General features: G+C 65.4%; 88 protein-coding genes, 1 pseudogene and 3 riboswitches (2 of these 92 cut by a window edge). Of the genes and pseudogenes, 56 read left to right on the top strand and 33 right to left on the bottom strand.

Annotation, left to right across the window (positions count from 1 at the left end; genetic code table 11):
* The 6 genes from AABA84_RS07035 to AABA84_RS07010 form a co-directional block, all read left to right on the top strand.
* Window positions 1-552, top strand: partial view of an ABC transporter permease gene (locus tag AABA84_RS07035; protein WP_028142417.1) — the 3' portion only. 399 nt of this gene lie to the left of the window's left edge; the window shows 552 of its 951 coding nt (coding positions 400-951); its start codon lies beyond the left edge, outside the window; it ends in the stop codon at window positions 550-552.
* Window positions 549-1,442: an ABC transporter permease gene (locus AABA84_RS07030; RefSeq protein ID WP_338307476.1), complete on the top strand. Its 894-nt coding sequence runs from the start codon at window positions 549-551 to the stop codon at window positions 1,440-1,442. The genes AABA84_RS07035 and AABA84_RS07030 overlap by 4 nt, the downstream gene beginning before the upstream one ends.
* Before the next feature lie 2 nt (window positions 1,443-1,444).
* Window positions 1,445-2,458, top strand: coding sequence for an ABC transporter ATP-binding protein (locus tag AABA84_RS07025; protein ID WP_338311706.1), 1,014 nt, complete (start codon window positions 1,445-1,447; stop codon window positions 2,456-2,458).
* Window positions 2,455-3,459 (top strand): ABC transporter ATP-binding protein, encoded by a 1,005-nt coding sequence (locus AABA84_RS07020; protein ID WP_338311705.1) that lies wholly within the window; start codon window positions 2,455-2,457, stop codon window positions 3,457-3,459. The genes AABA84_RS07025 and AABA84_RS07020 overlap by 4 nt, the downstream gene beginning before the upstream one ends.
* 55 nt (window positions 3,460-3,514) lie before the next feature.
* Window positions 3,515-5,008 carry an ABC transporter substrate-binding protein gene (locus AABA84_RS07015; RefSeq protein ID WP_338311704.1) on the top strand — a complete coding sequence of 498 codons (1,494 nt, stop codon included), beginning with the start codon at window positions 3,515-3,517 and terminating at the stop codon, window positions 5,006-5,008.
* 355 nt (window positions 5,009-5,363) lie between these two features.
* Complete coding sequence (locus tag AABA84_RS07010; RefSeq protein ID WP_212248564.1) at window positions 5,364-6,338, top strand: magnesium transporter CorA family protein; 975 nt, start codon at window positions 5,364-5,366, stop codon at window positions 6,336-6,338.
* 42 nt (window positions 6,339-6,380) lie between these two features.
* Here the strand turns inward: AABA84_RS07010 and AABA84_RS07005 are convergent, their stop codons facing one another.
* On the bottom strand, window positions 6,381-7,007 hold the full coding sequence (locus AABA84_RS07005) for an alpha/beta hydrolase (protein WP_338307473.1): 627 nt from the start codon (window positions 7,005-7,007) through the stop codon (window positions 6,381-6,383).
* Window positions 7,004-7,942, bottom strand: coding sequence for a ring-cleaving dioxygenase (locus tag AABA84_RS07000; protein ID WP_338307472.1), 939 nt, complete (start codon window positions 7,940-7,942; stop codon window positions 7,004-7,006). The genes AABA84_RS07005 and AABA84_RS07000 overlap by 4 nt, the downstream gene beginning before the upstream one ends.
* A 128-nt stretch (window positions 7,943-8,070) precedes the next feature.
* On the opposite strand from AABA84_RS07000, the gene AABA84_RS06995 reads away from it, so the two are divergent.
* Window positions 8,071-9,003, top strand: coding sequence for a LysR family transcriptional regulator (locus tag AABA84_RS06995; protein ID WP_338311703.1), 933 nt, complete (start codon window positions 8,071-8,073; stop codon window positions 9,001-9,003).
* A 47-nt stretch (window positions 9,004-9,050) separates the two neighbouring features.
* Here the strand turns inward: AABA84_RS06995 and AABA84_RS06990 are convergent, their stop codons facing one another.
* The 3 genes from AABA84_RS06990 to AABA84_RS06980 form a co-directional block, all read right to left on the bottom strand.
* Window positions 9,051-10,010: a c-type cytochrome gene (locus AABA84_RS06990; protein WP_338311702.1), complete on the bottom strand. Its 960-nt coding sequence runs from the start codon at window positions 10,008-10,010 to the stop codon at window positions 9,051-9,053.
* A gap of 217 nt (window positions 10,011-10,227) precedes the next feature.
* Window positions 10,228-12,921 carry a hybrid sensor histidine kinase/response regulator gene (locus AABA84_RS06985; protein WP_338311701.1) on the bottom strand — a complete coding sequence of 898 codons (2,694 nt, stop codon included), beginning with the start codon at window positions 12,919-12,921 and terminating at the stop codon, window positions 10,228-10,230.
* A complete protein-coding gene (locus tag AABA84_RS06980; protein ID WP_212248569.1) occupies window positions 12,918-13,949 on the bottom strand; it encodes an ABC transporter substrate-binding protein in 1,032 nt (343 codons plus the stop codon). Before AABA84_RS06980 ends, AABA84_RS06985 begins: the two co-directional genes overlap by 4 nt.
* A gap of 295 nt (window positions 13,950-14,244) precedes the next feature.
* Between AABA84_RS06980 and AABA84_RS06975 the strand changes: the two genes are divergently transcribed.
* The 3 genes from AABA84_RS06975 (at window position 14,245) to AABA84_RS06965 (ending at window position 33,494) form a co-directional block, all read left to right on the top strand.
* Complete coding sequence (locus tag AABA84_RS06975) at window positions 14,245-14,994, top strand: hypothetical protein (protein ID WP_212248571.1); 750 nt, start codon at window positions 14,245-14,247, stop codon at window positions 14,992-14,994.
* A gap of 69 nt (window positions 14,995-15,063) precedes the next feature.
* Window positions 15,064-31,794, top strand: coding sequence for a leukotoxin LktA family filamentous adhesin (locus AABA84_RS06970; protein WP_338311700.1), 16,731 nt, complete (start codon window positions 15,064-15,066; stop codon window positions 31,792-31,794).
* 11 nt (window positions 31,795-31,805) lie between these two features.
* Window positions 31,806-33,494 (top strand): ShlB/FhaC/HecB family hemolysin secretion/activation protein, encoded by a 1,689-nt coding sequence (locus AABA84_RS06965; protein WP_338311699.1) that lies wholly within the window; start codon window positions 31,806-31,808, stop codon window positions 33,492-33,494.
* Window positions 33,495-33,680: 186 nt separating this feature from the next.
* Here the strand turns inward: AABA84_RS06965 and bluB are convergent, their stop codons facing one another.
* The 3 genes from bluB to cobU are packed head-to-tail and all read right to left on the bottom strand — an operon-like array spanning window position 33,681 to window position 35,600.
* Window positions 33,681-34,313 (bottom strand): 5,6-dimethylbenzimidazole synthase, encoded by a 633-nt coding sequence (gene bluB, locus AABA84_RS06960; RefSeq protein ID WP_338307464.1) that lies wholly within the window; start codon window positions 34,311-34,313, stop codon window positions 33,681-33,683.
* Window positions 34,314-34,317: 4 nt separating this feature from the next.
* On the bottom strand, window positions 34,318-35,100 hold the full coding sequence (cobS, locus tag AABA84_RS06955) for an adenosylcobinamide-GDP ribazoletransferase (protein WP_338307463.1): 783 nt from the start codon (window positions 35,098-35,100) through the stop codon (window positions 34,318-34,320).
* On the bottom strand, window positions 35,097-35,600 hold the full coding sequence (cobU, locus tag AABA84_RS06950; protein ID WP_338311698.1) for a bifunctional adenosylcobinamide kinase/adenosylcobinamide-phosphate guanylyltransferase: 504 nt from the start codon (window positions 35,598-35,600) through the stop codon (window positions 35,097-35,099). Before cobU ends, cobS begins: the two co-directional genes overlap by 4 nt.
* Window positions 35,601-35,721: 121 nt before the next feature.
* On the opposite strand from cobU, the gene cbiB reads away from it, so the two are divergent.
* Both cbiB and cobD read left to right on the top strand, forming a co-directional pair.
* The gene (gene cbiB, locus AABA84_RS06945) at window positions 35,722-36,663 is read left to right on the top strand and encodes an adenosylcobinamide-phosphate synthase CbiB (RefSeq protein ID WP_338311697.1); all 942 of its coding nucleotides are present in this window, start codon (window positions 35,722-35,724) and stop codon (window positions 36,661-36,663) included.
* A gap of 11 nt (window positions 36,664-36,674) precedes the next feature.
* Window positions 36,675-37,640 (top strand): threonine-phosphate decarboxylase CobD, encoded by a 966-nt coding sequence (gene cobD, locus AABA84_RS06940; RefSeq protein ID WP_338311696.1) that lies wholly within the window; start codon window positions 36,675-36,677, stop codon window positions 37,638-37,640.
* Here the strand turns inward: cobD and AABA84_RS06935 are convergent.
* A complete protein-coding gene (locus AABA84_RS06935; protein ID WP_338311695.1) occupies window positions 37,629-39,077 on the bottom strand; it encodes a cobyric acid synthase in 1,449 nt (482 codons plus the stop codon). The two genes, cobD and AABA84_RS06935, sit on opposite strands and share 12 nt — an antisense overlap.
* A 5-nt stretch (window positions 39,078-39,082) precedes the next feature.
* Window positions 39,083-39,718, bottom strand: coding sequence for a cob(I)yrinic acid a,c-diamide adenosyltransferase (gene cobO / locus AABA84_RS06930; protein WP_028142439.1), 636 nt, complete (start codon window positions 39,716-39,718; stop codon window positions 39,083-39,085).
* Window positions 39,719-39,758: 40 nt separating this feature from the next.
* Window positions 39,759-39,978: riboswitch (cobalamin riboswitch) on the top strand.
* 94 nt (window positions 39,979-40,072) lie between these two features.
* Between cobO and AABA84_RS06925 the strand changes: the two genes are divergently transcribed.
* Genes AABA84_RS06925 through cobJ form a run of 7 tightly spaced genes read left to right on the top strand, consistent with a single transcriptional unit; the run spans window position 40,073 to window position 47,980 of the window.
* Complete coding sequence (locus tag AABA84_RS06925) at window positions 40,073-40,447, top strand: DUF1636 family protein (protein WP_018315957.1); 375 nt, start codon at window positions 40,073-40,075, stop codon at window positions 40,445-40,447.
* Window positions 40,444-41,478 carry a cobalamin biosynthesis protein CobW gene (gene cobW / locus AABA84_RS06920; RefSeq protein ID WP_338307458.1) on the top strand — a complete coding sequence of 345 codons (1,035 nt, stop codon included), beginning with the start codon at window positions 40,444-40,446 and terminating at the stop codon, window positions 41,476-41,478. Before AABA84_RS06925 ends, cobW begins: the two co-directional genes overlap by 4 nt.
* Complete coding sequence (gene cobN, locus AABA84_RS06915; protein ID WP_338311694.1) at window positions 41,478-44,726, top strand: cobaltochelatase subunit CobN; 3,249 nt, start codon at window positions 41,478-41,480, stop codon at window positions 44,724-44,726. Before cobW ends, cobN begins: the two co-directional genes overlap by 1 nt.
* Window positions 44,723-45,886: a precorrin-3B synthase gene (gene cobG / locus AABA84_RS06910; RefSeq protein ID WP_338311693.1), complete on the top strand. Its 1,164-nt coding sequence runs from the start codon at window positions 44,723-44,725 to the stop codon at window positions 45,884-45,886. Before cobN ends, cobG begins: the two co-directional genes overlap by 4 nt.
* The gene (locus AABA84_RS06905; RefSeq protein ID WP_338311692.1) at window positions 45,886-46,515 is read left to right on the top strand and encodes a precorrin-8X methylmutase; all 630 of its coding nucleotides are present in this window, start codon (window positions 45,886-45,888) and stop codon (window positions 46,513-46,515) included. Before cobG ends, AABA84_RS06905 begins: the two co-directional genes overlap by 1 nt.
* Window positions 46,516-46,517: 2 nt before the next feature.
* Complete coding sequence (locus AABA84_RS06900; RefSeq protein WP_338311691.1) at window positions 46,518-47,249, top strand: precorrin-2 C(20)-methyltransferase; 732 nt, start codon at window positions 46,518-46,520, stop codon at window positions 47,247-47,249.
* Window positions 47,246-47,980 (top strand): precorrin-3B C(17)-methyltransferase, encoded by a 735-nt coding sequence (gene cobJ, locus AABA84_RS06895; RefSeq protein WP_338311690.1) that lies wholly within the window; start codon window positions 47,246-47,248, stop codon window positions 47,978-47,980. Before AABA84_RS06900 ends, cobJ begins: the two co-directional genes overlap by 4 nt.
* On the opposite strand, the gene AABA84_RS06890 is transcribed toward cobJ, so the two are convergent.
* Window positions 47,956-48,702, bottom strand: a complete 747-nt coding sequence (locus AABA84_RS06890) for a cobalt-precorrin-6A reductase (protein WP_338311752.1) — start codon at window positions 48,700-48,702, stop codon at window positions 47,956-47,958. The two genes, cobJ and AABA84_RS06890, sit on opposite strands and share 25 nt — an antisense overlap.
* Window positions 48,703-48,712: 10 nt before the next feature.
* On the opposite strand from AABA84_RS06890, the gene cbiE reads away from it, so the two are divergent.
* The 8 genes from cbiE (at window position 48,713) to cobT (ending at window position 55,914) form a co-directional block, all read left to right on the top strand.
* Window positions 48,713-49,894, top strand: a complete 1,182-nt coding sequence (gene cbiE, locus AABA84_RS06885) for a precorrin-6y C5,15-methyltransferase (decarboxylating) subunit CbiE (RefSeq protein ID WP_338311751.1) — start codon at window positions 48,713-48,715, stop codon at window positions 49,892-49,894.
* Entirely contained in the window at window positions 49,891-50,259 is a 369-nt protein-coding gene (locus AABA84_RS06880; protein WP_338307451.1) for a cobalamin biosynthesis protein, read from the top strand. The genes cbiE and AABA84_RS06880 overlap by 4 nt, the downstream gene beginning before the upstream one ends.
* Window positions 50,256-51,038, top strand: coding sequence for a precorrin-4 C(11)-methyltransferase (gene cobM / locus AABA84_RS06875; RefSeq protein ID WP_338311689.1), 783 nt, complete (start codon window positions 50,256-50,258; stop codon window positions 51,036-51,038). Before AABA84_RS06880 ends, cobM begins: the two co-directional genes overlap by 4 nt.
* Window positions 51,038-52,348 (top strand): cobyrinate a,c-diamide synthase, encoded by a 1,311-nt coding sequence (locus AABA84_RS06870; protein ID WP_338307449.1) that lies wholly within the window; start codon window positions 51,038-51,040, stop codon window positions 52,346-52,348. The genes cobM and AABA84_RS06870 overlap by 1 nt, the downstream gene beginning before the upstream one ends.
* A complete protein-coding gene (gene cobA, locus AABA84_RS06865) occupies window positions 52,345-53,076 on the top strand; it encodes a uroporphyrinogen-III C-methyltransferase (RefSeq protein ID WP_338311688.1) in 732 nt (243 codons plus the stop codon). The genes AABA84_RS06870 and cobA overlap by 4 nt, the downstream gene beginning before the upstream one ends.
* A gap of 45 nt (window positions 53,077-53,121) precedes the next feature.
* Window positions 53,122-53,340: riboswitch (cobalamin riboswitch) on the top strand.
* A 37-nt stretch (window positions 53,341-53,377) separates the two neighbouring features.
* Window positions 53,378-54,055 carry an energy-coupling factor ABC transporter permease gene (locus AABA84_RS06860; protein ID WP_212248590.1) on the top strand — a complete coding sequence of 226 codons (678 nt, stop codon included), beginning with the start codon at window positions 53,378-53,380 and terminating at the stop codon, window positions 54,053-54,055.
* A 46-nt stretch (window positions 54,056-54,101) separates the two neighbouring features.
* A complete protein-coding gene (gene cobF / locus AABA84_RS06855; protein ID WP_338311687.1) occupies window positions 54,102-54,851 on the top strand; it encodes a precorrin-6A synthase (deacetylating) in 750 nt (249 codons plus the stop codon).
* 10 nt (window positions 54,852-54,861) lie between these two features.
* A complete protein-coding gene (gene cobT, locus AABA84_RS06850; RefSeq protein ID WP_338311686.1) occupies window positions 54,862-55,914 on the top strand; it encodes a nicotinate-nucleotide--dimethylbenzimidazole phosphoribosyltransferase in 1,053 nt (350 codons plus the stop codon).
* Here cobT and AABA84_RS06845 read toward each other — a convergent pair.
* Window positions 55,907-56,479, bottom strand: coding sequence for a histidine phosphatase family protein (locus tag AABA84_RS06845; RefSeq protein WP_338311685.1), 573 nt, complete (start codon window positions 56,477-56,479; stop codon window positions 55,907-55,909). The genes cobT and AABA84_RS06845 overlap by 8 nt on opposite strands.
* A 72-nt stretch (window positions 56,480-56,551) precedes the next feature.
* Window positions 56,552-56,754: riboswitch (cobalamin riboswitch) on the top strand.
* A gap of 117 nt (window positions 56,755-56,871) precedes the next feature.
* Here AABA84_RS06845 and AABA84_RS06840 point away from each other — a divergent pair.
* The 7 genes from AABA84_RS06840 (at window position 56,872) to AABA84_RS06810 (ending at window position 66,521) form a co-directional block, all read left to right on the top strand.
* A complete protein-coding gene (locus AABA84_RS06840) occupies window positions 56,872-59,238 on the top strand; it encodes a TonB-dependent receptor (protein ID WP_338311684.1) in 2,367 nt (788 codons plus the stop codon).
* Window positions 59,239-59,250: 12 nt separating this feature from the next.
* Entirely contained in the window at window positions 59,251-60,678 is a 1,428-nt protein-coding gene (locus tag AABA84_RS06835; RefSeq protein ID WP_338311683.1) for a PepSY domain-containing protein, read from the top strand.
* 360 nt (window positions 60,679-61,038) lie between these two features.
* The gene (locus AABA84_RS06830; protein WP_212248596.1) at window positions 61,039-62,640 is read left to right on the top strand and encodes an ABC transporter substrate-binding protein; all 1,602 of its coding nucleotides are present in this window, start codon (window positions 61,039-61,041) and stop codon (window positions 62,638-62,640) included.
* Between the two features lie 17 nt (window positions 62,641-62,657).
* Entirely contained in the window at window positions 62,658-63,599 is a 942-nt protein-coding gene (locus AABA84_RS06825) for an ABC transporter permease (protein ID WP_338311682.1), read from the top strand.
* Window positions 63,596-64,519, top strand: a complete 924-nt coding sequence (locus AABA84_RS06820) for an ABC transporter permease (protein WP_338311681.1) — start codon at window positions 63,596-63,598, stop codon at window positions 64,517-64,519. The genes AABA84_RS06825 and AABA84_RS06820 overlap by 4 nt, the downstream gene beginning before the upstream one ends.
* Window positions 64,520-64,539: 20 nt before the next feature.
* Window positions 64,540-65,529, top strand: a complete 990-nt coding sequence (locus AABA84_RS06815; RefSeq protein ID WP_338311680.1) for an ABC transporter ATP-binding protein — start codon at window positions 64,540-64,542, stop codon at window positions 65,527-65,529.
* Complete coding sequence (locus AABA84_RS06810) at window positions 65,526-66,521, top strand: ABC transporter ATP-binding protein (RefSeq protein ID WP_212248600.1); 996 nt, start codon at window positions 65,526-65,528, stop codon at window positions 66,519-66,521. The genes AABA84_RS06815 and AABA84_RS06810 overlap by 4 nt, the downstream gene beginning before the upstream one ends.
* Window positions 66,522-66,610: 89 nt before the next feature.
* Here the strand turns inward: AABA84_RS06810 and AABA84_RS06805 are convergent, their stop codons facing one another.
* From AABA84_RS06805 to AABA84_RS06755, 11 genes are all read right to left on the bottom strand, one after another.
* Window positions 66,611-66,898: a YciI family protein gene (locus tag AABA84_RS06805; RefSeq protein ID WP_338311679.1), complete on the bottom strand. Its 288-nt coding sequence runs from the start codon at window positions 66,896-66,898 to the stop codon at window positions 66,611-66,613.
* 76 nt (window positions 66,899-66,974) lie between these two features.
* On the bottom strand, window positions 66,975-67,949 hold the full coding sequence (locus AABA84_RS06800) for a sugar ABC transporter substrate-binding protein (RefSeq protein WP_212248602.1): 975 nt from the start codon (window positions 67,947-67,949) through the stop codon (window positions 66,975-66,977).
* A 40-nt stretch (window positions 67,950-67,989) separates the two neighbouring features.
* Complete coding sequence (locus AABA84_RS06795) at window positions 67,990-68,967, bottom strand: ABC transporter permease (RefSeq protein WP_212248603.1); 978 nt, start codon at window positions 68,965-68,967, stop codon at window positions 67,990-67,992.
* Window positions 68,964-69,914 carry an ABC transporter permease gene (locus AABA84_RS06790; RefSeq protein WP_338307439.1) on the bottom strand — a complete coding sequence of 317 codons (951 nt, stop codon included), beginning with the start codon at window positions 69,912-69,914 and terminating at the stop codon, window positions 68,964-68,966. Before AABA84_RS06790 ends, AABA84_RS06795 begins: the two co-directional genes overlap by 4 nt.
* On the bottom strand, window positions 69,907-71,430 hold the full coding sequence (locus tag AABA84_RS06785) for a sugar ABC transporter ATP-binding protein (RefSeq protein WP_338311678.1): 1,524 nt from the start codon (window positions 71,428-71,430) through the stop codon (window positions 69,907-69,909). The genes AABA84_RS06790 and AABA84_RS06785 overlap by 8 nt, the downstream gene beginning before the upstream one ends.
* Window positions 71,427-72,821 (bottom strand): FAD-linked oxidase C-terminal domain-containing protein, encoded by a 1,395-nt coding sequence (locus AABA84_RS06780; protein WP_338311677.1) that lies wholly within the window; start codon window positions 72,819-72,821, stop codon window positions 71,427-71,429. Before AABA84_RS06780 ends, AABA84_RS06785 begins: the two co-directional genes overlap by 4 nt.
* 60 nt (window positions 72,822-72,881) lie before the next feature.
* The gene (locus tag AABA84_RS06775; RefSeq protein ID WP_212248607.1) at window positions 72,882-73,766 is read right to left on the bottom strand and encodes an intradiol ring-cleavage dioxygenase; all 885 of its coding nucleotides are present in this window, start codon (window positions 73,764-73,766) and stop codon (window positions 72,882-72,884) included.
* 16 nt (window positions 73,767-73,782) lie between these two features.
* Window positions 73,783-74,685 carry an NAD(P)-dependent oxidoreductase gene (locus AABA84_RS06770; protein WP_338311676.1) on the bottom strand — a complete coding sequence of 301 codons (903 nt, stop codon included), beginning with the start codon at window positions 74,683-74,685 and terminating at the stop codon, window positions 73,783-73,785.
* A gap of 21 nt (window positions 74,686-74,706) precedes the next feature.
* Window positions 74,707-76,074 (bottom strand): amidohydrolase family protein, encoded by a 1,368-nt coding sequence (locus AABA84_RS06765; RefSeq protein ID WP_338311675.1) that lies wholly within the window; start codon window positions 76,072-76,074, stop codon window positions 74,707-74,709.
* Between the two features lie 4 nt (window positions 76,075-76,078).
* Window positions 76,079-77,158 carry a maleylacetate reductase gene (locus AABA84_RS06760; RefSeq protein WP_338311674.1) on the bottom strand — a complete coding sequence of 360 codons (1,080 nt, stop codon included), beginning with the start codon at window positions 77,156-77,158 and terminating at the stop codon, window positions 76,079-76,081.
* Window positions 77,155-77,478: a Dabb family protein gene (locus AABA84_RS06755; protein WP_212248611.1), complete on the bottom strand. Its 324-nt coding sequence runs from the start codon at window positions 77,476-77,478 to the stop codon at window positions 77,155-77,157. Before AABA84_RS06755 ends, AABA84_RS06760 begins: the two co-directional genes overlap by 4 nt.
* 127 nt (window positions 77,479-77,605) lie before the next feature.
* On the opposite strand from AABA84_RS06755, the gene AABA84_RS06750 reads away from it, so the two are divergent.
* The 10 genes and pseudogenes from AABA84_RS06750 to mdlC all read left to right on the top strand — a co-directional run bounded on the left by AABA84_RS06750 (window position 77,606) and on the right by mdlC (window position 90,639).
* Window positions 77,606-78,529 carry a LysR family transcriptional regulator gene (locus AABA84_RS06750; RefSeq protein ID WP_338311673.1) on the top strand — a complete coding sequence of 308 codons (924 nt, stop codon included), beginning with the start codon at window positions 77,606-77,608 and terminating at the stop codon, window positions 78,527-78,529.
* Between the two features lie 12 nt (window positions 78,530-78,541).
* On the top strand, window positions 78,542-79,987 hold the full coding sequence (gene xylB, locus AABA84_RS06745; protein WP_338311672.1) for a xylulokinase: 1,446 nt from the start codon (window positions 78,542-78,544) through the stop codon (window positions 79,985-79,987).
* Window positions 79,988-80,117: 130 nt separating this feature from the next.
* Window positions 80,118-81,641 (top strand): sugar ABC transporter ATP-binding protein, encoded by a 1,524-nt coding sequence (locus tag AABA84_RS06740; RefSeq protein WP_338311671.1) that lies wholly within the window; start codon window positions 80,118-80,120, stop codon window positions 81,639-81,641.
* On the top strand, window positions 81,634-82,674 hold the full coding sequence (locus AABA84_RS06735) for an ABC transporter permease subunit (protein WP_212248615.1): 1,041 nt from the start codon (window positions 81,634-81,636) through the stop codon (window positions 82,672-82,674). The genes AABA84_RS06740 and AABA84_RS06735 overlap by 8 nt, the downstream gene beginning before the upstream one ends.
* Before the next feature lie 87 nt (window positions 82,675-82,761).
* Complete coding sequence (locus AABA84_RS06730; protein WP_212248616.1) at window positions 82,762-83,709, top strand: ABC transporter substrate-binding protein; 948 nt, start codon at window positions 82,762-82,764, stop codon at window positions 83,707-83,709.
* A 188-nt stretch (window positions 83,710-83,897) separates the two neighbouring features.
* Complete coding sequence (locus AABA84_RS06725) at window positions 83,898-84,365, top strand: MarR family winged helix-turn-helix transcriptional regulator (protein WP_370126384.1); 468 nt, start codon at window positions 83,898-83,900, stop codon at window positions 84,363-84,365.
* A gap of 46 nt (window positions 84,366-84,411) precedes the next feature.
* A complete protein-coding gene (locus AABA84_RS06720) occupies window positions 84,412-86,121 on the top strand; it encodes an FAD-dependent oxidoreductase (RefSeq protein ID WP_338311670.1) in 1,710 nt (569 codons plus the stop codon).
* Window positions 86,122-86,196: 75 nt separating this feature from the next.
* Window positions 86,197-87,519, top strand: coding sequence for an MFS transporter (locus AABA84_RS06715; protein ID WP_212248618.1), 1,323 nt, complete (start codon window positions 86,197-86,199; stop codon window positions 87,517-87,519).
* A gap of 28 nt (window positions 87,520-87,547) precedes the next feature.
* Window positions 87,548-88,996, top strand: a complete 1,449-nt coding sequence (locus tag AABA84_RS06710) for an aldehyde dehydrogenase (RefSeq protein WP_338311669.1) — start codon at window positions 87,548-87,550, stop codon at window positions 88,994-88,996.
* Window positions 88,997-89,032: 36 nt separating this feature from the next.
* A pseudogene (mdlC, locus tag AABA84_RS06705) lies at window positions 89,033-90,639 on the top strand (benzoylformate decarboxylase).
* Here the strand turns inward: mdlC and AABA84_RS06700 are convergent.
* From AABA84_RS06700 to AABA84_RS06690, 3 genes are all read right to left on the bottom strand, one after another.
* Complete coding sequence (locus AABA84_RS06700) at window positions 90,636-92,171, bottom strand: glucosamine inositolphosphorylceramide transferase family protein (RefSeq protein ID WP_338311668.1); 1,536 nt, start codon at window positions 92,169-92,171, stop codon at window positions 90,636-90,638. The pseudogene mdlC and the gene AABA84_RS06700 overlap by 4 nt on opposite strands.
* 28 nt (window positions 92,172-92,199) lie before the next feature.
* Window positions 92,200-93,375, bottom strand: a complete 1,176-nt coding sequence (locus AABA84_RS06695; RefSeq protein WP_338307426.1) for a glycosyltransferase family 4 protein — start codon at window positions 93,373-93,375, stop codon at window positions 92,200-92,202.
* Between the two features lie 238 nt (window positions 93,376-93,613).
* On the bottom strand, window positions 93,614-94,960 hold the full coding sequence (locus tag AABA84_RS06690) for a lipopolysaccharide biosynthesis protein (protein WP_212248623.1): 1,347 nt from the start codon (window positions 94,958-94,960) through the stop codon (window positions 93,614-93,616).
* 466 nt (window positions 94,961-95,426) lie between these two features.
* Here AABA84_RS06690 and AABA84_RS06685 point away from each other — a divergent pair, with 466 nt between their 5' ends.
* Entirely contained in the window at window positions 95,427-96,650 is a 1,224-nt protein-coding gene (locus AABA84_RS06685; protein WP_212248687.1) for an FAD-dependent oxidoreductase, read from the top strand.
* Window positions 96,651-96,676: 26 nt separating this feature from the next.
* Here the strand turns inward: AABA84_RS06685 and AABA84_RS06680 are convergent, their stop codons facing one another.
* A complete protein-coding gene (locus AABA84_RS06680) occupies window positions 96,677-97,813 on the bottom strand; it encodes a GNAT family N-acetyltransferase (RefSeq protein WP_212248624.1) in 1,137 nt (378 codons plus the stop codon).
* A gap of 354 nt (window positions 97,814-98,167) precedes the next feature.
* On the opposite strand from AABA84_RS06680, the gene AABA84_RS06675 reads away from it, so the two are divergent.
* Window positions 98,168-99,163: a Bug family tripartite tricarboxylate transporter substrate binding protein gene (locus AABA84_RS06675; RefSeq protein ID WP_212248688.1), complete on the top strand. Its 996-nt coding sequence runs from the start codon at window positions 98,168-98,170 to the stop codon at window positions 99,161-99,163.
* 328 nt (window positions 99,164-99,491) lie between these two features.
* On the top strand, window positions 99,492-99,947 hold the full coding sequence (locus tag AABA84_RS06670; RefSeq protein ID WP_212248625.1) for a potassium channel family protein: 456 nt from the start codon (window positions 99,492-99,494) through the stop codon (window positions 99,945-99,947).
* A gap of 62 nt (window positions 99,948-100,009) precedes the next feature.
* Here the strand turns inward: AABA84_RS06670 and AABA84_RS06665 are convergent, their stop codons facing one another.
* The gene (locus AABA84_RS06665; protein ID WP_212248626.1) at window positions 100,010-100,693 is read right to left on the bottom strand and encodes a helix-turn-helix domain-containing protein; all 684 of its coding nucleotides are present in this window, start codon (window positions 100,691-100,693) and stop codon (window positions 100,010-100,012) included.
* 308 nt (window positions 100,694-101,001) lie between these two features.
* Here AABA84_RS06665 and AABA84_RS06660 point away from each other — a divergent pair, with 308 nt between their 5' ends.
* Both AABA84_RS06660 and AABA84_RS06655 read left to right on the top strand, forming a co-directional pair.
* On the top strand, window positions 101,002-101,625 hold the full coding sequence (locus AABA84_RS06660; protein ID WP_212248627.1) for a response regulator transcription factor: 624 nt from the start codon (window positions 101,002-101,004) through the stop codon (window positions 101,623-101,625).
* A gap of 195 nt (window positions 101,626-101,820) precedes the next feature.
* Window positions 101,821-102,189 (top strand): response regulator transcription factor, encoded by a 369-nt coding sequence (locus tag AABA84_RS06655; RefSeq protein WP_212248628.1) that lies wholly within the window; start codon window positions 101,821-101,823, stop codon window positions 102,187-102,189.
* 15 nt (window positions 102,190-102,204) lie between these two features.
* Here AABA84_RS06655 and AABA84_RS06650 read toward each other — a convergent pair whose 3' ends face one another.
* Genes AABA84_RS06650 through AABA84_RS06640 form a run of 3 tightly spaced genes read right to left on the bottom strand, consistent with a single transcriptional unit; the run spans window position 102,205 to window position 105,401 of the window.
* On the bottom strand, window positions 102,205-102,789 hold the full coding sequence (locus tag AABA84_RS06650; RefSeq protein WP_212248629.1) for an invasion associated locus B family protein: 585 nt from the start codon (window positions 102,787-102,789) through the stop codon (window positions 102,205-102,207).
* 23 nt (window positions 102,790-102,812) lie between these two features.
* The gene (locus AABA84_RS06645; protein WP_212248630.1) at window positions 102,813-103,700 is read right to left on the bottom strand and encodes an alpha/beta hydrolase family protein; all 888 of its coding nucleotides are present in this window, start codon (window positions 103,698-103,700) and stop codon (window positions 102,813-102,815) included.
* A 12-nt stretch (window positions 103,701-103,712) separates the two neighbouring features.
* Complete coding sequence (locus tag AABA84_RS06640; protein WP_212248631.1) at window positions 103,713-105,401, bottom strand: aspartate:alanine exchanger family transporter; 1,689 nt, start codon at window positions 105,399-105,401, stop codon at window positions 103,713-103,715.
* 136 nt (window positions 105,402-105,537) lie between these two features.
* Here AABA84_RS06640 and AABA84_RS06635 point away from each other — a divergent pair, with 136 nt between their 5' ends.
* The 5 genes from AABA84_RS06635 (at window position 105,538) to AABA84_RS06615 (ending at window position 113,023) form a co-directional block, all read left to right on the top strand.
* Window positions 105,538-106,218 (top strand): YoaK family protein, encoded by a 681-nt coding sequence (locus AABA84_RS06635; RefSeq protein WP_212248689.1) that lies wholly within the window; start codon window positions 105,538-105,540, stop codon window positions 106,216-106,218.
* Window positions 106,215-107,918 carry a SulP family inorganic anion transporter gene (locus AABA84_RS06630; protein WP_212248632.1) on the top strand — a complete coding sequence of 568 codons (1,704 nt, stop codon included), beginning with the start codon at window positions 106,215-106,217 and terminating at the stop codon, window positions 107,916-107,918. Before AABA84_RS06635 ends, AABA84_RS06630 begins: the two co-directional genes overlap by 4 nt.
* Window positions 107,919-108,101: 183 nt before the next feature.
* Window positions 108,102-110,855, top strand: coding sequence for a beta-eliminating lyase-related protein (locus AABA84_RS06625; protein WP_212248633.1), 2,754 nt, complete (start codon window positions 108,102-108,104; stop codon window positions 110,853-110,855).
* Between the two features lie 12 nt (window positions 110,856-110,867).
* Entirely contained in the window at window positions 110,868-112,568 is a 1,701-nt protein-coding gene (locus AABA84_RS06620; RefSeq protein WP_212248634.1) for an aspartate:alanine exchanger family transporter, read from the top strand.
* Window positions 112,569-112,588: 20 nt separating this feature from the next.
* Entirely contained in the window at window positions 112,589-113,023 is a 435-nt protein-coding gene (locus AABA84_RS06615) for a hypothetical protein (protein ID WP_028142531.1), read from the top strand.
* Window positions 113,024-113,066: 43 nt separating this feature from the next.
* Here the strand turns inward: AABA84_RS06615 and ppk2 are convergent, their stop codons facing one another.
* Window positions 113,067-113,867, bottom strand: a complete 801-nt coding sequence (gene ppk2 / locus AABA84_RS06610; protein WP_212248635.1) for a polyphosphate kinase 2 — start codon at window positions 113,865-113,867, stop codon at window positions 113,067-113,069.
* 40 nt (window positions 113,868-113,907) lie between these two features.
* On the bottom strand, window positions 113,908-114,360 hold the full coding sequence (locus AABA84_RS06605; RefSeq protein WP_212248636.1) for a hypothetical protein: 453 nt from the start codon (window positions 114,358-114,360) through the stop codon (window positions 113,908-113,910).
* A gap of 166 nt (window positions 114,361-114,526) precedes the next feature.
* On the opposite strand from AABA84_RS06605, the gene AABA84_RS06600 reads away from it, so the two are divergent.
* A complete protein-coding gene (locus AABA84_RS06600) occupies window positions 114,527-114,940 on the top strand; it encodes a hypothetical protein (protein WP_338311750.1) in 414 nt (137 codons plus the stop codon).
* Window positions 114,933-115,343 carry the beginning of an HlyD family secretion protein gene (locus AABA84_RS06595; RefSeq protein WP_338311667.1) on the top strand. 822 nt of this gene lie beyond the right edge of the window, so 411 of the gene's 1,233 nt are visible here — the first part of the coding sequence; it begins with the start codon at window positions 114,933-114,935; its stop codon lies beyond the right edge, outside the window. Before AABA84_RS06600 ends, AABA84_RS06595 begins: the two co-directional genes overlap by 8 nt.

The following is a 115,343-nucleotide window of genomic DNA, read 5'->3' as shown; positions in this document are numbered from 1 at the left end:
TCGCTGACGCAGGTCGGCATCGCGTTGCCGAATTTCTGGTTCGCGATACTGCTGGTTCTCCTGTTCTCGGTACGGCTGCAATGGCTCTCGGCGGGGGGATTCTCCGGCTGGGAGGAAGGCATCTGGCTCGGCGTCAAGTCGTTGCTGCTGCCGGCGATCTCGCTCGCGGTGGTGCAGGCCGCGATCCTCGCGCGTGTGACGCGCTCGGCCGTCCTCGAAGTGCTGCGCGAGGACTTCGTCCGCACCGCCCGCGCGAAGGGGCTCGGCAAGCGCGAGGTGCTGTGGAGCCACGTGCTGCGCAATGCGATGATCCCCGTCATGACGGTCATGGGGCTGCAATTCGCCAATCTACTCGCCGGCACCATCGTGATCGAGAACGTGTTCTATCTGCCGGGCCTCGGCCGGCTGATCTTCCAGTCGATCGCCAACCGCGACCTGATCGTGGTGCGCAATTGCGTGATGCTGCTGGCGACCATGGTCGTCATCGTCAATTTCGTGGTCGACGTGCTCTATGCCTTCATCGATCCCCGCATCAAGGTCCACGACCTGTGAGCGCGCCCCTGACCACTCCAATTGACGCGCCGGTCGCGGCGCGCCGCGTGCCGGCCAAGACCTTCTGGGGCCGCGCGCTGCGCCATCGCAGTTTCGTGCTCGGTGGCTCGCTGAGCCTTCTGGTGCTCGCCTCGGCGCTGCTCTCGCTGGTGTGGACGCCGTGGTCGCCCTACGAGATCGACATCGCCTCGAAGCTGCGACCGCCTTCGGCAGCGCACTGGCTCGGCACCGATTCCTTCGGCCGCGACATCGTCTCGCTGCTGCTCGCCGGCGCCCGCTCCACCATCATGGTCGGCGTCATCGCCGTCAGCATCGGTCTCAGCTTCGGCGTTACGCTCGGACTGGTCGCCTCGGCCCGGCGCGGCTGGACCGAAGAGATCATCATGCGCTTCTCCGACTTCACCTTCGCCTTTCCGGCGGTGCTCTCCGCGATCATGCTCGCCGCGGTGGTGGGGCCGGGGATGGTGACCTCGATCGTCGCGATCGGCATCTTCCAGATCCCGACGCTGACCCGGCTGACGCGCGGCTCGGCCAACGCGATCTGGGCGCGCGAATTCGTGCTGGCCGCGCGCGCCGCGGGCAAGGGTGCCTTCCGCATCACCATCGAGCACGTGCTGCCGAATATTCTGTCGATCCTGATCGTGCAGGTCACCATCCAGTTCGCGCTCGCGATCCTCGCCGAAGCCGCGCTGTCCTATCTTGGCCTGGGCACGCAGCCGCCGCAGCCGTCCTGGGGACGGATGCTGAACGATGCGCAGACGCTGCTGTTCCAGTCGCCGATGCTCGCGGTCTATCCGGGCGCTGCGATCGCGATCGCGGTGCTCGGCCTCAATCTTCTCGGTGACGGATTGCGCGACCTGCTCGATCCCAGACTGGCACGGGAGCGATGACGATGGGCGAGCGACAGGCCGTGCCGCTGCTCGAGGTTGATCATCTCGGCGTGCGTCTCAATACCAGCCGCGGGCCGGCGCAGGCCGTGCGCGGCGTCAGCTTCGCCCTGAAGCGCGGCGAGACGCTGGGGCTGGTCGGCGAATCCGGCTGCGGCAAATCGGTCACGGCGATGTCCCTGATGGGGCTGCTGCCAGACAGCGCCGTGGTCTCGGGCAGCATCAAGCTTGACGGCAACGAGCTCGCCCGATTGCCGGACGCGGATTATTGCCGCCTGCGCGGCAACCGCATCAGCATGATCTTCCAGGAGCCGATGACCGCGCTCAATCCGATGCACACGATCGGGCATCAGGTTGCCGAGCCGCTGCGACGCCACAAGAAGCATTCGGCGGCACAGGCGCGCAAAGAGGCGATCGCCTTGCTCGACCGCGTCGGACTCCCCGATCCGGCGCGGCGCGTCGACGCCTATCCGCACCAGTTTTCCGGCGGCCAGCGTCAGCGCATCACCATCGCGATGGCGCTTGCCTGCGAGCCTGACCTCTTGATCGCGGACGAGCCGACCACCGCGCTCGACGTTACCATCCAGGGCCAGATCCTCGACCTCATCGCCGATCTCGTCGAGGAGCGCGGCATGTCGATGATCCTGATCTCGCACGATCTCGGCGTCATCGCCGAGAACGTGCAGCGCATGATGGTGATGTATGGCGGCACCGTCGTCGAGAGCGGGCCGACCGACGAGGTGTTCCGCCGCATGGGGCATCCCTATACGCAGGGCCTGTTTCGCGCCCGGCCGAAGCTCGGCGCGCGCAAGGGGACGCGGCTGAAGACGATATCGGGGACCGTGCCGGAGCTTGCAGATCTGGCTGCGGGGTGCACTTTCTCCGACCGATGTCCGCTCGTGATCGATCGGTGCCGCGCCGCGCTTCCGCCGATGGTCGATGTCGGACCCGGGCACTTCGTGCGTTGCATCAGGACGGATGTCTCGATGGCCGAGAACGTCGAAGCGGTGACCGCATGACCGCTGCGCCTCTTCTCGACGTGAAGGATCTCGAACAGCGCTACGCCCTGCCGCGGGAAAGCCTGTTCCGGCCGCCGGGGCAGGTGCGCGCGCTCAACGGCGTGAGCGTGCGGGTTGCCGCCGGCAAGAGCCTTGGCGTCGTCGGCGAATCCGGTTCGGGCAAGTCGACCTTCGCGCGGCTGGTGATGGCGCTGGAGCGGCCGACCTCGGGGCAGGTCGCGCTGCTCGGGCGCGACCTCAACCGCATCTCGGCCGACGAGCTGCGCCGCGCGCGGCGCGATTTCCAGATGGTGTTCCAGGACCCCTACGGATCGCTCGATCCGCGCCAGACCATCGCCCGCATCGTCGCCGAGCCGCTGACGGTGCTGGAAGACGCCGACCGCACCACCTTTCGCGCGCGCGTCTCCGCAGTGCTGCGCCAGGTCGGCTTGCGCGATGCCGACATGGAGAAATATCCGCACGAGTTCTCCGGCGGCCAGCGCCAGCGCATCGCGATCGCACGCGCGCTGATCACCCAGCCGAAGCTCATCGTCGCCGACGAGCCGGTCTCCGCGCTCGACGTCTCCGTGCAGGCGCAGGTCCTGAACCTGATGCAGGACCTCCAGGAGCAGTTCGGGCTGAGCTACATCCTGATCAGCCATGACCTCGCCGTCGTCGACTATCTCTGCGACGAGGTCGCGGTGATGTATCTCGGCCGCATCGTCGAGCAGGGCCGGCCCGAAGACCTGTTCGAGCATTGCGCCCATCCCTATACGCGGGCGCTGCTGGAGGCGGTGCCGCGGGCGCGCGCCGGCGGCGGCCGGCGGCGGCGCGGGGGCCAGGCGATCGCCTCGCAATCGACGGCCACGGCCGGATGTCCCTATGTCGCGCGCTGTCCGCTCGCCGACCAGCATTGCCGCGAGGCCCTGCCTGAGTTACGCAAGGTGGGCGAGGGGCACCTTGCCGCCTGCCACCGGGCAGAGGCCGTGATGGCGTTGCCGCCGGCGGCCATGGAAGGTTAGAGTCCGGAGCCGGATTGGCGTAGGCTTAAGAACAGAACAGGCCGGGGAGTTACGCATGTTGAGGAAATTATCGATCGTCGCGTTTGCCGCCGCGCTCGTCGCGGCGCCTTTGCCCGTGCTGGCGCAGAGCAAGAAGGACAGCGTCGTCATGGGCATGACGCTGGAGCCGCCGGGGCTCGACCCCACCAATGCCGCCGCCGCCGCGATCGCCGAGGTCACGCTCTACAACATCTACGAGACGCTGACCAAGATCAACGAGGACGGCTCGGTCTCGCCGTTGCTGGCGGAGAGCTGGACTGCGTCGCCCGACTTGAAGACCTACACGTTCAAGCTCCGCAAGGGCGTCAAATTCCACAATGGCGAGCCGTTCGATTCCGCGGCGGTGAAGTTCTCGTTCGAGCGCAATGCCGCGGCAAACAGCACCAACAAGGACAAGAGCCTGTTCCAGGCCTTCGAGAAGGTCGAGACGCCCGACGCCGACACCGTCGTGATCTCGGTGAAATACTCCGAGCCGAACCTGCCGTTCCTGCTGGGGCAGGCGAGCGGCTCGATCGTCGAGCCGAAGAGCGCGGCCACCAACGTCACGCAGCCGGTCGGGACCGGGCCTTATCAGCTCGGCGCCTGGGCCAAGGGCTCCTCGATCACGCTCAGCAAATGGGCCGACTATCGCAACGCTTCGGCGATCAAGCTTTCGAAGGTGACGATCCGCTTCATCTCCGATCCGGCCGCCCAGGCCGCGGCGCTGCTCTCGAACGACGTCGACGCATTCCCGCGCATCGCGACCCGCGTCGTTGCTCAATTCAAGTCTGATCCGCGCTTCACGGTGCTGATCGGCGGTTCCAGGGCCAAGACCATCGTCGCGATCAACCACCGCAAGAAGCCACTCGACGACGTCCGTGTTCGCCGCGCCATCCTCGCTGCGATCGATCGCAAGGCCTTGATCGACGGCGCCGTAGAGGGGTTCGGCACGCCGATCGGCAGCTTCTATACGCCGGGATCGCTCGGCTATGTCGACACCACCGGCGTCAACCCCTACGACCCCGAGAAGGCCAAGAAGCTGCTCACTGAAGCCGGCGTCACCGCGCCGCTCGAGCTGTCGCTGAAGCTGCCGCCGCCGCCTTATGCGCGGCAGGGCGGCGAGATCGTCGCGGCCCAGCTCGCCAAGGTCGGCATCGTCGCCAAAATAGAGAACGTCGAATGGGCGCAGTGGCTGTCGCAGGTGTTCGCGCCCAACGGTCCGCACAATTTCGACCTGACCATCGTCAGCCATGTCGAGCCGTTCGACCTCGTCAAGATCACCGAGCCGGACTACTATCTCGGCTACAACAACGAGGCGTTCAACGCGCTCTACAAGCAGATCGTGTCGACGCCGGATGAAGCCGCCCGCACCAAGCTCCTCGGCGATGCCCAGCGCATGCTGGCGACCGACGCCGTCTCCGCCTACCTGTTCCAGCCGCAATGGCCCACCGTCACCAACAAGAAGCTGAAGGGCGTCTGGAAGGAAGTCCCGCAGTTCGAGAACGATTTCTCGACGTGGTCTTGGGAGTAGCGAATACTCCAACAGATCGCTGGTTCGCGTCGACAATGGCCTCTTCCATCGGGAAGAGGCCATTGGTTCGACTGCTCCAGGCAAAAAACTCGAAAACAACCCCATGCACAGTAGACGGGGCCAGCTATTTCAATGGCTTGCGGGGGTGCTCGGCATCATGCGCCGCAGCTGAGACCGGTTGATGCGTCGGGCAAAACACCGGCATGATGGCAGCATCATCAGAAGGCGTTTCTTTCGAGCGCAGCTTCCGTCGATTTCCAGACATTGAACGATCGAAATCCTCGTGCGTTAGCTTGACGCAGGATGGCCGCATGCCGCGCGTGGTCCGCCGCCGGGGGCACACGGAGTTCGGTTCTTGCTCAAACTGTATAGATGGCCGTCCAACGACTGGCGAAGCATCAGCACGGAAATGCCCTCGGAGATCATTTGGGCAGATCTGCTGAATGCGACCGACGAGGAAAAGCAGTTTGTCGAACGGCTGTTGGGAATACGGATTCCGTCCCAGGATTCTCTTAGCGAGATCGAAGCATCGAGCCGACTGATCTTTGACCACGGCACGCTTTATCTCAGCTCTCCTGCAGTCCAGCCCGACGAGGGCGGCGAGGCCGAGATTACGCCGGTGGGCTTCGTCATCGGTCCCCACGTGCTGGTGACAGTGCGTTTTGCCAAATTGCCTATCTTCGAGGCCATCGGTGAGCGCATCGGCTCCGACGACAGTCTCGAGAACGGCATGTGTGTGTTCACCAGCTTGCTCGAAGCAATGGTCGATCGCGGCGCCGATGTCCTGGAGCATCTTGGTGCGAAAGTCGACGGGCTTTCGCGGGGCGTTTTCAAGGGCGGCCTCGTTCGGACCAAGCGGCTGGCCCACTCCAGTCGCAGGATGCGGGAAGCGCTCGAAAACATCGGTGAACTGGCCGACAGATTGGCCAAGGCGCGGGATGTTCTACTTGGGGTCGGCCGCATCGCTTCGTTTGCTGGCGACGTTGGCAGCGAGTGGATCACGGCAGCCTCGAAGAAGCGCCTCGAGGCGGTGTCGAAGGACGTCGCCTCGCTCAACGATTACGAAACGAGATTGTCGGACAAGATCCAACTTTTGCTGGATGCGGTGCTTGGCTTCATCAATATCCAGCAGAATGAGCTGTTCAAGATCTTGACGATTGTGTCCGTGGTCGGTGTGCCGCCAACCATCCTGGTCGGCATCTGGGGCATGAATTTCAAGCACATGCCGGAGCTCGACTGGACGTTCGGCTATCCGCTGGCATGCCTCGCGATCATCGCAAGCGGCGTTCTGCCGCTGATCTGGTTCAAGCGGCGCGGCTGGTTCGAGTGAAAAGAGCGGCGCATCGCTCGTAACGATGCGCCGTTCGTCAGGTCATGCTGCCTTGGCGTCGACGCTGCCGATCCAGTCGCGGGCGAGGGTCACGTCGGCTTGCGACAATTGATGGCCCGCCGGCAGGACCCTGTGGGTCACGCTTGCACCTGTTTGCGAGAGCAGGGCCGCAAGCTTGGCCGAATTGCCGGCCGGCACGATCGGATCAGCCTGTCCGGACAATAGCAGGATCGGCTTGCCCGCAAGATCGGCTGCGGGCGGATCCGACAGCGGCACCATCGCGCGCAGCAGGATCGCGCCTGCGAGCACATCCGGCTGCAACAGCAACAGCGCGGCTGCGATGTTGGCGCCGTTTGAGAAGCCGACCGCGACCGGCGCGGCGATGCCGTATCGCTTCCGCGCCTCGTTGACGAAGTCGCCGAGCTCGCGCGCGCGTCGGCGGACGTCGTCCTCGTCGAACACGCCTTCGGCGAGACGGCGGAAGAACCGCGGCATGCCGTGCTCGAGCACGCGGCCGCGCGGCGAGAGCAGCGCGGACCCCGGCGAGATCATCTTGCCGAGCCCGAGCAGGTCGTTCTCGTCGCCGCCGGTGCCATGCAGCAGCAGCAGCGGCGTGGAGCCCGCGCTGGCCGCGGGCTCGAAGCGATGGATGAAGGCACTCTCGGTCATGACACGCTCTCTTCCAGGTTCGGTAGAACGCCCTCGATTTGCTGGCGGTGTTGTTCAAGGAAGCTCGGCAGCTTGAGGTCACGTCCGAGCGTCGCGACGGGTTCGTCGACGGCGAAGCCGGGGATGTCGGTCGCGATCTCGAACAGCACGCCGCCGGGCTCGCGGAAGTAGATCGAGCGGAAGTAGTTGCGGTCCCTCTGCTCGGTCGGATGCAGGCCGTGATTGCTTACGAGCCTCTCGGCCATCTTGCCTTGCTCGGCATCGTCAGCCGCGCGGAAGGCGATGTGATGCACTGAGCCGCCGCCCTGATGGCCGCGCAAGAAGCCCTTGGCCTCGTAGATGTCGACCACGCTCCCCTCGACGTCGCCCGGCGCCTTGAAGCGGATCACCGAGCCTTCGCGCCCCGTTTCCTTGAAGCCGAACACGTCGGTGAGGACGGCGGCGGTCTTCACCGCGCTGTCGAGCAGCAGTGTCACACCGTGGAAGCCGCGGATCGCGTGCTCGACCGGCACGTCGCCATTGCTCCAGCCGGGCTCGCTCTCGGCACCGGGAATGCCGACCAGCGCGAGCGCCATGCCGTCGGGATCGGTGAACGGCAGCACGGATTCGCCAAAACGCTTCTCGAGCGCCTCGTAGGCGATGCCCTTCTCGGTGAAGCGCTGGGTCCAGTAGCCGAGCGAGCGCTGCGGCACGCGAAAGGCGGTCTGATGGGTCTCGCCGACACCGCGGCGCCCGGCCGAAACGCCCGCCCAGGGGAAGAACGTCAGAATGGTGCCGGGGCGGCCGGTCTCGTCGCCATAATAGAAGTGATAGGTGCCGGGATCGTCGAAATTGACCGTCTTCTTGACGAAGCGCAGGCCGAGATCCCGGGTGTAGAAGCCGAAATTGCGGATGGGGTCGCCGGCGATCGCGGTGACATGGTGCAGTCCAGACATTGTCGTCCTCCAAAGCTCGGGTAGCGTCTTGCTCTGGTCGGAAATATTGTTCCGCTTTGGATTGGAGACAATCCATGCAAATATGACGGCTATGTCTACGATTTGGAAACAATCGACGGAAGCAGCCCTTGGATAAGCTCGGCAGTCTCCGGGCCTTCGTGAAGGTGGTGGAAAGCGGCAGCTTTGCGGAAGCCGGCCGGCAGCTGCGGCTGTCGCGCTCGGCGATCAGCAAATACATCGCCGACCTCGAGGAGAGCCTCGGCGTGCAGCTCCTGAACCGGACCACCCGGCACGCGAGCCCGACCGAGAACGGCCAGCGCTATTTCGAGCGCGCGCTCGTCATCCTCTCGGAGGTCGAGGCGGCCGACCAGGCGGTGACGCAGGCGCAGTCGGCGCCGCGGGGATTGTTGCGCGTCAACGCGCCGATGTCGTTCGGCACGATGCGGCTAGGGCCGGTGCTGGCTGAATTCATGACGCGCTATCCCGAGCTTCAGCTCCAGATCGTGCTCAGCGACGACCTGCTCGATCCCGTGCAGGACGGCTTTGACGTGACGCTTCGGATTGCAGAATTGGAATCGTCGAGTTTGATCGCGCGAAAAATCATGCCGGTGGCGCGCATGATCTGCGCCTCGCCCGATTATCTGGCGCGTCACGGCACGCCAAAGCATCCGCAGGATCTGCGCGATCACGCGTCGCTGACCTACGGCTTCCTCCTCACCGGCAATCAATGGAAGCTGACGGGCGCGGACGGTGATCACTGGATCCAGCCGGCCTGGTCGCTCTGCGTCAACAATGCCGAGGTGCTGCGCGACGTCGCGATCAAAGGCAGGGGCCTCGCGCTGCTGCCGGAGTTCATTGCCGCTGATGCCTTGAGGAAGGGCGAGCTGCGCGCCGTGCTGCAAGACTATTCCGCGCCGCCGCTCGCGCTCTATGCGGTCTATCCGCCGACGCGGCACCTGTCGGTGAAGGTCAGGCTCTTCATCGATTTTCTGGTCGAGCGCTTCAGCCGTGACGAGGACGAAGGCGACGGCGGGGGCAGACGTGCGGAGGCCAGGCCGTAAGCCCACGACGCGCCGGCTGGCCCGCTCTGCACAGCACCCGAAGATTGTCATTGCTTGAGCGACGCTGAAAAGGCCACCAGCGCGATCATGTCGTCGACGCTGAGATTCTCGACAACCGGTTTCATGAGTTCGCTGTTGGCGCCCTTCCGCGCACCCGATTTGAAGTCATAGAGCTGCCGGAACATGTAGGTGGGCGAACGGGACGCAAGCCCCGGCGCGATGACAGTCCCGTTGAGGTCAGCACCGTGACAGGTCCCGCACTGGACGCGCGGATCGCTGTTCGTTGCCAACGTCCGTCCTTTCTGAACGCTGCCTACCGGGACGTAGGCGATGAAACGAGCGCGCGAGTCCCGGCTGACAAAGTGCTCAACGTCTTCCGGTATCTCGATGATGCGCTGACCGATGGGCTCTTTCTCGGCGCCGTCCAGCGGAGCTAGGAACAAGTCTCTCACCTGTGTTTTTGGCACCGCCTCGGCCTCTACGACGACAATATTCGATCTCGGCTTGATGGAGGCGAAGTAGGCTGCGGCCTCTGCGAGTTCCTGATCGGTCACCGCTTTGGACAACTTGATCATCAGGTCGGTGGCGACGCGAGGTGCAGAGTTCGTGCGCAGGCCCGTCTTGAACTCCGCCGTTTGCTGAATGATGTATTCCGCGGAGAGACCAAATAGGCTGGCATTCTCAGGACCGCCCGGTCCGTCTGCCCGGTGGCAGACGCCGCACGCGAACACCTCTGGCTTTCTCCCCCTCGCCACGATTTCCGGCATTGGCAGATGATCGTCCGGGTGCCAGTCGGGCGCGGCGAACAGATCGCGCACTTGCGTCAGCGTAAAACCTGCGGCGCTGTCAGGAACGTGCCTGATCGTGCCATCGTCAGGCGTGCGTTGAAAATTGGGCGGGTTGACCGGGTAGGCCCACGCTGGCGGGCCCTCCTGGATTTGCGCACGCGCCCCCGCCGCGGTGAGCAATGCCAACGAGAACATGCATAGAGCAGCTGGAAATCTCATGGCTCTCGACCTCCCAGCGAGTCGGTGAAGCCAACTGTACTTTCCGAAGGCGAAGATCAGGAGCGGCTAACGAGCGCTTGTCGGGCGACGGGACGCCGCAGCTCTCCGCCACATCGAAAACACCATTCAACGCCGGGGGCTCGCAGACGTCAATGTGCGATTTCAGCCGAGTTGGTCTGCTCAGGGTCAAAACGCTAAGAGCTCGACCCGAGCAAATCTAGCTGACCGATCGCTGCTCGGTAGGCTGGAGCAGATCGTCGAGCGCGCTCATCGACGCTGCTCGCAGCGCAGCGAGCTCACGCGCGGCACTTTGGCGCTCGGGTGGAGACATCGTGGCTGCCGCCAGCTCGATCTCGCGGCAGCGCTCGAACAGGCGGACGAGGCCGAGTGCGCTCGCGGCGCTGCCGAGCTGATGGGCGGACCGCGCGAGCTGCTCGTGATCGCCAATGTCCGCGGCCTTGACGATATCGCCGATCAGTTGCTCGCTCGTTTGCCGTAGAAGCTGGTTGAGTTTCGCGATCTGGGTCGCGCCGAGCAGCTCCTTCTGATCGTCGAGGAAATGCCGGTCGATCAATGCACCTGCAGCGAGTTGCGCTGCGGCGGGCTCCTCCCTGGGATCGTCCTCGATCGCCTCGCGCAGCGCGTTGATCAGGATCGGCTTGCTCACGATTTTGGTGATGCCGGCGCCAGCGAGCCGCTCGCGGGCTTTGGTGGAAATGTCGGCGGTGACGGCGATGATGCGTGGCATCTTCCGCAAACCGAGCTTGCCGATCCGCGACGCGGCCTCCACGCCGTCCATGTCGGGCATGTGCAGGTCCATCAGGATGACGTCGAAGGCCTGATCGCGGGCAAGTGCGACGGCCGAGGCGCCGTTGCCGGCGAGGGTGGGGCGGTGGCCGAGCCGCTTCAGGATCGCTTCGCCGACCTCGCAATTGACGGGATCGTCGTCGACCAGCAACACGCGAAGCTGCCGCGACGGCGGCGGAAGCGCGCCTTGCGCGATGCCGCTTGCGGCGCGGCCGAGCGGCACTTCAAGCATGAACGAGCTGCCCGCGCCCGGCGTGCTCGCCACCGTCAGCTCGCCGCGCATCAGGCGGGTGAGGCGCCGCGCGATCGCAAGGCCGAGGCCAGTGCCGCCGAACCGCCGCGCGATGCTGTCGTCCGCCTGCACGAAATCCTCAAAAATCCGCTCGTGCATGTCGGGCGCGATGCCGATGCCGGTATCGCGAACGGTGATGCGCAGCAGAACATGATCGTCGTGGCGCTCGGCGGCCGCGTTCAAGCCGATGCCGCCGCGTGGGGTGAACTTGATCGCGTTGCCGATCAAATTGAGCAGGATGCGATTGAGCCGCACGGGATCGCCGTGCACGGAGGTATTGACCGTCGCATCGCAGGCGAGGTCGAAGGTCAGTCCCTTGCCGAAAGCCTGCGGACGCATCAGGTCGGCGGCCGTTTCGATCAGCTGGCCGAGGCGGAAATCGCGCGTCTCCAACGTTTCGGTGCTGGCCTCGAGGCGCGCATATTCCAGGATGGCGTCGACCAGCGCGATCAGCGTTTCGCCCGATGCGGCCGCGGTCGTGAGCCGGCGCTGCTGCGCTTCGCCGAGGCTGCCGTCGTCGAGCAGCTGCAGCACGCCCATGACGCCGTTCAGCGGCGTGCGCAGCTCGTGGCTGACGACAGCGAGGAAGCGCGATTTGGTCTCATTGGCCGCCACAGCTGCACTGCGCGCGCGCTCGGCGGCATCGTGCTCGGCAAGGGCTTGATCGCGCGCCTTCTCCAGCTCGGAGGTGCGCTCGATCACCTTGCGCTCCAGCGTCGCGTAGGAATAGCGCAGTTGCGCGGCCATCCGGTTGAACTGATCGCCGAGCGCTTCCAGCTCGTCGCCGGTCTTGATCGCGAGCCGCAGGCCGAGATCGCCGCTCCCGATCCGCCGCGCGCCCTGCGTCAGCAGCTGGATCGGCCCCGTCATGCGCCGGCTGAGAAGGAGAGAGACCAATACCGCGCCGGCGAGCAGGACGACGAGGAGAAAGGTCGAACGGCCAATGGACGCATAGATCGGCGCATAGGCCTCGCTGAGCGGCAGCTCGACGAACACCAGCAAGCCGAGCGAGGGGACCGTCGCATAGGTCGACAGCACGCGCTGACCGGACAGGTCCTCCTTGACCAGGCCGCCGGAGGGCGGCCCCACGCCGTCGAGCGCGGCGCGGACGTCGGCGTGGCCGGAGAGATCGCTGCGTTGCAGGGCTCGCCACAGATCGGGATGCGCGATCAAGACCCCCGTGCGGTCCACCACATAGGCCTTGCCGGTGTTGCCGACCCTGATCCCGGCGACGAGGTCCCAGATGAAACGCAAATTGACCTCGGCGACGATCACGTTGGGATTGCGGCCAATTCCGCGCGTGGCGAGCGTCATGAATGGTTCGGTGTCGCCGAAGAAGTAGACCGGCCCGTAATAGGCCCGGCTTTCATTGGCACCGCGAAACGCGGGCGAGGCGGAGAGGTCGGCCTTGCTGCCGATCCTGTCCGCCACACGGCGGGACACGCGCATCTGTTCAAGCCCGCGCGAGTCGAGCTCGGCGATTTCCGCGATCGCCGGAGAGAGGCGCAGGAGACGGATGGCGTTCAGCCGCTCGTCTTCGTTGGTCGACAGCTCCGGCGGCAGGCGCGAGAGCCATCTGATCTGGTTTTCGATCTGGCCGATGAACTGGCCGATCTGAATCGCAGCGGACGCTGCCTGCTCGCGCTGGGTCGCCGCCAGAAGCTGCTTCTGCTCGCGATAGGAGAACCAGACGTCGAAGCCGGTGTTGATGGCGAGCGCGGCAAAGGCGAGGGCGACGATCGAGTAGAGATATTTGCGGAACAGCCGGCCGGGAGGCGTTCGCAAATGTCCCTGGTCGACTGTTTCGTTCACTCGCGGATCTCGTCGGCGCGCGCGAGCAGCGTGAACGGGATGGTCAGTCCCAACGTGCGGGCGACGGTGCGGTTGATCAGGAGCTCGTATTTCCGCGGCGATTGCACCGGCAGGTCGCCGGCCTTGGTGCCGCGCAGGATGAGATCGACGTAATCGGCCGAGCGCACTTCCAGCGTCGGCCCGTAGCTCATCAACCCGCCGGCATCCATGAAGTAGTGGAACGGATAGATCGTGGGCACGCGATACTTGGCTGCCGCCGCAACGACCGCCTGCCGGTTGACGACGAGGAAGCTGTCGACCAGCGCAATCATCGCCGCCTTGGGCGCCTCGGAGAAGCGCCCGACGGCTTCGTCGATGTCCGTCGGCGCGTTGACGGGGGCGGGGATCGCGGACACTCCGGACTCGGACGCCTCTTGCTCGATCGAGTCGAGGAAGAAGCGCCCGCCGCGAGGGGTGGTCGCAGGGTTGAACAGGATACCGACGCGCGCAAGATCGGGCACGGCCTCGCGGATCAGCTGCAGCCATTTGCCGCCCATCTCGGCGGTGCTGTTGGTGAAGCCGGTGACGTTGCCGCCGGGATGCGCAAGGCTTTCGACGAAGCCGTTGCCGACGGGATCGTTGGCGGTCGCGAAGACGATCGGGATGGTCCTGGTGGCGGCAAGGACCGCCACGGTTTCGACCGTCGACCCCGTCAGGATCACATCCGGCTTCAGCTCCAGCAATTCCTGAATCGCGGCCTTGAGCCGGTCCGGTGTGCCGAAGGTCGAACGGAGCTCGAGGCGGAAGTTGACGCCTTCGACCCAGCCGCGCTGCCTCAAGCCGGCGACGAGGCCGCCGAGGCGGGAGGTTGCACTGTCGATCATGCTCCGCCGGGTCAGCTCGTCGTCGAGCGGCAATGCGGTCAGCGATCCGACGATCCGCATGCGATCCGACGTTGCGCCAAGCGCGGCCCATCCCGCGGCGGTTGCACCCGCAAGGCGAATGAAGCCGCGGCGATCGACCGCGAGAGCGGAAGGCCGTTCGGTCATGATACTCTTCGCATGATGGCTTGCCCCGGAGCGGATGCTTAGCGCGAACGGCCGGCATCCACAATTGATGAAAAAATGCGCTTATGAATGCTCATTCGCAGCGTTTGGCAGCCCGATACCGTATTCCTACGCTGCCAAAGAGTCGCTGCTTCGAGCGTTGTCTGCTTCGTGACGCCTTGTAACGCCTTGTCGCGTTGCAGCATTTTCCGTCTCGGTTGCGACGACGGTTCGGGGAAGGCGATTTCGCAGCTACCGATTTTTGAAGCGTTGTTTCAAGTTGTTTCGAAGGTTCTCGATGCGCAAAATCTATCTCATTCCGGCCGTCGTCGGCCTGCTCACCTTCATTGCTGCCGGACCGCTCGCGGCCCAGGGCGCCGTACCGAAGCAGAAGGCTGCGCCGGCACCCAGAGCGGCTGCGGCCGGCGCTCCCGCTGCAGCCGGCACGCCCGTCGCCGCCGGGGCGAATTCGGCCGAGACACCGGCCGCGGACGACAAGATCAAGGCGATCGACGGTTTCCGCTCCGCCAAGTTCGGCATGAACGAGGCCGATGTGCGCGCGGCGATGACGAAGGATTTCAACGCCAAGCCCGACGCCATCAAGTCACAGGACAACGCGTCCGAGCTGACGCACAGCATTCTGCTGTCTGTTCCGGAGTTACTGCCGAACGGCGGCACCGCCGAACTCTCCTACGTGTTCGGCTACAAGTCGAAGTCGCTGATCCAGGTCGGCGCGGTCTGGTCGAAGGCGACTGACGCAGCGATCACGCCGGAGAAGCTGTTCTCCAACGCCAACATCCTGCGCGCCCATTTCATGGGCGAAGGCTTCAAGCCCGACTCCATCGCCGTCAACATGCCCGTCGCCGGCGGCATCGTGATGTTCCGCGGCAGCGACGCCAAGGATCGCTCGGTGATCCTGCTGCTCCAGGGCACGTTCGAGAACAAGGAGAACAACCAGCGTGTGCTGACGCCGACAAGCCTGCTGCTGTTCTACGTGGCCGACGCCAAGAGCCCTGACATCTTCAAGCTGCCGCCCGGCCAGTTCTGATGTCGGGATCGCTCGACATTCTCCCACCCTGTTGTGGATCGGCGCCAATGCCGATGAAGAGGATCTGACATGCGCGGACCATCTGCGGCGCGAGACAATGACGAGCGGACGACGCTGCGGGGGCTGGCGCGCTTCCGTTCGATGTCGCTGCTCTGCGCAATGCAGATGGTCTTCCTGCCGGTGTACAGCGTCCGCCTTCAGGCGCAGACGGCGAACGTCATCGTTCCCGACGGCCGCACCGGGACCAGCCTTCAAACTTCCGGCAGCGTCACCAACGTCACGACGTCGACGGTCTCGGGCAACAACGCCTTCAACTCGTTCTCGCAGTTCAGCGTCGGGCAGGGCAATACGGTCAACCTGCAACTGCCGACCGGGACGCGAAACCTCGTCAACATCGTTCGCGACGCGCCGGTCTACGTCAACGGCACGCTGAACTCCTACATGAACGGCTCAATCGGCGGTAACGTCTATTTCGCCGACCCCAAGGGCTTCGTGGTCGGCCGCAGCGGCGTGGTCAATGTCGGCAGCCTCAATGTCTCGACCCCGACGCGCGAGTTCACCGACAGCCTGATCGGTCCGGGCGGTGCGATCAACGGCACGGCGGTGGGCAATCTCATGGCGGGCTCGTTCCCGGTCTCGCCGGACGGCAACATCCGCATCTACGGCCGGGTCAATGCCCAGGACGGCGTGCGCCTGACCGGGCAGAACGTCTTCGTCGGCGGCGCGACCCAGCGCGACATCGCCAATCTCGACCACGCCGCCAAGTTCGCGGCATCCGTCAATTCCAAGGGCCTGCGCAGCGCCAGCTCGATCACCGTCAGCAACGGTTCGATCCATATCGGTGCCGTCAACAACGCTCGCGTCAACGGCCGCCTGACCGCGCACAGCAGGACCTCGACGCCGAGCAACATCACGGTGCAGGCCGGCAACAACATCGATATCGGCAGGAACGCCAGGCTGAATATCGCCAGCAAGACCGGCGATGCCGGCGAGATCCGTCTGAAGGCGGCGCAGAATCTGACCGTGACGGGCGGGGCCAGGTTCAACGCCAGCGCGAAGACCGGCAATGCAGGCCTGGTCGATTTCAGCGCGAACGGCGTCATCGACATCGGCCAGGGTATCAAGGTCAATCTCAGCGCGGCCAACGGCAAGGCCGGCACGTTGCTGATCGATCCGACCGACCTGGTCGTCGGCGATGCCGCCCAGGGCGATACCGGCGTGACGCTGTCGAACAGCTCCGTCGCGGCTGCGCTCGCCGGGCTCAGCGCCGGTGCCGACTACCTCATCCAGGCGGATCATTCCATCACGCTCGCCGCGCATGCGATGATCGACGCCCGTCGTCTCGATGGTTCCGGCCATTCGACCGGTAACGCCAACAACGTCATCATCGACGCGCCGAACATCGAGATCATGAATGGCGCGCAGATCCTGGCGCAGTCGGTCAATTTCGGCGGAACCACCTACGCCGACGGCAATGTGACGTTGCGGGCAACGGCGAGCGACATCAAGCTGTCCGGTCAGGCCACAGCCGCGACGGCGATCACGGTCGACGGCAAGATTACCGGTGGTACCGTCTCGATCACCGCGACCTCGACGGCCGTGTCGAGTTTCCTGAACGGTTCTGCGGTCGGTGATCTCGCGCTCGTCGGCTCGACGCTCGCTGCCTCGCTGCTCGGGCTCAATGGCGGCTATGTCGCGGCCAGCGCGACCGCGACGATCAACATCAACAGCCATGCCGACATCAACGGCCGCGGCGACGTCACCATTTCCGCACACGCCACCGAGACCGCGTCGGATCCGGCGGTCGCATCCACCTTGCTCGGCAGTCTCACGCCGGTCGCGGCCGGTGTGGTCGTCGGTAAGATCGATGGCAACGTGACCACCAACATCGCCTCGGGCGCGACGATCAACGCCGGCGGCAACCTCGAGATCAAGGCGCTCAACGATGCGACCATTGCCGTTTCTGCCCTCGCGGCATCGACGAGCGCGCAGATCGTCCCGACGGTGGCCTACTCCAAGGGATCGGTGTCGACGACCGCCAACGTCGAGACCGGCGCGCATATCGCGGCGGGCCTGGTGAATACGAGCGGCAGCACCCTGAAGGTGCGCGCGATCAACAACAACTCGTTCTCGACCAGCGCAACGTCGGTCGCGGCGAGCGGGCCGAATGCGAGCGGCGCTGTCGGCGCCGCGGTCGCCATCAGCGACGTCACGACGTCTGCGACCGCGACGCTCGGCGCATCGCTCGGAACCAGTGCCGCCAACCGGATGAACGGCTCCGTTCTGGTCGAGGCGACGTCCGACACCACGAGCAATTCCACGATGGCCTCGTCCATCGCCGGCTTGCCGGCGCTGATCGCGGCGATCCAGGAGTTCGCGGTCTCGAACGTCGATTCGCCGACGCACTTCGTCTTCGACCACATGACCTCGCTGGTGCCGTTGAGCTTCGACTTCAAGGTCGCAGGCGCGCTCTCGCTGGCCAACAGCACCCAGAGCGCGACCGCCGCGATCGCGCAGAGCCCGAGCGGCGGCGCACCGAGCATCTATGCCAGCGGCAACGTTGCGGTTGCCAGCAACGTCATCGATCGCGGCGTTCGCAGCAATGCGACGTCCAGCGCGATCACGAAGGACGTGTCGACCGGCGAGGGGACGGCGATCAGCGCGGCTGTCGCCTGGGGCAACTTCACCCATAATTCGAACGCCTATGTCGGGGGCGGCACGCTGATCAACGCGGCCAACATCGCCGTCGATGCCACCACCGAACTGCCGATCACCAACACCTGGCTGAAATGGGACGGGCTCGGTGCGGTGCTGAGCCATCTCAACGGCAGTCTCGGCGTCGGCGGCAACATCCTGACCAGCTATGCCAATGCCACGGCCGACGCCGGAGACACGATCGGTATCGCCGGTTCTCTCAACCATTTCGTCGTGAACAACAACACGACGGCGTGGGTTGCGGGCAGCGCGAGCCTGACGGCGACATGCGCGACCGCGGCCTGCGGCAGCAGCTGGTCGGCCGGGATGGATAATGGCGACGTCCACACTTACAATGCCAGCATTCAGATCGCGGCGACCACGACGACGGCGTCGATCGACGCGGCCGGCAATGTCGGCACGCTCGGCTTCCTGCCGGGCAACACCTCGGGCGGCTCCTCGATCGGCGGCGCGCTCAATCTCGTCCAGTTCAACACCAACACCATTGCCGGCGTTTCGGACCACGCGACGCTCCGGGCGGCGGACGACATCGCCGTCAACGCGATCACCTCGGATCAGTTCATCGCCGTCGCACCGTCGTCCGGCAAGGCCGCCGGTGCGCTGGCGCTGAACGGCATCACCTCGCTCGGCTTCCTGAACAACACGACGCATGCCTCGATCTCCAGCCAGGCCACCGTCTATGCGCCGACAGTCGGCGTCCTGGCGCAGCAGGATCTGTCGGTGGTGACGCTGGCCGGCGCGATGAGCCGAAACACCAGCGGAGGTTCGGCGGTCGGGTTGGCGGTCGCCTATCTGGGCGCAAATACCGACACCTCCGCCTATATCGGCGACAACCACTCCGACATCCGCCCCGGCCCGTTCAGCTCGAACGATCCGTTTGCCGGCAATGGCGGCGGCAGCGGGGCGGTCAATGTCGACAACCTCACGATCAGCGCGACCACCTCCGGGCGCATCACCGCAGCCGCCGTCGCGGCATCGATCTCCGAGCCGCAGGCCTCCAGTTTCTCCGACAAGGCGGGTGCAGCCGGCGCTGGCGCGACCGGAGGGGCCGCCGGCGTGGCGACGGCTGCGAGCAAGATCGGCTCGACCTCGGGATCGAGCACGAGCGGCTTCAGCATCGATCTCGCCGGCAGTTCGTCGATCAGCGACGTCTCGCTCGGCACCAGCGCCTGTATCAAGAATACGACGGTCAACAAGTACACCACGACCGGCACCGTGGTGACCAATACGATCGTTCAGGCACTGAACGACACCATGCTCAACAATGGTTCCGGCTCCGCGGCGCTCAATCTGGCCGGCGCGTCCGCTCAAGGCGCTGCGATCGGCGGGGCGATCGCCGCGGCGATGTCGAACAACGCAACGCTCGCCTACATCTACGGCACCACCATGAACAACCAGAGTTCGGCGACGGTGCAGGCGCTCAACGGCGGCTCGGAAATGGTCGTCGCCCTCGGCGTGGCGGGATCGAAATCCAACGCGGCATCGCTGTCGGCCTCGGTTGGCATCATCACGGACAGCGCCAACGCCTATATCGAGAGCTCGACGATCACGGGCCAGTCGACCGGCGTCAATCGCGCGCTCGAGGTCGACGCCTACCAGACGACGAACATCGCGATCGGTGGCGGTGTGCTCTACATGTCGGGTGGCCAGGCCGGGGTCGGCATCGGACTGACCTACGCGTCGATTGCCGATCCCGCGGGCGGAAACGCGACCGACGCGCATATCCGCACGACCTCGATCTCGAACTACGACACCCTCCTGGTGCTGGCCGACAGTGCCAGCGTGATCGCGGCGGGTGCGGCCTCGGGTGGCGCCGCGACCAACGGCAACGCGCTGTCCGGCGCCGTCGTCGTCGACGAGATCACCCCGACCACGACGGCTTATATCAACAGCGGCGCAACGGTGAACATCAACGTCGGCGGCGTGACAGTTCTCGCGGACAGCGGCGCGGTGTCGGCACTCGACACCGCGCTCGGAAATCTCGTCAAGAAGTCGAACAACGATCACCTCGCCTCGGACACCTGCACCGTCCGCGGCGGCACGGGCGGACAGAACTGCATCGATTTCGGCGCCGCCGCGCTCAATGGAGGCATGGGCAACGGGCCGGGCGCCAGCATCATTTCCGTCGCAGGCGTGCTCAACGCCGCCCAGAACGCCGTTGGCGCCTCGATCGTCTATGACACCATCGCAACGACCCATTCGGCTTACATCGCCAATGTGCTGCTCCAGGCTTCGACCGCCAACGGCCGCGTCAATGTGGGGGCGGTCGATTCCTCGAAGATCCAGTCGGTTACGATCGGCCTCACCGGAGGGAGCGGGCAGTTCGCCGGCGTTGCCGGCACGACTATCAGCTCGATCACCAACACGGTTTCAGCCGGAATCGGCAACAACCTGTCGAGCACGTCGAATTCGACAGTTGCCGCCACCACCGTGTCCGTCACGGCGACCGACAATTCCAGCATCAAGGGCAGCGCCGCGCTCGCGGCGGGCGCGCCTGATGGAAATGCCGGTGGCCTTGCGCTGGTCTACAGCAACATTGCCAACAATGTGAGCGCCGGCGTGACCGGGTCCAGGGTGACCGCGACGGGCAGCGTCGCTATCGGTGCCGGCTCGAACGCCAGCATTTCGAACGTTGCCATCGGCATCGCAGCGTCCTCGGAGGTCGGACTTGCAGGGTCGGTCGTCACCAGCCTGATGGGGACCAACGTCACCGCCAGCATCACCGCAGCCGGCACCAACGGCATCAACGGTGCCGATGTCACGGCGAACAACAATGTCGGCGTCATCGCAAGCAATTCGGACAAGGTGTCCGCGATCGCCGGCGCGCTCTCCATCTCGACCGGCGCGGCCGGCGGTGCGGGCTCGCTGGTGACCAACCAGATCACCGGAACCACCGCAGCCTATATCAGCGGGGCGAACACCAAGGTCGATGCGCTCGGAACCAGTTCGTCCGATACGCTGTCGGTCAACAACGGCTCGCTCGTCCATGCCTTCGATCTCGGTACTGCCCACGCGCCGACCGACACCACGCCCGACCTCTCCGAGAACCAGGACATCCTGCGCGGCCTTGCCGTGGTGGCGAGCTCGCACCAGGCCGTCGTGACCAACGTCGCCTCGCTTGCCGCGAGCTCCAGCATCGCCATCATGATCAATCCGATCACCAACGTGATGAGCGGGTCGACCAGGGCCTATATCGACAGCGCGGCCATCGACACGCGCCTGACCTCTTCGACGCTCAAACCGCAGATCGAGGTCGCCGCGTCGAGCTTCTCCTATTCCGGCGCGTTCGGCGCCGGCATCGCTTACGGCAGCAGTGGCGGCGGTGGCGCGACGATCATCTCGACGACGATGTCGCGCGAGACCTTGGCCTATATCACGAATGCCACTGTCGGCGGCGTGCAGTCGTCGAGCGAGACGGTCGGCGCCGTCACTGTGAAGGCCAATGCGGAGCAGGATGCGTCGTCGATCGCGATCGGTTTCAACACCGGCTCGGTCGGCCTGAACGTCTTCCAGGCGACGACGGAAGCCTATGTTGACGGCGGCGCGCTGACGGCCGCGTCACTGACGGTGAACGCCAACAACAACACCGGCATTTTCTCCGCGAACGGCTCCGGCGCCTATGGCAGCCAGGCCGCGATCGGCGCGGCGTTCCTGGTCCAGGTCTCTTCGAATCGGACGCTGGCCTATGTCGGCGACGAGTTCCGCTATCAGGGCAACGGCGCGGCGCACACGACCGCGCTCAATCTGAGCGGCGCGCTCGACGTCGAGGCCAAGTCCAAGAACCGTTTCGAGGCCTATGCGATCGGCGGCGCGCTCTCGACCGGGACGGCGGCTATCGCCGGCATGGCCAACATTGAGGTCGCCAACAACACCACCATCGCCGGCGTCTACGACACCACGCTGCATGGGGTGACGGGCGGTACGGCCGGCGCGGTGACGATCAACGCCAACGAAGACGTGGCGATCAAGGAGATCGCAGGCGCACTTGCGGTCGGCGCCAGCGGGGGAGGCGTCGGCGTCGGCGCCGCAGCCAACGTCATCGTGTTCAAGAGCCGGACCGTTGCCGAGAGCTGGAACAGCAATCTGAACTCGTCAGGCGCGATCAACGTCAATGCGCTCAGCACCAAGGAGGTGCTGTCCTACGCGGTCACCGCCGGCATCGGCGGCAGCGTCGGCATCGGCGCGACCGTCGGCGTCATCATCATCGGCACCAACACCGCCGATGCCGACACCCAGGGCCAGCAGACCGGTCAGCTCAATCAGGGCGGCAGCGGCACCATCGCGTCCGTGAACCACGGCACCAGCAACGCGCAGGGCAGCAACGCCGTCGCCAGCGGCACGGCCGGCAATCCGAACAGCGCCAATGTCAGCTCGACCTACGACGTCAGCAACGTGCTGAGCGGCGGCAACGACGTCGTCGTCGCGCAGATCGCGGGCGGCAACGTCACGGGCACGCAGGTCAACGTCGCCGCCACCAGCGCCAACGCGGCCAAGATGTATCTGCTCGGCGCCGGCTTTGCCAAGAATGTCGGCATCGGTGCGGGCATCGGCTACACCAGCGTCAACAGCACCGTGCTCGCCAATCTGAGTGACTACGGACGCAACGGCTCCGGCGTGCTGGTGGCCGCCGATACGCCTTTGGCGGTCTCGGCGCCGATTGTCACCGTTGCGGCGGTCGTCAAGGACGCGACTACCGGGCCTTATGCCGGCAAGACCGTCGACACCGAGGCCATCGCCGGCGGTGCGGCGCTTTACTTTGGCGCCCAGGCGGCTGTCGCGGTCGGCAATGTCAGCAACTCCGTGGTGGCGCTGCTCGGCGGCCAGATCACCGGCGCGAGTGGCACCGGCAATGGCGCCGCCGTCATGGCGATGGATTCGACGACCCAGGTGGTCTTCACGGGCGGCGTCACCGGCGGCGCCGTGGCTGTCGGCGCTTCGGTCGCAACGGCGAGCCGAACGAGCTCGGTCGCTGCGAGGGTTCTGAACGGCTCCACCGTCAACGTCGCGACTCTGGCAGTCGGAGCCAGCGGTGCCGGCACGCTGACGACGACTGCCACAGCACTCGGCGGCGGCATCGTCGCCGGCGTCGGTGCGGATGCGGAGGCCCACGAGAACTCGTCCGTGCTGGCGGAGATCGGCAGCAGTGCCTCCATCACGACGTCCGCGACCGGCGTCGGCACGCTGGTGTCGGCGTCGATCACGCCCAATCTTGCGAGCGAGGCGATCGGCGTTTCGGTCGGCGGCGCTGCCGTCGGCATGGCCATCGCCAAGTCCACGGTCGGCGCCACGGTGACGGCCGATGTCGGCGACAACGCCAGCTTCTCGGGCGGTGCGCTCGCGGTGACCGCCATGGCGCTGGTTCCAATCAGCGGCACGACGACCTGGGCCAAGGCGCTCGCGGGCGGCGGCGGCTCCCTGATCGGCGCGCAGGGCAGCCTGGCCGTGGCGTCCGAAAACGCGACGGTGAACGCCTATGGCGGGACGGGGATCCGGCTACCGAACGCCAACGTCACCATCGCGGCCGAGAACGACAGCGCCCAGTACGCCGAGGGAACCGGCCTTTCGAGCGGATTCTTGGCGCTCGGCGCCACCGTCGCGCAGACGTCGTCCAGCGCGCACACCTATGCTTATCTGGGTGCGCCGGCGGACATGGACGCGACCCATCTGAACCACACCGACTACACCGGCATCCTCCGGATCACGGCCACCGGCACGGATACCAACGTCTCCAACGCGACGGTCGGCGCGGGCGGCACCTATGCCGGCGCTGCCGCGGTCGCCACCACCAGTTCGACCGCAGTGACCAATGCGCGGTTCGACGGCGGCACGACGGATGACACGCTCTATTTCGGCGGCCTCAGCGTCAAGGCCACGCACACCACCAATTATGCGGCCAGCGGCGATGCCTATCAGGCGTCCACGGCCGGCGTCTCTGCCGGCAAGGCGCAGAATGATGTCACCTCGACCACCACGGCCGAGATCGGCACGCACCTGATCGTCAACACGGATGGCGGCAACATCGTCGTCATCTCCAAAGACAACGTCAACCAGGCCGGCGGCGGCGCACGCTCGGGCTCCGGCGGCTCGTTCTCGGGTGCTGCAGCGCTGAGCGACTCTCATGTGACCCAGTACGTCACCACCAATATCGGCGCCGGAACGATCCTGAGCCTCAACGGCGATCCGCGGACGGCGACCGGGGTGATCGATATCGAGGCCTACAACACACTGAGCACGACCGACACGGCGAGCCTGGCCACGGCCAGCTTCTTCGCCGGCGGTGGCGCCGAGTCCAACATGACGGCGAACGCCACGCTCGCGGTCAATATCAATGCCCGCGAATTGTTCAGCGTCGGCAAGATCTTCGTCGGCACGGCCGCGACGATGTCGGCGTCCAACAACGCCAACGCCAGTCTCTACGGGGCGATCGCCGGCGTCGGCGCCAGCACGAACAGCTGGGTCCATGCCAACCAGGCGGTCAACGTCGGCAGCAGCACGACAATCGAGGCATGGCGCGACATCAACATCTATGCCGGCATGTCGGGCGATACCATCACCTTCAGCAGCGTGCAGGCAACGGCGACGACGGTCGTCTACAACAACACCGCCATTCCGATCTCCACGCTTTATCGCGGCACGGCCAATGCCGCGAACGACTCAAGCCTCACGCTTGCCGACAGCTCGCGTGTGCTCGGCGTACGGGACATCTACCTTGGCGCAACGCAAGGGCAGGTCACCGCGTCCGGCAACGGCAGCAATTACAATCCGTATCTGGACATCTTCAGCGCCAAGAACAGCGACAACCACAGCCATACCAGCGGAACGGGCGATGTCGCGCTCAACGGCCTGGTGGTCGCGGGCATCAACAACGACGTGACCATCACGATCGATCTCGGTGCAAGCGCGCCGACCCTGAGCACGACGAGTCCTCACTCGTCGCTGTCATCCACGCTTGAATATGTCGCCGATGTCGATCATTTCAGCCCGGTGAAGAGCTGGAACCACCAGACGATCCAGTACACCATCGTCGGCGGCTTCAACCCCTATGACAACATCGTCAACCAGCTGGCCACGCTGACGGGCCTGACCGCGACGCAGATCCGGACCCAGCTCTCGACGTCGACGTCCGCACATCCCGCCACGATGGCGCCGTCCGGCTCCGATCCGACCGGCGACGCCCAGCGCCAGATCAACGCGCTGATCCAGCAGGCGCCGTATACTTCCGACGCCGCCGGCAACGCCTTCGCGTTCGGCGACATCCTGGTGTCTGCGGGCAATGTCTCGATCCTGGCGCAGAAGCTGACTGGAAACAGCCTGTCCGGTCACACGGCGCCATCGGTGACCGCGCAGAGTTCGCCGACGATCAGGGTCGAGAACCGCGGCCTCGACTTCATGGACTTCGCGAACCTCACGGTCACCAATGTGACCGGCGGAAACATCACCTACCGCCAGATCGACCATGTCGACCCGGACTCGCATTCCAACGTGACTTTCACCGCCACGCCGAGCGCGACGCCGATCATCGACATCTCGGCCACCTACAACCGCCTCGATCCCAGCACCGGGCTCGGTGTCGACGGCAACGGCAACCAGCTGACCCGCAAGCCCGACATTTATTTCGACGGCATCGTCACCAACGAGAACGGGCTGCTCAAGATCACCAGCCAGCTCGGCAGCGTCGTCGCGTCGCAGTCGCTCAATGCCGCGACCATCCAGATGGTGGCGCCCAACGGCTCATTCATCTTCCTCGGCGGCGTCGGCAGCTTCTACAACTCCAACCACGATGTCACCTCGCAATGGGCCGGTGTCGAATACAAGCCGGCCGACAACGACACGCTGACGGCGGTGATGGCGGCGGCGACCTATCTCGGCGCCTATGGCGCCTACGCGTACAGCCCGCATATCGGCGACGGCGGCAATCACCCGTATTTCTATTATTGCTGCGTCGACGGCCATAGCGGCGTCCAGCAGACGGCCGCCAACAGCACGGTCTTCACCGCCCGCATGCTGATGACCTATTACGACGGCCTGTCGCTCTATTCGGCGATCTTCCTGCCGATGGGCAACGGCTCGCCCAACGGAGGCGGCGGCAGCGTGGGCAGCACCGCCACGCTTGCGGCGATGGAAGGCCCGACGGTCCAGCAGATTTCGACCGCGCCGTGGGAGCAAAATACCTACGCCGGCCAGGGTGTCTTCAGCAACACGACCCACGACACCGTTACAACGCACCCCGACGGTTCGACCTCGACGCACACGGACACGTACTACTCGCCGTTCAATTGCTCGGGGTGCTCGGCGTACTTCCAGGTCGTCAATATCCAGAACGACGTGATCACACCGAGGACCGCGAACACCAACGCGAGCTCGAACTGGGCCTCGACCACGCCTTCAGGGTACCAGAACCCCTCGGATCGGCCCTTCATCCTCGGCCAGGCGATCATCATCTCGGCGGGGGTCATCAACGTCAACGGCCTCATCCAGAGCGGCACGAGCAGTAATTACTCGGTCGATATCGGCGGCGGGGTGCTGTCCGCCATCAACGGTCTCAAGACCAGCAACAATGGCGGGGACTTCGCCCAGGCCCAGGCCAACGCGCGGAACGGCAGCTATTACGACATCACGGCGGCTGCGACGACGCAGTTCTCCAGCGATATCAAGATCGGCGTGAAGTACAACGCTCTCACCGACCAGATCATGGTGAACGGCGTGGTGCAGGGCTCGGGCGGCTACGTCTATCTGAACGGCAAGATCATCTCGACCTCGACCGACGGCACCTCCCAGGGCACGATCGCGGTCAAGGGTGGTGCGGGCACGATCACGGTCAACAACACGACTGGGCTCCAGCTCGTCACCAACACCATCAACACCGGCGTCAGCGCGCCCAGCGTGATCCAGATCGTCGATCAGCTCCAGCAGCAGACGACGTGGTACGTCTACAATCCCTCCGCGTCGGGCGGCCAGCAGGTGTCGACGTACAGGGCGGCCGGCGTCAATGCGAGCTCGTACACCGCCGCGATGCTGAGCGGTATGAGCGGAACAGCGGGCATCCAGTATACTGTAAAGCCCAACATGTACTACCAGTGGGTCGACACGGCGACGCTGGATCGTCCGACGACCAGCACGCAGTTCGACTATGGCTGGCACTACACGCCGAACGCGTCCGGAGACAACTGGACCCGTACCGTCAGCCTGGTCGAGAACGTGATGCAAGCCACGGGCGGAGGCGGCAACACCGGCCAATTGCAGACCGCGAACTTCCAGGAAGTGGTCACGGCGACCGGCGGCTATCATGGCGGTGGCTACAACACGTCGGCTGGGATGTGCTGCGGCGCGGACGGTCATTACGACTGGTTCCAGCAGATCTACGATCACCTGACCCTGACGCTCACCAACACGGTGAAGGCATCGAACCCGATCAACATCCAGTTCAGTGGCGGCGGCGCGAGCACTGTCAATGTCAGCTCGAATTCCGGCATCGTGATCAACGGGCCGATCAACAACCTCTCGGGTGACACGACGGTCATCGCCACCGGCGCCAATTCGGCCATCACCTCAGGCGCGAACGCCAACAACCCGATGATCTCGGGCAAGAACGTCACGCTGTCGGCGGATGGCGGCATCGGCACGCGCGGCACGAACGGCGTTCCCGTCCAGGTGCAGGTCTATGGCGGCAGCCTGAAGGCCGATACGATCGACCGCGACATCGCGATCGCGGCTGTCGGCTCGCTGTCGATCGACCACGTCAAGGTGAATTCGGCAGGCGCCACGCCGCAGGGCAGCGTCTTCCTCTCGGCGACCGGCGACGTCAACTCAGCGTCCGCTTACAACATCGCCACGCCCGTCGTGATCGGCAAGAACATCGAGATCAATTCCACCGGCGGTGCGATCGGCGCGACGAGCGCCGTCGTCAACGGCACCTCCACCCTGACCAACATCAATCCGCTGGTGATCCAGGCGACAGGGACGATTCAGGCCAATGGCACCGTCGATGGCGGCGTCCTCGACAGCGCCTCGGCCACCGGCACCTATATCGTGCAGTCCAAGGGCGATCTGCGCCTCGGCACGATCCAGTCGACCGGTGGCCCGGTCTTCCTGGAGGCCGCCGGCTCCGACGGCAACCAGGCCAGCATCCTGAACGGCCGGGCGGCGGTCGGCCTGACCCAGGCGCAGAGCCAGCATCTTCAGGACGTCCAGGCCAGCCTAGACCTTGTCAGTGGCAACGCCGCCACCAACGCCGTCAACAGCTATCAGTCGATGGTGACGTCGGCCTACAACGACTATTTCCAGCTCAAGAACATCGCCTTTACGAACGGCAGCACCTACAACCCGACCTCGGTGGGGCAGACGGTGCTGCGGGCGCAGGTGGCGGCCAAGCTCGGGATCGACCCTGCCGACGTCACCGCGACGCAGATGAAGACCGAGGCCACGACGCGGTTCCTGAGGGATCAGTTCCTGCTCGGCAAGATCACCACCGACGAGCTCAAGACCTCGCTGACGACATTGCTCGGTGCCGCTCCCGCGGATCCGCTGGGGACCGTGTTCGGCAGCTCGCTGTCGGCGACCCTGTTCACCAAGCTGTTCGACGGCGTGGCGACCACCAGCCAGCGGATGCCGAGCAACACGGCGTTGCAGACGGCGCTTGGCGCTTACAATGCAAACTACAGCTACACGCTCGCATCGACCGAGCGGGTCTACAGCATCATCACCGCGGGCTCGCAGTGGACGCAGAGCCAGCTCGCCTACACGGTGTCGTCGTCGGCCGTCGGCGCGGCACCGCCGCCGATCGACGAGAACGTCGTGGCCAATGTCAGCGCCAACCAGATCATGCTCTACGCGCCGCGCGGCTCGGTCGGCAATTCGGCTGCGCCCCAGACCTTCACCTTCACCAGCGTCGATTCCTCGTCGCTGACGCCGGAGCAGAGGGGCTTGCTGGCCACCGCCGGCCCCGGCCAGCTCACCGTCGGCGCGGTCACGGATCCGACGACCCACGTCACGACCTATACGGTCAGCCTGTCGCAGCAGAACCTCGTCGTCGTCGACAACCCGATCGCGATCTCGGCCAAGGCACTGACCAACGTCTATCTCGGCAGCAAGAACAGCCTCGCGCTCGGCGGCGTCACCGCGAATTACGGCCCGATCGCGGCCGCGCAGGCCAACGGTATCGCGGTGACCGGCCGCGGCGACGTCAAGCTCGACGCCGTGACCAACATCTCCGCCAATGTGGGCGGGGCCGTGATTTCGGGCGATATCGCCAACCTGACCCTGATCGCCGAGCACGGCAATGTCGGCGCCCCCGGGGCTGCCGGAAGCAATCCCGCGACCAACGCCAACGCGCTTCAGATCGCGTTTGCCGACCCGGGCAACGACCAGCTCGACCAGGTCTCGTCGGCGCAGGGCATCTATGTGAAGCAGACCACCGGCGATCTCATCCTCGGCAACATCGCCGCCGGCAATGCGATCCAGCTCGCCGCGACCGGCAGCATCTACGCCGAGGCCGGCTTCACGGACCGCTCCGCGATCCACATCCTTGGCACCGACCTCGACCTGCGCGCCGGCGGCAGCATCGGCTTCAACGGCGGGGCCTTCCAGCCGCTGCAGGTGAACATCTCCGGCGCGGTGACCGGCTCGGCGGTCGGCGACCTCAGCATCCTCGCGGTCACCGGCGATCTCGCGGTTGGCACCAGCGGCCCCTATGGGGCGCTGACGGCCGGCGGCGCGTTGACGCTGAACGTGGCGCGCGGCGCACTCACCATTAATACTGGCATCACCAGCGACGGCCTGATGCAGCTGCTCGCCAATCGCGGCATGACCTTCGCGGCCGGCACCAGTGCGGCGCCGGTGGTTGCGACCAGCAGCACGGGCGGCGTGACGCTGGTGGCTTCCACCCTGTCGATGGGCGCCTATTCGGCCATCAACGCGCCCGGGTTGATCTCGGTGACGACGACCGGCGATGCGACGATCGGCCAACTGAATTCGTCGCTATCCTATGCGGCCGCCTCGAACACCCCGTCGATCATCGTCACCGCCGGCGGCGTCGCTTCGCTCGGAGCGATCATCGACAATGGCGACGGCCAGACCAAGTTCATTGCCTCAGGCGCGGGCGCCGAGCTCTCGCTGAGCGCATCGAACGGCATCGGCAGTGCGGCCGGGCGGTTTACCTTCAGTGCCGCGCGGCTGTCTGCGAGCGCGAGCGCCGGCGATATCTACGTCAAGGTTCTCGCTGACACCGAGGTGAGCCTGCTGTCCGCGGTGAAGGGCAGCGTGGACATCATCGGCACCGGCGGACTGACGCTGGCCGAGGTGGTGGCGGGCACGGCGACCGGCGCGAGCGGATCTTTCCGCGCCGTCGCGAACAATGGCAGCATCCTCATCGGCACCGCCGACAGCAGCGGTTCGCAGACGGTCCACGCCACCCAGAATGTGACGTTCAAATCGCTCGCGGCCACCGGCAATAGCGGCGACGCCGGCAGCATCAACGTCACCGCCGACACCGGCTTCATCCTGGCGCAGACGGTGACGTCGGGCGGCGTGACCACGCTGGGCTCGGTTTCGGCCCATGGCTCGGCGAGCCTCGTTGCGGCCACGACCATCACCGGCAACACGCTCGCCGCGACGACCGGCTCCGGACTGCTGACGGCCAACGGCGGCCCGCTCGACTGGAACGTCCTCAATGTCGGGACGACGCTGGGCGCGACCGCGGGGCAGGGCAGCATCACCTTCCAGACCGCGCAGAGCGGCGGCACGCAGACCATCCACGCCCATGACAACGTCACCTTCAACGCGCTGACGGCGACGGGTATCAACGGTGATGCCGGCAGCATCAACGTCACCGCCGACACCGGTTTCATCCACGCGCAGACCGTGATGGCCGGCGGCGTGCCGACGCTCGGCTCGGTCTCGGCCCACGGCTCGGCGAGGCTGATCTCGGCGGGGACCAACACCGGTCATAACCTCACGGCCACGACCGGCAACGCGGTCCTGAGCGGCACGGTCGTTCATTGGGATAATCTCAACGTTGGCGGCACGCTCGACGCCACCGCGACGACCGGAGGGATCACCATCGGTACTGCCATCAGCGGCGGCACACAGACCCTGCATGCCGTGAACGACGTCGTCTTCAGCCAGCTCACCACGACGGGGATCCCGGGCGATGCCGGCGACCTCAACATCAAGTCCGACACGGGCTCGCTCCGCGGCGGATCGATCTCCGCGCACGGCGACACGCATTTCGACGTGGTCGGACCGGTCTCGCTCGACCGGATCAGCGGCGACGTCGTCAAGATGACCTCGTTGGGTGACCTGACGATCAACTGGGTCAGCGTCGTGCGGGAGCTCGACCTCGCGGCCGATACGATCAACGTCAAGGGCGAGCAGATCCGTTCGAACCCGGCGGTCCCGCTGATCCTGAACATCACCGGCTATAACGGCGGTGTCGCCAAATATGCCAACGTCTCGATCGATCCTGACAGCATCATCGTCAACCAGTTCAGGGTGGTGGACGCAAACTTCTGGACCGACGCGCCGGCCGTCTCGATTCTGAACGGCTACGTGCCGGGCCAGCTCATGCTCACCACAGCGACCCAGCAGATACTCCTGAACAACCGTACGCCGGCGCCGTCCAGCTGGCCGTCGCTGCAGCTCTACCAGCCGGGCGGCGTGTTCACGATGAGCCAGACCGGCAACGCCAATGTCAGCAACGCCTATGTGGTGTTCTATACCGGCGATGTCTCGGCGACCGTCACCAATTACGGGTCGACCCACACTTGCTGCAACGACTTCACGGGTGCCAGCATGATGCGCAACATCGCGGTCGACGGCGAGGGCAAAGAGAGCATCGAGACCTGGCTCGCGAAGAAGGATGGGGGGACGTTCTACCTGCTCGGTCTCTCCGGCCAGGCGCGAATCGACGCGCTGCTGACGCCGCGGCCGGTCGAGGCGGTCGGCTCCGGCCCCGCGGTCAACATCGAAGGGCTCAGCGACATGCGCAAGCTGCGCCAGAAGGGACAACGCGCGGGACGATCGGGCTGGAAGGATGCGGCGGTTGAAACGGCGAAGCCGGCCGTTGGCCGTCTCGCACAGGCATGGTAATTGGATTCGGGATGCGGATTCTGGGGGCATCGTTGGGGATCGGGCTTGCAGCTTGCTGCATCGCCTCCGCGCGCGCCCAGTCGATCAATCCCGGCGTGATCCAGAACGACGTCGACCGGCAGCGGCGGCAGCTCGAGCAGCAGAGCGCCCCGCCCAAGCTCACCGGGCCGGCGGTGATCGGCGGCGAGCGGGAAAAATCCCAGCTTCTGAAGCCGGGCGGGCCGAAGTTTCGCTTGCGCAAGGTCACGTTCGACGAGTCCAAGTTCATCACGCCGGCGGAGCTGGATGAGATCGCGAAGAAATATGTCGGCAAGAACGTTGACATCGCCTCGCTGCTGCAGCTCGTTGCCGACATCAACGCCGTCTATGCCGCGCGCGGCATCGTCACGGGCATCGCGACGCTGCCCGAGCAGGACGCCAAGGGCGGCGTCGTCCGCGTCAAGCTGACCGAAGGACGGCTGCAGAAGACGACGGTCGAGGGCAACAAGCAGACCCGCACCGATTACATCCTCGATCGCGTGAAGGAGCCCGAAGGCGAGGTCCTCGACGTTCCAAAACTCAATCGTGACGTGATCTGGTTCAACCGGACCAACGACGTGCAGATCAAGGCCCTGCTGCAGCCCGGCACGAGCTTCGGCCTGACCGACCTCCAATTCGCGGTGATCGAGCCGCCGGTCGACACCTTGCAGCTCTTCACCGACAACCAGGGTTCCGAGAACACCGGGCGCTGGGAGGGCGGGGCCTTCTACAAGCGTCATGGCCTGTTCGGCGTCGACGACCGCCTGACCTTCTACGGCGTCCGCTCCGACGGCAATCTCAACGGCAATGTCGCCTACAGCATCCCGGTCAATCCCTGGGGCGGCCGTGCCGGCGTCAGCTATACCGAGGGCAAGATCAAGATCGTCCAGGGACCGTTCGTCGCGCTCGATGTCACCGGTCGCTCGAGCCAGGCCGCGGTTAATTTCAGCCAGCCGGTCTGGGTGACGCAGGACTGGCTGGTGCTGCTCAACGCGGCCTTGACCGAGGGCAAGACCGTCAGCCGCTTTGCCACGGTCGCCGTCACCGACGACCACTACGACAAGACCACGGCCGGAATCTCGGTGACCAAGTCCGGCAACACCTATTCGATCACGGTCTCGCCGGCAGTGAACTACGTCGCGTGGCATGACTATGTGCTCGGCAACAACCGCGCGTTCAACACCTACACCGGCTCGCTGATCGCGACCAGCGCCGCAGGGCCCCAGAACTTCAGCGCCAATGTGCTGGCAAGCTGGCAGTACACGCAGGAGAAGCTGCTGCCGGGCGATCAGATCTTCTCGATCGGCGGCCCCACCACCGTACGCGGTTATCCCTCCAATGCGGCCTCCGGCGACAGCGGCTATTATCTCAACGCCGAGCTGCACTACAACTGGTCGCAATGGCTGAGGGGTTTCGACACCTACATCTTCACCGATTGGGGCGCGGTGTATTCGACCTTTCCCGGCGTCACCGAAATGGCCTCGGTCGGCGTCGGCTTCTCCTGGACCTATGCGTCGTTCATGACCTTCGAGGCGAATTATGCGACGCCACTGAAGATGGCGGTCTCGACCCAGAACCATTACGAGGCCTATGGCCGCGTCATCTTCCGGCCGCTGCTGATGTTCCAGAAGCAGGAAAGCCCCGCGCCGCTGGCGGCGGTGGCCGGCAGGAGCAGGTCGTAGCGGGGGGCTGCGCCGCTCTCTCTCTCCGCCTGCGTCACGTCTCTCCGCCGTCATTGCGAGGAGCCCTTGCGACGAAGCAATCCAGAGTCTTTCTGCGGAAGGATTCTGGATTGCTTCGCTGCGCTCGCAATGACGAAGGATGGATCGATTGCTGGTATCTGATTGGCGAGCTTGGGGCGCGATCCGCTAACGCCGTAACGTAAACTCGTCCGCGCCGCGCCGACGCTCCCATTTTGCCTGCTCCAGCTCGGGCTGGTCGCATTCGACTTCCGGATAGCCGATGCAGAGATAGGCGATGAACTTCCAGGTATCAGGCACGGCCAGAACGGCGTGGATACGATCCGGATTGAGGATCGAGACCCAGCCGATGCCGATGCTTTCGGCGCGTGCAGCGAGCCACATCGCGGTGATGGCGGCGACCACGGAATACTCGGTCGTCTCCGGCATGGTCGCGCGGCCAAGGCCGTGGCCGATGTCGCTGGCCTTGTCGGCGAAGACGGCAAGGTGGCCGGGGGCCTGTTCGAGGCCCGACAGTTTCAGCGTGGCGTAGCGGGCCGCACGTTCACCGGAATAGCAATTCAGTGCGTCGGCGTTGCACGCCGTGAAATCATCGATGATGGCGCGACGTCGTGCAGCATCATCGACGGTGACGAAGCGCCAGGGTTGGCTGAGGCCGACCGAGGGCGACAGGCAGGCGGTCTCGATCAGGCGATCGATGGCGCCGGCGGGCAGCGGGTCGGCTCGAAAGCGGCGGACGTCGCGGCGCCACACGAACAGCTCGCGCAAGTGCTGACGGAAAGTGTCGTCGAACTCGACCATGAGGTCAGCCTCCCATCCGGAAGGATGCGGCCACCAGCAGAACGAGGATCTCGCCGATCTGCTCGAAGGCACCGAGGATGTCGCCGGTCTGCCCGCCGATCTGGCGCACGGCAAGCCGCGCCAGCAACAGGCCGGCGAGCGACAGCACGATCAGACCGACCAGCGCCTTGCCCGGCCCCAACGCGAGAGCGAGCGCGAGCGTTCCAAGTGCGAAGGCGATGGCGACGCTGCGGCCCGGCGGCGATCCCGCGCTTGCCGACAGCCCGTCAGGCCGCGCTGGCGGTACCAGTGACATGAAGGCCGGCACGCCCGCGCGGGCGGCGGCGTGCGCGGCGCAAAGCGCAAATGCCACCAGCAAGGGATCGGCGATCGCCGCGAGTGCGCTCCAGCGCAGGCCAAACGACAGGATCAGCGCGCAGACGCCATAGGTCCCGATCCGGCTGTCGCGCATGATCTCGAGCTTGCGCTCGCGCGTACGGCCGCCGCCGAGCCCATCGGCGGTATCGGCGAGACCGTCTTCGTGCAGCGCGCCGGTGATGAGGGCAGTAATCGCGAGTGCAAGCAAGGCAGCAATGTTCGGCGTCAGTCCGAAGCGGATCGCGACCTTGTAGACGAAGGCGCCGGCAAGGCCGACCAGCAGTCCCGCGACGGGAAGCGCCCAGGTCGCGCGCGCGACGGCGCCGTCAGCCGCGGGCTTCGACGAGGCCACCGGGAGGATCGTCACGAACGATACCGCCATCCTGAGATCGGCGACGATGTCTTTCAGAAGCTCGGCGCGCGGCATCATTTCAATTTCATCGGAAGGCCGGCGACGACGAACTCGACCTCGTCGGCAACGGCCGCGATGGCCTGGTTCATGATCCCGGCGGCGTCGCGAAAGCTGCGAGCGAGCGCGTTGTCGGGCACGATGCCGAGGCCGACTTCGTTGGTGACGAGGACGACCGGGCTCTTGAGACGGGGCAGGGCGGCGGCGAGCTCGGTCACCTCGTGCTCCCAGTCGCGCGTCGCATGCATCAGGTTGGAGAGCCACAGCGTCAGGCAGTCCACCAGCCGCCCGCCGCCGCTATCGCTTGTAACCAGCGCCGGCACGAGATCGAGCGGCACCTCGCGCTCGATCCAGTCGGTTCCGCGGCGCGTACGGTGTCTGGCGATGCGCGCCTCCATTTCGGCATCAAGCGCCTCGGCCGTCGCGACATAGACGGGCTGCCCGGGGAAGGCGCGCGTGCGCATTTCCGCACGCTTGCTCTTGCCCGATCGCGCTCCGCCCGTGATCAAGATGACGGCCATGAAGGTCTCCTGTGGGCCTGACTAATCACCAAACGCGGCCAAAGACAAAGCCGAAATCAGGCCGCCGGGGGCTTGCGCTTGCCCCTCGCTTTGCGCAACAGGGGCGGGACAGGAGGCGAATGTGGGCTTTGCGGGCGCGATGGTGGTGGCGATGGCGGTGGATGCCCTGCTGGGCTGGCCGTCGCCTCTGTTCGCGCGGATCGGGCATCCCGTGACCTGGCTGGGCCGGCTGATCGGCGCCATCGACACCGCCTGGAATCGTTCGTCCGATCGGCCGGCCCTTCGCCGCGGCGCGGGCATTGCTGGCGCGCTTCTCGTGATCGCGCTCTCCGTCGCGTTCGGTTGGACGCTTCAGTCCTTGCTGCCCCTGGGCTGGATCCAGATCGTGCTGATTGGCATCCTGGCCTGGCCCTTGGTCGCTTTGCGCTCGCTATATGATCACGTCGCCGCGGTCGCGAATCCTCTGATGGCCGGTGACATCGCCGTTGCGCGCGACGCGGTCTCGCGCATCGTCGGCCGCGATCCCGCAGCGCTCGACGAAGCCGGCATCGCGCGCGCGGCGATCGAGAGCCTCGCGGAAAACGCCTCCGATGGCATCGTGGCGCCGGTATTCTGGGGCGCGCTGTTCGGCCTGCCGGGCATCCTCGGCTACAAGGCGATCAACACGCTGGATTCGATGATCGGCCATCGCAGCGAGCGACATGAAGCCTTCGGCTGGGCGGCTGCACGCATCGACGATGTCGCCAACTTCATTCCGGCGCGGCTGACCGGATTCTTGTTCGTGCTGCTGGCACCGCGGAGATCGGACGCGCTGTCGTGCATGACGCGCGATGCACGCCGTCACCGCTCACCCAATGCCGGCTGGCCGGAAGCGGCGATGGCGGGCGGGCTTGGGGTGCGGCTCAGCGGCCCCCGCATCTATCACGGCAGCGCGACCAACGAGCCCTGGCTCAACGAAGGCGCGCGCGATCCGCACGCCGCTGATATCGCCGAGGCACTGACGGTCTACCGCCGCGCCATGGTGCTGCTCGCCGGCCTGCTTGCGATCTTGGCTTTCGCGTGAAAGAACGGGACATGCGCGAGCACGGTGGAAATCTGGATCTGGCACAGCAGCGTTTCGGCGGACGCGCGGAGGACTGGATCGATCTGTCGACAGGGATCAACCGGCTGCCTTATCCCGTGGGCGAGATCGATGCGCACTATTGGAATGCGCTGCCCTCGCAATCCGACATCAGCGCCCTGCATCAAGCCGCACAGCACGCCTATCGCACCAGCGCACCGATCGTGGCGATGGGCGGCGCGCAGGCTGCCATTCAATTGCTGCCGCAGCTGGTACCAACCGGCCGCGCCCGCATCCTCGGACCGACCTATAATGAGTATGCAGGGGTTCTGTCGGCTGCAGGCTGGGATGTCCAGCAGGCCAGCGAGCTCGACGTGCTGGCAGGCGCGGATCTCGCCGTGGTCGTCAATCCCAACAACCCCGGCGGACAGCATCATGCTCCGAAGGGTCTGCTCGCATTGCTGCCGCGCGTCGGCCGCCTCGTCATCGACGAGAGCTTTGTCGATGCCGTTCCGCAGCTGTCGCTTGCATCGGAGGCCGATCGGCCGGGACTGCTGATCCTGCGCTCGTTCGGAAAGTTTTATGGGCTTGCCGGCCTGCGGCTCGGCTTCGCGATCGGCAATGCGGCCGACATTGGCAAGCTTGCGTCGATGTCGGGTCCATGGCCGGTCTCGGGAGCGGCGATCGCGATCGGCTGTCGCGCGTTGGGTGACGACGCCTGGGCCGAGGCCACGTCAGCGCGACTAGCCCGGGACTGTGTTCGCCTCGATGCCATAGCGCTAGCGCAAGGCTGGATGCTGCTTGGGGGGACGCCGCTGTTTCGCCTCTACGAGACACCTGACGCGCTCGCCGCGCAAGAGAGATTGGCACAAAGCCAGATCTGGTCGCGCGTCTTCGCGCAGAGGCCGACATGGCTGCGCCTCGGGCTTCCGGGCAGCGAAGCCGAATGGACGCGCGTCTCGGAAGCTCTAGCGCGCTAGCGCAAGCAGGTCTTCCACGTCGAGATGCTCTTCGATGTGGTCGGCGAGCGCATCGAGCGCACTCTCGACCCTGGCTTGATAGGGCTCGTCACCTGCGGGAATGTCGAGCTTGGCCAGATACGCCTTGCGGAAATCATCCGACGTGAACAGGCCGTGCAGATAGCTGCCCTGCACGCGGCCATCGCGCGAGATCGCGCCTTCGGGCTCGCCGTCCAGTGTCGCGAACGGACGTGCACGATCGGGCCCATCGGTCCGGCCGATGTGGATTTCGTACGCCTCGATCGGCCGATCCGTGGCGGCATGCACAGCCGTAACTCGGCTCAGCGTCTTCTGCGGGCTCATCACCGTTTCCACATCCAGCAGCCCAAGGCCTGCCGTGTCGCCTGCGGGGCCTTCGATGCCTTCGGGATCGGCGACGCTGCGGCCGAGCATCTGATAGCCGCCGCAGAGGCCGAGCACATGGCCACCCCTGCGGTGATGCGCGAGCAGATCGATGTCCCAGCCTTGCGCGCGCAGGAAGGCGAGATCGCCGCGGGTCGACTTTGAGCCGGGGATGATGACGAGACGCGTGTCCCCTGGGATGGCTTCGCCGGGGCGCACCATCACGAGATCGACGCCCGCCTCGAGCTTGAGCGGATCGAGATCGTCGAAATTGGCGATCCGCGACAGCGCCAGGCAGGCGATCTTGCACTGGCCCGGCTTGCGCGCGTCGCTCAGGCCCAGCGCGTCCTCAGCCGGCAGCTCGCCGGCGCGGGCGAACCAGGGCAGCACGCCAAGGCCGCGCCATGCGGTCTTTTGCTCGATCAGCCTGTAGCCGTCATCGAACAGGGTGGGATCGCCGCGGAACTTGTTGATGACGAAACCCCGGATCATCGCGGCGTCGTCGGGGTCGATCACCGTCTTGATGCCGACCAGCTGGGCGATGACGCCGCCGCGGTCGATGTCGCCGATCAGCACGACCGGCACGTCGGCCCTGCGCGCAAAGCCCATATTGGCGATATCGGACTTGCGCAAATTGACCTCGGCCGGACTGCCGGCGCCTTCGACCAGCACCAGATCGGCGCGCGCCTTCAGCCGCTCAAAGCTCTCCAGCACCGCGCCCATCAGCGAGGGCTTCATCGCGGCATAGTCACGCGCGCGCGCAGTCGCGATGCGCTTTCCGTGGACGATCACCTGCGCGCCGACATCGGTCTCGGGCTTCAGCAGCACCGGGTTCATGTCGGTGTGCGGCTCGACGCCGGCGGCGAGCGCCTGCAGCGCCTGGGCGCGGCCGATCTCGCCGCCATCGACCGTGACGGCCGCGTTGTTCGACATGTTCTGCGGCTTGAACGGCAGCACGCGCAGGCCGCGCCGCGTGAAGGCACGCGCAAGGCCTGCGACGATGAGCGACTTGCCCACGTCCGAGCCGGCCCCCTGGATCATCAACGCGCGTGCCATCGAACTCAGAACTCGACGCCGGCCTGCGCCTTGATGCCGGAGCGGAACGGATGTTTCACCAGCGTCATCTCGGTGACGAGATCGGCGATCTCGATCAGCTCGTCCTTGGCGTTGCGCCCGGTGAGGACGACATGCGTCATCGGCGGCTTCGAGGTGGTCAGAAACTCGACGACCTCCGCGATGTCGAGATAGTCGTAGCGCAGCGCGATGTTGATCTCGTCGAGCACGACCATGCGCAAGCTCTCATCGAGAATCAGTTCCTTGGCCTTCTCCCAGCCGGCGCGCGCGGCGGCGATGTCGCGGGCGCGGTCCTGCGTCTCCCAGGTAAAACCTTCGCCCATGGCGTGGAACTGGCAGAGGTCGCCGAAATGGCCGGTGAGCAGGCGTCGCTCGCCGGTATCCCAGGCGCCCTTGATGAACTGCACGACCGCACAGGGGAAGCCATGGGCGACGCAGCGGACGATCATGCCGAAGGCCGAGGAGGACTTGCCCTTGCCGGCGCCGGTGTGGACGATGATGAGGCCCTTCTCGCCGCTCTTGGTCGCCATGATCTTGTCGCGGGCGGCCTTCTTTTTCGCCATTTTCGTGGCGTGGCGGGCGTCGGTTTCCTCGGCCGTTTTCGTATCCGGTTCAGGCGTCATCGGTCCCGGTCCTTCGGCTTGACAAGTGGCGGCCACCGGCAAATGGTGGCCCGGCGTTGGTTCCTGTCCTATGACAGGCGAAGAGGGAATGCGATAGGGTCCGAATCGGCAAGATTTGGGTCCAAACTGCAGCCGCCCCCGCGACCGTGACCGGAGAGATGCCCGAAGCCACTGATTCCCGCAGGAATCGGGAAGGCGGGGATCGAAGGGGATAACCCTGCTCCGCAAGCCGGGAGACCTGCCAGCGCGGACGAGTTTTGGACCGGCGGACGGGGTGTTCCGCGACGGGGAAACGGGCCTTCTGAAGAATGGTCCGTGTGCCTCATCGCCTCCCGCTGTTATCTGGAAGAGGCGATGACCGTCACACTTCACGTCTGCATCACCTGCCGCGCCGGCGAGACGCCTGGCGAGGGCGAGGCGACGCCCGGCAAGCGCCTGCATGGGGCGATCCTCGACGCCGGCGTGCCCGAGGGCGTCAATGTGGTTCCCGTCGAATGCCTGTCGGCCTGCAATCAGGGCTGCTCGGTCGCGCTCAGCGCGCCCGGCCGCTGGTCGTATGTCTATGGCCGCCTGTCGGATGCGAATGCGCAGGACGTGGTCGCGGGCGCGGCGGCCTATGCGGCGGCGCCGGATGGTCTCGTGCCCTGGCGCAGCCGGCCGGAAATATTCCGCAAGCAATCGCTTGCCCGCATTCCCCCCATTGCCGTCGTGCCGGAGGCCGCCGAATGAACCCGCTCGCAAAAGTCCCTGTGACGGTGGTCACCGGTTTTCTCGGCTCGGGCAAGACGACGCTGATCCAGCATCTGCTCAGCAATGCCGGCGGCAAGAAGCTCGCGGTGCTCGTGAACGAGTTCGGCAGTGAGGGCGTCGACGGCGAGATCCTGAGATCCTGTGCCGACGCCAATTGCCCGGAAGAGAACATCGTCGAGCTCGCCAATGGCTGCATCTGCTGCACGGTCGCCGACGATTTCATTCCGACCATGGAAAAACTGCTGGCGCGGCCCGTGCGGCCCGATCATATCCTGATCGAGACCTCGGGCCTGGCGCTGCCCAAGCCCCTGCTGAAGGCGTTCGACTGGCCGGAGATCCGCTCGCGCATCACCGTCGACGGTGTGATCGCACTTGCCGATGCCGAGGCTGTGGCGGCCGGCCGCTTCGCGCCCGATCCGGCTGCGGTGGAAGCGCAGCGTGCGGCGGACGAAAATCTCGATCACGAGACGCCGTTGTCGGAGGTGTTCGAAGATCAGATCGCCTGCGCCGATATCGTGCTGCTGACCAAGGCCGATCTCGCGGGGGCGGCGGGACTCGAAGCGGCCAAGGCGGCGATTATTGCCGAGATGCCGCGCCGCGTGCCGATGCTCCCCGTGACCGACGGTGCGATCGATGCGCGCGTCATCCTCGGTCTTGGCGCTGCCGCCGAGAACGATCTTGCCGCGCGTCCCTCGCATCATGACGGCGAGGAGGATCACGAGCACGACGATTTCGCTTCGGTCGTGATCGATCTTCCTGAAGTCGCCGACGTCGATGCGCTGGTCGCATCGGTGCAAAAGCTGGCGCGCGAGCAGAATGTGCTGCGCGCCAAGGGCTATATCGCGGTCGCGGGCAAGCCGATGCGGCTGCTGCTGCAGGCCGTCGGCGAGCGCGTACGCCACCAGTTCGACAAGCCCTGGGGCGCTGGGCTCAGGCAGTCAAAGCTCGTCGTGATCGGCGAGCACGGCGATATCGACGAGGCCGCGATCAGGTCAGGACTTGGTATCTGATGCACGTCGTTTTCCGCGAGAGCCGTGGTCTGGAGGAGACCGCGACGCCCAGGGATATCGGCCAGGACCCGGCCGATCTCGTGGTGCTCTCGTATTCGGATTCCGATCTTGCGGCGTTCGCGGCCGGCTGGCGGCGCGGTCGCGCCAGCCTGCCGACGCTGCGGCTCGCCAATCTTGCGGAGCTGCGTCATCCGCTCTCGGTCGACACCTATATCGAGCGCACGCTGTCGCAGGCGCGCGGCATTCTGGTGCGGCTGATCGGCGGGGAGTCCTATTGGCCGTATGGGCTTGCGGCCCTGCAACAGCTCGCGAAGGACCGTGGCATTGTGCTGGCCGTGCTGCCGGCCGACGGTCGCGACGACACGCGGCTGGATGCTTACTCGACCTTGCCGGTCTCGACGCTGCGCCGGCTCAAGGTGCTCTGCGACACCGGCGGATCGGTCGCGGCACAAGCCGCGATTGCGCAGCTCGCACTGGCCTCGGGTCTCTACGCCGGGCCAGTCATCGGCGAGACGATGGTGCCCGAGATGGGGTTCTACGATCCCGCGCGTGGTGTGATTGCTGCGCCGGCGCATGGCGAGGGCAGGCCGCGCGCACTTGTAACGTTCTATCGCTCGTATCTCACCGCCGCGGACACGGGCCCGGTCGATGCCCTGATCGCAGCGCTGCGCGAGCGCGGCTTTGATGCCTGCGGCGTGTTCGTGACTTCGCTGAAGGCCGCGGGCGTCGCGGATTGGTTGCGCGCGTATCTCGCGCAAAATCCGGCGGCTGCGATCGTCAACGCGACGGCGTTCTCGGCCATGGGCGACGACGGCACCACACCATTCGACGCCGCATCGTGCCCGGTGTTCCAGGTCGCGCTCTCGACGGCCCGGCACGAGGACTGGACGGAGTCGCTGCGCGGCCTCTCGCCCGGCGACCTTGCGATGCATGTGGTGCTGCCCGAGGTCGATGGCCGCCTGTTCGCGGGTGTCGTGAGCTTCAAGTCGGCAGGGCTGCGCGATCCCGATCTGCAATTCTCGCATCTGGCGCATCGCGCCGATGAGGAACGCGTGACGGCCGTCGCCGCGCGCGTCGCGGCTTGGCGGGGCCTCGCGGAGAAGCCAGCCGCCGAGAAGCGCATTGCGATCGTGCTCTCGAATTATCCGGGTCGGCCGCATCAGATCGCGCATGCGGTTGGTCTCGATGCGCTGGCTTCGGTCGAGGCGCTGGTGTCGGATCTCGCGGAGGCCGGCTTCGATGTTGCGCCGGTCCACACCCTTGGCGAGAAGCTGCTCAAGCGGCAACTGACCTGGGACGTTGCCGATTACCGCGCGGCGCTTTCGCGCCTGCCGCAAGTCTTGCAGGATGATCTCGCGCAAGCCTGGGGCGCGCCGGAGGATGATCCGAGCTGCCAGGACGGCGCGTTTCAATTCGCGGCCGTCGCTTGCGGCAAGTTGATCATCGCGGTTCAGCCGGAACGCGGCGATGCGACCACGCGCGATACCGATTATCACGATCTCGCCCGCACGCCGCGCCACGGCTACGTCGCGTTCTACCTCTGGCTCCGGGAGCAGAGCTGTGACGCCGTCGTGCACATGGGCGCGCATGGCACGCTGGAATGGCTGCCCGGCAAATCCGTGGCGCTGTCCCCAGCCTGCTGGCCGGAAGCCCTGATCGGCGATCTCCCCGTCATCTACCCCTTCATCGTCAACGATCCCGGCGAGGCCGCGCAGGCGAAACGGCGCATTGGCGCCGTCACCATCGGCCATCTGCCGCCGCCGCTCGCCGCATCCGCGGTGCCGGAAGGCCTGCGCCGGCTCGAACAGCTCCTCGACGAATATTCGACCGCCGATGGCCTCGATCCCGCGCGCCGCCAGCGGCTGATTGCCGCGATCCGTGACGAGGCGCGCGTGGCAGGCCTCGAAGACGATCTTGGTCTCGATGCATCGGTTGCACCGGCCGAAGCCATTCCGCGGATCGATCGCTTCGTCTGCGACCTCAAGGAAAGCCAGTTCGGCGACGGCCTGCACGTGTTCGGCCGCGGCGCCTGCGGCGAGGCTGAGCGGGATGCGCTTCGTGCCGCACTTGCCGGCAAGCGCGTTGCGCCGGGACCGTCGGGCTCGCCCTATCGCGGCCGTCAGGACGTGCTGCCGACCGGGCGCAATCTCTTTGCGGTCGATCCGCGCGCCGTGCCGACGCCGTCGGCACATGCGCAGGGCATAAAACTCGCCGAAGAACTGCTGCGTCGTCACTTGCAGGATCACGGTGACTGGCCGAAAGGCCTCGTGGTCGATCTCTGGGGCTCGGCGACGATGCGCACCGCCGGCGAGGAGTTCGCCATGGCGCTGCATCTGGCCGGTCTTGCGCCGCGCTGGGATCACGCCTCCGGCCGTGTCACCGGTTATGACATCGTCGCGCCGGCCGAACTCGGCCGCCCCCGCATCGACGTCACGCTGCGCGTGTCGGGCCTGTTTCGCGACGTTTTCCCAGGCCTTGCGCAATTGTTCGAGGCCGCCTCCGAAGCGCTTGCGGCGCGCGAGGACGAGGGCGACGAGAATCCGTACCGCCACCGCGCCTCCCGCGTGTTCGCGCCGCGTCCCGGACAATACGGCGTGGGCCTATCCGCGATCCCCGATGCCTTCACGCCGGAGACCCGCGAGGCAGCCGGTGAAGCCTGGCTGGCGGCATCGTCCTGGGCGTTCTCGGCCGGCGGCGAGATGCAGCCGAATCGCGCCGGCATCGAAGAGCGCCTTGCTTCGGCCGATGCCTTTGTCCATCTCCAGGACTTGCCGGAAACCGATCTCTTGCTCGCCGCCGACTATGCCGCGCATGAAGCCGGCGTTGCGGCGGCCGCGGCGCATCTCGGCGCGGCAGGGCCGGCGCTTTATCATCTGGACACGACGCGTCCCGAGCAGCCGCATGCGCGCACCCTGACCGAGGAAATCGCGCGTGTCGTCCGTGCGCGCGCCGCCAATCCGGCCTGGATCGCCGGCATGATGCGTCACGGTTTTCGCGGCGCCGCCGAGATCACGGCGACGCTGGAGCACATGGCCGCTTTCGCTCATCTCGCCGGCGCCGTGCCGCCGCATCTGTTCGATCTCTATTACGATGCAACGCTCGGCAATGACGACGTCCGCGCTTTCATGGCGCGTGAAAATCCGTCCGCGCTCGCCGCGATGGAAACCTGTTTTGCGCGCCTGCACGATGCGGCGCTATGGCAAACGCGCCGCAATTCGATTGCCGCGGCGCTGCGGGAGGCCTCATGAGCGCGGCCACGGTCAAGGGCTGGTGTCCCGGCGCGCTGCGCCCGATGCTCTCGGGCGACGGGCTCGTGGTGCGCGTGCGTCCGTTCGGTGGACGGCTTGAAGCACCGCAAATCTCCGGACTTGCCGAACTCGCCGGGCAACACGGCAACGGTCTGATCGACGTGACGAGCCGCGCCAATCTGCAGATCAGGGGCGTCAGTGAAGAAGGCCATCGGCCGTTGATCGACGGCCTTGCACGATTGGCGCTGCTCGATCCGGATCCGGCTACGGAAGCCCGTCGCAACATCCTCGTCACGCCGTTCTGGCGCGCTGGCGACGCGACGCAATCGCTTGCCGCCGAGCTCGAAGAAGCGCTCGAGGATAATTCGCTCGCGCTTCCAACGAAATTCGGCTTCGCCATCGATGACGGGACCTCGCGCGTGCTCGCCGGCGATTCCGCCGACATACGGATCGAGCGCGATCGCACAGGCCATCTCCTGGTGCGGGCCGATGGCGCAAAGCTTGGCCGCTCCGTCGCACGCGGGGAGGCCGTGAGCACGGCGCTCGCGCTCGCGAGCTGGTTCCTGGTCTCCGGCGGCGCGACGGGCGGGCGGGGGCGCATGGCGGCCCACATCGCGTCCGGCGCGGCATTGCCTCAATCGCTGCGCGGCGAGACCGAGCCGGCGCCCGTGATGGCCGCGTCGCGGCCCGGACACTATCCGCAAGGCGCGATGGTCGGCGTCGCGTTCGGGCAGATGCTCCATACGACGCTGCAGCAGTTCGCCGGCTGCGGACATGCGCTGCGCATGACGCCCTGGCGGATGGTGCTGAGCGAAGGCAAGCGCGAGATGCCGAGCGCGCCGGGCCTGATCACCGAGCCCTTTGATCCCGCGCTGCGCGTCATCGCCTGCAGCGGCGCGCCGCGCTGCCGCGAAGCCCATGCCGATACGCGTGCGCTCGCAGCAGCGCTCGCCCCGCGCATCGCCGCCGATGCGCGGCTCCACGTCTCCGGCTGCGGCAAGGGCTGTGCCCATTCCGGCACGGCCGCGGTCACGCTGGTGGCGACCCGCGCCGGCTTCGATCTCGTCCGTGACGGCTCGATCCGCGACGAGCCGGTGCTGCGCGACCTGAACGGCGCCGACATCGTCAGCGATCCCTCCATCCTTGTGGGAGGGAACTGATGCCGCACATTTACGAGACCGATGGCGCGGCGATCTACCGGCAGTCCTTTGCGACGATCCGGGCTGAGGCCGATCTTGCGCGCTTTTCGCCCGACGAGGAGCAGATCGTGGTGCGGATGATCCATGCCGCCGGCATGGTCGGGCTGGAGGCGCATATCCGCTTCACGCAGGGCATGGCGACCGCCGCGCGCGCCGCTCTGCAACGAGGCGCCCCGATCCTGTGCGACGCGCGCATGGTCTCGGAGGGAATTACGCGCGCGAGGCTTCCCGCGGCCAATGCCGTCATCTGCACGCTTGGCGACGAGACCGTGCCTGCACTCGCGCAATCCATGCGCAACACCCGCTCGGCCGCGGCGCTGGAGCTGTGGCGGCCGCATCTCGAAGGCGCCATCGTTGCGATCGGCAATGCGCCGACAGCGCTGTTTCACCTCCTCAACATGCTCGAGAACCGCGATTGCCCGCGGCCCGCTGCGATCATCGGCTGCCCGGTTGGCTTCGTCGGTGCAGCCGAGTCCAAGGCGGCGCTGATGGACGATCCGCCAGTGCCGGCGCTGACCGTCGAGGGCCGCCTCGGCGGCTCCGCGATCACGGTTGCCGCCGTGAATGCGCTGGCGAGCCGGAGCGAATAGCGATGGGACGCATCGTCTGCTGCGGTCTCGGCCCTGGCGATCCTGATCTGATGAGCGTGCGCGCCGATCGCACCGTGCGCGCCGCGCGCCACGTCGCCTATTTCCGCAAGAAGGGCCGGCCGGGCCAGGCGCGGCGCATCGTCGAGGGCATGCTGGCGGCCGACGTCACCGAATATCCCATGGAATATCCGGTCACCACCGAGATCGCCTTCGACAGCGCCGAGTACGTGCAGCTGCTGGCGGGCTTCTACGACGAATGGGCGGAGCGCCTGGCGCGACTTTCGCGCGCGGTCGACGTCGTCGTGCTCTGCGAGGGCGACCCTTATTTCTACGGCTCCTTCATGCATCTGCACATACGCCTGCAGGGCCGTGTCGGGATCGAGGTGATCGCGGGCATTCCGGGCATGGTCGGCTGCTGGAATGGTGTGGGCCAACCGATCGCGCTCGGCGATGACGTGACGACCGTGCTGATGGGAACGCTGGCCGAAGACGAGCTCGAGCGGCGCATGCGCGATTCCGATGCGCTCGTCGTCATGAAGACCGGCCGCAATCTCGCAAAGGTGCGCCGCGCGCTCAGCTCCGCCGGCCGGCTCGACGATGCCTGGCTGGTCGAGCGCGGTACCATGGCTGGCGAGCGCGTAGTGCGGCTCGCCGAGGTGGACGGCGCCGACTGTCCTTATTTCGCGATCGTGCTGGTCCACGGCAAGGGCCGGCACCTGGACGCCGCCGAATGATGGGCACGCTGACCATCGCGGGCCTGGGGCCGGGCAGCGCTGCGCTGGTGACGCCCGAGGTGACGGCTGCGCTGGCCGCCGCAACCGATATTCTTGGCTACGCGCCCTATGTCGCGCGCGTGCCGCCGCGGCCGGGGCTGAAGCTGCATCCCTCGGATAACCGCGAGGAGCTGCAGCGCGCGAGCGAGGCTTTGCGGCTTGCGTCCGAAGGCGGGCAGGTCGTCGTCGTGTCCTCGGGCGATCCCGGCGTTTTCGCGATGGCCTCGGCCGTGTTTGAGGCGCTCGAACAGGCGCCGCAGTACCAAACGCTTCCGATCCGTGTGCTGCCGGGCATCACCGCGATGCTGGCGGCGGCCGCGCGGGCCGGCGCGCCGCTCGGCCATGATTTCTGCGCGATCAACCTCTCCGATAATCTCAAGCCGTGGACGGTAGTCGAGAAGCGCTTGCGGCTGGCCGCGGAAGCCGATTTTTCGATTGCGATGTATAATCCGCGCTCCGCAAGCCGGCCGGAAGGATTCGGCCGCGCACTTGCGGTGCTGAAGGACGCCGGCTGTGGCGAGCGCCTCGTGATCTTTGCGCGCGCAATCAGCGCTGCTGACGAGAAGATCGTGACCGTGAGGCTGAATGACGCGACGCCGGAGATGGCGGATATGCGTACGCTGGTGATCGTCGGCAATTCGCAGACGCGCCGGGTCGGCCGCTGGGTCTATGCGCCGAGGCGGGTCGAATGACCGAGCCACTGCATCGCCTCGGCGACGCTTTCGACCCGTCCGCGTTCGGGCAGCTCCGGTCGCGAGATCATGATCACGGGAAGGCCGAGCATGCGGGCCGCGTCGATCTTCGCGCGGGCGCCGTCACCGCCGGAATTGCGGGCGACGATCCAGGCGATACTGCGTTCGCGCATCATCTCCAACTCACCGTCCAGCGTGAACGGTCCACGCGATACGATCACGTCCGCAGCGAAAGGCAGCGGCACCTCGGGAGGATCGACGAACCGCAGCGTATAGGCATGCTGCGGCTTGCCCGCGAATGGGGCGATATGCTGGCGTCCGATGGCGAGGAACACTTTTGCGGGCGCCTCGGGCAACGCTGCGACTGCAGCGCTGACATCGGCGATTTCGATCCAATTGTCGCCGGGCGTCTTCAGCCAAGGCGCGCGTTCGAGCGCGATGAGCGGCGTGCTAGTCTGCGCGCACGCCTCGACTGCATTGCGGCTCATCTCTGCGGCGAAAGGATGCGTCGCGTCGATCACATGCGTAATGCCTTCGCATCGGATGTAGTCGGCAAGCCCGCTCACGCCGCCGAAGCCGCCGATGCGGGTCGGCAGCGGCTGATCGGCGGGCGCACGGGTGCGACCGCCATAGGAATAGACGGCGTTGAGGCGCGCGCGCGCGACTGCCGCCGCGAGCATGCTCGCATCGGCCGTTCCACCCAGAATGAGGGCGCGCGTCATGGCTGATTCCCTGGCTGATCCCTGGCTGACCATCATCGGTATCGGCGAAGATGGCCTTGCCGGGCTGTCGGAGGCAAGCCGAAAGGCGCTCAACGAGGCCGAAACCGTGTTCGGTGGCGAACGGCACCTCGCGCTTGCCGGCGTGGGGAGCCGCGGCCGTCCGTGGCCGGTGCCGTTCGACGCCGATGTCGTTCTGAGCTGCCGCGGCCGGCCGACGGCGGTGCTCGCCTCCGGGGATCCGTTCTGGTACGGCGCCGGCGCAGGTCTTGCCGAGAGGCTTTATGGCGACGAGTGGATCGCATATTCGGCACCCTCGACTTTCTCCCTCGCTGCGTCGCGCCTGGGCTGGCGCCTGGAGTCCGTGACGTGCATTGGGCTTCATGCAGCGCCGTTCGAACGTCTGATGCCGCATTTGGCGAGAGATGCCCGCATCATCTGCCTGGTGCGCGACGCAGCTGCGGTCGGCGAACTCGCGAAATGGCTGACGGAACGCGGATGGGGCGCTTCACTCTTGTGGACTCTCGTCGCGCTTGGCGGCCCACGGGAATACATTGACCAGCATCGCGTCGATCTCTTTGCTGAGGATATTGCTGAAGATCTTGTCGCGGTGGCGTTGTTGCTGATCGGGACGCAGGGCATTCCCCGTAGCTCGGGCTTGTCCGACGATCTGTTCATTCACGACGGCCAGATCACCAAGCGACCGGTTCGCGCACTCGCGCTCTCGGCGCTGGCGCCGCGTCCGGGTGAACGGCTGTGGGATATCGGCGCCGGTTCGGGGTCGATCTCGGTTGAGTGGGCACTGTGCGGGGGAATGGCGACCGCAATCGAGGCGCGCGAGGATCGTGTCGCAAACATCCGCAGCAATGCAGCGGCGTTTGGACTCTCGCACCGGATCACCGTCGTCACAGGGAGGGCGCCCGGCGCTGTTGCTGCACTCGAAGCCCCGGACGCCGTCTTCATCGGCGGCGGTCTCGATATCGCAATGTTCGATGCCATCTGGTCACGGCTTTCGCCGGGCACACGGCTGGTCGCGCATTCCGTGACACTGGAGACGGAAGCGCTGCTCGGCGAGCTGCACCAGCGCCACGGTGGCGAGCTGATGCGGGTCGAGATCGCGCATGCCGGCCCGCTCGGCCGTTACCGCTCCTGGGAGGCGGCACGGTCGGTGGTGCAGTGGAGTACCGTCCGATGAAGGTGGCCGGGTTTGGGTTCAGGAGAGATGTCACTCTCGCTTCGCTGCGCGAAGCGCTGCTGGCGGCTGGTGATCCCGAAGGTCTTGCGGCGATGGCGACGGTCAGCGACAAGGCCGACGCGGAGCCGCTGAAGCAGCTCGCGCGCGAATGCGGTGTGCCGATCAAGGCCGTTCCGCCCGACATTCTGGCCGGTATCGCGACGCCGACCCAGTCCAATCTTGTGGCGGAGAAGTTCGGCACCGGATCGGTCGCCGAAGCTGCTGCCCTCGCGGCTGCCGGGCCTCGCGCACGATTGATTGCGACGCGCGTAGTCTCGCAGGATCGCACCGCGACCGCCGCGATCGCGGAAGGAGATGGCGCATGACGGTGCATTTCATCGGGGCAGGGCCGGGCGCGCCTGATTTGCTGACCTTGCGCGGCCGCGACCTGATCGCGGCCTGTCCGGTCTGTCTCTATGCCGGCTCGCTGGTCCCCGAGGGCGTGCTGGCGCATTGCCCGCCCGGTGCGCGCATCGTCAACACCGCGCCACTGTCGCTCGATGAGATCATCGCGGAGATCGCCGCTGCGCATGCGGCGGGCAAGGATGTCGCGCGGCTGCATTCCGGCGATCTCTCGATCTGGTCGGCGATGGGCGAGCAGCTTCGTCGCCTGCGTGCACTCGGCATTCCCTACACGGTCACACCCGGCGTTCCCTCCTTCTCGGCTGCGGCGGCAGCGCTCGAGGTCGAGCTGACGCTGCCCGGTCTCGCCCAGACGGTGGTGCTGACGCGCACGCCCGGCCGCGCCAGCGCGATGCCCGAGCGCGAGAAGCTCGCTGCCTTCGCCGCGACCGGCGCGGTGCTCGCAATCCATCTGTCGATCCATCTGCTCGACAAGGTCGTTGCCGAGCTGACCCCACATTATGGAGCGGATTGTCCCGTCGCCATCGTCTGGCGCGCGAGTTGGCCGGACCAGCGCATCGTCCGCGCTACGCTTGCTACGCTCGATGCTGCCGTCGGCACCGAGATGGAGCGCACCGCGATCATTCTGGTCGGCAGAACGCTTGGCGCGGCGGATTTCGACGAGAGCCGCCTCTATGCCGCCGACTACGACCGCCGCTATCGGCCTGTCGGCGCGGAGCCGCGCTTTCCGGAGGCCTCGTGATGGCGGCAGGCCTCGTCATCTCCGCACCGGCCTCCGGCGTCGGCAAGACCACGCTGACGCTGGCGCTCGCGCGCGCCTGGCGCAATCGCGGATTGAACGTGCAGTGCTTCAAGAGCGGTCCCGATTACATCGATCCCGCCTTCCACGCCGCCGCCACGGGCCGCGCCTCCGTCAACGTCGATAGCTGGGCGATGGATCGCGGGACGATCGCGCATCTCGTCAGCCGCGGCGCGGATGCCGATATCGTGCTCGCCGAGGGCTCGATGGGCCTGTTCGACGGCGTTGCTGCGCGCGGGGTCTCCGGCGTGGGGGCCACCGCCGATATCGCGGAGATGATGGGCTGGCCGGTGGTGCTGGTGATCGATCCTTCCGGACAGGCGCAGACCGCAGCGGCGATCGCCGCGGGGCTTCGCGATTACCGCCCCGGCGTGCGACTCGCCGGCGTCGTGCTCAATCGCGTCGCCAGCCTGCGCCACGAAGATCTCGTCCGGCGTGCGCTCAACGATTCCGGCATTGCCGTGTTCGGCGCTATGCCGCGCCATGCCGAGATCAGCCTGCCGAAACGGCATCTCGGCCTGGTGCAGGCCGAAGAGCAGGCTGAGATCGGCAAGCTGATCGACGAGGCCGCGCGCTTCGTCGCCGAGCATGTCGATCTCGATGCGGTGCTGCGATCGGCTGCGTCCTGGTCGCCGCAACCTGCCGCGAACGGCCTGAACGTGACGCCGCCGGGGCAGCGCATCGCGCTCGCGCGCGATGCGGCGTTCTCCTTCGTCTATCCGCATATGCTGGAGGCCTGGCGCGCGGCGGGCGCCGAGATATTGCCGTTCTCGCCGCTCGCCGATGAAGCGCCTGACGCGAGCGCCGATGTGTGCTGGCTGCCCGGCGGCTACCCCGAGCTCCATGCCGGCAAGATTGCGGCCAATGCGCGTTTTCGCGGCGGCCTGCGCGCCTTTGCCGAAACGCGGCCGGTGCACGGCGAATGCGGAGGCTATATGGTGCTCGGAACCGCTTTGACCGATGCGGACGGTGTCCGCCACGAGATGACAGGCCTGCTTGGCCTCGAGACGAGCTTTGCCAAACGCCGCATGCATCTCGGTTATCGTCTGGCCGAACTCGCCGCGGCGATACCGGGACATCGCTCCGGCGCGCGCCTGCGCGGCCATGAGTTCCACTATTCGACCATTCTTGCCCAGCCTGATACGCCGCTGGCAGTCGTGCATGATGCGACCGGCGCGGTCATCGCCGAGACCGGCTCGCAGCGCGGCCACGCCACCGGCACCTTCTTTCATCTGATCGCGGAGGACCGGTGAGCGGCTTCGTCTCCTTCATCTCCGCCGGACCAGGCGATCCCGAGCTTCTCACGCTCAAGGGCGCCGCGCGGCTGCGCGAAGCCGACGTCGTGCTCTATGACGATCTTGCCTCCGGCGCGATCCTCGATCTCGCCCGCCCCGGCGCCAATCTCATCGCGGTTGGGAAACGGGCAGGGCGTCCCTCGACCAAGCAGCACCACGTCAACCGCTTGTTGGTCGACTATGCCGTAACCGGCGCGCGCGTGGTGCGCTTGAAGTCGGGCGACGCCGGCATTTTCGGCCGGCTCGAGGAGGAGCTGGAGACGCTGCGTGAGGCCGGCATCGGCTACGAGATCGTTCCCGGCGTGACATCAGCCTGCGTCGCCGCGGCGCAGGCCGGCATTCCCCTGACCCGGCGCCATACTTCGCGCCGGGTGCAGTTCGTCACCGGCGCCGATGTCACCGGCGAGCTGCCGCCCAACTTGAACTGGGCGGCGCTGGCGGACCCTGAGGCGACGACCGTGGTCTATATGGGCCGGCGCACCTTTCCGGCGCTTGCTGCAAGATTGATCGCGCACGGCCTTGCCCCAACCACGCCGGCATTGTTCGCCGAATCCCTCGGCCGCCCCGACGAACGGCTGGTCCGGACCACCATTGCCGAGCTTGCCGAGCAGCTTGCGCGCGGCGGCGCCGCCTCGACGGCCGCCGTGATCCTGTTTGGGGCGCTGGCCGGGGATTATCCGTCATGACGGCCTTGGTCGCCCTTCGCCCCTTGACGCAGGCTCAGCGAAAGGGGCACACAAGAGAGGCATGGTGCTCGACGCGGCGCAAAGCGCCGGAGCATAATCGGGAATGGGGGTGGGCGGACCCAGTTGCGGCGCCCAAAACCCCAGCCGCCCCCGCGACTGTAAGCGGTGAGGGACTCCGATCAGCCACTGGGCCGCAAGGTCCGGGAAGGCCGGAAATCCCAGCGAACCGCGAGCCAGGAGACCGGCCCTGCACGTTTTGAGGCCAAGGCCGTCGGGTGTGACGGCAGGAAGGAACTGAGCCATGCATATCGAACCCGGTATAGTGACGGGCGCCAAGCTCGTGTTGAGTTACGCAACCGGCATCGCCGCAGGCGGCGTTGCGCTGAAGCTCGCGGCGGAAACCGTGCGTGAGCAGGGCATCACGTCGTTCGCGGCGCGGACGCTCGCCACCACAGTCCTCGTCTTCACCTTCTTCGAGATCCTGCCGCACTTCCCGGTCGGCGTCTCCGAGGTGCACTTCATTCTCGGCTCGACACTGTTCCTGCTGTTCGGCGCGGCGCCTGCGGCCTTCGGCCTCGCCTTCGGCCTGCTGCTCCAGGGTGTGTTCTTCGAGCCCGCTGACATCCCGCAATACGGCATGAACGTCACCACGCTGCTGGTGCCACTGTTCGCGATCCAGGCGATTGCCACACGGATCATTTCGCGCAACACCGCCTATGTCGATTTGAAGTATCGCCAGGCGCTGGCGCTTTCGACGACCTATCAGGCCGGTGTGATCGCCTGGGTGGCGTTCTGGGCGCTCTATGGCTCCGGTTTTGCCATGACCAATCTCGCCAACATCGCGACGTTCGCGGCGTCCTATGCGCTGGTCATCGTGATCGAGCCTCTGGCCGATCTCGCGGTACTGGCGCTGGCGAAGTCGCTGCGCGGCGTCACCGCGCCCGGCCTCGTCACTCCGCGCCTGCACAACGCGGCCTGAGAGACAAGCGAACGGGCGGCCAGCAGGGCCGCCCGTCGCGTTCGCGATGCTCACGCTCTCCCTGATAGGCATCGGTTGCGGCGATCCCGACCAGCTCACGCGCGCCGCTGTTCAGGCGATCAACGCCGCCGATCTCGTCCTGATTCCGCGCAAGGGGACGGCAAAGTCCGATCTCGCCGATCTCAGGCGGACGATCTGCGCGGATGTGCTCACCAGCGACAAGACAGCCATCGCCGAGTTCGACCTTCCCGTGCGCGACGCAGGCGAAGCGGACTACCGCAAGGGCGTGGACGATTGGCACGATGCGGTTGCAGCGACCTGGTCGCAGACGATCGCAAAGCATATCGAAGGTGACGGCAAGGTTGCGCTGCTGATCTGGGGCGATCCCTCGCTCTATGATTCCTCGTTGCGCATTGCGCGGCGGCTCAATCCCTTGCCTGACATCGCGGTCGTGCCCGGCATCACCTCGATCCAGGCGCTGTGCGCGGCGCATGCGCTGCCGCTCAACGATATCGGCGAGCCCTTTCTGGTCACGACGGGGCGGCGCTTGCGCGAAGGCGGCTGGCCGCAGGGTGTCGATACCGTGGTGGTGATGCTCGACGGCGGCACGGCGTTCCAGTCGCTCGATCCGGCCGGGCTTCACATCTATTGGGGCGCCTATCTCGGCATGCCCGACCAGATCGTCATGGCCGGCGCGCTCGCTGAGGTCGGCCCGCGCATCGTGGCGTTGCGTCAGGAGGCGCGCGAGCGGCATGGCTGGATCATGGACAGCTACATTCTCAAGCGCGCACGTTAAGCGAGGCACCATGCTCCCCGAATGGGTCACCCGAAACTGCCCCGAGATCTCCGCAGCCCATCGCGAGGCGGCGATTGCGCGGCAGGCGCAACTGACAAAGCCGACCGGCGCACTCGGCCGGCTCGAGCAGCTCGCAATCGAGCTTGCGGGCCTGCAGGCGACTGAACAGCCGCGTGCCGCGCGGGTGCCGATCATCATCTTCGTCGGCGACCACGGCATCGTCGCGCAGGGCGTCTCGGCCTATCCGCAAGCCGTGACCATCGCGATGATGGCGAATTTCGCCGCCGGCGGTGCCGCGATCTCGGTGCTGGCGCGCGAGCTTGGCTCGAGCCTGGAGGTGGTCGACGCCGGCACGCTGGCGCCGGACGAGATGGCAGGAATCGTCACCGACAAGCCGCGCCACGGCACACGCGATTTCAGCGTCGAAGCCGCTCTCGCACCCGCCGAGCTGGCGTATGCGTTCGAGGCCGGCCAGCGCGCCGTCGTACGTGCGGCGTCCCATCAGCCTGATCTCCTGATCTTCGGCGAGATGGGGATCGGCAACACCACGACGTCAGCGGCGATTGCCGCGAGCCTGCTTGGCATCAGTGCCGAAGAGATTGCAGGCAGCGGCACCGGCGTCGATGCGGCCGGCCGCGCGCACAAGGCGCGGGTGATTGATGCTGCGATTACGCGTCACGGGGTTGCGGGCGCGGCGCCCGAAAAAATCCTGTGCGCCGTCGGCGGCCTCGAGATTGCGGCGATCACAGGTGCGATCATCGCGGCCGCGCAGCGCCGCATCCCCGTCTTGATCGACGGCTTCATCGTATCGGTGGCAGCGCTCACGGCGGCGCGGCTCAACCCGTCGTGCCAGCCGTTCCTGCTGCCGTCGCATCAATCGGCGGAGCAGGGCCATCGGCTGGTGCTGCGCGCGCTGAACGTGCAGCCGTTGATCAGCCTCGATCTCCGGCTCGGCGAGGGATCGGGCGCCGCCATCGCGCTGCCGCTGGTGCGCCTCGCCTGCAGCCTCCACAACGGCATGGCGACGTTTGCGCAGGCCAATGTGCCGGATCGTCCTAGCTGATCCGCTGATTGACGGAGACGACGCGCCAGCCGCTCGCAAGGCGATCGATCCGGGTCAGCGACAGCGGATCGATCACGAAGCGCAAGGCGGCCTGCGGCGTGAGATCGAGCGCGATGCAGAGCGCGGCGCGGATGGTGCCGGAGTGCACGACGAGCGTGGCCGATCCGGCTGCGATCCGCGACAGTCCGAGCCGGACACGCGCGACCTGATCCGCAAAGCTCTCGCCGCCCGGCGGCCGTGCGTCGGCCGGATCGCTCCAGAACTGCGCATAGGCCTCACCGCGGCTCGCGGCGAGTTCGTCATGGCGATGGCCGGTCCAGTCACCAAAATCCTGTTCGCGGAATTCGCTGACCAGGGCCGGTTCGAGCCCCAGGGCTCGCGCCGTCTCGACCGTGCGTCGCGATGGGCTTGCGTAGCCCGCAGCTTCCCGCGGCAAGCGCTGCCGCACGGCATCCAGTTGCACGCGATCGCCGAGATCGGCAGGCGCGTCGGACGCGTGGATCGTCCCTTTGACGCCCGCGACGGGCGCGTGCCTTATCAGCCAGAGGAAGGTCTCGCCTTCCATGCTCATCTCCAAGGAAGTTGCTCGCTGTGGCCATAACGCCGCAACTGGCACATTGACTCTGTTGTGATGGTAATCCTAGATGCTTGCGACGGTTTCCCCGAGAGGGGATGAAAAGGGAATACGGTGCGGGGACATTGTCCCCAACGCCGTGGCTGCCCCCGCAACTGTGAGCGGTGAATCCTTCGTCAGAAGCCACTGGGGTGCTCGGTCCCGGGAAGGCGACGAAGTGGTCATGACCCGCGAGCCAGGAGACCTGCCGTCAGCCGTGGTCACACGCGAAGATGTCGGTCGGGGAGTACAGACATTCGGCTTCATCGGACGGCTGAAGGGCCAGAAGGTGAGACCTCGTTCGCTGTGACGTGCCACTGACGTCATACCGAGGTCCGAAAATCGTGTCTTCCATCTATATCGTACGACCGCGCGGCTTCCTGCTCGCCTCCGCCGCCCTTACGCTGGCTGCCGCTGATGTGCCGGCCGCGCTGGCGCAGCAATCTCGCGAACCGCTGCCGCCGATCGAGGTGTCGCCCGCCCAATCCCGCAAGCAGGCGAAGCCTGCCGGCCGGGAAGGGCAGAGCGCACGGCGCGCGTCATCGCGCAGATCCGCAACCGCTGCGGCCGCGCCAAGGCCTGCGGTGCCGGGCGTGTCGTCGCAGACGCAAACGGCGACGCCGCTCAACAGCAATGCCGTGGCCGAAAGCGCCTCGCGCCTTGGCCTGACCGTGCGCCAGACGCCTGCAACCGTCGAAATCATCTCCGCCGAGACCATGCGCGAGCAGGGTTATCGCACCGTGTCCGAGGTGGCGCAGGGTGCGGTCGGCGTCACCTCCGGCGACGCACCGGGAGAGCCGGCGGGCTTCTCGATGCGCGGCTTCACCAACAGCCAGATCAACACGCTCTACAACGGCATCAAGATCGGCCCGCAGAACATGACCTCGCGGATCATGGACACGGCCAATCTCGAGGCTGTGGAATTCCTGAAGGGCCCGGCCTCGCTGATCTCGGGCGAGGGCGCTGCCGGCGGCGCGATCAACTTCGTCACCAAGCAGCCGCACACCGGAGCGATCCGCAACGAGGCGGATTTCTCGTACGACTCCCTGAACTCGTTCCGCGCCCATTACGGCTCGGGCGGCAGCACGAACGTCCAAGGTCTCGACTACCGCTTCGACATCAGCCGCTCCTCGCTCAACGGCTTCGTGGACGACACCAACACCAGAACGCTCGACGTGTCGGGCCAGCTCAACTACCGCATCTCCGACAGCCTCAAGGTCTGGGGCGCGATCGAATACCGCGAGGATCGCGGCAAGGCCTATTGGGGTGCGCCGCTGGTGCCGGTCGCCTTCAGCGGCTCGCATGCGACGTCGGGGATTGTCTCCGGCAACTACATCTCGAACTACAACAAAACCAATCTCGGCGCGGTCACCATCGACGACCGCACCTTCAACACCAATTACAACGTGCTCGACAACCGCAACGTGGCGCAGGAAGTCTGGCTGCGCGGTGGCTTCGAGCTGAAGCTTGCGCCCGACCTGACCCTGAAGAGTCAGGCCTATGGCTACGGCGCCGAGCGCACCTGGTTCAATAACGAAGTCGAAGCGTTCAATTCCGGGACGAACCTGGTCGATCGCGAGCGCTTCTATGTCGCGCACAGCCAACGCCTCGTCGGCAACATCACCGACCTGATCTGGGATGCGAACATCGCGGGATTCGACAACCGGCTGGTCACGACACTGTCGTCGAGCTACCTCGATTTCGTCAGGCCCGGCGCCGCAAACTTTCCCGGCGACTCTGTTTCGCTGGTCGATCCCAACCGCGGCTTTTACGGCCTGCTCACGACGCAGCAGCAGACCGCGCGCATCGACAACGAGGCCTTGTCATTCGAGGACCGGCTCAAACTGACACGCAGCTTTTCGCTGATTGGTGGCCTGCGCGTCGAGCATATCGGCCTCGATCGCAATTCGATGGACAAGAATGGATTGGAGAAGGCAGGCTTCCCGTTCGCGAAAGACTGGGCGCCGGTGACGGGCCGCATCGGCTACACGTGGGAGGCCGTGCCCGGCCTGACCTTCTTTAGCCAGTACGCGACCGGCGCCGACATCTCTGCCAACAATATCTTCCTGCTCGGGCCGACCCAGCCGCTCGACCTGACGACCGCGCGCACCTACGAGACCGGTGTCAAGCATCTGTTCTGGGACAACCGGGCGGAGTGGTCGTTCTCGGCCTATGATATCCAGCGCAAGAATGTCTATGCCGCAGCCGGTGGGCAGGCGCTCAACATCGCCGGGCGGCAGGAATCGAAGGGCGTCGAGCTTGCCGCCTCGGTCCGTCCGATCGATCCGCTGCGTCTGTGGGGCAACATCGCCTATGTCGATGCGCGCTATGCCGACTACAATTTCGTTGGCGGCTCGTTCTCCGGCAACACGCCGCCGAACGTGCCGCGCATCGTCGCCAATGCCGGCGCGTCGTACCGGTTCTTCACGCCCTGGCCGGTAGAGCTCGGCATCACCGGCCGCCATGTCGGCGACCGCTACAACACCGATGCCAATGTGGTGACGATGAAGGCGTACACCGTCGCCGACGTCTACGCTTTCGTCGATATCCCCAAGACGGTTTTCAACGCGGTTGACCAGGCCCGCCTGACCTTCCGTGTGCGCAACATCACTGATAAGCGCTACGCGATCTGGGGCGATCCGTTCTACCCCGACCAGATCCTCCTGGGCGCGCCGCGCACCTACGAGCTCTCGGCCGCGTTCAAATGGTAGGGTGCTGAACGGATGATGAGCGCGATCGTCCTTGCGCATCGCTGGCTCGGGATCGCGTTCTGCCTGCTGTTCGCGATGTGGTTCGCGACCGGCATCGTGATGCACTTCGTTCCGTTTCCGTCGCTGACAGAAGCGGAACGGTTTGCCGGCCTTGCGCCGCTGGACCCGACGGAGGCGCGGATCGCGGTTGCCGATGCCGTGGCCGCGAGCGGGATCGCGGATGCGACGCGCGTTCGGCTGATCCGGCGAAACGACGGGCTCGCCTACGTCATTGCGGGATCGACGCGCCTGCGCGCATTGCGCGCCTCCGACGGGAGCGACGCAGCGGTGACTTTACCCGACGTGGTGCTTGCCATCGCGCGGGATCATGCGCGTCACCGTGGGCTCGATGCCGCGCGCGCAGCGTTCCTCGCGAAGGCGGATTACGATCAGTGGACCGTGCCGAACGGCCTCGATCGTCATCGGCCCTTGTTTCGCGTTGCCCTCGGCGATGCTGCCGGGACGGAGATCTATGTGTCGTCGCGCACCGGCGAGGTCGTCCTGGATACGACGGGACGCGAGCGCAGCTGGAATCTCGTCGGCAGCGTGCTGCATTGGATCTATCCGACGGTCTTGAGACGCAATTGGGCGCTGTGGGATGGCGTCGTCTGGACGCTATCGTTGCTGGCCCTGATCGCAGCCGTGCTCGGTGCGGCGCTCGGGATCGTGCGGATCAGGATGAAGGGCTGCCGGCGCGCAACGCCTTATCGCGGGTGGCACGCGCTGCATCACATCCTCGGCCTTGCGACGATGGTGTTCGTGCTCACCTGGATCTTCAGCGGCTGGCTTTCGATGGATCATGGCCGGCTGTTTTCGCGCGGACAGCTGACGGGCTCCGAAGCCGACGCGGCGAATGCCGTGCCCGTCTGGGCGGCAGCATCATCGTTCGACCGGACGTCGCTGCCGTCATCGGCCCGGGAGGCCGAATGGTTCGCCTTCGCCGGCAAACTCTACCGTCGCGACCGGCTCGCGCTGGACTCGCAGGCGCTGGTCAGGCCAGACGATGCGTCAGATGCCGGACAACCCGGATTTCTGAGCGCGCGCGAGGTTGGAGGCTTGACGAGCCGCCTTGGCGCAGATTGCGGCGTGCCGTCCGTCCTTGCTGACGACGATGACTATCCCGCACATTCTGCGATCCCAGGTGCGCCGGTCTACCGGTCTTATTGCGGCGAGGTCTGGTTCGATATCGATGGCGCCGATGGCAATATGCTGCAAAGGCTGGATCCTTCGCGTCGTGCCTATCGCTGGGCGTATGGCGCGCTGCACACGCTGGATTTTCCGACCCTGCTCGCACATCCCCTTCTGCGCGAGGTTCTGATCATCGCGCTATGCGGGCTTGGGCTGGTGTTCTCCGTCACGGGAATCGTCATCGGCTGGCGGCGCCTGCTTCTGTCGCGTTGACCGCCCGGAATGCGCAAGTCAGCCCGCGGCCGGAATTGCTCGCAAGCCGGCGAACGGTGACAACGCCGCTCCACCGATGAGCGACATGAACTGGCGCCGTTTCATCCGATCTTGCCGCTCTCGTCCACGACAACCTGATTAACGCATGGCAAAATGCTGCCATCAGGAATTGTCGAGGACAATAGGCGTTTCGCCGGCCGATGCTGCCAGTGGCCCTCGAGGTCTGGCTCACGAAAATGACAGCGAGATCGCGCTGGTGAAGGCGCGTTTAGTGGCATACCATTTGCAAGCCAATGAGCTCTGGTTTCACCTGCTCTTGGCCAACGATGGCCGGCATCACGGCATTACTGGGAGGACTTCATGGATCGCAGGACCGTATTGAAGGGACTGGCGGGCGCGGGCGGTCTGGCATTGACGGGCCTGTCGGCCCCGGCCATCGCGCAAGGCGCATCAGCCCGCACCCTCCGCTTCGTGCCGCAGGCCAATCTTGCCAATTTCGATCCGATCTGGGGCACGCAATATGTGGTGCGCAATGCCGCGGCACTGGTCTGGGACACGCTTTACGGCATCGACGCGCAGCTTCAGCCGCAGCGCCAGATGGTCGAGTCCGAGGAGACCACCGATGACGGCAAGACCTGGACCTTCAAGCTGCGCCCAGGCCTCAAGTTCCATGACGGCGAGCCGGTGCTGGCCAAGGACGTCGTCGCGAGCCTGTCGCGCTGGGCTGCGCGCGATCCGATGGGCCTGATGATCATTGCGATCCAGCAGGAATTGACCGCCGTCGACGACCGCACCTTCAAATGGGTCCTGAAGCAGCCCTTCCCGAAAATGCTCTACGCACTGGCCAAGAACAACGCGCCGTGCTCCTTCATCATGCCGGAGCGTATCGCCAAGACCGATCCGTTCAAGCAGATCACCGAGTATGTCGGCTCGGGTCCGATGAAGTTCGCCAAGGGCGAATGGGTCCCCGGCGCCAAGGCCGTGTTCGAGAAATTCGCCGATTACGTCCCGCGGCAGGAGAAGGCCTCCTGGCTCGCTGGCGGCAAGCAGATCCTGGTCGATCGCGTGGAATGGATCGTGATGCCGGATCCGGCCACCGCGGCGGCGGCATTGCAGAACGGCGAAGTCGACTGGTGGGAGAACCCGATCGCCGATCTCGTGCCCGTGCTGAAGAAGAACAAGAACATCAGCGTCGATATCGGCGATCCCCTCGGCAATATCGGCTCGTTCCGCATGAACCATCTGTTCGCGCCTTTCAACGACGTGCGGGCGCGGCGCGCCGTGCTGATGGCGCTCAGCCAGGAAGATTATATGCGGGCGATCGTCGGCGACGACAACGCATTGTGGAAGGCGCTGCCCGGCTTCTTCACGCCGGATACGCCGCTCTACAGCGAGTTGGGCGGCGAGATCCTGAAGGGCAAGCGCGATTTCGACGCAGCCAAGAAGCTGCTGGCCGAAAGCGGCTATTCCGGCCAGCCGGTGACTTGTTTGGTGGCGCAGGATCAGCCGATCACGAAGGCGCAAGGCGACGTCACCGCGGATCTCTTGAAACGGCTCGGCATGAATGTCGACTTCATCGCCACCGATTGGGGCACGGTCGGCTCCCGCCGGGCGCAGAAGACGCCGCCCGGGCAGGGCGGCTGGAACATGTTCCACAGCTGGCACGCCGGCGCCGACTGTATCACGCCCGCCGCCTACACCGCCATCCGCGCCAACGGCGAGAAGGCCTGGTTCGGCTGGCCCAATAGCCCGAATACCGAGAAGGAGATCACGACCTGGTTCGACGCCAAGAATCTCGAGGAAGAGAAGGCGGCGATCGGGCGGGTCAACAAGGCCGCGCTCGAGGATGTCGTCTATGCGCCGACCGGCTTCTTCCTGACCTACACAGCCTGGCGCAAGAACGTCTCCGGTATCACCAAGGGGCCGCTGCCGTTCTTCTGGGGTGTGTCGAAATCCGCATGATCGTGCGCTGAGGCCAGATGCTCTCCTACATCCTCCGTCGCATCGTCGCGACCCTGCCGGTCATGGCAATCGTCGCGCTGTTCGTGTTCAGCCTGCTCTACATCGCGCCGGGTGATCCCGCCGTGGTGATCGCGGGGGATCAGGCGAGCCCGGAGGATGTGGAGCGCATCCGCCAGAGCCTCGGCCTCGACCGTCCCTTCCTGGTCCAGTTCGGAGGCTGGGTCTGGCGCATCCTGCACGGCGATCTCGGCACCTCGATCTTCACCAACCTGCCGGTCTCGGCGATGATCGGACAGCGCCTCGGACCGACGCTGTCGCTGATGATCGTCACGCTGCTGCTGACGATCGTGGTGGCGGTGCCGCTCGGCGTGGTGGCGGCCTGGAAGGCCGGCAGCCTGATCGACCGCGTCATCATGGGCTTTGCCGTGTTCGGCTTCTCGCTGCCCGTCTTCGTGGTCGGCTACATACTCGCCTACATCTTCGCGCTCGAGCTGGAATGGCTGCCGGTGCAGGGCTACACGCCGCTGGCCCAAGGCTTCTGGCCGTGGCTGGAGAACCTGATCCTGCCGGCGATCGCGCTCGGCTGCGTCTACATCGCCCTGGTCGCGCGCATCACCCGCGCCGCCATGCTGGAAGTGCTGCAGCAGGACTATATCCGCACCGCCAAGGCCAAGGGCCTCGGGCAGGGCGGCATCCTGTTCATTCACGCGCTGAAGAATGCGGCGGTGCCGATCGTGACCGTGATCGGGATCGGCATCGCGCTGCTGATCGGCGGCGCGGTGGTGACCGAAAGCGTGTTCGCGATCCCCGGCCTCGGCCGGCTCACGATCGATGCGATCCTGCGCCGCGATTATCCCGTCATCCAGGGCATCGTGCTGCTGTTCAGCTTCGTCTACGTCCTCGTCAACCTGATGATCGACGTCATTTATACGCTCGTTGACCCGAGGATCCGCTATTGACCGACACGACCGTCAATCCGCAGGCGCTCCCGGCCGGGCTCGTTCTTGCGCCACAACTGCCGGAAATCCTGCGGCCGGTCACGATCCGGCGCGGCTTCGTCGGGTTCTTGCGCGGCCATCCGACGGTCGCGATCGGTGGCGCGCTGCTGCTGACGCTCGTGCTTATCGCGGTCTTCGCGCCTTATCTCGGAACGGTCGATCCGACCGCGCTCGCCCCCGCCAAGCGTACCCGCGCGCCGTCGGCCGATTTCTGGTTCGGTACCGACGTGCTCGGCCGCGACATCTATTCACGCGTGCTGTTCGGTGCGCGGGTCTCGCTCACGGTCGGCCTGTCGGTCGCGATCTTCGCATCCGTGGCCGGCCTTGCCATCGGCATGGTCTCCGGCTTCATCCGCTGGGCCGACGGCATCCTGATGCGCTTCATGGACGGCTTGATGTCGATCCCGCCAATCCTGCTGGCGATCGCGCTGATGGCGCTGACGCGCGGCAGCGTCGGCAACGTCATCCTCGCCATCACGGTTGCCGAGATCCCGCGCGTTTCGCGCCTCGTGCGCAGCGTGGTGCTGTCGCTGCGCGAGCAGCCCTATGTGGATGCCGCGGTCGCCTGCGGCACGCGCACGCCGATGATCATCCTGCGCCACATCCTGCCCAATACGCTGGCGCCGATGCTGGTGCAGGCGACCTATATCTGCGCCAGCGCCATGATCACGGAGGCGATCCTGTCTTTCATCGGCGCGGGAACGCCGCCCACCATTCCGTCCTGGGGCAACATCATGGCCGAGGGCCGCGCGCTGTGGCAGGTCAAGCCCTACATCGTGTTCTTTCCGGCGGCCTTCCTCTCGGTCACCGTGCTCGCGGTGAATCTGCTCGGCGACGGCCTTCGCGATGCGCTCGATCCGCGCATGGCCAAGCGTCTTTAGATGTCTCGGGGCTGATCGCGATGGCATTGCTCGAAGTCGAGAACCTGCAGACCCACTTTCGTACCCCCAGCGGCATCAACCGCGCGGTGGACGGGGTCTCGTTCCATGTCAACGAGGGCGAGACGCTGGCCATTGTCGGCGAGTCCGGCTGCGGCAAGTCGGTGACCTCCATGTCCTTGATGCGGCTGATCCCGGAACCGCCGGGCAGGATCGCAGGCGCCATCCGCTTTGCGGGCAGGGACCTGCTGCAACTCTCCGATCGCGAGATGCGCGCGATCCGCGGCAACGACATCTCGATGATCTTTCAGGAACCGATGACCAGCCTCAATCCGGTCCTGACCGTCGGCCGGCAGATCCGCGAGACGCTGATGATCCACCAGGGCCTCGACAAGGCGGCGGCCGAGGCGCACGCGATCGAGATGCTGACACTGGTCGGCATCCCCGAGCCGAAACGCCGCGTGCGCGAATATCCGCATCAGCTCTCCGGCGGCATGCGCCAGCGCGTCATGATCGCGATTGCGCTGGCCTGCAATCCCAAGCTCCTCATTGCCGACGAGCCGACCACCGCGCTGGACGTGACGATCCAGGCGCAGATCCTGAAGCTGATGCTGGACCTCAAGCGCCGTGTCGGCGCCGCCATCATCCTGATCACCCACGATCTCGGCGTCGTCGCCGAGATCGCCGAACGCGTCATGGTGATGTATGCCGGCCGAAAGGTCGAGGAAGCGCCGGTCGCCGAACTGTTTCGCGCGCCGCGTCATCCCTATACGCAAGGCCTGTTAGGTGCGGTGCCCAGGCTTGGCTCGTCGCTCACGGGCACGGCGAGACGGCTTGCCGAAATTCCCGGGCAGGTGCCCGATCTCAGAAAGCCGATTACCGGCTGCGTCTTTGCCAGCCGCTGTGCGCTTGCGACCGATCTGTGCCGTCAATATGCACCGGGGCTCGAAGAGAAGGGCCCTCGTCACGTCGCCGCCTGCCACTACTCCGCCAAGGGAGCCGTCGCGGCATGAGTCCTCCGCTGCTCCAGGTCAACGACCTCAAGAAGCACTTTCCGGTCAAGAAGGGCCTTTTCCAGCGTAAGTCCGAATGGGTTTATGCGGTGGACGGCGTGTCCTTCGAGATCGCGCGCGGCGAGACGTTGTCGCTGGTCGGGGAATCCGGCTGCGGCAAGTCGACGGTCGGCCGCGCCATCTTGCGGCTGTTCGACATCACATCGGGTCAGGTCATCCTCGACGGTCAGCGGATCGATGACGCCCATCCGAGCACGATGCGCCAGATGCGCCGGCGCGTGCAGGTGGTGTTCCAGGATCCGTTCTCCAGCCTCAATCCGCGCATGCGCGTGCGTGACATCCTGGCCGAGCCGATCCGGAATTTCGGCCTCGCCAAATCCGCCGAAGATCTCGAGGTCCGCGTCACCTCCCTGATGGACACCGTGCGCCTGCCGCGCGAGGCGCTGAACCGCAGGCCGCACGAATTCTCCGGCGGCCAGCGCCAGCGCATCGGCATCGCCCGCGCGCTCGCGGCCGAGCCCGAGCTGATCGTGTGCGACGAGGCGGTCTCGGCGCTCGACGTCTCTGTCAAGGCGCAGATCGTCAATTTGCTGCAGGATCTCCAGAGCGAGTTCGGCCTCGCGCTGCTGTTCATCAGCCACGACCTCGCGATCGTCGAGCACATGACCCACCGCGTCGCGGTGATGTATCTCGGCAAGATCGTCGAGGTGGCCCCGCGCCGCGAGATATTTGCCGCGCCAAGACATCCCTACACCAGGGCGCTGCTGTCCGCGGTGCCGCTGCCTGAGCCCGGCGCCCAGCGCAATCCCATCATCCTCAAGGGCGACGTGCCGAGCCCGATCAATCCGCCGAAGGGGTGCCGCTTCCACACCCGCTGCCCGCTCGTGTTCGATCGCTGCCGGGTCGAAGAGCCGGTGCTGCGTGCGGCAGGGGCCGAGCAGTGGGTGGCCTGTCATCTCGAGGACGGGACGCCGGCGGCGGCGAGTAGCTGAAGGGCAGATTCGCGTCGGAAATTCGTCAGCAAAAACAACCCCATTCTACTGTGCATGGGGTTGTTTTCGCAATTTTGATGGGGGCGGCCTCAGCCCTGCCGGCGCAGGAAGCCCGTGATCGTGACCTTTTCCCAGATTCCGGCCGCGGCAAAAGGGTCGGCGCGATTGAAGGCTTCGACCTCGCCACGGCCGGGCGCCTCGATCAGGAACAGGCTGCCGATCATCGTTTGGCCGTCGTCGGAGACGAGTGGTCCCGACATCACGATCTTGACGCCGAAGCGCGAGGTGTCGCCGAGGAACGCCTTGTGGGCATCGTAATTGGCGAGCCGGGTCGGCAGCGCGCCGGCGCGGTCGACGGCGTGAATGGCGAACAGCATGATGGTCTCCGTTTCTTAACTCGGTTCTTGGGACGGCCGCCGCGACGGCCGTCCGGACTTGATGTGAAGAGTTGGTCTACTTCGCGCTGAGCTTGCCGGCCTCTTCGAAGGTCGGGCAGGTACGCTGCTCCAGCGGCACGTCGAACGGCCCAAAATTGTCCTTGGTGATGACGGTCGGCTTCAGCACGATCTCGGCGATGACCGGCTGGTTGCGCAGGGACCGGATCGCCATCATGGTGCCGAGGCAGCCTTGCGCGAATCCGTTGTAGTCGCCGCTCGCGAGCAGCTTGCCGGACTTGATCGCGTCGATCGCCTCCTTGGTGCCGTTGATGCCGATCACCTGGGCCTTGCGGTTGGCGCCGTCGAGCGCCTCGATCGCGCCGACCGCCATGGCATCGTTGGCGGCGAGCACGCCGTCGATCTGCGAATTCGACTGCATCAAATTTTCCATGACCTGGAGCGCCTGGAGCCGCTGATAGTTGCCGGGCTGCGACGCCAGCAGCTTTGCGCCGGGAGTCTCCTTGAGCGCGTCGTTGAAGCCGCGGACGCGGTCGACATTGGTCAGCGAACCCTTGACGCCCTCGATGATGACGATGTTGCCCTTGCCGCCCAGCGTCTTCAGCAGGAAGCGCGCGGTCTCCAGGCCAAGGCTGTAATCGTCGGCGCCGACGAAGGACAGGAACTTGCCGCCCGCGGAGCGGTCGGTGATGTTGACAACGGGGATCTTGGCTTCGTTGATCTTCTCGACACCAGGCACCATCGCCTTGTAGTCGACCGGCGTGAAGACGATCGCGCTCGGCTTCTTCACCACGACGTCCTCGATCTGGCTGAGCTGCTCGGGGATGGAGTCCGGTTTGGTCGGGATGTATTGCAGCGTCTTGGCGTTCAGCGTCTTCGCCATGTTGTCGGCGCCGACCCGCACCGTCTGGAAGAACGGGTTGGTCTGGTTCTTGGTGAAGACGGCGATGGTCTCGCCGTCGGCGCGCGCCTCGGTGGTGAACGCGGCCGCCATCAGCAGCGGCAGCGCCAGATAGCCCAGTGTCTGTCTCATATTGCCTCCATCCCTCGTTTTGCTTGTTGGAACTCAGAGCTCATTGCGCGCGGCGGCGGGTCTTCATATCGAGCCAGACCGCGAGAATGACGATGATGCCGGTGACGAGCGGCTGCCAGTTGGCGCTGACCGAGAGCAGGTTCATGCCGTTCAGCACCAGCGTCAGGATCAGCGCGCCAATGAAGGTGCCGAACACGGTGCCGACGCCGCCGAACAGCGAGGTGCCGCCGATCAGCACGGCCGCGATCGCGGGCAGCGTCAGGCTCTCGCCGATATCGGCCTCGGCCGAATTGAGCCGCGACAGGAAGATGATCGAGGCAAGTCCCGCCATGGTGCCTGACACCGCGTAGACCAGCAGCAGGCGGCGCGCGACCGGAATGCCTGATAGCCGCGCCGCAACCGGGTTGGCGCCGATCGCATAGATCTCCTGGCCCCAGATCGTGCGCTGCGCGAACAGCGTCCCGATGCCGAGGAACACCAGCAGCAGATAGACGGGGATGGGCAGGCCGAACAGATAGCCGCTGCCGATCTGGCGGAAGCCTGCCGGGAAGCCGTGCAGGGTCTCGCCCGCCATGTACCAATAGGTGAGCCCGTTGAGCACCCAGAGCATGCCATAGGTGGCGATGAAGGAGGGGATGCGCAGCGCGGTGACCATGATGCCGTTGAGCAGGCCAACGAGGCCGCCGCAGGCAAGCCCGGTGAGGATGCCGAGCGCCGGCGAGCCGGTCTTGTGGATCACGGTGCCGGCGATGCAGGCGGACAGCGCGACATTGGCGCCGACGGAGAGATCGAGGCCGGCCGTCAGCACCACCAGCGTCAGGCCGGAAGCGATGAAGAAGGTCAGGCTCGCCTGCCGGAGCACGTTGAGGATGTTGCCGAGACTCAGGAAGGAATCGCTGAGCACGGCGAGCACCGCGCAGATCAGGAGGGCCGCGAGCAGGCGATAGAACACCTGGATCGCATCCTGCGACAGGAAGGAGCGGGGCGGCATCATCGCCTCTTTGGTGATGTCGGTCATGCCCGGCTCCTGAGACCATCGAGGAACAGCGCGACGATGACGAGCACGCCAACGCTGGCAACCTGCACGGAGGACGGCAGCGAGATCAGGTTCAACCCGTTGCGCAGCACGCCGACCGAAAGCACCCCGAGCAGGGTGCCGAGCAGCCAGCCATTGCCGCGCTCGAACGAGGTGCCGCCGACGGCGACGGCGGCGATGGCATCGAATTCGAGACCAAGACCTGCGGTCGGGTGGCCCGAGTTCATCCGCGCAGTCATCAACAGGCCCGCGATGCCCGCCATGGCGCCGCCGATCGCGTAGACCGCGATCAGCAGCTTGTTCGGCGACAGCCCGGCATAGCGCAGCGCCTCTCGGTTGCCGCCGAGCGCGAAGATGTAGGTGCCGAAACGGGTGTGATAGAGCAGGCCGTGGAACGCCGCATAGGTCACCAGCGCCATCACGATCGGCACGGGCACGCCCAGCAGCGTCGCCGAATAGATGTCGCGCACGCTGTGGGGGATGCCGACCACGCTCTGGCCGTCGCTGACGATCAGCGACAGGCCCTGCGCCATGCCGAGCGTACCGAGCGTGGCGACGAAGGGCGGAATGCCCAGGATCGCCACCAGCCAGCCGTTGGCGACGCCGAATGCCGCGCCGACCAGCAGGCCGGCGCCTAAACCCAGCAACATCGACTTGGTCGCGAGCGACACGATCGCGACGCAGAGCGAGGTCAGCGTCAGCACCGCGCCCATCGACAGGTCCAGCCCCTCGGTCATGATGATCAGCGTCATCGGCAGCGCGAGCATGGTCAGGATGGTCGACTGCACCAGCACGTTGGAGAGGTTGGCGACCGACAGGAAGCCGGGCGCGATCGCGCTGAACAGCGTGATCAGGAGCACCAGCACGATGGCAACGCCGGGAATGCGTTGCAGCGGGTTGGGTTGAGAGACGACCGCGGCTTCACGCATGATGCATCCCCAGTCGCACGATGTTCTCCTCGGTCAGTTCGTTGCGGTTCAGATGGCCAGCGATGCGCCCCTCGCGCATCACATAGGCGCGGTCGCAGACATGGCAGATCTCGACCTGTTCGGACGAAATCATCAGCGCAGCCGCGCCTTCGGCGACGAGGCGGTCAATCAGCGCAAAGATCTCGGACTTGGCGCCGATGTCGATGCCCCGCGTCGGCTCGTCGAAGATGAAGAGCTTTGAGCCGGCCGCCAGCCATTTGCCGATCACGACCTTCTGCTGGTTGCCGCCCGAGAGCAGGCCGACGGTCTGACGCGCGCTCGGGGTTGCGATGCGCAGCTGCCGGATCAGGGCGTCGGAAGTGCGCTGCGCGCCGCGAGAATCGAAAAGGCCGCTCGGGAACAGCTTTCGTAGCGCCGACACCACGAGATTGTCGCTCACCGAGCGCAGCAGCGCGAGACCCTCGCTCTTGCGGCTCTCCGGGATCAGCGCGATGCCGCGGCGGGCGGCGAGATCGGGCTCGCCGGAGATGGCCTTGCCGTCGAAGATGATCTCGCCCGACGTCACGGGATCGGCGCCAAAGATGGCGCGCGCGACTTCGCTGCGGCCCGAGCCAACCAGGCCGCACAGGCCGACGATCTCGCCTCGGCGCACCTCGATGTTGATGTCGGAGATGCCGGTCGAGGCGGTCAGGCCCTTGACCTCGAGCAGCAGCTCGCCGGGCGTGTCGGCAAAGTTGCGCGGATAGGTCATGTCGACGTTGCGGCCGACCATCATGCGCACGAGCTGGTCTGGCGTGACGTCGGCCGGTTTGACGCCGTCGATGCGGCGGCCGTCGCGCAGCACGGTGATGCGGTCGCCGAGTGCGAACACCTCGGCCATGCGGTGCGAGATATAGACGATGGAGACGCCGTCGGCCTTCAGCCGCGCGATCAGCGCGAACAGCAGCTCCGTCTCGCGGTCGGACAGCGCCGCGGTCGGCTCGTCCATGACGAGGATGCGGGCGTTCTGGCTGATCGCCTTGGCGATCTCGACCATCTGCTGCTGTGCGACGCCGAGCTTGTCGACAGTGGTGGAGGGATCGATGTCGAAGCCGATCGTGTCGAGCACGCGCTTCGCATCGGCCAGGATCTTGCGACGGTCGATGGTGCCGGGGATGCGTCCCCCAGGCTCGCGGCCGAGGAAGATGTTCTGGGCAATGTCGAGATAGGGGACCAGCGAGAATTCCTGGAAGATCACGGCAATGCCGAGCTTCTGCGCATCCGCGGTCGAGGCGATCACGACCTTCTCGCCCATGTGGTAGAACTCGCCGGCATCGGCGCGGTAGGCGCCGCACAGCACCTTCATCAGGCTCGACTTGCCGGCGCCGTTCTCGCCCAGCAGCATGTGGACTTCGCCGGGGTAGACGGCAAAGGACACGTCATCCAGCGCCTTGACGCCGGGAAACTCCTTGCTGATGCCGCGCAGCTCCAGCAGTGGCGTGGGTGAGGTGACCTCGATCGGAATCGCGTCGCTCATACCTTGGCTCCGCTCGCAAAGATCTTGCCCGGATTCATCAGTCCATCAGGATCGAGCGCGGTCTTTATTGACCGCATCACATCCACGGCCTCGCCGAGCTCGTCGGTGAGATAGTCGATCTTGCCGAGCCCGATGCCGTGCTCGCCGGTACAGGTGCCGTCCATCGCGATGGCGCGGGCGACCATGCGGGCCTGCAACGCCTTGGCGCCTTCGGTCTCCTCGGGTTTTGCGGGATCGATCAGGATCAGCATGTGAAAGTTGCCGTCGCCGACATGGCCGACGATCGGTGCGGTAAAGCCATGCTCGTCCGCATCACGCCGCGTTGCGGTCAGGCATTCCGCCAGCCGCGAGATCGGCACGCAGACATCGGTGATCACGGCGCGCGCGCCGGGTCGCAGGCCGAGGCCGGCATAGAGCGTGTTGTCACGGGCGTGCCAGAGCCGGCTGCGGTCTTCCGCTGCTTTGGCCCAGGCAAAGCCGTGACCGCCATGGTCGGCGGCGATGGCCTGCGCGGCTTCGGCCTGCTCAGCGACGGAGGACTCTGAGCCGTGGAACTCGAAGAACAGGGTGGGGGCCTCGCGATAGCCGAGCTTTGCATAGGCGTTGATGCCCCGCATCATGACGTCGTCGAGCAACTCGATGCGCGCCACGGGGATTGCCGACTGGATCACGGAGATGGCGGTGTCGACGGCATCGTGCAGGGTGTCGAAGCTGCAAACCGCGGCCGAGATCGCCTGCGGCACGGGATGCACTTTCAGCGTGATCTCGGTGATGATTCCGAGCGTGCCCTCCGCGCCGACGAACATGCGCGTCAGGTCGTAGCCGGCTGCCGACTTGCGCGCGCGCGTCGCGGTTCGGATCACCCGGCCGTCGGCCAGCACCACCTCCAGCGCCATGACGTTGTCCTTCATGGTCCCATAGCGCACCGCCATGGTGCCGGAGGCCCTCGTCGATGTCATGCCGCCGATCGAGGCGTCGGCGCCGGGGTCGATCGGGAAGAACAGGCCGGTATTGCGCAGCTCTGCATTGAGCTGCTTGCGGGTGATGCCGGGCTGCACCACGACATCCATGTCGCTGTCGTGAACGGTGAGCACCTTGTTCATGCGCGCGAAGTCGAAACAGACGCCGCCCGCGACCGAGGCCGCATTGCCTTCGAGCGAGGTGCCGGCGCCGAACGGGACGATCGGCATGGCTGCGCTCGCGCACAGCTTGACGATCTCCGCGACCTCCCGCGTCGTCTCCGGGAAGACGACGATGTCGGGCGGCAGATTTCTGTAATGCGACTCGCTCTGCCCGTGCTGGTCGAGCACGCCGCGCGCAACGCTTGCGCGCGAGCCGATCATGCCCGTGAGGCGTTCGGCCAAGATGCTCGTGCTGGCCCGCGGTCCCATCCTTGCTCCCTGTCTGCCCCGATGACGGACTCTTGCCGGTCCGCTGCGTTGTGGTTCGGCTTAGGCGGCCTGCGCGCTGCCCGCAACCTGCTTCAGGCCGAAATCATAGTTGAGATGAAAATACTCGTCGTCCACCATGCGACCATCCGGCGCACGGCCGGGCGGGCAGCGCACAAATTCGCGGATAAGGCTGTCCTTGACGCCGAACACCACGTCGCTGTCGAGATACTGGTCGCCGGCGACGAACACGTGGGTCACCAGCTGCTCGAAGCCGGGCGCGGAGATCATGAAGTGCACATGCGCGGGGCGCCAAGGATGGCGTCCTTGAACCTCCAGCATGTCGCCGACCGGGCCGTCATGCGGGATCGGATACGCCGCGGGCTTGATCGACCAGAAATTGAAGCGGCCATTCTGATCGGTGTGGAAGCGCGCGCGCATCGCAAGGTCGCCGATCTTGTCGAGCTGCTGAACGTCGTAATAACCATCATCGTCGGAATGCCAGACGTCCACGACCGCGCCGGCAAGAGGTTTTCCGTCGACGGTCGACACCGAGCCGGTGACCAGCATCGGATCGCCCTCCATCGGACCGGAGATGTCAGCGCCGTTCTGTTTCTCGGGCGACGCCTGCACGAAGAACGGTCCCAGCACGGTGGTCTCGGTGGCGCCTTCCGGCACCGGATGGTTGATCGCATCGACCAGCATGGAGACGCCGAGCGTGTCGGACAGCAGGATGAACTCTTGTCGCTTGTCGTCGCACATATGGCCGGTGCGGGTCAGGAAATCGATGCCGAACTCCCATTCCTTCTGGGTCGGCCGGATCTCGCGGACGAAGGCATGAAGGTGGCGGACCAGCGCTTCGCTGACTTGCTTGATGCGCGGATCGCTTGCGTGCTTGATCCGCTCCAGCACCGCATCGGTGATCGTGTTCTCGTTGAAATTGCGCATATGTGCCTTCCGCCGATCAGAGTTTGGGTTCGCCGAGGCCGGACAGCCGTTCGAGATGCTTGACGGTCGCGATGAAGTCGGTGTCGCCGTCGCCTTGCGCGACCAGAGATCCATAGGTCTCGCGCACTTGCGCGGCGAGCTGAAGCGGTACGCCAACGGCGTGGCCCGCGCCGAGTATCAGGTCGAGATCCTTGGCCATCTGCTTGCAGGAGAAGGTGGACTCGAAATTGCGGTTGCGCAGCGGCGCGGTCTTATACTTCACCATCGGCGAGGCCACCGCGCTGTCGTCGAGCACCTTCAGGATGTCCTGCCAGGCAATGCCGCCCTTGCGCGCCAGCGCCAGGCTCTCCGCCATCATGGCCGCCGACACCGCGATCATCAGATTGACCGCGAGCTTTGCGTAGCGCGCTTCCTCTTGAGGTCCGAGATAGGTCTGGGCGCGGGTGAAGGCAGCGAACAGCGGCTTCGCGTTCTCGAAGGCCTCCTTCGGTCCCGAGACGAAGCAGGTCAGCGCCCCCGTGTGGACGATGCTGGCATTGCCGGAGACCGGCGAACGAAGATACGCAACACCCCGCGCCTGGGAGGCAGCTGCGACTTCTGTGGAAGCCTCAACGCTCACAGTGCTGGTCTCGATCAGGACAGCTCCGGGCGCCATCGCCGCGATGAGGCCAGTGGAGCCGAGCAGCGCACCGCGCAGGGCAGCGTCATCTGGCAAGGACGTGACGATGGCCGCCTTGCCGCTCACGGCCTCGGCGGGCGAGGCGGCGATCGAAATCGCTTGTGCGCGTGCCTCATTGAGCCGCGCCACGCTCTGGTCGAACGCGGTGACGGCGTATCCGGCCTTGGCGACGAGCACCGACATCGGCAAGCCCATCTTGCCGATCCCGATGAAAGCGACGTTTTTCGAGGTGTCTGTCATTGTTGTTGTTCGCAGGCCGCCTCAGGCGGCGCGTCCCTGTCGTTCGATGTCCTGCACCAGCCGCCGGCCGGATTGCGCCAGCAGCTCTTTCTTCGTGTCCAGCCCTTCGACCAGTAACCGGCCATTCCGCTTCTTCCAGGCGCCGCCGATCATGACCGCCTCGATGTTGGCGAGGCTCGTCTGCATCACCACGGTCGCAACGGGATCGTGCACCGGGACAAGATTGAGATCGGAGGCGTTGATGATGACGAGGTCGGCGAGCTTGCCCGGGGTCAGCGAGCCGATCTGGTGCTCCCGGCCGAGCATGCGGGCGCCTTCGGTCGTGATCCAGCGCAGCGCCTCGCGCACGGGGATCGTGGTCGTCGCCGGAATGGCGCCGTTCACTTGACGCGATTCCGCATTGTCGAGCGCCCGCTGCATCGAGAGCGCGACACGCGCCGCGGAGAAGAGATCGCCGGCCAACATGGATTCCAGATCGATCCCAATGGTAGGCCGAACACCACGCTTGAGCAGCCGCCCGGTGATCGGAAAACCGTGGCCCTGGATCATCTCGTTCTCGGGCGTCACGGAGAAGGACACACCGAGATCGACGAGACGATCGAGCAGATCATCGGGCAGGTCGTTGCCATGAACGATGTTGATGCCGGCGCCGACGAGGCCGGCCTCGATCAGCTTCTCCCAGCCACCGGGCGTCTTGGCCGGGCCGCCGCCCTGATGCATCGATGCGATCAGCTTCAGCTCCCGCGCCAGGCGGAAATCGTGCATGGCGACGTCGAGCGTCGAGTAATGCGGACCAAGGATCGCCAGGCCCAGCGTGACCAGGCCGTCGCGGTCGGCAAGGGGGCCCGCGAGCAGCCGCTCGACCTCGCGGCGCGGATGCGGCACTTCCGAGAAATGCGGCTCGCCCGGCTTCGGCTCCGGTTTTGGTGAGCCATGAAAGAAGGCGGCGCGGATGCCGCTCTCGATCAGGCCGCGCACCGCAGCGTCGGTATGATCAGGCGTCGGATTGTTGTGACACCAGTCGACCAGTGTGGTGGTGCCGCAATTGATCTGGTTCAGCGCGCCGACGAGGGTTGCGATGTGGATATCCTCGGGCCGGAACACGGTGGCGAGCCCGGCATGCATGCGGCGGAAATACTCCAGCAGCGTCCAGTTCGCGGCGAAGCCGCGCAAGCCCGTCTGCCAGGTGTGCATATGCGCATTGATCAGGCCGGGGATGACGATGCGTCCCGTTCCATCAATGATCTCTGCTTCGCCGCTTCCGAGGTCGATCGATGGACGCACGTCGGCGATCCGGCTGCCCTCGACCAGCACGTCGCAGGTCGCGAGATCGCCGATCGTGTCATCCATACTGATGACGGTCGCGGATCTGATCAGCGTGCGCCGCATCGCCTTAAGCCGTAGCTCTGAACGCGCCCGGCGGCTCGCCAGCCCAGGCGCGCGCAATCAGGTCGCGGATGGCGTTGCGCTCGAGCGGCCGCGGATTCCAGTAGGCGTTGGTGACGGCGAGATCGGCGGCCGTGTTGATGCCGCTCTCGGGCATGCCGACATCGCGGAGCGCCATCTTCGCACCCAACCGCTTGGCGAGGTCATAAAGCCCCTGCGATGCATCGGCCGCGCCGATCGCCCGCGCGATGCGCGCCATCGCATCGGGCACCGCGGGGGCATTGTAGGCCAGCGCATGCGGCAGCACGATGGTGTGGGTCTCGGCATGCGGCAGATCAAAAGTGCCGCCGAGCGTGTGACACAGCTTGTGATGCAGCGCCATGCCGACGGTGCCGAGGCAGACGCCGCAGAGCCAGGCGCCGTAGAGCGCTTCGCTGCGGGCCTCGCGGTCGTCGCTTCTGGCGGCAATCGCGGGCAGCGCGCGTGCCAGCGCGCGGATGCCTTCTTCCGCCATCAGCGATGTCACAGGATTGGTGTCGCGCGCATAGAGCGCCTCCACCGCATGGGCGATCGCGTTGATGCCCGATGTCGCAGCCAGGCTCGCCGGCAGCGTCAGGGTGAGGTCGACATCGTAGATCACAGTCTCGGGCAGTATTGCCGCATCGCGCACCGTGGTCTTCAGGCCGTTCTCAGTCTGGCCGACGATCGGCGTCATCTCCGAGCCGGCATAGGTGGTGGGAATGCAGAGCTGGTTGACGCCGGTGCGCAAGGCGAGCGCCTTGCCGAGGCCGGTGGTCGAGCCGCCGCCGAGCGAGACGACGCAGTCAGCTTCGCACGCCTTCATGGCCGCGAGCGCACGCTCGGTGACATCGACCGGCGTATGCATGGTGGCGCCGGGAAAGATGCCGGCATAGAGCGCGCCGAGCGCTGCGCCCAGGCTCTTGCCTTGCGCCTCCTGCTGCGGCGTCGTCAGCACCAGCGCGCGCGTGCCGCCGAGCCGCTCGACCTCGGCCTTGGCGCTGGCCAACGTGCCGCTGCCGAACACGACGCGGCAGGGCAGGTTTTCAAAGGTGAATGAACCGATCATGCGCCGGTCTCTTTGATGGGATAATCGACCTGGAACCGCCCGATCCGCAAGTCGCCAAGGGCCTCACGCACGCGCAGATGTTCCGGATGGTTGGCATAGGCGCTGAGCGCGGCCTGGTCGGTGAATTCGGAGAACAGAACCACGTCGCAGGCGTAGTCGACCGCGCTGACGTCCACGCCGACCTCGATATGGGTGAGGCCGTCGATCCGGCCCTTGAGGCCCTCGAACAGGGTCTTGACCTTGACCCGCGCGGCGGAGCGCTCCTCGGGGGTCTCCCCGCGCAGCCGCCACATCACGATGTGCCTGATCGGGCCCGACATTTCCTGATTTCCTCGCCTGCGATTATGCTCTGTTGAGGCCATTTTGACTTGCAGAAAACGGAAATAAAGGCCAAAATTTGTAAGTCTCTTTTCCTGTTTTCGCAAAAATGGACCGGTTTTCGCAAAAATGGACCGGCTGCTTCAACTCGAAGTCTTCGCCAAAACGGCTGAGCTCGGCAGCCTGTCCAAGGCCGCCGAAATCCTGCGGATGTCGAATGCGGCCGCCAGCCGCCACCTCAGCGCGCTGGAGGAGCGGCTCGCAGTCCGGCTGATCGAACGCAACACGCGTCGGCAGTGGCTGACGGAGGCAGGGCAGGAGCTCCTGCAGCGCTGCAGCACATTGTTGAACGAGTTCGCCGAAGCCGAGGATGCCGTCTCCGACCGCGCGCTGTCGCCGAAGGGTATGCTGCGCGTGACGAGCTCGCTGTCCTTTGCGATGATCTATCTCGCGCCGATGTTGCCCGCCTTCCGCGCGCTGTATCCTGATCTCAGCGTGCAGATCATCAGCGCAAACCGCTACCTGGACTTCATCGAGGCCGGCATCGACGTGGCGATCCGCACGCGCGAGCACGAGCCGGATTCCAACATCATCGTCCGCCGCATCGGTCAGATGCACCGCGTGCTCGCGGCGGCGCCGTCATATCTGGAGAAGCATGGGCGGCCGGAGCACCCTGCCGATCTCGCCCGCCACAACATGCTGATCTACAATCTCGCCAACGATCCCTATTCGCTGCGACTCAGCCAGGGCAGCACGACGCAGACGGTGCGGATCGCGCCGACGCTCGACAGCAATGATGGCCAGATCATCTGCGGTGCGGCACGCGCGGGGCTCGGCATCCTGATCCAGCCGCTTTACATCGTGCAGAGCGACATCGCGGCCGGCCGGCTGGTGCCCGTCCTGAGGGATTGGCAGCTTCCGCTGCTCACCATGAACATCGCCTATCAAAACCGCGTCCGGCTGCCCGCCAAGATCAGGGTGTTTTCCGACTTCCTGGTCAGCCACATCCGCGAGCATTCCGAGCCGGGGATCTGGATCGACGCGGCGAAGTGAGCGGAAGCAGTCATGTATCTCGGCATCGATCTCGGCACCTCCGCAGTCAAGACCGTTCTCGTCGACGCTGCCCAGTGCGTGATTGCAAGCGAAAGCCGGCCGCTGACGATCACCTCGCCGCAATCGGGTTATTCCGAGCAGGACCCCGCGCAATGGATCGAGGCGACCTTCGCCACGCTCGATGCCCTGAAGACGTCGCATGGAAAAGAGCTGGCGGCGGTCAAGGGCATTGGGCTGTCCGGTCAGATGCATGGCGCCACGCTGCTCGATGCGAGCTTGAGGCCGCTGCGGCCCTGCATCCTCTGGAACGACGGACGCGCCGCCGCCGAGTGTCGCATTCTGGAGCACCGCTGGCCGGCCTTGCGTGCGGTGACGGGCAACAAGGCGATGGCTGGATTCACCGCGCCGAAACTGCTCTGGGTTGCGACGCACGAACCTGAGATCTTTGCAGCGACGAGACTCGTTCTGCTGCCGAAGGCCTATCTGCGCCTGGTGTTATCAGGCGAAGCCATCGAGGACGCCTCGGATGCATCGGGATCCCTATGGCTCGACGTCGCACGCCGGGACTGGTCGGACGAGGCCTTGGCCGCGACCGGCCTGTCGCGCGATCACACGCCGCGCCTGGTCGAGGGATGCGCGCCAGCAACAACATTGCGCAGCGAACTCGCGCGGCGCTGGGGCATGGTGAGGCAGCCGGTGATCGCGGGTGGCGCTGGCGACAATCCGGCGGGCGCCGTCGGCATCGGTGCGATCCAGCCGGGAACCGCGTTCGTATCTTTGGGAACCTCGGGTGCCCTGCTGGCACCGACCAGCACAATCGCTGCGAACCCGGACCGCGCGGTGCATACGTTCTGTCACGCCATTCCCGGCATGTGGATTCAGGCCGGCGCGATCCTGTCGGCTGCCTCCTGCCTCGCCTGGGCCGCGCGCCTGTTCGGCGTCAGCGAGGCCGAGTTGCTGGCACCACTTGGATCGCGCCCGCAGGCACCATCGCCCGTGAGCTTCCTGCCTTATCTCGCCGGCGAGCGGACGCCGCACGACGATCCCGCCGTGCGCGGCATGCTCGATGGTCTAAGCCATGGCACCGACCGCGCGGCGATCGTGCAGTCGGTGCTCGAGGGCGTTGCCTTTGCACTGGCCGATTGCCGCGACGCGCTCGCCGATGCTGGCATTGTGATTACGGAAGCCGATGCCATTGGTGGTGGTTCACGGTCCGGCTTCTGGCTCTCGGTGCTGGCGAACGTGCTGAATGTTCCGATCCACCGCTTCGCCGGAGGTGAGACCGGCGCCGCGTTCGGTGCGGCGAGATTGGGGCGACTTGCTGTCACCGGTGAGGCGATCGCCACCGTGTGCACCCGGCCGCAGCGCATCGAGACGTTCGAACCTGACACCGGGCTGACTGATGCTTATGCCGAGCGGCTTCCCGCCTGGCGCGAACTGTATCGTCCGCGCCACTAGCGCCGCTGCGATGCTGCGTTCCCGCCTGTTCGGTATTGCCCTGTGCCGCGGCCTTTTGTTTAATGCGCAAGCCGCGCTGACAGAATGATTGAGACGCGGGTGGGAAACGCATTGTGCGCCGGGAGGCACGATGAACGATCCGATCCTCGAGATGCGCGGGGTCTCAAAATCCTTCTTCGGCATCAAGGCGCTGCGTGCCGTCGATCTCACCGTCTATGCTGGCGAAATCCATGCCTTGATGGGTGAGAACGGCGCCGGCAAGTCGACGCTGATGAAGATCCTGTCGGGCGCCTATCGGCCTGATCCCGGCGGCGAGATCCGCATCGAAGGACAGCCGGTACGGATCGAAGGTCCGCTCGGCGGCCGCGCGGCAGGCATCTCGATCATCTATCAGGAGCTGTCGCTTGCCCCCAATCTCAGTGTTGCCGAGAATATCTATCTGGGGCGAGAGATGTCGCGGACAGGCTTGCTGGCGCGCGGCGCTATGCGCGAGGCCGTCGGTCCCATCCTGAAGCGGCTCGGTGCGGACTTCCTGCCGTCGACGCTGGTGGCGCATCTGTCCATGGGGCAGCGGCAATTGGTCGAGATCGCGCGTGCGCTGCACGCGAGATCAAAGATCCTGATCATGGACGAGCCGACCACGGCGCTGTCGGCCGGCGAGAGCGCACGGCTGTTCGCGCTGATCCGCCAGCTGCGCGCCGAGGGCCTCGCCATCATCTACATCTCGCATCGCATGGACGAGGTCTACGCGCTCGGCGACCGCGTCACCGTGCTGCGCGACGGCCGGCTGGTCGGCTCGCTCGACAAGCCCGAGATCCGTGCGGACACCATCGTGCGGCTGATGGTCGGGCGCGACGTCTCATCGTTCTACAAGAAGGACCATGATCCCGAGGCGGGACGCGGCCATCCCGTGCTCGCCGCGATCGACATGGCCGATGGCCTGCGCGTCAAGGGCTGCTCGCTGACCGTGCACGCGGGTGAGGTGGTTGGTCTCGCCGGCCTGATCGGCGCCGGTCGTACCGAGCTTGCGCATCTCATCATCGGCGCGGCGCACAAGACGTCGGGACGTCTCGAACTGGAGGGACGGCCGGTCGAGATCCGCACGCCGGGTGAGGCGCTCGAGGCCGGCATCGCCTATCTGACCGAGGACCGCAAGGCGCTCGGTCTGTTTCTCGACATGTCATGTCTGGACAACATCAACCTCGCGGTCCTCAGCCGCGATGCGAAGCTCGGCTGGTTCCTGGATCGCGATAAGGCACGCGAGCGCGCCGATCGGGCCTTCGCAGGGCTCAGCATCCGCGCCGCCAATGTCGGCGTCCCAGCCGGCGGCCTGTCCGGCGGCAATCAGCAGAAGCTGCTGTTGTCGCGGCTTCTTGCCATTGCGCCAAAGGTGCTGATCCTCGACGAGCCGACGCGCGGCGTCGACGTCGGCGCCAAATCCGAGATCTATTCGATCATCGACAATCTTGCCAAAGCCGGCACCGCGATCCTCGTCATCTCGTCCGACCTGCCCGAGATCATCGGCATCTGTGACCGCGTCGTCGTGATGCGGTCGGGACTGGTTGCAGGCGAGGTCCGGCGAACCGAGACGGCGCCGTTGAACCAGGAAGACATCATGGCGCTTGCCACGGGGATGGAGCATCTCGATGCCTGACAATGGTGCCTCGCAGGCCAAGCCCGCACCGGCGACGACCAACGGTGCCGCCGCAGAGTCAAAGCGCCAGCGGGTGAGGGTGCTGATCAGCGCTCTCGGCATGCTGCCGGTGCTGCTCATTCTCTGCATCGGCTTCCACATGCTGTCCGAGGGCCGCTTCTTCACCGGACAAAATCTCGGCATCGTGCTGCAGCAGGCCGCGGTGAACACCGTGCTCGCCGCGGGCATGACCTTCGTCATCCTCACCGGCGGCATCGACCTTTCGGTCGGCTCGATCCTGGCGGCCTCCGCCATGGCCGGGCTGACGCTCTCCAAGCTGCCGGAGCTCGGAATGCTGTGGCTGCCGGCCGCGCTGCTCACGGGCCTCGGCTTCGGCATCGTCAACGGCGCGCTGATCGCGCTGCTCCGCCTGCCGCCCTTCATCGTCACGCTCGGCTCGCTCACCGCGGTACGGGGCCTGGCGCGACTGCTCGGCGCCGACACCACCGTGTTCAATCCGTCCATTCCCTATGCCTTCATCGGCAACGGCTCACTGACCCTCATCCCTGGCGTTGCGTCGATCCCATGGCTCTCGGTGATCGCCCTCTTTGTCATCTTCATTTCGTGGCTGGTGCTGCGCCGGACCGTGCTCGGCGTGCACATCTACGCGGTGGGCGGCAATGAAAGCGCGGCGCGGCTTGCCGGCATCAAGGTCTGGGGCGTGCTGATCTTCGTCTACGGCGTCTCCGGGCTTTTCGCGGGGCTCGGCGGCGCCATGCAGGCGGCGCGGCTCTATGCGGCCAACGGCCTGCAGCTCGGCCAGTCCTACGAGCTCGACGCGATCACCGCCGTGATCCTGGGCGGCACCTCCTTCGTCGGCGGCATCGGCTCGATCTGGGGCACGCTGGTCGGTGCGCTGATCATCGCCGTGCTGTCGAACGGCCTGATCCTCGTCGGCGTTTCCGACATCTGGCAATATGTCATCAAGGGCCTGGTGATCATCGGCGCCGTGGCGCTCGATCGCTACCGGCTGCAGGGCTCCGCCAGAACTTGAAGGGCTCTGCCAGAACGTGAATGCGAGGTTCCGTTGCGGCAACTGGTCTGCCGCGCCGGGGACGAAGACAGACCAGGGAGGAAGTCCATGTTGAAGACGATCATGCTCGCCGGCGCCGCGACGGCGCTTGCCCTCAGCGCCGCGCCATCCTTCGCCAAGGAGCTCAAGTCGATCGGCGTCTCGCTGGGATCGATGGGCAATCCGTTCTTCGTCGCGCTGTCGAAGGGCGCCGAGTTCGAGGCGAAGAAGACCAATCCCAATGTGAAGATCACGGCAGTCGGCTTCGAATACGACCTCGGCAAGCAGGTCACCCAGATCGACAATTTCATTGCCGCCGGCGTCGACCTGATCCTGCTCAACCCCGGCGATCCCAAGGCGATCGGGCCGGCGATCAAGAAGGCGCAGGCCGCGGGCATCGTCGTCGTCGCGGTCGACACCGCGGCCGAAGGCGCCGATGCCACCGTGACCACCAACAACGTGCAGGCCGGCGAGATCTCCTGCCAGTACATCGTCGACAAATTGGGCGGCAAGGGCGACGTCATCATCGAGAACGGGCCGCAGGTCTCCGCCGTGATCGACCGCGTCGTCGGCTGCAAGAACGTTTTCTCGAAGAACGCCGGCATCAAGGTGTTGTCCAACGACCAGGACGGCAAAGGCTCGCGCGAAGGTGGCCTCACCGTCGCGCAGGGTTATCTGACGCGCTTCCCCAAGATCGACGCCATCTTCGCCATCAACGATCCGCAGGCGATCGGCACCGACCTTGCGGCGCGCCAGCAGAACCGCAGCGGCATCGTCATCACCGCGGTCGACGGCGCGCCCGATATCGAAGCCGCGCTGAAAGATCCGCAGTCGCCGCAGATCCACGCCTCGGCTTCGCAGGACCCGTTCTTCATGGCCCGGCGGGCCGTGCAGGTCGGTGTCGGCATTCTCAATGGCCAGAAGCCGGCCTCGACCGTCGAGCTGCTGCCGTCCAAGCTCGTGACCAGGGACAATGTCGCCGAGTACAAGGGCTGGACCTCGGATCGCTCTCAGTAAGATGCCGTCCCTTACCGGCAGCGCTTGAAACGGGGGATGGCGGGCGGCGTTTTGAAACCACGCCGCCCGTGGTGCGATAGCCGCCAATGCACGTGCTGATCTGCCGTATGAGCGCGCGGGCTGCCTCTTGTGTTAGCCTCGCGCAATCTCGATCAGTCGAATCGGAAGCAGATCTCGTGAAATCCAGGATATCCGGCGCCACATCCGGCACCGCGTGGCGGCATGCCAATATCGGTCGCCTGCTCAACAACGCCGTGCGGCGCTTCGAAGGCCGCGTGCTCGAATTGATGAGCGAGAAGGGGCACGACGAGACGCGCATCGCGCATGTCAGCCTCACCCGCAATCTCGACGTCGAGGGGACGAGGCTCACCGAGCTTGCCCGCCGCGCCTCCATGAGCAAGCAGGCGATGGGCGAGCTGGTCGATCAATGCGCCGAGCTCGGCCTCGTCAATCGCATCGCCGACCCGACCGACCGGCGCGCGCGCATCGTCATGTTCACGCCCGCCGGGCGCAAATGGCTGGATGCGTTCCGCGATGCCGTGGACATCGCCGAGCAGGAGATGCGCGCCGAGCTCGGCAAGGCCACGATGGACGCGATCCTGAAGGGACTGGCGGTCTATGGCGAGAGGTTCGACACGCTCGAGGATGTCGATTAGTCAGGCTACTTGACGATATCGTCAGGTTTCCTTACCATGCAAGATAATGCTGGTAGGGAGAAGCGTCTTGGAAACACGTCTGACGGCCGCGGTGCTCATCGTGGGCGGGGGGCCCTGCGGGCTGATGCTGGCCAACGAGCTCGGCCGGCGCGGTGTGTCCGCGATCCTGGTCGACGAGAAGCCGGGGACCGCGTTCAACCCGCAAGCCAATGCGACGCAGGCGCGCTCGATGGAGCACTATCGGCGGCTTGGTTTTGCCGACGAGATCAGGCGCGAAGGTCTGCCTGCGGACTACCCGACCGACGTTGCGTACTTCACCCGCTATGCCGGCTACGAGCTGGCGCGGTTTGCCCTGCCGTCATCGTCACGCGCGGGCGAGCTGATCAAGGGCATGTCGGGCTCCTGGAGCGCGGCGGAGCTGCCGCACCGGGTCTCGCAGAAATATGTCGAGGCTGTGCTGCGCCGCCATGCCGAACGGCTTGCCGGCATCAAGCTGAACTATGGCCACCGGCTGATCGGCTACGTCGAAAGCGATGACGGCATCGTCGGCGAGATCGAATGTCTTGAGGACGGCAACCGTTTTCAGGTCCGGGCCGACTTCCTGGTCGGAGCGGACGGGCCGCGCTCGCAAGTCCGCCAGTCGCTCGGCATTGTCTATGGCGGCGAGACCGGAACGCAGCGTGACTTCATGGGCGGCCGCATGCTGGCGGTCTATCTCCGCTCGCCGGAGTTCTACGCGAGCATCCCGCACGCCAAGGCGTGGATGTACAATTGCTTCAACGGGGATCGCCGCGCCTTCATGGCCTCGGTGAACGGGCGTGACGAATTCGCGTTTCACACGCAGCTTCGGCCGGGCGAGGACGAAAGTGCGATCACGATCAACGAGGCCAAGGCCGCGTTCCAGCGCGCGTGCGGCGCGCCGATCGATTGCGAGGTGCTGTCCTTCCTGACCTGGACCGCCGGTCACGCGCTGGTGGCGGACGGCATGCAACGGGGCAGGGTGTTCCTCGGCGGCGACGCCGCGCATCTGTTCACGCCGACCGGCGGGCTCGGCTACAACACCGCGATCGAGGATGCGGTCAATCTCGGCTGGAAGCTCGCAAGCGTCGTCAAGGGTCTGAGCCCGGCGACGCTGCTCGACAGCTACGAGGTCGAGCGGCGTCCGGTGGCGCTGCGCAACACCGACTATGCGCGGCGCTTTGCCGACTCCCTTGGTCTGTTCGCGCCGGCGCCTGACATCGAGGACGCCACCGACGAGGGCAGCGAGGCGCGGCGGACGGCGGGCATTTATCTCGAGCAGCACGCCCGTGCCGAATTCAACATCCCCGGTGTCACCTTCGGCGGACGGTACGACGGCTCGCCGATCATCGTCTCCGATGGCACCGAACCACCGCCCGATGCCGCAAACGTCTACGTTCCCAGCGCCTGCCCCGGTGGCCGCGCACCGCATGCGTGGCTGGACGACGGGGTGTCCTTGTACGACCTGTTCGGCTTCGAATGGACGTTGCTCCAGTTCGGTGAGGTCGCGTCGGCGCCCGCCGCGGTCACCGACGCCGTCCGCGCGCTCGGGGTCGATTTGAAGCTGGTCACGCTGCCGGCATCCTTGCGCGAAATCTATGGGACCGACCTCGCCTTGATCCGTCCCGACCAGATCGTGGCCTGGCGCGGCGGCGCGTCGCAGGCTGGAGCGATCGGGCGCGTCCTTGCCCGCGCGCTCGGACGCAGCGCAAGCGACAGTGCGCGGCTGGCAAGCTGATCAGTTCTCGCCGCATTCGATCTGCGGCCGTACGCCAATAACAACAAGACGACAATGACACCGGAGGAGGACAACATGGCAAGAGCATTTGAGGACTACGACGATCATGCCGCCGCCGCCGTCGGCGCCGAGCAGACCGCAAGCAGCCGACGTCGCATCCTGATCGCCGGCACCATCGGCACTGCGATCGAATGGTACGATTTCTTCATCTACGGCCTGATCGCGCCACTGGTGTTCGACCAGCTGTTCTTTCCAAAGTTCGACCAGCTCACGGCGACCATCGCGGTGTTCGCGACCTTCGCCGTCGGATTTCTGGCGCGTCCGCTCGGCGGGCTGGTGTTCGGTCATTTCGGCGATCGGCTCGGCCGCAAGTCGGTCCTTCTGTGCACGCTGCTGATGATGGGCCTTGCGACCATGTCGATCGGGCTGTTGCCGACCTACGCCAGCGCAGGCCTGGCCGCGACCGTCGCGCTCGTGGTGCTGCGCTTCCTTCAGGGCTTTGCGCTCGGTGGCGAATCCACCGCGGCGATCCTCATGGCGATCGAGACCGCGCCCGGCCACCGACGCGGCTTCTCGGCGGCGGTGATCCAGGCCGCAGGTCCCGTCGGGGTCGTGCTCGCCTCGTTTGCTGCGCTCGCGATCTCGCGGCTGCCGGAAGCGGATCTGCTGTCGTGGGGCTGGCGCGTTCCGTTCCTGATCAGCGCGGTGCTGGTCGCGCTCGGCGTCTACATGCGGCTGCGCATCGAGGAGAGCGCGACCTTCCGCAAGGCGGAGGAGTCCGAGACGGTGCCGGCTGTCGAGGCGATCAGGGGGCACTGGCGGCCGATCCTCATCGTGTTCTTCGCCGAGATGGCGCAGACGTCCTATTTCTATCTGACCGCCATCTTCACCATCTCCTTCGCGACACGTCAGCTCGGCGTCCAGAAGGACGTGATCACGCAGGCCGTGTTGTTCGCCAATCTCGTCGGGCTCGTGGCCATGCCGCTGATTGGCGCCTGGTCCGACCGGATCGGACGCAAGCGCCTGTTCCTGGCGGGCGTCGTGCTTGCGGCTATCTCGATGTTCGCATTCTACGGCGTGATCGCAAGCCGGGACACGCTGCTGATAACGGGCGCGGTGATGCTCGCCGCTGGCATCATCCATCCGCTGATGTTCGGCACCGAAGGCAGCTATTTCCCGGAACTGTTTCCGACCCGCATCCGCTTCACCGGCGTGTCGATCGGAAAGCAGCTCGGAACGGTGCTCGGCGGCGGCATCGCGCCGCTCGTCGCCACCAGCCTGTTCGCGCAGACGGGCTCCACCTACGCGATCACCGGATACTACGTCGCGCTCGCGCTCGCGGCGGTGATCGCGCTCGGCTTCGCGCACGAAACCAGCAAATCGCGCCTGCTCGGCTGAGCTCGGCTACAATATCAGGGAGGTTCTCATGGACGTCAGTCTTCTCATCAATGGACAGGATCAGGCCGCTTCGACAGGCAAGGTGTTCGAGCGCCGCAATCCGCTGTCGCAGGAGGTCGCAAGCCGCGCGGCCGCAGCGACCGTGTCCGATGCCGATGCTGCGGTGGCGGCGGCCTCCGCCGCGCTGCCCGCATGGTCGGCGCTCGGCCCGAATGCGAGGCGCGCTCTGCTGCTGAAGGCCGCGGATGCGCTCGATGCCAAGCGTGACGCCTTCATCAGGATCATGATGGCGGAGATCGGCACGACCGAGGTCTGGTCGGCCTTCAACGTCAAGCTGGCGGCCGGGATGCTGCGCGAGGCGGCATCGCTGACGACGCAGATCGCGGGCGAGGTGATCCCGTCCGACAAGCCGGGCTGCATCGCGATGTCCGTCCGCCAGGCGGCCGGCGTGTGCCTCGGCATCGCGCCGTGGAATGCGCCGATCATTCTCGGCGTCCGCGCCGTGGCGACCCCGCTCGCCTGCGGCAACACGGTCGTGCTCAAGGCGTCCGAGATCTGCCCGGGAACGCACCGGCTGGTCGGCGAGGTGTTCAAGGACGCGGGCTTTCCGTCCGGCGTCGTGAACGTCGTGACCAATGCGCCGGCGGATGCCCCCGCCTTGGTCGAACGCCTCATCGCCAATCCCGCCGTGCGGCGGATCAACTTCACCGGCTCGACCCGCGTCGGCCGCGTCATCGCCGAACTCGCGGGACTCCACCTCAAGCCGGTGCTGCTCGAGCTCGGCGGCAAGGCGCCGCTGGTCGTGCTCGACGATGCCGATCTCGATGCCGCCGTCGCGGCCGTGGCGTTTGGCGCTTTCATCAATCAGGGCCAGGTCTGCATGTCCACAGAGCGCGTGATCGTGGACGAGGCTGTCGCCGCGTCCTTTGTCGAGAAGCTCGCAAAGAAGGCGAGCGCGCTTCCGGCCGGTGACCCGCGCTCCGGCCCGGTTGTCGTCGGCTCGATGATCGACGAAGCGCCGGCTAAGCACGTCGTCGCACTGATCGATGACGCCATCGGCAAGGGCGCCGTCAAGCTCGCGGGCGGCGAGCGGGCCGGCACGGTCGTTCCGGCAACCGTGCTCGACCGCGTGGTGCCCGGCATGCGCATCTACACCGAGGAGAGCTTTGGTCCCGTCGTCTCGGTGATCCGCGCGAATGGCGTCGACGAGGCCGTGCGTCTCGCGAACGACACCGAGTACGGCCTCTCGGCCGCCGTGTTCGGCCGCGACGTCGCCCGCGCGCTGACGGTGGCACAGCGTATCGAAAGCGGCATCTGCCATGTCAACGGCCCGACCGTGCATGACGAGGCGCAGATGCCGTTCGGCGGCGTGAAGGGATCGGGCTACGGCCGTTTCGGCGGCCAGGCCGGGATCGCCGAGTTCACCGATCTGCGCTGGATCACCATCGAGACGCAGCCTCAGCACTATCCGTTCTGATGGCCCGAGCAGCGAAGCACCTAGGGGAAACTCCAAATGAATTCCAAAGTCCTGACGGTTCGGGAGGCGACCCTCGGTGTGCTTCGCTCGTTCGGCGTCGATCGCGCCTTCGGCAATCCGGGCTCGACGGAGCTTGCGTTTCTCGGCGACTGGCCCGATGACATCGATTACGTGCTCGGCTTGCAGGAAGGCTGCGTCGTCGGCATGGCCGATGGCTAGCGCAGGCGACGGGGCGTCCGTCCTTCGTCAATCTGCATTCGGCGGCCGGGCTCGGTCACGCGCTCGGCAATCTCTTCACGGCGTTTCGCAACAAGACGCCGATGGTCGTGACATCGGGGCAGCAGGCGCGCAGCCTGCTGCGGATGCGGCCCTATCTCTTTGCCGAGGATGCCGCGCAGTTTCCAAAGCCCTATGTGAAGTGGAGCGCGGAACCCGCGCGACCCGAGGACGTCCCGGCGGCGATTGCGCAGGCCTTCCTCGTCGCCATGCAGCATCCGCGCGGCCCGACCTTCGTGTCCGTGCCATCGGATGATTGGGCACGGCCCGCCGTCGCGCCGCCGATCCGCCACATCGCGACGGAATTTGCCCCCGACCCGGCAGCGATCGTTCGGCTCGGTGTGGCCATCGCCGCAGCCAAGAAGCCTGCCTTCGTCGTCGGGCCTGACATCGATCGCAGCTTCTGTGTCGAGGCGATGGTTGCGGTCGCCGAACAGGCGAGGGCGGCGGTGTGGGCAAGCCCGATGTCGAGCCGTTCGAGCTTTCCGGAATTGCATCCGCAATTCGCCGGCTTCCTTCCGGCAGCACCGGGAGGGCTCGCTCGTGCCTTGCGCGGGGCCGATCTGATCGTCGTGATCGGAGCGCCCGTGTTCACCTTCCATGTCGAGGGACAATGCGAATTGCTCGACGACCGAACGCCGATCTGGCAGATCACCGACGATCCGACGGAGGCCGCGTCCGCGGCCGTCGGCGACACCATCATCAGCACGCTCCCGAAGGCGCTCGTTGCGCTTCAGGCGGCATTGCCCGAAACTGCGGAGCGTCAGGCGCCGGCCGCGCGGGCGCTTCCTGCCGCGCCTGCCGCGCAAAATCCAATTCCTCCGGCCTATGCGCTGGGCCGGTTGTCGGCGCTGATGCCGCCCGATGCGATCGTGGTCGAGGAGGCGCCGTCGCATCGTCCCGCCATTCAACAATTCCTGCCGCGGCCGGGCGCCGACAGTTTCTACACGATGGCCAGCGGTGGGCTCGGCTACAGCCTGCCGGCCTCCGTCGGCGTGGCGCTGGCGCGGCCCGGCCGCCGCATCGTCGCCCTGATCGGCGATGGCTCGGCGATGTATTGCGTTCAGGCGATCTGGACCGCAGCGCAGCGCGGCTTGCCGATCACCTTCGTGATCATGAACAATTCGGGCTATGGCGCGATGCGTGCCTTCAGCCAGCTGATGCAGGCGCATCGCCCGCCTGGAATCGATCTGCCCGGGCTCGATTTCGTTGCGCTTGCCAAGGGGATGGGCTGCGTGGGGCAGCGCATCACAGATGCCGGCGATGTCGACCGCATCTTGAGCGAAGCGTTGACTTCACGTGGTCCCGCGTTGGTCGAGATCGCAGTCGATGACGCCACGACGGACCTGTTCAGCCATCCGCGCTAGCAGGCGGTATGAGGGCTGGTTCGCGCCGACAAGGCCGCCGATGGAAATCTGCCCGCGAAGGCGCGGGTCTTGGGTTGGACACGCGATCCGTCGATCACCTCGAGCCGGCCGCAGCGGTTCAGGGTGTGGAGCTTCCTGCCGGGCCACACCGGTCCGGGCTTTAGGGAATGGCGGACGATCTGCTTGAACGTCGTCGGCGACAGTTCGATCACTTCCGCCAGCGCGAGCGCAGCGCCGTATCCGTCGGTGCAGTTCTGAACCGGTCGCCACAATTTGTCGTTGATCGTGACGAAATTCCCCGCCGGCCGCGTGCTCGCACGGTCGATCAGGACAGGGTTGCTGGCATGCGGCAACCAGGGGCCCAGGAGGTGCTCGGCGTAATAGATCGCCAGCGAATCCGAATAGCCGCCGGTTCCGTCGCGCCAGGCGCCGAACAGATAGCTCAGGCCGTTGTGCCGCGTGATCGTGACGTCTGCGAGTTCAAGGCCTGAAAGCAGCGTCGCGTGCCGCTCCCATTTGTCCGGGAACCGAACGCATTTGTAGAGGGCGACGTCCCCGTTGAGCGAGCTCTCCGGGATCATCCACAACGCGCCGCCGTCTTGGATCAGGAACGGGTAGGAGAGGTGCCAGGGCTCTTCCAGCACGGGCACGACTTGTCCTACCGGGCCCGTGTCGTTGAATTCGATCGCCGATATGATGCCTTTTCCAACGCGGTGATCGAGGTCTTCGAAGAAGACGAATGTTCGTCCCTGCCAGGTCATGGGAAAGGGATCGGCGTAGAAGTGGTTTCCAGGATCTCCCAGAACGTTCCAGCTTGGACCTGATAGATCTCCGGTCTGCCAGACGCCCGCGCCGTCATTGAAGCGCCACCCGACATGCCAGTGAGGGGCATAGCAGCACAGGCGATAGATCTCCTTGGCGATCGACACGGCAAGGCCGCGCGCGACATAGCCAACGGGGCCACGACGCGGGCCATCCGCTGCCGGACGCGCCAGTTGAGGCACAAGCCGCGGTCGTCCCGATAGGATCGCCGCCACCATGGTCAGGGTTCGCGCCATGACGGTTTCGAGTGCGCCGCTCAGGCCGGCGGCAATTTCTCCGGATGGACGGCCGCGATCGAGGACCGAACCGTCGACCTCGTTGACGATGTCGATCACCGGCAGGTCGCCAGCCAGAATGGCGGCGAGCGCGGCGTTCTCGCCTGCAACGCCATTGAACAGCGGACGGAGATACAGCCGGGCGGAGCCGTTCGGATCGCGCGCGCCGCCGGTGAAGTCGACGATCACGTCGGCTGTCTCGGTGCGAGCCCGCGTCGGTTCCGGTATGACGTTCAGCCTGTGGACGCCGCTGTGTTTGCCCTTGTGCAGCACCATGCGTTCGAGCTTGAACAGGGCGTCGAGACCTGCGGGCCGCGGCTCGGCCGTCGCCGTCCACGCGATTTGAACCGGAACTTCCCGGCCGTCGATCAGCAGCGTCTCGCGACCCATCCACCGCCGCGCGTACTCACGTTCACAGCGAAACTCGATGATCATGTCGAGCCCATCTATTCCAATCGTCCGGTCAGATGACCTGGCCGAGAATTCGAACGTATTCCTCCACCATGGCATCAACCGAATAGCGCAGCCGCAGGCCTTTGGCGTTTTGTCGCAGTTCGTCGCTTAGATGTTGGTCCGTCAGCAGCCTGGAGACGGCCGCGGAGAGCTTCGCATGATCGGAAGCGTCGACGAAGAGTGCAGTCGGTCTTCCTTCGTAGGACAACACTTCGCGCAGGACGGGAAGATCGGTGACGACGGAGGGAACACCGGCGTTCGCAGCCTCGACCGCGGCCAGACCGAAGGTCTCGGCCTGTGTCGGGAATACGAACACGTCCAGGCAGGCGAGAAACTCCGCCATCCGGCTGGGCTGGATTTCCCCGAGCAAATGCAGCCTGTCCGACACCTTCAATTCACTCGCCAGCAGCTTCAGCCGGGCCTCGTCGGCTCCCTGGCCGGCAAGCGCAAGGTGCCAGGATGGTTGATCCGGTAACAGACGTATCGCCAGGTCGAGACGCTTGTGCGGATGCAGCCTCGCTGCGCAGCCGAGCAGTATGCGATCCGGCGGCAGGTTGAACTTCTGTCGCGCGGCCTCCTTCGACAGGGTGAGGGCCTTGTCGTCGAAGCCGTGCGGGACATGCACCATGCGCGACCGGTAGGCCGCGGGGTAGCGCGAATACTCGCGCTGCATGTCCTGCGAATTGAGCGTGATGCGGTCGAAGAAGCCAAGGCTACCCATGAAGATGTCAGCCGTGCGGACCGGCCAGCTCATCGCCAGCGCGGATGAAACCTGATTTGCGATGACGGGTGCGCGGCTGACGAGGCGCGTCACGCCGCCGCCGATGACGTTGCCGAAATGCTGGAAGGTCAGGACGGCGTCCGGCTTGATGGTGCTGATATGACGGCCGAGTGTCCACAGCATCCGCAGCAGCGCCACCGGATTGCCCGGCCGGCTGGGCGCGCAGTAGAGCGTATCGGGCGGCTCGTCGAAGGAATCCGATTTGCGGAAGAAGAACAGATTGGTGACGCGGTAGCCGCGCGCGGTCAGCCCGGCGCCAAGCAGCCTGGAGATCTCCTGCGCACCGGCGTTCTCGGCCTGGGTTTGCGCGAGAAGCACGTGCAGCTTTCGTCCGCTGCCGTTCGGCCGCGCGAGTGCCGTCGCAGCCGTCTCGCCCAATTCCCTGTTCGGCTTATAGTGGAGCACGGATCCCGACCCGCTAAAGAAACCAAATCTTCACCTTCTTAACTCCGTACCTATCATGCGGGCATCGCGTGGACACCGACTAGCAACAAACGGAGTTAATGCCAGGCCTGGCCGCCGACATTGTTCGCGCAGCCATTTCACCGGTTTCCGGATGCTGCGCAGCGAGCGCGTTAACCAATCGATCTTGCGCGCCGCGAGCGCGTGATCGCAGACCGCCGGGGGAGGGCGTGATTGACGCTTAGTCGCTGGTGTCGGCGCCGCGCACTGCATAATTGCCGCGTTTCAAGGCGGAGAAGCGCAACAGCACGAGGATCGAAGGATCCACCCCTGTTCGCCGGCGGCAGAGGACGTTCAGGGCAATGGTCGCAAGCGCCAGCGACACGGTGGCCGAAATCGCCGCGCCAAGCACGCCGAGCCAGGGAATGAGGATGAGAAATCCCACGAGCCGCAGCGCGACATTGGCGGCAACGACGGGAACATAGATTCGTTCATGGCCGGTCAGCTGCAGGATTGCAGCAGACGGGCCGCCCGCGGCCTGGATGGCCGTCCCGATGGCGAGCACGGTCAAGACCGAGTGCTGTGCGGTGAAATGAGGTCCGAACAAATTGAGGAGATAGGGGCCGCCGATCCAGATCGTGGCGAGCCCGGCGACCACGCATAGCGCGGTCACCTCCGCCATCAGCTGCAAGGTTCGCTCGAACTCCTGGTGGTTCTTGCTGAAATACAGCGAGGGAAGCCGGCGCGCTCCGAACGTGTACAGCGCCGCAGACAGCATGGCGAAGATGTTGGCGAGGCGCGATGCGGCAAAGTAGATTCCGGCGGTCACCGGATCCAGCATCCAATACACCAGAATGACGTCGAAATACTGGTTCGCGGCTTCGAGGATGGATGCGAGCCAGAAGTGAAGAGCGCTCGAGCGCCAGCGGGACGTTTCGGAGCGCGCCGCCGTATCGCGCAAATCCGGCAGCACGCGCGCGATCGAGATGATTTGCGCAACCAGGCCGACCGACATGGCAATGGTCATCACCGCGATCAACTCGGCGGGATCGAGTTGCCGATGAGCGAGCAGCATGGCGAGCAGGAACAGGACGACGATGACTCGCCAGAAGAACTCGCGATTTCCTTCGCCTGTGAGAATGCTGACCAGCGAGCGTGCGATCTGGCTGCCAAGCATCACTCCGGCATTCACGGCCGTGTAGGCTGATACCGCAAGTATGAGCAGCCACCCATCGCCTCTCATGTCCGCCGCGATGGCGATCCCGGCGATCACGATCAGCATTGCGACCGAGGTAATCTTGAAGCTCGAGAGGAGGACACCTTTGGTGAGGTCCGGCCTGTCGCCGACTTGGTACTCGTTCAGGAACCGCACCAGCAGCGATTCCTGGCCCACCAGTCCCACGACGGCAGCGATCTGGGCAACCGAAAGCCAGGTCGCAAAGATACCGAAGCCGTCCGGCGACATCGTTCGTGCCGCCAGCGAAAACAACGCAAACGCGAGTGCGCCGCTACCAACCTTCAGCAGGATGGTCCCGACGACACCGCGCGTGACGTCGCGCCGCATGAGCTGGAGGATGGATTTGATCATGGAAGTTTAAGGAGCTGCTCTCTCCTGAAGAGACATGTTCCGATACCGGTGACAATCTAGCATGCCGAAAAACCGCGAGTGTTAATGCGGGGCATCCAGGATCTCGCCTGCGGCGTCGATGTCTCGGTCATGCCGGTTGCTTCACTGTGGAACATCACCGTCCCCGTTGTCCCAAATAGACCAGGGCCGAGCTCAGGCCGACTGACGGCATAGCGCCGCATCGACGGCCGAGAAAGGCGAGATCAGCCGCTTGAATGCGAAATGGCTCGCCGGGATCGACCGCAGAACGGCCAGAAACCGGAATTTACGGAGAATCCCGAGCAAGAGGCGTGCCGGCCTTCGTCTGGGCGGCCGGCTCCCCGCTTCATTAACCTCGATACCGAGAATTGATCGCGTTTGGTCCTGCGATGCGACATCAGGCCGGAGAATTGCACGTGCGGCTTGGTTGACCGTGGGAGCCTGGATCATGACGGCGGATAGAACTGTGACCGAGCCGATCGACACAGCTGGCACTTCGACGATTGTCGCGGACATCGCGATCGTCGGCGGCGGCCTTGCAGGATCGCTTGCGGCGGCCGTGCTGGCGCGGGCGGGGCATCGCATCGTCCTGATCGACAAGCGGGCGGTCTATCCGGACGAGTTCCGGGTCGAAAAGATCGGTGGCCATCAGTTGGCGATGCTCCGCAAGCTGGGCTTCCTCGATGCGCTCGAGAATGTCGCTTGTCGATATGACCAGGTGCTCAATATCCGGGAAGGCAAGGTGGTCGATGTCAGCGTCGGCCAGGCCTACGGGTTTCCCTATGCCGATCTCGTCGCCATGGCACGCAGCCGGATACCCGATCCATCCGATCTGATCGTCGACGAGGTCACCGCGATCAGTTGCAGCGACGACGTCCAGCATATCGAGCTGGCCTCCGGACGGCGCGTGACTGCGCGCCTCGTCGTTCTGGCCACGGGCATGGCGGGAGCTCTCGGCTACAGACTCGGCATCAGGCGGCGCGTGCTGGCCGAGCGCCATTCGGTTTCGTTCGGCTTCACGATCGCCCGCCGAGACGGTAGCCCGTTCGATTTCGAGGCGCTGACCTGCTATGGCGAGCGCACGGCGGACGGCATCGACTATCTCAGCCTGTTTCCGGTACGCGCCGGCATGCGGGCCAATCTCTTCATGTTCCGCGACCCGACCGATCCGATCATGCGCGAGCTGCGTCGTGAACCTGAAGCGACCGTTCTGCGTCTGCTGCCGGGATTGCGGCCCTATCTCGGCGATTTCCGCGTCACCGACCGGGTCCAGAACTGGGTGATGGATCTGACTGTCGTCGAGGGACATCTCCAGCCCGGCGTCGTGCTCATCGGCGATGCCTTCCAGACCAATTGTCCCGCCGCCGGCACCGGCGTCGCCCGCCTGCTGGTCGACGTCGATCGTCTTTGCACCGAATATGCGCCGCGCTGGCTCACGACCGCCGGCATGGACCAGGAGAAGATTGCGCAGTTCTATTCCGATAGCGACAAGATCGCGGCGGATCAGCAGTCTCTGAAGATGGCGCGCTTCCGCCAGGCCCTGACGTCCCGCAATGATATCGGCTGGGATGTTCGGCGCCGGTTGCACTTCCTGCGGCGCAGCCTGGCCCACCGCGTCGATCAGATGCATCCCGGCTGGCTCGGGCGTGTTCGCGGGGCGTTGCGCGCCTGAGTTCCGCGGCCTTCGCCTGTCGTCTTTCAGCGCGTGGGCGTTGGCGTGCGGGCGGGCAGGAGCCGCAAATCCGACAGCCGCTTGGCGGCAAGCTTCAGCCACGGCGCCTGCTTCAGCGCGAACAGGGCGATGGCGCCTGCGGTGCTGCCGGCTTTCGTGACCGCCCACATCGGCGAGGGCTGCCCGCCGAACAATTTCTTGTATGGCTCGTCACCAATGGTGAAATCGAGCATTTGGTCTCCGCGTTCGATACAATCGCGCGCCACCTGCTCGAACATCAGCGCGCCGAGCGACTGGCTCTTGTATCCGGCAATGTCGAAGGCGCTCATGATGATGAGGAAGCTGCCCTGATGGCAGAGGCCGAGCACGGCGGCGATCACCTCGCCGTCCATCTTCATGGCATAGAGGCGCACAAAGCTGCCGAGACCACGAAGGGCCACGTCGGAATAGAAGCCGAAATATTCGGGACGCTGCAGCAGATCTCCGTCGCCTTGCGCCTGAAAGCGCGGACCGCGAAACTTCCTCATCACGTCCAGCGCCTCGAGCACGGAGGCGCTGTCGTTGCAGCATGAGAAGCTCAGCGCGCCCTTCTTCTGGAGTTGGCGATATTTCTTTGCGAGCTCCTTCTGATAGGAGCGATCGATCGCACCGGTCCGCCATTGCTCGAACGGCGCGACGAGCACCGTCGCGTAGGCGTTGGTGTCCATCGATACGCGGCGCGATGCGGCCAGCAGGTTCTCGATCGGAAGCCGCCCGTCGGGCAGCTTGGTGATCCGGAGCAGATCGAAAGGGCGAACGAGGCGCCGAATCTCCGCGCAAGCGTCCGCGTCATCGAGCAGTTGCGAGAACACTTTCGGGCTGCAAACCGGCGCCAGATAGTCGGAGACGCGGAGGTCGGCGAACTCGACGGTTCGGATCGGACCGCGCCGGATCCGAAGCAAGGGCAGCACCATCGCAAGGGCGCCTGTCGCGCGGTGGCGGACCACGACGACCAGAGGTGTTGCACCCGCATCCGACGCGAGCCTGGTGTAGAGGCTGTGCAGCCAGATCGGATGCTGGAACGCCGTGGCGGCCGAGCGATCAAACAGCTCGGCATATTCCGGAGACAGAAAGTCGAACGCCTGCTCGATGGCGATGTCGAACGTGTTGCTAAGCTTGTTCATGCGCAATCAGGGAAACCGGATAAGTCGCGAAGTCGATCGAGCCGTGGCTACGCTTTATAGCAGGGTCGTTACGGGCTAGACACCGGCGGTGTGCGATTTGCATTAACGCGCTCAACCACGTTCGTATCGTTACCAAATTCTTAAGGCCCGGAGCCGCTTGGACCTGCAGCCGGGAGATCGACCCGTGCTGGCGAGCTGCTGCCTGCGGCGGATCATCGACCTCGGCTGCAAGGATTGCGCCGCAGCCCGCGCGCCACCCATCGCCCGAACAGTGCAGGCAGCGATCTGCCTGGGCGCATTTCCAAGACCCTTCATTCGTGTAAGATGACTGGGACGGTCCTGAATACGCAGAAGATGTCCCTCCTTTCACGCCGAGAACTGCTCGATACGGCGACGCGTATCATGGCGCTGGCCGCATGGCCCGGCTGTGCAGCCGCTGACGACTATCCCTCCCGCCCCATCAGGCTGGTCATTCCCTATACGGCTGGTGCCGCCGGTGATCAGATCGGCCGTCCCTGGGCCGAGAGGATCACCTCGCTGCTGGGGCCGATCTATGTCGAGAATATCGGCGGCGCGGGCGGTGCGATCGGCTCCGCCGCGGTGGCGCAGAGCGCACCCGACGGCTATTCGCTTCTGCTCGGCAATGGCAGCACCCAGGTGATGATTCCGTTGTCCTCCGCGCAGCCTGCCTACGACACGGTTCGCGATTTCCGCGCCGTCTATCGCCTGATCACCAGCACGCTGGCATTCGCGGTTCATCCTTCCCTGCCTGTGAAGGACCTGCGAGAGCTGGCAGCTTTTGCGAAGGCCAATCCGGGCAGGCTGTCCTATGGCACTCCGGGGGTGGGCACCGGCAATCATCTCATCGGAGAGATGTTCAGGCAGCAATCCGGTGTTGCAGCGGACTTCGTCCACGTTCCTTATCGAGGCATGGGCCCCGCCACCAACGACCTCGTCAGTGGCCAGATCTCGTCGGTCATTGCCGTGGTCTCGAGCCAGATCCTGCAATTGCACCATGCGGGCAAGCTGCGGCTGATCGCCGTGACGAGCGATCGGCGGCTGAGCGGCGCGCCGGACATTCCGACGGTGATCGAATCCGGCATGCCGGGCCTCAGATATGCCGGCTGGTTCGGCTTGTTCGCTCCAAGAGCGACCCCGGATGTGATCGTGGAGCGGATCGCTGCTGCGACCCGTACGGCGATGGCCGATCCATGGTTGCAGGAAAACTATCGCTCGCAAGGTCTGGAGCCGGACGTCGATTCAGGCCCCGACAAGTTTCAGCGCCTGGTCGAGGACGAACTGGCCCGCCTTGCACCCATCGTCAAGTCGATCGGGCTCAAGCGCGACTGAGATCAGGCCAGGGCGCCTCGCAGCCAAAGGGTCGTAGCGCTCGGCCTCCGGGAATCTCCGCCGATTTAAGCAACGCGTCCGTCCTGTCGCAACTCTCGCCAGCCGGATCGGCACTGGCGATCTCCCGGCCGTAGGAGCAGCATTGACTTAAGTCAACCGCTGCCATGGCCGATTGGCGCGAGTGTGGCATGCTCGCTAACGTCAATTTCCGGGCCTTCGCCGTGGCAGGCGAGGGGAAACCGCGGCGGCACGTCGACGGGCGGACGTTTGGCATCGTTTGGCGGGGACGTAAGACGTCCTGGGGTGAATTGAGGGCGGGTGGGTTACCATGATGCTACAGTTCCTCGCCGGCACGCTGGTCAGCGTGATCAATATCGGGCTCCATGCGCTCGTGACGGTCGTCGCCGTCGGGATCGCGCGCAGCGCGGGTTTGCGTCACTCCGAGCGACCGAAATTGCACCTGATGGGCGTCATGATCGCAACCGCCGTGGTGCTGAAGGTCGCGCACATGCTGGAAGTCCTGATGTGGGCCGCGGCCTACGGCATCGTCCAGGCTGCTGCTGCGGGCAGTGACCTGCTCTACTTTGCTTTCGTCAACTATACCACGCTCGGTTACGGCGACATCACGCCGGTACGCGAATGGCGGCTGATCGGCCCGTTCACGGCCATGAACGGCGTGCTGCTGTTCGGCTGGTCCGCCGCCATTCTTTTCGAGGTGTTGCGCAAGACGCTCGAGCATCTTGGGCTGACTGAAGCGCCTGGCCCAGTTTCACGCCAGCCATGAATGCGGCTTCGGCGAACGGCGCTCCGGATCATTGGTCAACCGCGATTCGACGTCTCGCCAGTTCAAGGGTACAGATCGAGGCTGGCGAGCCGGTTCCGATCGAGCAAGACGATCTGTCGTTGGGTGTTGCCGATGAAGCCGAGGATGCCGAGCTCGTGCAGGCGCGACAAAGCCCGCGACACGGTCTCCAGCGTCAGGCCGAGATAGTCGGCAATATCGCGTCGCGACATCGGGAGCGCGATGACGCCCGCCGCCGTTAGCCGCTTGTCCATTTCGAGCAGGAACGCCGCGACCCGCTCCAGTGAGGTCTTGCGGCCGAGCAATAGCATGTGGTCTTCCGCGTGCTGGAGATTGTTCGCGGTCATGCTGAGCAGGTTTTTGGCCACCATCGCATCGCTCTCGGCCACCGTTTCAAGGCTTTGTCGCTTGATCAGGCGAACCGTGGTGTCGACGACCGCTTCCGTCGTGAATCGATGCTCCCCGCCGTTCTCGAGCCCGAAGATGTCGCCGATGAGATGGAATGCGCCGATCTGCCGGCGACCATCCGACAACAGCTTGTAGCTTCGCACCGCACCAGCCTTGACCTGATAGACATATTCGGCGGGCTCCTTCTCGCCGTAAATCTCGGTCCCTTTTCTGTACGAAAATTCGCTTAAAGTGACGATCGCATTTGAATCGCTGGTCATGCCGAGGTCACGGAGGGAATTGGGACGCAGTGCGAAATCGGTTGTGATGCGAACAAACATGGGCCAAGTCCTCAGCTCATCGCCGAATTTGGTCCGTTCGGCGAAGTATTTTCGCTGTTCGGAATGCGCCGCGCTGTCCCGCTCCCGCCGAAGCTGATTTACGACCAAGGCGGTATTTCAATCCATTGTCCCTAGGTTCATTGTACCAAGGGACAGCTCTGGCGCTTGGTGCGCGGAATGAGAAAGCGCTGTTGCTGCGAGGATTTGGTTCATTGGAGCAGATATTTCGGTTCTGAAGCTGTTGAAGACGACTTTGTCGAGCGAGAGGACGTCAATGGTGCTCGCTGGAACTGGCCGAGAGGTTGAAGGTGCCGGGTCTCGTTCACGTGGTTGATGACGACGAATCCTTTCGGACCGCGATCACACGGCGTCTGAAGCTCGCGGGCTATGAGGTCGCGACCTATGCGTCGGCACTGCAGTTGTTGGAGGCCGCGCTGGATCACGAGCAGGCAGCGTGCATTCTGCTCGACGTGCGAATACCGGGATTGAGTGGCCCCGATTTGCAGGCTCGATTGATCGCGTCCGGCTCGGCGCTGCCGATCATCTTCCTGACGGGGCATGCAGACACGCCGACCACCGTGCGGGCGATCAAGGCGGGAGCCGAAGACTTCCTGACCAAGCCGATATCCTCCGAGCACTTGATCGATGCGATTGAGCGCGCTCTGGCGGGTCAGAGGACGGCCCGCGTTCAGCGCAGCAAGCTGGAGACGTTTCGGACTCATCTGGCCACGCTGACGCAACGCGAGCGTCAGGTGTTCAATCTCGTCGTGCGCGGCCGGATCAACAAGCAGATTGCGCATGAACTCGGGACGACCGAGCGCACCGTGAAAGCCCACCGCCATCAGGTGATGGAGAAGATGCAGGTTCATTCGCTTGCGGAACTCGTTTCGATCGCGGAGCGGCTTGGAATGCTCGGTGCGAACGAACATTAGCTGCTTTGTCATCGCAAGCCCGGTTCCCACGGTGTGACTGCCCCAAAGGACAGTATCAAGGCGTGTTGACAGTGCTCCGCGAGCCGTGCGCAATGATGCACAGGCGCCGGGTCGGCAACGCAGAGCAAGCGTAGGCAGTATTCCGCCGCCGGCACAGCGCTCGCAGCTCGTTCACCTCCCGAAAGGCAGATCGCCTTGCCGCTATGCCGGTCCGTTTTTGTCGTCGATGACGATCCGTCCATGCGGACCAGCCTGAACAGGTTGCTGCGCGGGCACGGTTTCGACGCCACGCTGTTCGAGTCCGCGGGGGCGTTGCTCGAACACGACAAATTCCACACCGCGATCTGCATCGTCCTCGACATCGGTCTTGGTGGAAGATCCGGCATCGACGTACGGCAAAGACTGGCTGAGCAAGGCGTCATCGCCCCGGTGATCTACATCACCGGCAACGACAGCCCGGCGAACCGCGCTGCGGCGCTTGGGTCCGGCTGCCTCGCCTATCTGACCAAGCCCTTCACGGCGGAGTCACTGATCGGATCCATTGAACGCGCCGGCATCTCCTGAGATCAACTCGCCCCGTCATTCGTCGATATCCTGCTCCAGCGTCCTGGCTGGCGTCCCTTTGCGGACGGTGGCGAACTGCGCCAGCGGAATCGAAGTCGTCATGGCAAGGAGGTTCGAATCGACCAATTCAAGCGTCAGGGTCTTGCCGGATTCCATCTCCCTGATGATCTTCGGCGCCGCCACATCGGCAGCGATGCACAGATTGGTGAGGCACCAGGTGTAGGGCAGGCGGAAGGGCGCGCCCTGGTCGACGCTCAACCTGGGTGACTGTTGCAGGTACATGCCCACAGGCACGAACAGTTGCAGCCGGGCCGCGGCGGCGTCTTCGCGTTCGATCAGATCGACGCGCACCGCGGTCTGTCCGGTCGCGAACTGGCCGGTGATCGAGGTCCGGCACAGCGTGGGCGCGCCGCCGGCCTTGAAGCAGAGCTTCTGCCAACCGCCGTAGCTGATGTCCTTTGCTTCACGCTGACCACGTGTGGCGATTTCGGCCGGCCTCTCGGCCTGGGCGCCCTTCGGTGCGGCATGGCCGGGCGCCGCCGTGGCGCCGGCAATGGCGATAAGCAAGAGACTGGCAAGGCCGTCACGGGCGTTGGGCATGATTTCACCTACGGATCTGGCATCTATTTCAGCGCGTCGAGGAACGTCGTTACCAGTGGCGACCAGAGCGGGATGGCATCCCTCGAGCCGATGAAGAAATGGCCCTCATTGCCGAACGGCGGCATCAGGTGATACTCGGCCCGGCCGCCGGCGGCGGTGAAGGCCGTATGCATGCGCTTCGACAGGTCGGGGCCGAAGAAAGTGTCGTTCTCGATGTAGATCCACAGCATCGGTACACGCGATGTGCGGCCGAAATCCGCGGTGGCCTCAACCAGTCTGTCGGGGGCGCAGTTGTTGTTCGGCTTGCCGCCGACGCGTCCACCACGACCCGCAGCGAAGGTGATGATGGCCTTCACCTGCGGCGGGTTCATGCTCGACAAGGCGATCGAGGCCCAGCCACCGGCGGACTGCCCGATCACGATCACGCCCTTCGGGATGATGCGCTTTTCGGCGGCCAGGTAGTCGATGATATCGAGGTCGACCTTGGCGACCGCGAGCCCGGCGTCGTGAAAATTGGGATTGCTGCACTTGCCGATCTTGGAGAAGAACGGTCCGTAGACCGCGCGCTCGGGAATGTCGATGGCGGCTGCGCCATAGCCGGAGCCGACCGGCGCCACCACGAGGTAGCCGCGCCTTGCGAACCATTGAGCGGCGTCGCGGAATTCGACCAGCGGAAAGAAGCTGCGGTCGGTCGGGTTGAGCGAGACGCCGTGATTCATGATCACGAGCGGGAAGGGGCCGTCGCCGACGGGACGCACCAGATAGGCGAACATCGGAAGCGGCAGTGGCAGCGCCCAGATCTCTTCCTGGATGCGGACGTCATCCTCCGCGCGCGCGGCCGCGGCCAACGCGGCCCACGCGAACAATATGGCCGCGAGATATCCCAGCACCGATCTGGCCGGTCGCCGCATCGCCGGTCTCCGTCATCCGCTGTAGGTTGCCGCTACGATGATCGGCCCGAGGACCGTGAGCACCACGTTTCCGACCGCATATGGCACGGCGACGCCGAGGACCGGCGTCTGGCTCTCGGCCACCTCGCACGCGCCGGTCACCGCGGCATCGACGGTCATCGCGCCGGCCAGTGCCCCGCAGGTCACGACCGGGTTCATGCGCAGCACGTGGAAGGCAAACAGCGTCGCGACGATCAGCGGCACGAGCGTGATGACGAGACCCATGCCGACCAGAAGCAGTCCGTGGGCCTGGATCGCGGCCCAGGCCGCGGCGCCGTTGCCGAGCCCGATCGCCGCGATGAAGCCGCCGAGTCCGAGATCGCTCAGGGTCTGTTGCGCCGCCGGCGGCAATGCGCCCATGGTCGGCCTGCGTGACCGCAGCCAGCCGCAGACGAGGCCCGCGATCAGCGCGCCGCCGCCACCGCCGAGCGTGAGCGCGACGCCGCCGATCCTGAAGCTGACGAGCCCGGCGAGCAGGCCGGCAGCGATGCCGGCGGCAAGAAAGGCAATGTCGGCGCGATCACCCGACCGCAGGATCTGGCCGATGGCCTTTGCCGCACGTTCGATATTGCGCGTGCTGCCGACCAACGTCATGACGTCGCCGACATAGATCCGTGTATCCGCGCTCAAGGGAACCTCGCGGCCCATGCGGGTGAGGGCGCGTAGAAAAATGCCCCGGGCGTCGGTGCCGACACGCGTTGCGATCTCCTGGATCGAGCGGCCATGGAGATGGCGATTGTCCACGAGCACCTCCAGCACGTTGCCCGGGACGGCCTTCAAGATTTCGTCGGCGTCGATCTCGATGCCGATGATCGGCTTGGCGGCGACGATGACCGCAGTGCGGCCGGCGATGACGATGTCGTCGCCGGCCTCGAGCATGGTCTCCAAATGTGGCTCGATGTCCGAGCCTTGGCGGACGATGCGCTCGACCACCGTGCGACTTCCGATTTCCTCCTCGATCGACTTGACGGTGCGCCCGGCGCCCGCGGTCACGCGATAGGCGCGGGCCTGGAACTTGCGATACGAGAGGTTTTCGGTCTTCGGCGGATCGCCGCCGGCAAGCTCCGCCTCGAGCTTCTTCGCCTCAGCCTTCAGGTCGATCCGCATCAACTTCGGCGCGACGAAGGGGACGAACAGCAGCGTCAGGATATAGCCGAGCACGTAGGTCACGGCGTAGCCCGCCGCGATGTTCGCCTCCTGTTGGCTCAGCACATCCTTGGGCAGGCCGAGCTGGGCCAACGCGCCCGAGGCGGTCCCGATGACCGACGATTGCGTCAAAGCTCCGGCCGCAATCCCGGAAGCGGTGCCGGGATCGAGCCGGAAGCCGTGAGCAAACAACAGGACGATGACGAGGCCCGTGCCGCCCAGCACCAGCGCCATGGCGACCTGCGCGAGCGTGCGGACGCTCAAGGAGGCGAAGAACTCGGGCCCGGACCGATAGCCGATCGTGAACACGAACAGACTGAACAGGATCACGCGGAGCAGCGGCGGGAACGCAAAACTGCCGAGCTGTCCGAGCAGCACGGAAACGATCAGGATGCAGGCCGTGGTCCCAACGGCGAAGCCGCGGATCCGGACTCGGCCCAGGATCGTGCCGATGGCGACGGCCAGCAGCAGAAAGATTTCGGGAGCGGTGGAGATGATCCACCTGACGGTATCCATGTCGCATCTCCCCCGTCGCTTTGCCGTGATCTCAGTCGGGAAATCGCGGGCATTGCTTGATCCAGATCAAGCCCTGCGAGCGGCAAGGCACCGCCTATCGGATGATGCGGAATTCGCGACAGTCGGCATCGTCAACATGAGCGCGCTCGACCTCGCAGCCGGCGCGATCCGCCGCGACGAAACGGTGGAGATCGTTCTGCTGCTCGCGTTCGCGGGCGGCTATATCGACGCCTATACCTGGATCATCCACGGCGTGATGGCGAATGCCCAGACGGCCAACCTGATCTTCCTCTGGGTTTATGCGACGGCCGGTGACTGGACGAAGGCGCTTCACTTCGTGCCGCCGCTTCTCGCCTTTGCGGCCGGTATCGTGATTGCCGCATGGCTGCGCCGCGTAGCGGGCGAGCGGGCCAGCGCAATCAGCACCCTGCTCGAGATATTGCTGCTGATCGCGATCAGCATCCTGCACAACAGGCTGCCGGATCTGGCTGGAACGCTCGGCATCTCGTTCGTCGCCGCGATGCAGACCGCGATCTTCACCAGGGTCGAAGGCGTTGTTTGCAGCACGGTGATGATCACGGGCAACATGCGCCAGGCGATCGAGACGGTCTTCGAGGCCGCCGCAGGAGGCGCGCCGCTCGGCACGCTGCGCCGCTCGGGTATCTTCTTCGCCTTGTGTGCCGTGTTCGGCTTGGGCGCCGCGGTGGGCGCCTTCGCCACCAAGGCTATTCCGGACCTCGCGCTCGGCATTCCCGTGGTCGCGCTGTTGGCCGTCTTGCTGCGCTGCGAAGCCTCCCATCAGAGGGCCGTCCAATGAGTGCGCCGTCCGAACCTGGATGGATCCGGTTCTTCCCGCCGGCCGGCTGGCTTGGCGCCTACCGGCGAGAGTGGTTTTCTTCCGACGCCGTCGCCGGCGTCACGCTGGCTGCTTATGCCATCCCGGTCTCGCTCGCCTATGCCGCGCTGGCCGGCCTGCCGCCTCAGATCGGCGTTTACGGCTATATGCTCGGCGGCCTCGGCTACGCGTTGTTGGGGGCGTCGCGGCAACTTGCGATCGGACCGACCTCGGCAATCTCCCTGATGATTGCAGGCACTGTCGGTGCGCTGGCCGGAGGAGATGCGATGCGCTATGCGCAGATCGCAAGCCTTGCGGCCTTTGCAGTGGCGGTGCTGTGCTTCATCGCGTGGTTGTTCAAGCTGAGCGTGCTCGTCCGCCTCGTCAGCGACAGCATCCTGGTCGGCTTCAAGGCCGGTGCCGGGCTCACGATCATCGCGAGCCAGTTGCCGAGCCTGCTTGGTGTCGCCGGTGGCGGCCACAATTTCTTCGACCGGGTGATCAAGCTGTTCGGGCAGATCGGCGCTACTGACCCGCTCGTGCTCGCCGTCGGTGCTGTCGCGCTCTTGCTGCTCCTGTTTGGCGAGCGGCTCTTCCCGGGGAAGCCGGTCGGCATCACAATCGTCGCGTTGGCGATCGCGACAGCGACGCTGCTCGGCCTTCCAGCCCTCGGTGTGCCCGTCACCGGGAAGATACCGCAGGGGCTGCCGGCGCTGGGTATACCGACTTTTGGTCTGCTGGAGTTCGACGATCTGTTCCCGCTCGCCGCAGGATGTATGCTGCTGGCTTATATCGAGGGCGTTTCCGCCGCCCGAAGTTTCGCCGCCAAGCACGGTTATTCCCTCGACGTCCGGCAGGAGTTTCTGGGACTGGGAGCCGCGAACCTCGCGGCCGCGCTCGGGCATGGTTACCCGGTTGCCGGCGGCCTGTCGCAATCTGCGGTCAATGACAGCGCTGGCGCGCGGACGCCCCTGGCTCTGGTGATCTGCTCCGTGACGCTCGGGCTGTGCCTTCTGTTCTTCACGGGGCTGCTCACCAATCTGCCCAAGGCGGTGCTCGCGGCCATCGTCTTTGCCGCCGTCTACAAGCTCGTCGATGTCCGTGCGCTCATGCGGATGTGGCGGGTCAGCCGGATCGATTTCTATGCAGCGGGGATTGCGCTGGTCTCCGTGCTGTTGCTCGGAATTCTTCAGGGCGTGCTGCTGGCGTCGATCGCGTCGATCCTTTTGCTGCTGGCCCGGGCCTCGCGGCCAAACGTCGCGTTCCTCGGCCGCTTGCCCGGCAGCGGCCGCTATTCGGACAGTTCAAGGCACGCGGACGTCGAGCCGCTGATTGGCGCCATCGCGTTCCGGCCCGAAGCCTCGCTGCTCTATATCAACGCCGAGACGATCCTGGAGACCGTCCTGATCGCGCTTCGGCGCTCGCCCGAGATCCGGCTGGTGGTCTGCGATCTCTCGGCCTCGCCCTATATCGACCTCGCCGGCGCGGGCATGCTGCACGACCTCTACGACGAGCTCGCCGCGCGAAAGGTCATTTTCTCCATCGTCGGGGCGCATGCGCAGCTCCGCGACCTCTTGCGCGCGGAAGGGCTGGCGGAGAGGACGGATAGCGGCCAGTGGCTGCGATCGCTCGACAGCGTTCTCGGCGACGAGCAGGCCGTGACGGCGCAGCGGACGGCCTGAGCGGGCGTGTTGCAATGCAAATGACCGCTGCGGCCGACGGTCTCGCCAGAATGCGTCCGACCGTTGACTTGGATCAATGGAGTCACCGGCGCCGAACTCACGATCACGCTCATCTTCGCCCCAACTGGCATCAAATGACCATCGAGTGACCATCAAGGCACCGCCGAGGATCGGGAGAAACACATGTCCAGGGACATCAAGCCGGCGCAGAAGCGCATCGATCAGTTCTTTTCCGGTCCCGGCGCGCGGGCGGATGACTGGCGCGACCTCGTGGAGGCCGCGAAGGCGTGGGCTCGCGTTGGCAATCGGGCGATCTACGATGCGGCACTGGCAGATCTTGCGGTGACCGAGGAGTTTTACGGCTATCCCGGCCTGCACCTGATGGCGGCATTGCGGGAAGCGGCGTCCGCGGGAGATGGCGCAACGTCGCTCGCCCTTGCGACGCGGATTACCCAGGCCCTCGCGACGCGATCCTTCCGCCAACACGCTGGCGACTGGAATGCAAAGGACGACGGCAACGGCGATGCGCCCGAGTTGGTGCCGCCGACGTTCGGTGCGCACACGGCGCGCCGGCCCTATTTCGAAACATTGATCGTCACCGGTGTGTCGCAAGGAAACTGGCCGGCGCTCGCCGCCGAATGGCGCAAGTTGCGGCGCCCCGTGGATGGCTTCATCTATGAGCCCGTCATCGTCGGCAGCCTGGAAGACGCATTCTGCGCGACGATGCTCAATCCCAATATTGCGGCCGTTATCATCAACGAAGGCTTCGGGCTGCGCTCGCGCCACAATGCACCGGTGCTGCGCTCGATCACGGCTTCGGCGGGCCTCAACGACGAGTCCGACGCCTCTGCGCTCCGGCTCGCCCAGATCATCAAGCGCGTCCGTCCCGAGCTCGATCTCTACATGATCTCGAACCGCGACGTCGAGGAGTTGGCTGGAAACCCTGAAGCCAACGTCGTTCGCCGCATCTTCTACTCCGTCGAGGAGCTGCTCGAGCTGCATCTGTCCATCCTCGAAGGCATTCAGGATCGCTACGACACCCCGTTCTTCGACAATCTGAAGAAATATGCGCAGCGTCCGATCGGCACGTTCCATGCGTTGCCGATCGCCCGCGGCAAGTCGATCTTCAAGTCCGACTGGATCCGCGACATGGGCGAATTCTACGGGCCGAACCTGTTCCTGGCCGAGAGCAGCGCCACCACCGGCGGCCTCGACAGCATGCTGGAGCCGACCGGCAACATCAAGAAGGCGCAGGAGAAAGCGGCGAGGGCGCTCGGCGCTGACCGCGTCTTCTTCGTCACCAACGGCACCTCGACATCGAACAAGATGGCGGTGCAGGCGCTGCTTGCGCCAGGCGACATCGCGATCGTCGATCGCAACTGCCACAAGTCGCACCACTATGGGATGGTTCTGGCCGGTGCGCAGCCGCTTTATGTCGAAGCCTTCCCGATGACGGCATACTCGATGTACGGCGCGGTGCCGCTGAAGACGATCAAGCAGGCGCTGCTCGGCGCCAGGGCCGACGGCCGGCTCGACCGCGTCAAGATGATCGACCTCACCAACTGCACCTTCGACGGCCACATCTACAACACCCGCCGGGTGATGGAGGAATGTCTCGCTATCAAGCCGGACCTGATCTTCCTCTGGGACGAGGCCTGGTTCGGCTTCGCGCGCTTCTCGCCGTTCCTGCGCCGCCGCACCGCCATGGGGGCGGCAAACGAGATCGAGGCGTGGATGCACGACCCGAAGTCGCTCGTGACCTATGAGAAGCAGCAGGCCGAGCTCGGCAAGAACCCGTCGGACGAGATGCTGCTCAAGACCCGGCTCATTCCCGATCCCAGGCAGATCCGCCTGCGCGTCTACCAGACCAATTCGACCCACAAGTCGATGTCGGCGATCCGGCAGGGCTCCATGCTCTCGGTCAAGGACGTCGAATTCCACACGGTCGAACAGCAGTTCAAGGAGGCCGTGTTCACCCACGCTTCCACCAGCCCGAACCAGCAACTCATCGCCAGCCTCGATATATCGCGGCGGCAGATGGAGCTGGAAGGTTACGGCCTCGTCGCCAATGCGATGGAGATCGCGCTTGCCATTCGCCAGGCGGTCAACAACAACCCGCTCATCTCACGATATTTCCGCATCCTCGGCGCCGACGCCATGGTGCCTGCCCAGTATCGTCAGAGCGGCTTTACCGATTATCTCGCCGCGGGCGTGAATTGGGTCAACACCCTCAAGAGCCTGGACGAGGACGAGTTCTGCCTCGATCCGACCCGCATGACGTTGGTGTGCGGCATGGCCGGTTATGACGGCACCCAGTTCAAGGGTATCCTCGCCAATGAGTACAACATCCAGGTCAACAAGACCTCTCGCAACTCGGTCCTGGTCCAGTCCAACATCAACAACACCCGCAGCGACGTCGCGCATCTCATCCGCGTCCTCGCCGAGATCGCAGGCGAGGTCGATCGCGGGCTGGCGCAGGGCGGCGCCAATGCGAAGAAGACGTTCGAGGCCCGGGTCAAGAGCCTGATGACTGACGTGCCTGATCTGCCCAACTTCTCGCATTTCCACCCGAGCTTCCGCGGCGATGCCGGTGCCAAGACCAATGAAGGCGATATCCGCACCGGCTTCTATGCAGCCTACGACGTCGCAGGTTGCGAACACATCCGTCTCAACGATCCCGAGATCGACCGACGTCTGAAGGCGGGCCCCGAGCTCGTCTCCGCCAATTTCGTGATCCCGTATCCGCCGGGCTTTCCGATCATGGTGCCGGGCCAGGTCATCACGCAGGAGACCATCGACTTCATGCGCAAGCTCGATGTGAAGGAGATCCATGGCTACGACGCCAAGGAAGGGCTGAAGCTCGTGCGCTCCGAAGCCTTGGCGAAGATCGGCAGGCCCAGGCCCGCCGCGACGCCGAAGTTGAAAGCGGCATCCTAGAGAGGACCGAACATGCAGGGCTTTTTCACCTTCCTGCAGCAGAATCCGTATCTGCTGCTGTTCTTCGTCGTCGGTCTCGCCGTCTATATCGGCCGGGCCAGCATCAAGGGGTATGGCCTCGGCATGGTGGCCGGCGCCATCGTGGTCGGCGCCGGTTTGTCGGTGTGGTCGTCGACCTACGGCGTGAAGCTCGAGCTGAACAATTTCGCCAAGAGCCTGTTCTACTATCTCTTCATGTACGGCGTCGGGTTGCGTGTCGGGCCGTCGTTCATCAACAGCCTGAAGGGTGATGGTCTGAAATTCTGCATCCTGGCCGTAGTCTCGAGCGTGATCGGGCTCTCGCTGGTGGTGATCGGCGCAAAACTGCTCTCGCTTCCGCCAGGCGCAGCCGGCGGGATGTTGGCGGGATCGCAGACCATGTCGGCGGCGATCGGTTCGGCCGAGCAGGCCGTCACCTCAGGCGTCGTCAGGCTGCCCGAGGGAATGAAGCCTGAGGATGCCTCGGGCATGATCGCGCTGTCCTACGGTATCACCTACATCTGGGGCACCGTCGGCATCATCCTAATCTGCAAATATCTGCCGCGCTGGTGGGGCGTCGACGCCAAGGCCGCCGCGAAGCAGTACGAGCGGGAATTCGGCGTCAAGGATCTCGAAGGCGGCGGCCTGACCGGCTATCGTCAGTTCGGCCTGCGGGCCTACCGGCTGGAGAACCCTGCGACGGTCGGCATGAGCATCGCAAAGTTCCGCGCGATGAATCCGGAATACCGGATCGTCAATGTCGGGCGGAACGGCGAGCCGCAAGGCGCGGATGCCGACCTAGTGCTGCAGAAGGGCGACATCGTCGCTCTCGGCGGCTCGACCGAGCACCTCACCGACAAGATGGGCCTGATCGGTCCGGAGGTCGCGGACCCCAGGACGCTCGGCATTCCCATGGACCAGGCGGATATTCTCGTCACCAACAAGGAGATGGTGGGACGCACCTTCGAGTCCTTCCGCGACACCGCGATCGCCGGCCAGCTGCAGGTCACCAAGGTCGAACGCGGTGGCGTGCAGATTCCGGCGGGTCTCAAGACCAAGCTGGAGCGGATGGACATCGTCTCGGTGGTCGGCCTGAAGTCCGCGGTCAACGAGCTCGGCGAGATGTGGGGCCGGATCGCCCGGTCCAACACCTCGACCGATCTGCTGACGTTGGCGGTCGGGATGATCATCGGCTTCCTGATCGGCAAGATCGAATTCCCGGCGTTCGGTGCCAAGATCGGCCTCGGCAACGCAGGCGGTCTGTTGCTGTCGGGTGTGATCGTGTCGTCGGTCGTGTCGCGCCTGCGCTTCTTCGGCAACACGCCGAACGCGGCGCGCAACGTGCTGGAGGATCTCGGCCTCGTGGTCTTCGTCGCCATCGTCGGCGTCAACGCAGGCGCGGGACTGCTGTCGCAGCTCACGGGTACGGTTGCCTTGAAGATATTCCTCGTCGGCTTCGTTGCCTGCACGATCCCGCCGTTCATCGTCTGGGCGATCGGCTTCCACGTCTTCAAGATCAACCCGGCCGTGCTGATGGGCGGCGTTGCCGGCGCGCGGTCGCACTCCGGCCCGTGCCGCGAGGCCGCGGTCGAGATCCAGAGTTCCGTGCCCTGGATCGGATTCCCGGTCGGCTATGCCGTCTCGGGCATCTTGCTCACCGTGTTCGGCTACTTCGCAATGATCCTTGCGCAATGATCAAAAGGGGGAAGAGAGTCATGAAGACACTTGCCGTTGGCGTCGCCCTGGTTGCCTCGATTGCGGCCCTGACCGGTCTCAGCACGCCGTCGCGTGCCGAGACGGGCGAGGTCGCCGTCGTCTTCACCAAGGGCGGCTTCATCGTCGGTGTCGGTGGCGGCGAGGGCGTTCTGCTCCTCAGGGGCAAAAAATATCCCTTCACCGTCTCCGGCATGAGCGTCGGCCTCACGGTCGGGGCCTCGACCACGAAGTTCGTCGGCCGGGCGCTCAATCTGAAGGGGCCTGCATCGATCGAAGGCTCTTACGCCGTGGGTGGAGCAGGTGGAGCCGTGGCCGCGGGCGCCGGTGCCGTTCAGCTGCAGAACGCCAACGGCGTGATCCTTCAGCTCAGCGGTCCGAGGGTCGGCGCGGAAGTATCGGCGGCGGTCGGCGGCGTCACGATCCGCCTCAAGTGATCCAACGAGGCGACGGGCTGCGGCAGCGCAGCCCGTTCGCCTCTCAATACCGCTCGGCGACGAAATTCATCCCTTTCAGGCTGGTCTGGTCATTGTAGCGTCCCTTGTCGGAACGCTTCGGCAGCTTGATCTTGTCCTTCTTGATGCGCTTGTAGGGGATGCCGCCCAGAAGGTGAGCGATGCAGTTCAGCCGCGCCTTCCGCTTGTCGTCGGAGCGGATGATATACCAGGGTGCGTCCTTCGTGCTCGTCTTCTTCAGCATCAGGTCGCGCGCCCGCGAATAGTCGTACCACCGCCGATAGGATTCCAGATCCATCGGACTGAGCTTCCATTGCCGGACGGGATCGTCAATGCGGGCATTGAAGCGGCGCTCCTGCTCGTCCATCCCGACCTCGAGCCAGATCTTGATCAGGATGATGCCGCCGTCGATGACGTATTTCTCCATCTGCGGACACAGCGAGAGGAAGCGCTCGTGCTCGGCGGGAGTGCAGAAGCCCATGACATATTCGACACCCGCGCGGTTGTACCAGCTCCGGTCGAAGATCACGATCTCGCCGCCGGCCGGAAATTTCTCCATGTAGCGCTGGAAGAACATTTGCGTCTTCTCGCGATCTGACGGCGCGGGCAGGGCGACCACACGAAACACGCGCGGGCTGACCTTCTCGGTAATCGCCTTGATCGTGCCGCCCTTGCCGGCTGCATCCCGGCCTTCGAACAGCACGATGACCCGGAGCTTGTTCTCCCGCACGTAGTCCTGGAGGTGACAGAGCTCGACCTGGAGCTTCTCCAGCTCCTTCTCATAATCCTTCCGCTTCATTCGCTCCGCGGGCACATCCTTGGCCATGCCGGTCCTCTCGCTGCTGAGCTTGTCGATCGCCCCAGAACTAATCGTCCCAGGAGATGGTCACGCCGATATCGCCCGGCACACCGCCGGGGAAATCGATGATCTGGTAGGCGATGCGATAGCCGCGCGGTTTCAGATAATCGGTCCAGAGCTGGAAGATCTCCTTGGGGATGCCGGTCAGCGTGGTCTCCCAGCCCTTTTCCATCTGATTGATGGCGCGCCCCTTGTCGGTGCAGAGCGAGTTGGGGAAGCGATAGACCAGCACCTCCGTCAGGCCGTTTCGCACCGCACGCTGGATGATGGTCGAGGCGAGTTTGATCTTCTCCTCTTCGCTCTTGCCGGAAGGTTTGCTGAGCCGCTCGATCAGCGCGCGCTTCTCGGCGTCGGCGGCGGCGGCGAGGCGGACGTACTCCTCGGCCTTCTCGGCCTCCTTGAGAGCGGCTTCCTTGCGAATCTGAGCGGCGTTGGGGATGAGATCGTCGAGGCCGGACATGGCAGGCGGCTCCTGATGGTTATCCAATCAGCATCCAGGAAACGCTAGATCCGGCCGAGTACATTCCCTTGATTCAAGTCAAGCAATCCGCGAAGCTGCCTGAACACAGTGACGCAAGCGAACTTGCGCTTAACGGGAGAGACGCTTGAGCGACCAGCTTCATCCGATGGCTCCGCATCATCTGCCGTTCTATCTGGCCCCCGGGAGCGGGACCGATACGCTGATGGTGGTGATGGGGCTGTTCCTGATCGGCATCGTGCTCTGGGTCGGCACGCTCTATTGGAAACTCCACAGCCTGCCCGAGCGGATGGCGCACAAATCGCAAAAGTTGCAATTTGAATTCGTCGCCGTGCTCGGCCTGATTTCGCTGTTCACGCACATGCACATCTTCTGGATTGCAGGCTTGCTGCTCGCGATGATCGACCTTCCCGACTTCGGCACGCCGCTGCGGAGCATTGCCGGGTCCGTCGAGAAGATTGCGGAGGCAACTCCCGCCGTCGATAGCGAGGAATTCCGGCTGGAGGCCGCGACACCTGCGACGGACAAGCCGGAACCCGTAAAGGAGCACAGCCATGTTTGAGCTGATGTTCTGCTCGCTGCTGACGATCCTGCCGGACTATCTCTATCGCCGCTACGCTCAGGGCAAGCGTTTCGGCAAGGAGATCACCTTCTTCTCGATCTGGTACGAGCTGCGCTGGGGCATCACCGGCTGCCTGATGCTGACGGTGTCGCTGATCACCATGATCTTCTACTTCCATCCGGCGACGTCATCGGCGACGCTCTATTTTCGCACCGTGCCGATCCTGCCGGAAGGCTCGGGCCGCGTTGCCGAGGTCAAGGTCGGCTTCAGCGCGCCGGTGAAGAAGGGGGACGTGCTGTTCACGCTCGACGCCTCGAAGCAGCAGGCCGCGCTCGAAACCGCCAGGCGGAAGGTCGCGGAGGTCGACGCCGCCATGCAGACGGCGCAGGCCGACGTGGTCAAG

Source organism: Bradyrhizobium sp. TM239 (assembly GCF_036247985.1).
Taxonomy (GTDB): domain Bacteria; phylum Pseudomonadota; class Alphaproteobacteria; order Rhizobiales; family Xanthobacteraceae; genus Bradyrhizobium; species Bradyrhizobium ottawaense.
Note: the sequence above shows the minus strand (reverse complement) of the source record. Positions and strands in the feature narration are given on the sequence as shown.

What these genes read in the sequence shown, in the direction of transcription:
- AABA84_RS06770 (WP_338311676.1), bottom strand. Translation starts at nt 74,685, where the DNA reads ATGACAGACACCTCGAAAAACGTCGCTTTCATCGGGATCGGCAAGATG.
- AABA84_RS06980 (WP_212248569.1), bottom strand. Translation starts at nt 13,949, where the DNA reads ATGACCGAACGGCCTTCCGCTCTCGCGGTCGATCGCCGCGGCTTCATT.
- AABA84_RS06870 (WP_338307449.1), top strand. Translation starts at nt 51,038, where the DNA reads ATGGCGGCAGGCCTCGTCATCTCCGCACCGGCCTCCGGCGTCGGCAAG.
- AABA84_RS06735 (WP_212248615.1), top strand. Translation starts at nt 81,634, where the DNA reads ATGCCTGACAATGGTGCCTCGCAGGCCAAGCCCGCACCGGCGACGACC.
- cobJ (WP_338311690.1), top strand. Translation starts at nt 47,246, where the DNA reads ATGATGGGCACGCTGACCATCGCGGGCCTGGGGCCGGGCAGCGCTGCG.
- AABA84_RS06730 (WP_212248616.1), top strand. Translation starts at nt 82,762, where the DNA reads ATGTTGAAGACGATCATGCTCGCCGGCGCCGCGACGGCGCTTGCCCTC.
- cobT (WP_338311686.1), top strand. Translation starts at nt 54,862, where the DNA reads ATGCTCCCCGAATGGGTCACCCGAAACTGCCCCGAGATCTCCGCAGCC.
- AABA84_RS06795 (WP_212248603.1), bottom strand. Translation starts at nt 68,967, where the DNA reads ATGACCGACATCACCAAAGAGGCGATGATGCCGCCCCGCTCCTTCCTG.
- AABA84_RS06990 (WP_338311702.1), bottom strand. Translation starts at nt 10,010, where the DNA reads ATGAGATTTCCAGCTGCTCTATGCATGTTCTCGTTGGCATTGCTCACC.
- AABA84_RS06700 (WP_338311668.1), bottom strand. Translation starts at nt 92,171, where the DNA reads ATGATCATCGAGTTTCGCTGTGAACGTGAGTACGCGCGGCGGTGGATG.
- AABA84_RS07000 (WP_338307472.1), bottom strand. Translation starts at nt 7,942, where the DNA reads ATGTCTGGACTGCACCATGTCACCGCGATCGCCGGCGACCCCATCCGC.
- AABA84_RS06665 (WP_212248626.1), bottom strand. Translation starts at nt 100,693, where the DNA reads ATGTTTGTTCGCATCACAACCGATTTCGCACTGCGTCCCAATTCCCTC.
- AABA84_RS06675 (WP_212248688.1), top strand. Translation starts at nt 98,168, where the DNA reads ATGTCCCTCCTTTCACGCCGAGAACTGCTCGATACGGCGACGCGTATC.
- cobG (WP_338311693.1), top strand. Translation starts at nt 44,723, where the DNA reads ATGAGCGCGGCCACGGTCAAGGGCTGGTGTCCCGGCGCGCTGCGCCCG.
- AABA84_RS06785 (WP_338311678.1), bottom strand. Translation starts at nt 71,430, where the DNA reads ATGAGCGACGCGATTCCGATCGAGGTCACCTCACCCACGCCACTGCTG.
- AABA84_RS06755 (WP_212248611.1), bottom strand. Translation starts at nt 77,478, where the DNA reads ATGTCGGGCCCGATCAGGCACATCGTGATGTGGCGGCTGCGCGGGGAG.
- AABA84_RS06650 (WP_212248629.1), bottom strand. Translation starts at nt 102,789, where the DNA reads ATGCCCAACGCCCGTGACGGCCTTGCCAGTCTCTTGCTTATCGCCATT.
- AABA84_RS06775 (WP_212248607.1), bottom strand. Translation starts at nt 73,766, where the DNA reads ATGCGCAATTTCAACGAGAACACGATCACCGATGCGGTGCTGGAGCGG.
- AABA84_RS06800 (WP_212248602.1), bottom strand. Translation starts at nt 67,949, where the DNA reads ATGAGACAGACACTGGGCTATCTGGCGCTGCCGCTGCTGATGGCGGCC.
- AABA84_RS06635 (WP_212248689.1), top strand. Translation starts at nt 105,538, where the DNA reads ATGAGCGCGCTCGACCTCGCAGCCGGCGCGATCCGCCGCGACGAAACG.
- AABA84_RS06835 (WP_338311683.1), top strand. Translation starts at nt 59,251, where the DNA reads ATGATGAGCGCGATCGTCCTTGCGCATCGCTGGCTCGGGATCGCGTTC.
- AABA84_RS06710 (WP_338311669.1), top strand. Translation starts at nt 87,548, where the DNA reads ATGGACGTCAGTCTTCTCATCAATGGACAGGATCAGGCCGCTTCGACA.
- AABA84_RS06605 (WP_212248636.1), bottom strand. Translation starts at nt 114,360, where the DNA reads ATGTCCGGCCTCGACGATCTCATCCCCAACGCCGCTCAGATTCGCAAG.
- AABA84_RS07005 (WP_338307473.1), bottom strand. Translation starts at nt 7,007, where the DNA reads ATGACCGAGAGTGCCTTCATCCATCGCTTCGAGCCCGCGGCCAGCGCG.
- ppk2 (WP_212248635.1), bottom strand. Translation starts at nt 113,867, where the DNA reads ATGGCCAAGGATGTGCCCGCGGAGCGAATGAAGCGGAAGGATTATGAG.
- cobF (WP_338311687.1), top strand. Translation starts at nt 54,102, where the DNA reads ATGCTCACGCTCTCCCTGATAGGCATCGGTTGCGGCGATCCCGACCAG.
- AABA84_RS06810 (WP_212248600.1), top strand. Translation starts at nt 65,526, where the DNA reads ATGAGTCCTCCGCTGCTCCAGGTCAACGACCTCAAGAAGCACTTTCCG.
- cobN (WP_338311694.1), top strand. Translation starts at nt 41,478, where the DNA reads ATGCACGTCGTTTTCCGCGAGAGCCGTGGTCTGGAGGAGACCGCGACG.
- AABA84_RS06640 (WP_212248631.1), bottom strand. Translation starts at nt 105,401, where the DNA reads ATGGATACCGTCAGGTGGATCATCTCCACCGCTCCCGAAATCTTTCTG.
- AABA84_RS06715 (WP_212248618.1), top strand. Translation starts at nt 86,197, where the DNA reads ATGGCAAGAGCATTTGAGGACTACGACGATCATGCCGCCGCCGCCGTC.
- AABA84_RS06970 (WP_338311700.1), top strand. Translation starts at nt 15,064, where the DNA reads ATGCGCGGACCATCTGCGGCGCGAGACAATGACGAGCGGACGACGCTG.
- cobM (WP_338311689.1), top strand. Translation starts at nt 50,256, where the DNA reads ATGACGGTGCATTTCATCGGGGCAGGGCCGGGCGCGCCTGATTTGCTG.
- cobS (WP_338307463.1), bottom strand. Translation starts at nt 35,100, where the DNA reads ATGATGCCGCGCGCCGAGCTTCTGAAAGACATCGTCGCCGATCTCAGG.
- AABA84_RS06750 (WP_338311673.1), top strand. Translation starts at nt 77,606, where the DNA reads ATGGACCGGCTGCTTCAACTCGAAGTCTTCGCCAAAACGGCTGAGCTC.
- cobD (WP_338311696.1), top strand. Translation starts at nt 36,675, where the DNA reads ATGCGCGAGCACGGTGGAAATCTGGATCTGGCACAGCAGCGTTTCGGC.
- AABA84_RS06905 (WP_338311692.1), top strand. Translation starts at nt 45,886, where the DNA reads ATGCCGCACATTTACGAGACCGATGGCGCGGCGATCTACCGGCAGTCC.
- AABA84_RS06615 (WP_028142531.1), top strand. Translation starts at nt 112,589, where the DNA reads ATGAAGACACTTGCCGTTGGCGTCGCCCTGGTTGCCTCGATTGCGGCC.
- AABA84_RS06600 (WP_338311750.1), top strand. Translation starts at nt 114,527, where the DNA reads ATGGCTCCGCATCATCTGCCGTTCTATCTGGCCCCCGGGAGCGGGACC.
- AABA84_RS07020 (WP_338311705.1), top strand. Translation starts at nt 2,455, where the DNA reads ATGACCGCTGCGCCTCTTCTCGACGTGAAGGATCTCGAACAGCGCTAC.
- xylB (WP_338311672.1), top strand. Translation starts at nt 78,542, where the DNA reads ATGTATCTCGGCATCGATCTCGGCACCTCCGCAGTCAAGACCGTTCTC.
- AABA84_RS06720 (WP_338311670.1), top strand. Translation starts at nt 84,412, where the DNA reads ATGCTGGTAGGGAGAAGCGTCTTGGAAACACGTCTGACGGCCGCGGTG.
- AABA84_RS06825 (WP_338311682.1), top strand. Translation starts at nt 62,658, where the DNA reads ATGCTCTCCTACATCCTCCGTCGCATCGTCGCGACCCTGCCGGTCATG.
- cobW (WP_338307458.1), top strand. Translation starts at nt 40,444, where the DNA reads ATGAACCCGCTCGCAAAAGTCCCTGTGACGGTGGTCACCGGTTTTCTC.
- AABA84_RS06845 (WP_338311685.1), bottom strand. Translation starts at nt 56,479, where the DNA reads ATGGAAGGCGAGACCTTCCTCTGGCTGATAAGGCACGCGCCCGTCGCG.
- AABA84_RS06965 (WP_338311699.1), top strand. Translation starts at nt 31,806, where the DNA reads ATGCGGATTCTGGGGGCATCGTTGGGGATCGGGCTTGCAGCTTGCTGC.
- AABA84_RS06740 (WP_338311671.1), top strand. Translation starts at nt 80,118, where the DNA reads ATGAACGATCCGATCCTCGAGATGCGCGGGGTCTCAAAATCCTTCTTC.
- AABA84_RS07025 (WP_338311706.1), top strand. Translation starts at nt 1,445, where the DNA reads ATGGGCGAGCGACAGGCCGTGCCGCTGCTCGAGGTTGATCATCTCGGC.
- AABA84_RS06890 (WP_338311752.1), bottom strand. Translation starts at nt 48,702, where the DNA reads ATGACGCGCGCCCTCATTCTGGGTGGAACGGCCGATGCGAGCATGCTC.
- AABA84_RS06900 (WP_338311691.1), top strand. Translation starts at nt 46,518, where the DNA reads ATGGGACGCATCGTCTGCTGCGGTCTCGGCCCTGGCGATCCTGATCTG.
- AABA84_RS06670 (WP_212248625.1), top strand. Translation starts at nt 99,492, where the DNA reads ATGATGCTACAGTTCCTCGCCGGCACGCTGGTCAGCGTGATCAATATC.
- AABA84_RS06630 (WP_212248632.1), top strand. Translation starts at nt 106,215, where the DNA reads ATGAGTGCGCCGTCCGAACCTGGATGGATCCGGTTCTTCCCGCCGGCC.
- AABA84_RS06880 (WP_338307451.1), top strand. Translation starts at nt 49,891, where the DNA reads ATGAAGGTGGCCGGGTTTGGGTTCAGGAGAGATGTCACTCTCGCTTCG.
- AABA84_RS06805 (WP_338311679.1), bottom strand. Translation starts at nt 66,898, where the DNA reads ATGCTGTTCGCCATTCACGCCGTCGACCGCGCCGGCGCGCTGCCGACC.
- AABA84_RS06975 (WP_212248571.1), top strand. Translation starts at nt 14,245, where the DNA reads ATGCGCAAAATCTATCTCATTCCGGCCGTCGTCGGCCTGCTCACCTTC.
- cobU (WP_338311698.1), bottom strand. Translation starts at nt 35,600, where the DNA reads ATGGCCGTCATCTTGATCACGGGCGGAGCGCGATCGGGCAAGAGCAAG.
- bluB (WP_338307464.1), bottom strand. Translation starts at nt 34,313, where the DNA reads ATGGTCGAGTTCGACGACACTTTCCGTCAGCACTTGCGCGAGCTGTTC.
- cobO (WP_028142439.1), bottom strand. Translation starts at nt 39,718, where the DNA reads ATGACGCCTGAACCGGATACGAAAACGGCCGAGGAAACCGACGCCCGC.
- AABA84_RS06780 (WP_338311677.1), bottom strand. Translation starts at nt 72,821, where the DNA reads ATGGGACCGCGGGCCAGCACGAGCATCTTGGCCGAACGCCTCACGGGC.
- AABA84_RS06925 (WP_018315957.1), top strand. Translation starts at nt 40,073, where the DNA reads ATGACCGTCACACTTCACGTCTGCATCACCTGCCGCGCCGGCGAGACG.
- AABA84_RS06625 (WP_212248633.1), top strand. Translation starts at nt 108,102, where the DNA reads ATGTCCAGGGACATCAAGCCGGCGCAGAAGCGCATCGATCAGTTCTTT.
- AABA84_RS06760 (WP_338311674.1), bottom strand. Translation starts at nt 77,158, where the DNA reads ATGATCGGTTCATTCACCTTTGAAAACCTGCCCTGCCGCGTCGTGTTC.
- AABA84_RS07015 (WP_338311704.1), top strand. Translation starts at nt 3,515, where the DNA reads ATGTTGAGGAAATTATCGATCGTCGCGTTTGCCGCCGCGCTCGTCGCG.
- AABA84_RS06860 (WP_212248590.1), top strand. Translation starts at nt 53,378, where the DNA reads ATGCATATCGAACCCGGTATAGTGACGGGCGCCAAGCTCGTGTTGAGT.
- AABA84_RS06935 (WP_338311695.1), bottom strand. Translation starts at nt 39,077, where the DNA reads ATGGCACGCGCGTTGATGATCCAGGGGGCCGGCTCGGACGTGGGCAAG.
- AABA84_RS06620 (WP_212248634.1), top strand. Translation starts at nt 110,868, where the DNA reads ATGCAGGGCTTTTTCACCTTCCTGCAGCAGAATCCGTATCTGCTGCTG.
- AABA84_RS06790 (WP_338307439.1), bottom strand. Translation starts at nt 69,914, where the DNA reads ATGCGTGAAGCCGCGGTCGTCTCTCAACCCAACCCGCTGCAACGCATT.
- AABA84_RS06830 (WP_212248596.1), top strand. Translation starts at nt 61,039, where the DNA reads ATGGATCGCAGGACCGTATTGAAGGGACTGGCGGGCGCGGGCGGTCTG.
- AABA84_RS06765 (WP_338311675.1), bottom strand. Translation starts at nt 76,074, where the DNA reads ATGCGGCGCACGCTGATCAGATCCGCGACCGTCATCAGTATGGATGAC.
- AABA84_RS06685 (WP_212248687.1), top strand. Translation starts at nt 95,427, where the DNA reads ATGACGGCGGATAGAACTGTGACCGAGCCGATCGACACAGCTGGCACT.
- AABA84_RS06645 (WP_212248630.1), bottom strand. Translation starts at nt 103,700, where the DNA reads ATGCGGCGACCGGCCAGATCGGTGCTGGGATATCTCGCGGCCATATTG.
- AABA84_RS06815 (WP_338311680.1), top strand. Translation starts at nt 64,540, where the DNA reads ATGGCATTGCTCGAAGTCGAGAACCTGCAGACCCACTTTCGTACCCCC.
- AABA84_RS06680 (WP_212248624.1), bottom strand. Translation starts at nt 97,813, where the DNA reads ATGAACAAGCTTAGCAACACGTTCGACATCGCCATCGAGCAGGCGTTC.
- AABA84_RS06690 (WP_212248623.1), bottom strand. Translation starts at nt 94,960, where the DNA reads ATGATCAAATCCATCCTCCAGCTCATGCGGCGCGACGTCACGCGCGGT.